The sequence below is a fragment of the Nonomuraea sp. NPDC050783 genome (assembly GCF_040802095.1).
GTDB lineage: Bacteria > Actinomycetota > Actinomycetes > Streptosporangiales > Streptosporangiaceae > Nonomuraea.
In genome coordinates this window covers 1-112706 of record NZ_JBFAHK010000009.1, presented here as the reverse complement: position 1 = coordinate 112706, position 112706 = coordinate 1, and the positions used below count along the sequence as shown (strand labels likewise).

106 protein-coding genes (1 of these 106 running past the window's edge) are annotated in these 112706 nt (G+C 73.3%); 65 read left to right on the top strand and 41 right to left on the bottom strand.

Going from position 1 to position 112706, the window contains the following annotated elements; translation table 11 throughout:
• Both AB0H75_RS24980 and AB0H75_RS24975 read right to left on the bottom strand, forming a co-directional pair.
• Positions 1-836, bottom strand: the 5' portion of a protein-coding gene (locus AB0H75_RS24980; protein WP_367799930.1) for a PAC2 family protein. The gene continues 19 nt to the left of window position 1, outside the view; the window shows 836 of its 855 coding nt (coding positions 1-836); its start codon is at positions 834-836; its stop codon lies beyond the left edge, outside the window.
• 255 nt (positions 837-1091) lie between these two features.
• Positions 1092-1550, bottom strand: a complete 459-nt coding sequence (locus tag AB0H75_RS24975; RefSeq protein ID WP_367799928.1) for a universal stress protein — start codon at positions 1548-1550, stop codon at positions 1092-1094.
• 140 nt (positions 1551-1690) lie between these two features.
• Between AB0H75_RS24975 and metH the strand changes: the two genes are divergently transcribed.
• From metH to AB0H75_RS24935, 8 genes are all read left to right on the top strand, one after another.
• A complete protein-coding gene (metH, locus tag AB0H75_RS24970) occupies positions 1691-5155 on the top strand; it encodes a methionine synthase (RefSeq protein WP_367799926.1) in 3465 nt (1154 codons plus the stop codon).
• Between the two features lie 24 nt (positions 5156-5179).
• Complete coding sequence (locus tag AB0H75_RS24965) at positions 5180-5824, top strand: HAD family hydrolase (RefSeq protein ID WP_367799924.1); 645 nt, start codon at positions 5180-5182, stop codon at positions 5822-5824.
• A 147-nt stretch (positions 5825-5971) separates the two neighbouring features.
• Complete coding sequence (locus AB0H75_RS24960) at positions 5972-6466, top strand: cellulose synthase (RefSeq protein WP_367799922.1); 495 nt, start codon at positions 5972-5974, stop codon at positions 6464-6466.
• Between the two features lie 223 nt (positions 6467-6689).
• Entirely contained in the window at positions 6690-7682 is a 993-nt protein-coding gene (locus AB0H75_RS24955) for an ABC transporter permease (protein ID WP_367799920.1), read from the top strand.
• Positions 7683-7729: 47 nt separating this feature from the next.
• A complete protein-coding gene (locus AB0H75_RS24950) occupies positions 7730-9499 on the top strand; it encodes an ABC transporter substrate-binding protein (protein ID WP_367799918.1) in 1770 nt (589 codons plus the stop codon).
• An 85-nt stretch (positions 9500-9584) separates the two neighbouring features.
• Positions 9585-10598, top strand: a complete 1014-nt coding sequence (locus AB0H75_RS24945; protein ID WP_367799916.1) for an ABC transporter permease — start codon at positions 9585-9587, stop codon at positions 10596-10598.
• Positions 10595-11620 carry an ABC transporter ATP-binding protein gene (locus AB0H75_RS24940; protein WP_367799914.1) on the top strand — a complete coding sequence of 342 codons (1026 nt, stop codon included), beginning with the start codon at positions 10595-10597 and terminating at the stop codon, positions 11618-11620. The genes AB0H75_RS24945 and AB0H75_RS24940 overlap by 4 nt, the downstream gene beginning before the upstream one ends.
• Positions 11621-11664: 44 nt before the next feature.
• Entirely contained in the window at positions 11665-12654 is a 990-nt protein-coding gene (locus tag AB0H75_RS24935; protein ID WP_367800280.1) for an ABC transporter ATP-binding protein, read from the top strand.
• A 101-nt stretch (positions 12655-12755) separates the two neighbouring features.
• Here the strand turns inward: AB0H75_RS24935 and AB0H75_RS24930 are convergent, their stop codons facing one another.
• The 3 genes from AB0H75_RS24930 to AB0H75_RS24920 all read right to left on the bottom strand — a co-directional run bounded on the left by AB0H75_RS24930 (position 12756) and on the right by AB0H75_RS24920 (position 15721).
• Positions 12756-13439 carry a response regulator gene (locus AB0H75_RS24930; RefSeq protein ID WP_367799912.1) on the bottom strand — a complete coding sequence of 228 codons (684 nt, stop codon included), beginning with the start codon at positions 13437-13439 and terminating at the stop codon, positions 12756-12758.
• A complete protein-coding gene (locus AB0H75_RS24925) occupies positions 13436-14596 on the bottom strand; it encodes a histidine kinase (RefSeq protein WP_367799910.1) in 1161 nt (386 codons plus the stop codon). Before AB0H75_RS24925 ends, AB0H75_RS24930 begins: the two co-directional genes overlap by 4 nt.
• Before the next feature lie 264 nt (positions 14597-14860).
• A complete protein-coding gene (locus AB0H75_RS24920) occupies positions 14861-15721 on the bottom strand; it encodes a RecB family exonuclease (RefSeq protein WP_367799908.1) in 861 nt (286 codons plus the stop codon).
• Positions 15722-15869: 148 nt separating this feature from the next.
• Here AB0H75_RS24920 and AB0H75_RS24915 point away from each other — a divergent pair, with 148 nt between their 5' ends.
• On the top strand, positions 15870-17006 hold the full coding sequence (locus tag AB0H75_RS24915; RefSeq protein WP_367799906.1) for a site-2 protease family protein: 1137 nt from the start codon (positions 15870-15872) through the stop codon (positions 17004-17006).
• 320 nt (positions 17007-17326) lie between these two features.
• Positions 17327-18817 carry an FHA domain-containing protein gene (locus AB0H75_RS24910; protein ID WP_367799904.1) on the top strand — a complete coding sequence of 497 codons (1491 nt, stop codon included), beginning with the start codon at positions 17327-17329 and terminating at the stop codon, positions 18815-18817.
• 95 nt (positions 18818-18912) lie between these two features.
• Here the strand turns inward: AB0H75_RS24910 and AB0H75_RS24905 are convergent, their stop codons facing one another.
• Both AB0H75_RS24905 and AB0H75_RS24900 read right to left on the bottom strand, forming a co-directional pair.
• The gene (locus tag AB0H75_RS24905) at positions 18913-19383 is read right to left on the bottom strand and encodes a hypothetical protein (RefSeq protein WP_367799902.1); all 471 of its coding nucleotides are present in this window, start codon (positions 19381-19383) and stop codon (positions 18913-18915) included.
• Between the two features lie 199 nt (positions 19384-19582).
• On the bottom strand, positions 19583-20674 hold the full coding sequence (locus AB0H75_RS24900) for a GNAT family N-acetyltransferase (RefSeq protein ID WP_367799900.1): 1092 nt from the start codon (positions 20672-20674) through the stop codon (positions 19583-19585).
• A gap of 55 nt (positions 20675-20729) precedes the next feature.
• Here AB0H75_RS24900 and AB0H75_RS24895 point away from each other — a divergent pair, with 55 nt between their 5' ends.
• The 5 genes from AB0H75_RS24895 (at position 20730) to dop (ending at position 28798) form a co-directional block, all read left to right on the top strand.
• A complete protein-coding gene (locus tag AB0H75_RS24895; protein ID WP_367799898.1) occupies positions 20730-21581 on the top strand; it encodes a tRNA (adenine-N1)-methyltransferase in 852 nt (283 codons plus the stop codon).
• Between the two features lie 204 nt (positions 21582-21785).
• Entirely contained in the window at positions 21786-23549 is a 1764-nt protein-coding gene (gene arc, locus AB0H75_RS24890) for a proteasome ATPase (RefSeq protein ID WP_367799896.1), read from the top strand.
• Positions 23550-23684: 135 nt separating this feature from the next.
• Positions 23685-25985 (top strand): carbamoyltransferase HypF, encoded by a 2301-nt coding sequence (gene hypF / locus AB0H75_RS24885; RefSeq protein WP_367799894.1) that lies wholly within the window; start codon positions 23685-23687, stop codon positions 25983-25985.
• Positions 25986-26054: 69 nt separating this feature from the next.
• The gene (locus tag AB0H75_RS24880) at positions 26055-27197 is read left to right on the top strand and encodes an acyltransferase family protein (RefSeq protein ID WP_367799892.1); all 1143 of its coding nucleotides are present in this window, start codon (positions 26055-26057) and stop codon (positions 27195-27197) included.
• Positions 27198-27283: 86 nt separating this feature from the next.
• Positions 27284-28798 (top strand): depupylase/deamidase Dop, encoded by a 1515-nt coding sequence (gene dop, locus AB0H75_RS24875; RefSeq protein WP_367799891.1) that lies wholly within the window; start codon positions 27284-27286, stop codon positions 28796-28798.
• Positions 28799-28858: 60 nt separating this feature from the next.
• Here the strand turns inward: dop and AB0H75_RS24870 are convergent, their stop codons facing one another.
• Positions 28859-29251 carry a hypothetical protein gene (locus tag AB0H75_RS24870; protein WP_367799889.1) on the bottom strand — a complete coding sequence of 131 codons (393 nt, stop codon included), beginning with the start codon at positions 29249-29251 and terminating at the stop codon, positions 28859-28861.
• 164 nt (positions 29252-29415) lie between these two features.
• Between AB0H75_RS24870 and AB0H75_RS24865 the strand changes: the two genes are divergently transcribed.
• Both AB0H75_RS24865 and AB0H75_RS24860 read left to right on the top strand, forming a co-directional pair.
• Entirely contained in the window at positions 29416-29625 is a 210-nt protein-coding gene (locus tag AB0H75_RS24865) for a ubiquitin-like protein Pup (protein ID WP_090765327.1), read from the top strand.
• 36 nt (positions 29626-29661) lie between these two features.
• The gene (locus AB0H75_RS24860; protein WP_367799886.1) at positions 29662-30669 is read left to right on the top strand and encodes an endonuclease domain-containing protein; all 1008 of its coding nucleotides are present in this window, start codon (positions 29662-29664) and stop codon (positions 30667-30669) included.
• A gap of 20 nt (positions 30670-30689) precedes the next feature.
• Here the strand turns inward: AB0H75_RS24860 and AB0H75_RS24855 are convergent, their stop codons facing one another.
• Genes AB0H75_RS24855 through AB0H75_RS24840 form a run of 4 tightly spaced genes read right to left on the bottom strand, consistent with a single transcriptional unit; the run spans position 30690 to position 34843 of the window.
• The gene (locus AB0H75_RS24855; protein ID WP_367799885.1) at positions 30690-31751 is read right to left on the bottom strand and encodes an ABC transporter ATP-binding protein; all 1062 of its coding nucleotides are present in this window, start codon (positions 31749-31751) and stop codon (positions 30690-30692) included.
• Positions 31748-32572, bottom strand: coding sequence for a carbohydrate ABC transporter permease (locus tag AB0H75_RS24850; RefSeq protein WP_367799883.1), 825 nt, complete (start codon positions 32570-32572; stop codon positions 31748-31750). Before AB0H75_RS24850 ends, AB0H75_RS24855 begins: the two co-directional genes overlap by 4 nt.
• The gene (locus AB0H75_RS24845; RefSeq protein ID WP_367799881.1) at positions 32569-33501 is read right to left on the bottom strand and encodes a carbohydrate ABC transporter permease; all 933 of its coding nucleotides are present in this window, start codon (positions 33499-33501) and stop codon (positions 32569-32571) included. Before AB0H75_RS24845 ends, AB0H75_RS24850 begins: the two co-directional genes overlap by 4 nt.
• Positions 33476-34843, bottom strand: coding sequence for an extracellular solute-binding protein (locus AB0H75_RS24840; RefSeq protein ID WP_367799879.1), 1368 nt, complete (start codon positions 34841-34843; stop codon positions 33476-33478). The genes AB0H75_RS24845 and AB0H75_RS24840 overlap by 26 nt, the downstream gene beginning before the upstream one ends.
• A 211-nt stretch (positions 34844-35054) precedes the next feature.
• Between AB0H75_RS24840 and prcB the strand changes: the two genes are divergently transcribed.
• The 8 genes from prcB (at position 35055) to AB0H75_RS24800 (ending at position 42138) form a co-directional block, all read left to right on the top strand.
• Positions 35055-35903 (top strand): proteasome subunit beta, encoded by an 849-nt coding sequence (gene prcB / locus AB0H75_RS24835; protein WP_367799877.1) that lies wholly within the window; start codon positions 35055-35057, stop codon positions 35901-35903.
• A 22-nt stretch (positions 35904-35925) separates the two neighbouring features.
• Positions 35926-36747, top strand: coding sequence for a proteasome subunit alpha (prcA, locus tag AB0H75_RS24830; protein WP_367800279.1), 822 nt, complete (start codon positions 35926-35928; stop codon positions 36745-36747).
• Between the two features lie 130 nt (positions 36748-36877).
• Positions 36878-37405 (top strand): hypothetical protein, encoded by a 528-nt coding sequence (locus AB0H75_RS24825; RefSeq protein ID WP_367799875.1) that lies wholly within the window; start codon positions 36878-36880, stop codon positions 37403-37405.
• 143 nt (positions 37406-37548) lie between these two features.
• Positions 37549-38907, top strand: a complete 1359-nt coding sequence (gene pafA / locus AB0H75_RS24820; RefSeq protein WP_367799873.1) for a Pup--protein ligase — start codon at positions 37549-37551, stop codon at positions 38905-38907.
• Positions 38908-38982: 75 nt separating this feature from the next.
• A complete protein-coding gene (locus AB0H75_RS24815) occupies positions 38983-39918 on the top strand; it encodes an FKBP-type peptidyl-prolyl cis-trans isomerase (protein ID WP_367799871.1) in 936 nt (311 codons plus the stop codon).
• Positions 39919-40032: 114 nt separating this feature from the next.
• Positions 40033-40932, top strand: a complete 900-nt coding sequence (locus AB0H75_RS24810) for an FKBP-type peptidyl-prolyl cis-trans isomerase (RefSeq protein ID WP_367799869.1) — start codon at positions 40033-40035, stop codon at positions 40930-40932.
• Between the two features lie 30 nt (positions 40933-40962).
• The gene (locus AB0H75_RS24805; RefSeq protein WP_367799867.1) at positions 40963-41625 is read left to right on the top strand and encodes a helix-turn-helix transcriptional regulator; all 663 of its coding nucleotides are present in this window, start codon (positions 40963-40965) and stop codon (positions 41623-41625) included.
• A 33-nt stretch (positions 41626-41658) separates the two neighbouring features.
• The gene (locus AB0H75_RS24800; protein ID WP_367799865.1) at positions 41659-42138 is read left to right on the top strand and encodes a DUF3291 domain-containing protein; all 480 of its coding nucleotides are present in this window, start codon (positions 41659-41661) and stop codon (positions 42136-42138) included.
• Here the strand turns inward: AB0H75_RS24800 and AB0H75_RS24795 are convergent.
• Positions 42084-43151 (bottom strand): DUF3866 family protein, encoded by a 1068-nt coding sequence (locus tag AB0H75_RS24795; protein ID WP_367799864.1) that lies wholly within the window; start codon positions 43149-43151, stop codon positions 42084-42086. The two genes, AB0H75_RS24800 and AB0H75_RS24795, sit on opposite strands and share 55 nt — an antisense overlap.
• 40 nt (positions 43152-43191) lie before the next feature.
• Here AB0H75_RS24795 and AB0H75_RS24790 point away from each other — a divergent pair, with 40 nt between their 5' ends.
• The 7 genes from AB0H75_RS24790 (at position 43192) to AB0H75_RS24760 (ending at position 50502) form a co-directional block, all read left to right on the top strand.
• Entirely contained in the window at positions 43192-44154 is a 963-nt protein-coding gene (locus AB0H75_RS24790; protein ID WP_367799862.1) for a helix-turn-helix transcriptional regulator, read from the top strand.
• Complete coding sequence (locus AB0H75_RS24785) at positions 44151-45128, top strand: helix-turn-helix transcriptional regulator (protein ID WP_367799860.1); 978 nt, start codon at positions 44151-44153, stop codon at positions 45126-45128. Before AB0H75_RS24790 ends, AB0H75_RS24785 begins: the two co-directional genes overlap by 4 nt.
• Positions 45125-45280 (top strand): hypothetical protein, encoded by a 156-nt coding sequence (locus AB0H75_RS24780; protein ID WP_367799858.1) that lies wholly within the window; start codon positions 45125-45127, stop codon positions 45278-45280. The genes AB0H75_RS24785 and AB0H75_RS24780 overlap by 4 nt, the downstream gene beginning before the upstream one ends.
• A gap of 65 nt (positions 45281-45345) precedes the next feature.
• A complete protein-coding gene (gene tatA / locus AB0H75_RS24775) occupies positions 45346-45654 on the top strand; it encodes a Sec-independent protein translocase subunit TatA (RefSeq protein ID WP_367799856.1) in 309 nt (102 codons plus the stop codon).
• A 42-nt stretch (positions 45655-45696) separates the two neighbouring features.
• On the top strand, positions 45697-46581 hold the full coding sequence (gene tatC, locus AB0H75_RS24770; RefSeq protein ID WP_367799854.1) for a twin-arginine translocase subunit TatC: 885 nt from the start codon (positions 45697-45699) through the stop codon (positions 46579-46581).
• A gap of 124 nt (positions 46582-46705) precedes the next feature.
• The gene (locus AB0H75_RS24765; RefSeq protein WP_367799853.1) at positions 46706-47692 is read left to right on the top strand and encodes a diacylglycerol kinase family protein; all 987 of its coding nucleotides are present in this window, start codon (positions 46706-46708) and stop codon (positions 47690-47692) included.
• A gap of 83 nt (positions 47693-47775) precedes the next feature.
• A complete protein-coding gene (locus tag AB0H75_RS24760; protein ID WP_367799851.1) occupies positions 47776-50502 on the top strand; it encodes a DEAD/DEAH box helicase in 2727 nt (908 codons plus the stop codon).
• 94 nt (positions 50503-50596) lie between these two features.
• On the opposite strand, the gene AB0H75_RS24755 is transcribed toward AB0H75_RS24760, so the two are convergent.
• Entirely contained in the window at positions 50597-50782 is a 186-nt protein-coding gene (locus AB0H75_RS24755; protein WP_367799849.1) for a hypothetical protein, read from the bottom strand.
• A 453-nt stretch (positions 50783-51235) separates the two neighbouring features.
• Here AB0H75_RS24755 and AB0H75_RS24750 point away from each other — a divergent pair, with 453 nt between their 5' ends.
• Positions 51236-53098, top strand: coding sequence for an ABC transporter ATP-binding protein (locus AB0H75_RS24750; RefSeq protein WP_367799847.1), 1863 nt, complete (start codon positions 51236-51238; stop codon positions 53096-53098).
• Positions 53099-53231: 133 nt separating this feature from the next.
• The gene (locus AB0H75_RS24745; protein ID WP_367799845.1) at positions 53232-53813 is read left to right on the top strand and encodes a TetR/AcrR family transcriptional regulator; all 582 of its coding nucleotides are present in this window, start codon (positions 53232-53234) and stop codon (positions 53811-53813) included.
• 22 nt (positions 53814-53835) lie between these two features.
• On the opposite strand, the gene AB0H75_RS24740 is transcribed toward AB0H75_RS24745, so the two are convergent.
• The 3 genes from AB0H75_RS24740 to AB0H75_RS24730 all read right to left on the bottom strand — a co-directional run bounded on the left by AB0H75_RS24740 (position 53836) and on the right by AB0H75_RS24730 (position 56511).
• Positions 53836-55254 (bottom strand): RNB domain-containing ribonuclease, encoded by a 1419-nt coding sequence (locus AB0H75_RS24740; protein WP_367799843.1) that lies wholly within the window; start codon positions 55252-55254, stop codon positions 53836-53838.
• A gap of 34 nt (positions 55255-55288) precedes the next feature.
• On the bottom strand, positions 55289-55609 hold the full coding sequence (locus AB0H75_RS24735) for an STAS domain-containing protein (protein ID WP_367799841.1): 321 nt from the start codon (positions 55607-55609) through the stop codon (positions 55289-55291).
• A gap of 317 nt (positions 55610-55926) precedes the next feature.
• On the bottom strand, positions 55927-56511 hold the full coding sequence (locus tag AB0H75_RS24730) for a TetR family transcriptional regulator (RefSeq protein WP_367799839.1): 585 nt from the start codon (positions 56509-56511) through the stop codon (positions 55927-55929).
• 317 nt (positions 56512-56828) lie between these two features.
• On the opposite strand from AB0H75_RS24730, the gene AB0H75_RS24725 reads away from it, so the two are divergent.
• The gene (locus tag AB0H75_RS24725) at positions 56829-57845 is read left to right on the top strand and encodes a hypothetical protein (protein ID WP_367799837.1); all 1017 of its coding nucleotides are present in this window, start codon (positions 56829-56831) and stop codon (positions 57843-57845) included.
• A 176-nt stretch (positions 57846-58021) separates the two neighbouring features.
• Here AB0H75_RS24725 and AB0H75_RS24720 read toward each other — a convergent pair whose 3' ends face one another.
• The gene (locus AB0H75_RS24720) at positions 58022-58915 is read right to left on the bottom strand and encodes a siderophore-interacting protein (RefSeq protein WP_367799836.1); all 894 of its coding nucleotides are present in this window, start codon (positions 58913-58915) and stop codon (positions 58022-58024) included.
• Positions 58916-59154: 239 nt separating this feature from the next.
• On the opposite strand from AB0H75_RS24720, the gene AB0H75_RS24715 reads away from it, so the two are divergent.
• Positions 59155-61227, top strand: coding sequence for an alpha-galactosidase (locus tag AB0H75_RS24715; protein WP_367799835.1), 2073 nt, complete (start codon positions 59155-59157; stop codon positions 61225-61227).
• Here AB0H75_RS24715 and AB0H75_RS24710 read toward each other — a convergent pair.
• The gene (locus AB0H75_RS24710) at positions 61224-61613 is read right to left on the bottom strand and encodes a hypothetical protein (RefSeq protein WP_367799834.1); all 390 of its coding nucleotides are present in this window, start codon (positions 61611-61613) and stop codon (positions 61224-61226) included. The two genes, AB0H75_RS24715 and AB0H75_RS24710, sit on opposite strands and share 4 nt — an antisense overlap.
• 196 nt (positions 61614-61809) lie before the next feature.
• Between AB0H75_RS24710 and AB0H75_RS24705 the strand changes: the two genes are divergently transcribed.
• The 7 genes from AB0H75_RS24705 (at position 61810) to AB0H75_RS24675 (ending at position 68804) form a co-directional block, all read left to right on the top strand.
• Positions 61810-62673, top strand: a complete 864-nt coding sequence (locus tag AB0H75_RS24705; RefSeq protein ID WP_367799833.1) for an STAS domain-containing protein — start codon at positions 61810-61812, stop codon at positions 62671-62673.
• On the top strand, positions 62673-63056 hold the full coding sequence (locus AB0H75_RS24700; RefSeq protein WP_367799832.1) for an STAS domain-containing protein: 384 nt from the start codon (positions 62673-62675) through the stop codon (positions 63054-63056). The genes AB0H75_RS24705 and AB0H75_RS24700 overlap by 1 nt, the downstream gene beginning before the upstream one ends.
• Positions 63053-63454, top strand: coding sequence for an anti-sigma regulatory factor (locus tag AB0H75_RS24695; RefSeq protein ID WP_367799830.1), 402 nt, complete (start codon positions 63053-63055; stop codon positions 63452-63454). The genes AB0H75_RS24700 and AB0H75_RS24695 overlap by 4 nt, the downstream gene beginning before the upstream one ends.
• The gene (locus AB0H75_RS24690) at positions 63451-64452 is read left to right on the top strand and encodes a SpoIIE family protein phosphatase (protein WP_367800277.1); all 1002 of its coding nucleotides are present in this window, start codon (positions 63451-63453) and stop codon (positions 64450-64452) included. The genes AB0H75_RS24695 and AB0H75_RS24690 overlap by 4 nt, the downstream gene beginning before the upstream one ends.
• 10 nt (positions 64453-64462) lie before the next feature.
• Positions 64463-66142, top strand: a complete 1680-nt coding sequence (locus AB0H75_RS24685) for an ATP-binding protein (protein ID WP_367799828.1) — start codon at positions 64463-64465, stop codon at positions 66140-66142.
• A complete protein-coding gene (locus tag AB0H75_RS24680) occupies positions 66135-67727 on the top strand; it encodes a SpoIIE family protein phosphatase (protein WP_367799826.1) in 1593 nt (530 codons plus the stop codon). The genes AB0H75_RS24685 and AB0H75_RS24680 overlap by 8 nt, the downstream gene beginning before the upstream one ends.
• A gap of 87 nt (positions 67728-67814) precedes the next feature.
• The gene (locus AB0H75_RS24675) at positions 67815-68804 is read left to right on the top strand and encodes an aldo/keto reductase (RefSeq protein WP_367799824.1); all 990 of its coding nucleotides are present in this window, start codon (positions 67815-67817) and stop codon (positions 68802-68804) included.
• Between the two features lie 3 nt (positions 68805-68807).
• On the opposite strand, the gene AB0H75_RS24670 is transcribed toward AB0H75_RS24675, so the two are convergent.
• The gene (locus AB0H75_RS24670) at positions 68808-69548 is read right to left on the bottom strand and encodes a GntR family transcriptional regulator (protein ID WP_367799822.1); all 741 of its coding nucleotides are present in this window, start codon (positions 69546-69548) and stop codon (positions 68808-68810) included.
• An 89-nt stretch (positions 69549-69637) separates the two neighbouring features.
• Between AB0H75_RS24670 and AB0H75_RS24665 the strand changes: the two genes are divergently transcribed.
• Positions 69638-70447 (top strand): inositol monophosphatase, encoded by an 810-nt coding sequence (locus tag AB0H75_RS24665; protein ID WP_367799820.1) that lies wholly within the window; start codon positions 69638-69640, stop codon positions 70445-70447.
• A gap of 152 nt (positions 70448-70599) precedes the next feature.
• Here AB0H75_RS24665 and AB0H75_RS24660 read toward each other — a convergent pair whose 3' ends face one another.
• Both AB0H75_RS24660 and AB0H75_RS24655 read right to left on the bottom strand, forming a co-directional pair.
• Complete coding sequence (locus AB0H75_RS24660) at positions 70600-71346, bottom strand: HAD family hydrolase (protein WP_367799818.1); 747 nt, start codon at positions 71344-71346, stop codon at positions 70600-70602.
• Positions 71343-72095: a hypothetical protein gene (locus AB0H75_RS24655; protein WP_367799816.1), complete on the bottom strand. Its 753-nt coding sequence runs from the start codon at positions 72093-72095 to the stop codon at positions 71343-71345. Before AB0H75_RS24655 ends, AB0H75_RS24660 begins: the two co-directional genes overlap by 4 nt.
• 104 nt (positions 72096-72199) lie before the next feature.
• Here AB0H75_RS24655 and AB0H75_RS24650 point away from each other — a divergent pair, with 104 nt between their 5' ends.
• Entirely contained in the window at positions 72200-73081 is an 882-nt protein-coding gene (locus tag AB0H75_RS24650; protein WP_367799814.1) for a Scr1 family TA system antitoxin-like transcriptional regulator, read from the top strand.
• 6 nt (positions 73082-73087) lie between these two features.
• On the opposite strand, the gene AB0H75_RS24645 is transcribed toward AB0H75_RS24650, so the two are convergent.
• Positions 73088-73714 (bottom strand): GntR family transcriptional regulator, encoded by a 627-nt coding sequence (locus tag AB0H75_RS24645; RefSeq protein WP_367799812.1) that lies wholly within the window; start codon positions 73712-73714, stop codon positions 73088-73090.
• Positions 73715-73820: 106 nt separating this feature from the next.
• Between AB0H75_RS24645 and AB0H75_RS24640 the strand changes: the two genes are divergently transcribed.
• Together AB0H75_RS24640 and AB0H75_RS24635 are read left to right on the top strand one after the other, a co-directional pair.
• Entirely contained in the window at positions 73821-75008 is a 1188-nt protein-coding gene (locus AB0H75_RS24640; protein WP_367799810.1) for a CaiB/BaiF CoA transferase family protein, read from the top strand.
• Positions 75005-75823, top strand: a complete 819-nt coding sequence (locus AB0H75_RS24635; protein ID WP_367799808.1) for a CoA ester lyase — start codon at positions 75005-75007, stop codon at positions 75821-75823. The genes AB0H75_RS24640 and AB0H75_RS24635 overlap by 4 nt, the downstream gene beginning before the upstream one ends.
• A 72-nt stretch (positions 75824-75895) precedes the next feature.
• Here the strand turns inward: AB0H75_RS24635 and AB0H75_RS24630 are convergent, their stop codons facing one another.
• On the bottom strand, positions 75896-76534 hold the full coding sequence (locus AB0H75_RS24630; RefSeq protein ID WP_367799806.1) for a TetR/AcrR family transcriptional regulator: 639 nt from the start codon (positions 76532-76534) through the stop codon (positions 75896-75898).
• A gap of 130 nt (positions 76535-76664) precedes the next feature.
• Here AB0H75_RS24630 and AB0H75_RS24625 point away from each other — a divergent pair, with 130 nt between their 5' ends.
• The 4 genes from AB0H75_RS24625 (at position 76665) to AB0H75_RS24610 (ending at position 80803) form a co-directional block, all read left to right on the top strand.
• Positions 76665-77651: a sugar ABC transporter substrate-binding protein gene (locus AB0H75_RS24625; RefSeq protein WP_367799804.1), complete on the top strand. Its 987-nt coding sequence runs from the start codon at positions 76665-76667 to the stop codon at positions 77649-77651.
• Positions 77648-78682 carry an ABC transporter permease gene (locus AB0H75_RS24620; protein ID WP_367799803.1) on the top strand — a complete coding sequence of 345 codons (1035 nt, stop codon included), beginning with the start codon at positions 77648-77650 and terminating at the stop codon, positions 78680-78682. The genes AB0H75_RS24625 and AB0H75_RS24620 overlap by 4 nt, the downstream gene beginning before the upstream one ends.
• Positions 78679-79434, top strand: coding sequence for an ATP-binding cassette domain-containing protein (locus tag AB0H75_RS24615; protein WP_367799801.1), 756 nt, complete (start codon positions 78679-78681; stop codon positions 79432-79434). The genes AB0H75_RS24620 and AB0H75_RS24615 overlap by 4 nt, the downstream gene beginning before the upstream one ends.
• Positions 79435-79960: 526 nt before the next feature.
• Entirely contained in the window at positions 79961-80803 is an 843-nt protein-coding gene (locus AB0H75_RS24610) for a metallophosphoesterase (RefSeq protein WP_367799799.1), read from the top strand.
• Positions 80804-80868: 65 nt separating this feature from the next.
• Here AB0H75_RS24610 and crcB (AB0H75_RS24605) read toward each other — a convergent pair whose 3' ends face one another.
• Both crcB (AB0H75_RS24605) and crcB (AB0H75_RS24600) read right to left on the bottom strand, forming a co-directional pair.
• Positions 80869-81228, bottom strand: coding sequence for a fluoride efflux transporter CrcB (crcB, locus tag AB0H75_RS24605; protein ID WP_367799797.1), 360 nt, complete (start codon positions 81226-81228; stop codon positions 80869-80871).
• Entirely contained in the window at positions 81225-81698 is a 474-nt protein-coding gene (gene crcB / locus AB0H75_RS24600; protein WP_367799795.1) for a fluoride efflux transporter CrcB, read from the bottom strand. The genes crcB (AB0H75_RS24605) and crcB (AB0H75_RS24600) overlap by 4 nt, the downstream gene beginning before the upstream one ends.
• 72 nt (positions 81699-81770) lie before the next feature.
• Between crcB (AB0H75_RS24600) and AB0H75_RS24595 the strand changes: the two genes are divergently transcribed.
• A complete protein-coding gene (locus tag AB0H75_RS24595; protein WP_367799793.1) occupies positions 81771-82484 on the top strand; it encodes an HNH endonuclease family protein in 714 nt (237 codons plus the stop codon).
• Positions 82485-82521: 37 nt separating this feature from the next.
• Here AB0H75_RS24595 and AB0H75_RS24590 read toward each other — a convergent pair whose 3' ends face one another.
• Entirely contained in the window at positions 82522-83355 is an 834-nt protein-coding gene (locus AB0H75_RS24590) for a GDSL-type esterase/lipase family protein (protein ID WP_367799791.1), read from the bottom strand.
• A gap of 219 nt (positions 83356-83574) precedes the next feature.
• Here AB0H75_RS24590 and AB0H75_RS24585 point away from each other — a divergent pair, with 219 nt between their 5' ends.
• Positions 83575-84807: an isochorismate synthase MenF gene (locus tag AB0H75_RS24585; protein WP_367799789.1), complete on the top strand. Its 1233-nt coding sequence runs from the start codon at positions 83575-83577 to the stop codon at positions 84805-84807.
• 40 nt (positions 84808-84847) lie between these two features.
• Here AB0H75_RS24585 and AB0H75_RS24580 read toward each other — a convergent pair whose 3' ends face one another.
• A complete protein-coding gene (locus AB0H75_RS24580; protein ID WP_367799787.1) occupies positions 84848-85468 on the bottom strand; it encodes a YigZ family protein in 621 nt (206 codons plus the stop codon).
• Between the two features lie 72 nt (positions 85469-85540).
• Here AB0H75_RS24580 and AB0H75_RS24575 point away from each other — a divergent pair, with 72 nt between their 5' ends.
• Complete coding sequence (locus tag AB0H75_RS24575) at positions 85541-85876, top strand: hypothetical protein (RefSeq protein WP_367799785.1); 336 nt, start codon at positions 85541-85543, stop codon at positions 85874-85876.
• A 293-nt stretch (positions 85877-86169) separates the two neighbouring features.
• Positions 86170-87090, top strand: a complete 921-nt coding sequence (locus AB0H75_RS24570) for a S1C family serine protease (protein ID WP_367799783.1) — start codon at positions 86170-86172, stop codon at positions 87088-87090.
• Here AB0H75_RS24570 and AB0H75_RS24565 read toward each other — a convergent pair.
• The 3 genes from AB0H75_RS24565 to AB0H75_RS24555 form a co-directional block, all read right to left on the bottom strand.
• Positions 87071-88507: a glycosyltransferase family 4 protein gene (locus AB0H75_RS24565; protein ID WP_367799781.1), complete on the bottom strand. Its 1437-nt coding sequence runs from the start codon at positions 88505-88507 to the stop codon at positions 87071-87073. The genes AB0H75_RS24570 and AB0H75_RS24565 overlap by 20 nt on opposite strands.
• A 203-nt stretch (positions 88508-88710) precedes the next feature.
• The gene (locus AB0H75_RS24560) at positions 88711-91842 is read right to left on the bottom strand and encodes a S41 family peptidase (RefSeq protein ID WP_367799779.1); all 3132 of its coding nucleotides are present in this window, start codon (positions 91840-91842) and stop codon (positions 88711-88713) included.
• A gap of 301 nt (positions 91843-92143) precedes the next feature.
• Entirely contained in the window at positions 92144-93187 is a 1044-nt protein-coding gene (locus AB0H75_RS24555; RefSeq protein WP_367799777.1) for an Rv2578c family radical SAM protein, read from the bottom strand.
• A 134-nt stretch (positions 93188-93321) separates the two neighbouring features.
• Here AB0H75_RS24555 and AB0H75_RS24550 point away from each other — a divergent pair, with 134 nt between their 5' ends.
• The gene (locus AB0H75_RS24550) at positions 93322-93642 is read left to right on the top strand and encodes a DUF3040 domain-containing protein (protein ID WP_367799775.1); all 321 of its coding nucleotides are present in this window, start codon (positions 93322-93324) and stop codon (positions 93640-93642) included.
• Between the two features lie 73 nt (positions 93643-93715).
• Here AB0H75_RS24550 and AB0H75_RS24545 read toward each other — a convergent pair whose 3' ends face one another.
• From AB0H75_RS24545 to AB0H75_RS24535, 3 genes are all read right to left on the bottom strand, one after another.
• Positions 93716-94192, bottom strand: coding sequence for an OsmC family protein (locus AB0H75_RS24545; protein WP_367799773.1), 477 nt, complete (start codon positions 94190-94192; stop codon positions 93716-93718).
• On the bottom strand, positions 94189-94848 hold the full coding sequence (locus AB0H75_RS24540) for a GntR family transcriptional regulator (RefSeq protein ID WP_367799771.1): 660 nt from the start codon (positions 94846-94848) through the stop codon (positions 94189-94191). The genes AB0H75_RS24545 and AB0H75_RS24540 overlap by 4 nt, the downstream gene beginning before the upstream one ends.
• Before the next feature lie 108 nt (positions 94849-94956).
• The gene (locus AB0H75_RS24535; protein WP_367799769.1) at positions 94957-95565 is read right to left on the bottom strand and encodes a TetR family transcriptional regulator; all 609 of its coding nucleotides are present in this window, start codon (positions 95563-95565) and stop codon (positions 94957-94959) included.
• A gap of 120 nt (positions 95566-95685) precedes the next feature.
• Here AB0H75_RS24535 and AB0H75_RS24530 point away from each other — a divergent pair, with 120 nt between their 5' ends.
• From AB0H75_RS24530 to AB0H75_RS24520, 3 genes are all read left to right on the top strand, one after another.
• Positions 95686-96597 carry an SDR family oxidoreductase gene (locus AB0H75_RS24530; RefSeq protein WP_367799767.1) on the top strand — a complete coding sequence of 304 codons (912 nt, stop codon included), beginning with the start codon at positions 95686-95688 and terminating at the stop codon, positions 96595-96597.
• A 242-nt stretch (positions 96598-96839) separates the two neighbouring features.
• Positions 96840-97487 (top strand): PadR family transcriptional regulator, encoded by a 648-nt coding sequence (locus AB0H75_RS24525; protein WP_367799765.1) that lies wholly within the window; start codon positions 96840-96842, stop codon positions 97485-97487.
• A 171-nt stretch (positions 97488-97658) separates the two neighbouring features.
• Entirely contained in the window at positions 97659-98519 is an 861-nt protein-coding gene (locus AB0H75_RS24520; protein ID WP_367799763.1) for an alpha/beta fold hydrolase, read from the top strand.
• Between the two features lie 40 nt (positions 98520-98559).
• Here the strand turns inward: AB0H75_RS24520 and AB0H75_RS24515 are convergent, their stop codons facing one another.
• The 5 genes from AB0H75_RS24515 to AB0H75_RS24495 form a co-directional block, all read right to left on the bottom strand.
• On the bottom strand, positions 98560-100134 hold the full coding sequence (locus AB0H75_RS24515) for a penicillin-binding transpeptidase domain-containing protein (RefSeq protein ID WP_367799761.1): 1575 nt from the start codon (positions 100132-100134) through the stop codon (positions 98560-98562).
• A gap of 72 nt (positions 100135-100206) precedes the next feature.
• A complete protein-coding gene (locus tag AB0H75_RS24510; protein WP_367799759.1) occupies positions 100207-100866 on the bottom strand; it encodes a lysophospholipid acyltransferase family protein in 660 nt (219 codons plus the stop codon).
• A 254-nt stretch (positions 100867-101120) separates the two neighbouring features.
• On the bottom strand, positions 101121-101717 hold the full coding sequence (locus tag AB0H75_RS24505) for a CoA pyrophosphatase (protein WP_367799757.1): 597 nt from the start codon (positions 101715-101717) through the stop codon (positions 101121-101123).
• Positions 101718-101774: 57 nt separating this feature from the next.
• The gene (locus AB0H75_RS24500) at positions 101775-102953 is read right to left on the bottom strand and encodes a sensor histidine kinase (protein WP_367799755.1); all 1179 of its coding nucleotides are present in this window, start codon (positions 102951-102953) and stop codon (positions 101775-101777) included.
• Positions 102950-103603 carry a response regulator transcription factor gene (locus AB0H75_RS24495; RefSeq protein WP_367800275.1) on the bottom strand — a complete coding sequence of 218 codons (654 nt, stop codon included), beginning with the start codon at positions 103601-103603 and terminating at the stop codon, positions 102950-102952. Before AB0H75_RS24495 ends, AB0H75_RS24500 begins: the two co-directional genes overlap by 4 nt.
• A 142-nt stretch (positions 103604-103745) precedes the next feature.
• Between AB0H75_RS24495 and AB0H75_RS24490 the strand changes: the two genes are divergently transcribed.
• The 4 genes from AB0H75_RS24490 (at position 103746) to AB0H75_RS24475 (ending at position 107396) form a co-directional block, all read left to right on the top strand.
• Positions 103746-104276 carry a hypothetical protein gene (locus AB0H75_RS24490; RefSeq protein ID WP_367799753.1) on the top strand — a complete coding sequence of 177 codons (531 nt, stop codon included), beginning with the start codon at positions 103746-103748 and terminating at the stop codon, positions 104274-104276.
• Positions 104273-105337: an efflux RND transporter periplasmic adaptor subunit gene (locus tag AB0H75_RS24485; protein ID WP_367799751.1), complete on the top strand. Its 1065-nt coding sequence runs from the start codon at positions 104273-104275 to the stop codon at positions 105335-105337. The genes AB0H75_RS24490 and AB0H75_RS24485 overlap by 4 nt, the downstream gene beginning before the upstream one ends.
• Positions 105338-105459: 122 nt before the next feature.
• Positions 105460-106143 carry an ABC transporter ATP-binding protein gene (locus tag AB0H75_RS24480; protein ID WP_367800273.1) on the top strand — a complete coding sequence of 228 codons (684 nt, stop codon included), beginning with the start codon at positions 105460-105462 and terminating at the stop codon, positions 106141-106143.
• Positions 106140-107396: an ABC transporter permease gene (locus tag AB0H75_RS24475; protein ID WP_367799749.1), complete on the top strand. Its 1257-nt coding sequence runs from the start codon at positions 106140-106142 to the stop codon at positions 107394-107396. The genes AB0H75_RS24480 and AB0H75_RS24475 overlap by 4 nt, the downstream gene beginning before the upstream one ends.
• Positions 107397-107405: 9 nt before the next feature.
• Here AB0H75_RS24475 and AB0H75_RS24470 read toward each other — a convergent pair whose 3' ends face one another.
• Complete coding sequence (locus AB0H75_RS24470) at positions 107406-107639, bottom strand: hypothetical protein (RefSeq protein WP_367799747.1); 234 nt, start codon at positions 107637-107639, stop codon at positions 107406-107408.
• 181 nt (positions 107640-107820) lie between these two features.
• On the bottom strand, positions 107821-109929 hold the full coding sequence (locus tag AB0H75_RS24465; protein WP_367799745.1) for an ATP-binding domain-containing protein: 2109 nt from the start codon (positions 109927-109929) through the stop codon (positions 107821-107823).
• Positions 109930-109995: 66 nt separating this feature from the next.
• Here AB0H75_RS24465 and AB0H75_RS24460 point away from each other — a divergent pair, with 66 nt between their 5' ends.
• The gene (locus AB0H75_RS24460; RefSeq protein ID WP_367799743.1) at positions 109996-110676 is read left to right on the top strand and encodes a TetR/AcrR family transcriptional regulator; all 681 of its coding nucleotides are present in this window, start codon (positions 109996-109998) and stop codon (positions 110674-110676) included.
• Between the two features lie 212 nt (positions 110677-110888).
• Complete coding sequence (locus AB0H75_RS24455) at positions 110889-112583, top strand: SulP family inorganic anion transporter (RefSeq protein WP_367800271.1); 1695 nt, start codon at positions 110889-110891, stop codon at positions 112581-112583.
• The last annotated feature ends 123 nt before the right edge of the window (positions 112584-112706 follow it).

The following is a 112706-nucleotide window of genomic DNA, read 5'->3' as shown; positions in this document are numbered from 1 at the left end:
TCGCGGCGGCGCAGGTAGCGCTCGAACTCGGCGGCGATCGCGTCGCCGCTGGCCTCGGGCAGCTCGGCGGCGTCCTTGCGCTCCTCCAGCTCCTTGACGTACTCGGCCACCTCGGCGTCCTGCGACGCCAGCTCGTCCACGCCGCGCTCCCAGGCCCGCGCCTCCTCGTCGAGGTCGCCGAGCGGCATCGGGATCTCCAGGACGTCCTCCAGCCGGCGCAGCAGCGCCAGCGTGGCCTTCGGGTTGGGCGGCTGGGCGACGTAGTGGGGGACCGACGCCCATAGCGAGATCGCGTCCAGCCCGGCGTGGCCGAAGGCGTGCTGCAGCACCCCGACGATGCCCGTGGGGCCTTCGTAGCGGCTCAGCTCCAGGTTGGTGGAGCGGGCCAGCGCCTCGTTGGTCGCGCCGCCCAGGATCGGCACGGGCCGGGTGTGCGGCGAGTCGTTGAGCAGCGCGCCCAGCATGACGGCCAGCTCCACGCCCAGCTCGCGGCAGACCTCGATGATGTCGGCGCAGAACGAGCGCCACCGCATGTTGGGCTCGATGCCGCGCAGCAGCACCACGTCGCGCTCGACGCCCGGCGGGCGGGCGCGCAGCAGCCGCGTGGTCGGCCACACGATCGACTGGGTGAGCCCCTCGCTCATCTCCACCACGGGGCGCGTCACCTGGAAGTCGTAGTAGTCGTCGGGGTCGAGCGCGATGAGCGGCTCGGCCTTCCACGCCGACTCCAGGTGCGCGATCACGCCGCTGGAGGCCTCTCCCGCGTCGTTCCACCCCTCGAACGCGGCTATGAGCACCGGATCGACGAGCTCGGGGAGCCCTTCGAGCTCTATCACGGGTCGCCTCCTTTCTCCACCGTCCCGCTTAGCCTATGCGCTGAGGAGCCGTCGCCGTCACCGGTCTCCCCGCGAACCCCTTACCCCGCGCGGGGCCGCCGTCCCTCCCGCCGCGCCGCGCGACCGCGCCGATGCCAGGCCGACGCCGGATCACCGCCGGATCACCGCCGGATCGCCACTGGGGCCGTTCCCGCCCGCCGGCCCCGGAGCGTCGCACCGGCCCCCGGAATGTTCGCGCTCAGCGCACCGCCCCCGTCACCGCCCGCCGTCCGTCGTGCGCGCGATCAGGACGTCGCACCCGGCCCGGTGCAGCACCCCGGACGGCACGGACCCGAGCAGCCGCCCGGCCAGGCTGTTGAGCCCCCGGTTGCCCACCACCAGCAGGTCGGCGCGGTGCCGCGCGGCCAGGCCGACCAGCACGTCCACGGCCTCGCCCTCCTCGGCGGCCAGCACCACGTCCGCGGCCCCCGCCGCCACCGCGTGCTCGCGCGCCGCCCGCAGCGCGTCGTCCGCGGGGGTGGAGCCGCCCACCTTGTACGCCAGCTCGCCCAGCCGGTCGGCGGCGGCCGCCCGCTCGCCCTCCCGCATCGGCAGGTACGCGCAGGCCAGGACGAGGGTCGCGCCGGTCGCCGCGGCCAGGGACGCCGCCGCGGCCACGGCGCGGAAGGAGGAGGGGGAGCCGTCGGTGCCGACGAGCACGGTGCGGTAGGTCATGGGGACCCCTATTGGACGCCGCGTTCAATTGACAACCGGCACACTAGCCCGCAATCGTCACGATCATCCTGAAACACCACAAATGATCTTCTCCGGATGCCCCGAACAGCGGCCGGAGCGCACCCGATAAGCTCTACACCATGAGCATCTCCCCGTCCTTCCGCGAAGTGCTGGGCCAGCGCGTGATCGTCGCCGACGGCGCGATGGGCACGATGCTCCAGGCCCAGGACCCCACGCTCGACGACTTCCAGGGCCACGAGGGCTGCAACGAGGTGCTCAACGTCACGCGCCCCGACATCGTGCGCGGCGTCCACGACGCCTACTTCGCCGTCGGCGTCGACTGCGTCGAGACCAACACCTTCGGCGCCAACCTCGCCGCCCTCGGCGAGTACGACATCGGCGAGCGCGTCTACGAATACTCCGAGGCCGGCGCCCGCATCGCCCGCGAGGCCGCCGACCACTGGTCCACCCCCGACCAGCCGCGCTTCGTGCTCGGCTCGATGGGCCCGGGCACCAAGCTGCCCACGCTCGGCCACCTGCCCTTCGCCAGCCTCCGCGACGCCTACCGCGACAACGCCGCCGGCCTCGTGGCGGGCGGCGCCGACGCCCTCATCATCGAGACCTGCCAGGACCTCCTCCAGGTCAAGGCCGCCGTCATCGGCGCCAAGCGGGCCGTCGAGGACTCCGGCCGCGACATCCCGATCATCGCCCAGGTCACCATCGAGACCAACGGCGCCATGCTGCTCGGCTCCGAGATCGGCGCGGCGCTGACCGCGATCGAGCCGCTCGGCGTCGACATCATCGGCCTCAACTGCGCGACCGGCCCCGCCGAGATGAGCGAGCACCTGCGCTACCTCGCCCGCCACTCCCGGCTCAAGCTGAGCTGCATGCCCAACGCGGGCCTGCCGGTGCTCACCTCCGACGGCGCCTACTACCCCCTCAGCGCCGGCGAGCTGGCCGACGCCCACGCCGCCTTCACCCGCGACTACGGCCTGTCCCTGGTCGGCGGCTGCTGCGGCACCACCCCCGAGCACCTGCGCCAGGTCGTCGAGCGGGTGCGCGGCCGGCAGGTCGAGCCGCGCCGCCCGCGGCCCGAGCCGGGCGCGTCCTCGCTCTACCAGACCGTCCCGTTCCGCCAGGACACCTCCTTCCTGGCCATTGGCGAGCGCTGCAACACCAACGGCTCCAAGGCCTTCCGCGAGGCCATGCTGGAGGGCCGCTGGGACGACTGCGTCGAGATGGCCCGCGAGCAGGCCAGGGGCGGCGCCCACATGCTCGACCTGTGCGTCGACTACGTCGGCCGCGACGGCGTGGCCGACATGAAGGAGCTGGCCTTCCGCTTCGCCACCGCCTCCACCCTGCCGATCATGCTCGACTCGACCGAGCCCGAGGTGCTGCGCGCGGGCCTGGAGATGCTGGGCGGCCGCGCCGCGGTCAACTCCGTCAACTACGAGGACGGCGACGGCCCCGACTCCCGCTTCCAGCGGATCATGCGCCTGGTGCGCGAGCACGGCGCCGCCGTGGTCGCCCTCACCATCGACGAGGAGGGCCAGGCCCGCACCGCCGAGTGGAAGGTCCGCATCGCCACCCGCCTCATCGAGGACCTCACCACCCACTGGGGCATGCGGGTCGAGGACATCATCGTCGACACCCTCACCTTCCCCATCGCCACCGGCCAGGAGGAGACCCGCCGCGACGGCCTGGAGACCATCGAGGCCATCCGCGAGCTCAAGCGCCGCTACCCGGGCGTGCAGACCACGCTGGGTGTCTCCAACATCAGCTTCGGCCTCAACCCGGCCGCCCGCATGGTGCTCAACTCGGTCTTCCTCAACGAGTGCGTCAACGCCGGCCTCGACTCGGCCATCGTCCACGCCTCCAAGATCCTGCCGATGGCGCGCATCCCCGACGAGCAGCGCCAGGTCGCGCTCGACATGGTCTACGACCGCCGCCGCGAGGGCTACGACCCGCTGCAGCGCTTCATGGAGCTGTTCGAGGGCGTCGACGCCGCCGTGCTGCGCGCCGGCAAGGCCGAGGAGCTGGCCTCGCTGCCGCTGTGGGAGCGGCTCAAGCGCCGCATCATCGACGGCGAGCGCAAGGGCCTGGAGGCCGACCTCGACACCGCGCTGGAGCAGCGCCCCGCCCTGGAGATCATCAACAACGTGCTGCTCGACGGCATGAAGACCGTCGGCGAGCTGTTCGGCTCCGGGCAGATGCAGCTCCCGTTCGTGCTGCAGTCGGCCGAGGTCATGAAGGCCGCGGTCGCCTACCTGGAGCCCCACATGGAGCGCGTCGAGGGCGAGACGAAGGGCCGCATCGTGCTGGCCACCGTCAAGGGCGACGTCCACGACATCGGCAAGAACCTCGTGGACATCATTCTGTCCAACAACGGCTACCAGGTCGTCAACCTCGGCATCAAGCAGCCGGTCTCGGCCATCCTGGAGGCCGCCGACGAGCAGAAGGCCGACGTCATCGGCATGTCCGGCCTGCTGGTGAAGTCGACGGTGGTCATGAAGGAGAACCTGGAGGAGATGAACGCCAGGGGCCTGTCCGCCCGCTACCCCGTGCTGCTCGGCGGCGCCGCGCTCACCCGCGCCTACGTCGAGCAGGACCTCGCCGAGCTGTTCGAGGGCGAGGTGCGTTACGCCCGCGACGCGTTCGAGGGGCTGCGGCTGATGGACGCGTTCATGGCCGTCAAGCGCGGCGAGAAGGGCGCGACGCTGCCGCCGCTGCGCGAGCGGCGGGTCAAGACCGGCGCGGTGCTCACCCGCACCCCGGTCGAGGAGCTGCCCGCCCGCTCCGACGTGGCCCTCGACAACCCGATCCCGCGGGTCCCCTTCCACGGCGATCGCGTCGTCAAGGGCGTCTCGCTGGCCGACTACGCCGCCTTCCTCGACGAGCGGGCGCTGTTCCTCGGCCAGTGGGGGCTCAAGCCCACCAGGGGCGGCGACGGCCCCGGCTACGAGGAGCTGGTCGAGACCGAGGGCCGGCCGCGGCTGCGCATGTGGCTCGACCGCATCCAGACCGAGGGCCTGCTGGAGGCGGCCGTCGTCTACGGGCACTTCCCGTGCGTCAGCGACGGCGACTCGCTGATCATCCTCGACGACGCGGGCGCCGAGCGCACCCGCTTCACCTTCCCGCGCCAGCGCCGCGACCGGCACCTGTGCCTGTCCGACTTCTTCCGACCCAAGGACTCCGGCGAGGTCGACGTCGTCGGCTTCCAGGTCGTCACCATGGGCGCGAAGATCGCCCAGGCCACGGCCGAGCTGTTCGCCAAGGACGCCTACCGCGACTACCTCGAGCTGCACGGCCTGTCGGTGCAGCTCACCGAGGCGCTGGCCGAGTACTGGCACGCCCGGGTGCGCGCCGAGTGGGGGATCGGCGGCGACGAGTCGCTGGACGACATGCTCAAGGTCAACATCCAGGGCTGCCGCTACTCCTTCGGCTACCCGGCCTGCCCCAACCTGGAGGACCAGGTGCAGCTGTTCGAGCTGCTCGACCCCGCGCGCATCGGCGTGACCCTGTCGGAGGAGTTCCAGCTTCACCCCGAGCAGGCCACCTCCGCGCTGGTCGCGCACCACCCCGAGGCCAAATACTTCAACGTCTGACAGGTTCCTCCGGGGGGCACGATCATGGAAGCCGTCTTCTTCGACATGGACGGGCTGCTGGTCGACAGCGAGCGGGTCTGGCTGGAGATCGAGACCGCGGTGATGGCCCGGCTGGGCGCCGAGTGGACACCCACCCACCAGGCCCACCTGGTGGGCGGGTCGATGGAGCGCACGGTCGGTTACATGCTGGCCGTCTCGGGCTCCGCCGTGCCGCCCGCCACCGTGCGGGAGTGGATGGTGGCGGGCATGGTCGAGCGGCTGGCGGCGGGGGTGGAGGTCATGCCCGGCGCCGGCGAGCTGCTCGACGCCGTACGCGCCGAGGGGGTGCCGGTGGGGCTGGTCACCTCCTCGCTGCGGGAGATCGCCGACGCCGTGCTCAAGGGCGTCGGGCGCGACCGCTTCGACGTGGTGGTCACCGCCGACGACGTGGCGCGCACCAAGCCGGACCCGGAGCCCTACCTCAAGGCCGCCGGCCTGCTCGGGGTGGAGCCGGTGCGGTGCGTGGTGCTGGAGGACTCCCCCAACGGCGTGGCCGCGGCGACGGCCGCCGGCTGCGCGGTGGTGGCCGTCCCCAGCCTGCTGCCCGTCGAGCCGGCCCCCGGCCGCCTGGTGGTCTCCTCCCTCACCTCCGTCACGGTCGCCGACCTCCGCGCCCTCCTGCCCATCTGATCCCCTTCCGCGTCCCTCCCGGGCACCCCTGGGGCGGGGGAGGTCCCAGGGTCTCCCTTAGGGGACGGCTGGTTCTCCCGGAGGAGGAGCAAGCGGCCGTTCGCGTGCCAGGATGGAGGGAGGAGCCCAGACGAAGGGGGTGGCTTGATGGACTACAGCCAGATCGCGTGGCTGCCGCTGTGCATCGGCGTGACCGGAGCGGGCCTGGTGCTGAGCTTCCTGGCGTTCCGGCGCAGGGGAGCGGCGGCGGGCCTGCGGATGGCGGCCTGGGCGTTGCTGCCGATGGCGGCCTACCTGACGGGCGCGCTGCAGGCGTTGTGGAGCATCGGCACCACCGCCGTGGGCTTCGTCACCGGGCTGGTGCTCAATCCGGCGGTGTGGGCGGGCATCGCCGTGGCGGGGCTGGCGGCGGTGTTGTTCGTCGTGTCCGGGTTCATGCGCGGCCGCAGGCTGGCGGCGGGCAGGAAGAAGAAGCCCGCGGGCGACGCGCCGGCGCAGCAGCGGCCCGCCCAGCAGGCCCCCGGCAGGCCCGCGGCCCCGGCCGCCGCGCCCAAGCCGGCCGTCTCGGCGCAGCGCAAGCCGCCGGCCGATGACGACTTTTCGGACATCGAGGAGCTTCTCAAGAAGCGGGGCATCAGCTGATTCCGCCCTGTGTCACGATTCCGCGACGCAACCGGCATCCGTCCACGACATTCCGTTCAAGATCAATACGAATGAGTTTCGCATCAATCACAGATTAGCCACATAGCGGCCTGAGGGACTGGTCACAGCAGCTCAGGCCATAGATTCTGCCTCCTGAGGTCGCGACTCGCGGTCCGAGTTCTTTCCATAGACAGCGTCGTCTGGATCCAGGGGGCAATTTCGCATGACCGCGCCGCTTGACGTTCCCGGCTCCGCGGCAGAAGCGCAACCGGAGTCGGTGCTCGCGGGAGTGGGCAAGGACATCCAGGGCCGGTCCCTCACCAGGATCGCCTGGATGCGGCTGAGGCGAGACAAGATCGCCCTCGGCGGCGGCATCGTGGTCGTCGTGCTGATCCTGGTGGCGATCTTCTCGGGGCCCATCATCTCCGCCTTCGGCCACGACCCGCTCGAGTTCCACCAGGACGCCATCGACCAGAGCACGCTGCTGCCCAAGGGCACCTTCGGCGGCGTCAGCGGCGAGTACCTCCTCGGCGTCGAGCCGGTCAACGGCCGCGACATCTTCAGCCGCATCGTCGCCGGCGCCGGCATCTCGCTGCTCATCGGCTTCCTCGCCACCATGCTGTCGGTCGTCATCGGCACCGTGCTCGGCGTCGTCGCCGGCTACTTCGGCGGCTGGGTCGACCAGGTGATCGGCCGCATCATGGACGTCTTCCTCGCCTTCCCGCTGCTGGTCTTCGCGATCGCGCTGGCGGGCGTCGTCCCCGACAAGGGGTTCGGCCTGGAGGGCAACGGCCTGCGCATCGCCATGCTGATCTTCATCATCGGCTTCTTCAGCTGGCCCAGCATCGGCCGCATCGTACGGGGCCAGACCCTGTCGCTGCGCGAGCGGGAGTTCGTCGACGCCGCCCGCAGCCTCGGGGCGCGCCACGGCTACATCCTCTTCCGCGAGGTCCTGCCCAACCTGATGGCGCCGATCCTGGTCTACGCGACCCTGCTCATCCCGACCAACATCCTCTTCGAGGCCGCGCTCTCCTTCCTGGGCGTCGGCATCAACCCGCCCACCCCCACGTGGGGCGGCATGTTGTCGGAGGCCGTGCGCTTCTACACGCTTCCGCACTTCGTGCTCTTCCCGGGCCTGGCGATCTTCATCACGGTCCTGGCGTTCAACCTGTTCGGCGACGGGCTGAGGGACGCCTTCGACCCCCGCGCGCACTGATCCTCGCCAACGCTTCATCCCCCATCTCACTATCAAGGGGTTAGTCAATGAGAAGGAAATCCGCACTGGCGGCGGCCGCGACAGCGGCGCTCGCCATGGCGCTCTCCGCCTGCGGCGGAGGTGGCGGCACGTCGCAGCAGCAGCAGCCCGCTCAGTCGGCGTCCGGCAATGGCGCGCAACCCGCGTTCAACGCCTCGCTGACCGGTGTGTTCAACCCTTCGACGAAGAAGGGAGGCACGATCAAGGCGGCGCATTCCGCGGACTGGGACAGCCTCGACCCGGCTGACACCTACTACGGGTACTCGTTCAACTTCGGCCGGCTGTACTGGCGCACGTTGACGACGTACAAGACCGGCCCCGGCCCCGACGGCAACCAGGTCGTCCCCGACCTCGCCGAGAGCCTGGGCACGCCGAGCGACGACGGCAAGACCTGGACGTACAAGATCCGCAGTGGCCTCAAGTACGAGGACGGCACGCCGATCACGGCCAAGGACGTCGCCTACGCGGTGGCCCGCTCCTACGACAAGGAGACCTTCCCGCACGGCCCCTCGTACCTCAACGAGCTGCTGGCCTGGCCGAAGGGCTTCAAGGGCGTCTACAAGACCCCCGACATGGACTACAAGTCGGCCGTCGAGGCCACCGACGACACCACGGTCGTCTTCCACCTGGTCAAGCCGTTCGCGTCGATGGACTACATCGTCCAGATGCCGATGACGGCTCCGGTGCCGAAGGCCAAGGACACCGGCGCCAAGTACCGCGAGCACGTGATCTCCTCGGGCCCCTACAAGTTCGAGACCAACGAGGCCGGCAAGCGCTTCGCGCTGGTCCGCAACGACCAGTGGGACGCCTCCACCGACCCCAACCGGCCCGCCCTGCCGGACCGGTGGGAGGTCCAGCTCAACGTCAACGCCGATGACCTGGACAACCAGCTCATGTCGGGCAGCATCCAGCTCGACATCCCCGGCACCGGCATGCAGCCCGCCGCGCTCGGCAAGGTCCTGCCCGACCCGGCGCTGAAGGCCCGCACCGACAACCCGACGATCCAGCGCCTGTGGTTCGTCTCGGTCATCCCGGACACCAAGCCGTTCGACAACATCGAGTGCCGCAAGGCCGTCATGTGGGCCGCCGACCGCGTCGCCAACCAGACCGCCTTCGGCGGCCCGGTGGCCGGCGGCGAGATCGCCACGAACGTCATGCCGCCCGGCATCGTCGGCCAGGAGAAGTTCGACCTGTACCAGACGCCGGAGAACAAGGGCGACGTCAACAAGGCCAAGCAGGCCCTGTCGGCGTGCGGCCAGCCCAACGGCTTCGCCACGACCATGTCGTTCCGCTCCGACCGTCCGCGCGAGAAGGCCCTCGCCGAGGCGATGCAGCAGGCGCTGTCCAAGGTCGGCATCAAGCTCACGCTGAAGGGCTTCCCGGCCTCCAGCTACTTCTCCGACTACGCCGGCAACGTCGAGTACGTCAAGAAGAACGGCATCGGCCTGGCCACCCACGGCTGGGGCTCCGACTGGCCCGACGGCTACGGCTTCATGCAGGCCATCGTCGACAGCCGCACCATCCGCGCGGCCGGCAACTACAACCTCAGCGTCAAGAACGCCGAGGTGGACAAGCTGGTCGACCAGGCCGCGGCCGAGCTGGACGCCGACGCCCGCGCGAAGCTGTGGGTCGAGGTGGACAAGAAGGTCATGGAGGACGCCTCGCTCCTGCCCGTCGTCTGGGCCAAGTCCCTGCTCATGCGCGGCCAGGGCGTGACCAACCTCGCCTACAACGAGGGCCAGCAGATGTACGACTACGTGCTGCTCGGCGCACAGTGACCAGGCGAGGCTCGGGGATCTAGCGAAGGCAGGTGAAGGCAGGGGTGGCCGGCCCGGCGGCGGGCCGGCCACCCGGCCGGCAGCGGTGCTCACATACATCATCAGGCGCCTGATCGGCGCGCTCGCGATGCTCATCGTGATCAGCATGGTCACCTTCGGCATCTTCTTCGTCGTGCCGCAGTGGGCCGGGGCGACCCCCGAGGCCCTCGCCTCGCGCTACGTCGGGCGCGCGGCGACCCCCGAGACGGTCCACCTGATCGCCGAGCGGCTCGGCTTCTACGACCCGGTGGCCGTGCAGTACGGCAGGTTCCTCAAGGGCATCTTCGCCGGCGCCCAGTACGACTACGGCGCCGGGGTCGAGCAGTGCCCCGCGCCCTGCTTCGGCTACTCCTTCATCAGCGGGCAGCCCGTCTGGCCGGACCTGGTCGACCGCATGCCGGTCACCTTCTCCCTGGCCGTCGGCGCCGCCATCCTGTGGGTGCTGGCCGGGGTCAGCGTGGGCGTGCTGTCGGCGCTGCGCCGGGGCAGCTTCTTCGACCGGCTGTCGATGGGCACCGCGCTGGCCGGGGTGTCGCTGCCCATCTTCTTCACCGGCATGATCAGCCTGGTCGTCTTCAGCTACGGCCTGGGCTGGACCCCGCCTGGCGGCGCGTACACGCCGCTGCTGCAGAACCCGGCGCAGTGGGCCTACGACCTGATGCTGCCGTGGATCACGCTCGCGTTCCTCTTCGCCGCCACCTACGCGCGGCTCACCCGGGCGGGCATGCTGGAGACCATGGGCGAGGACTACATCCGCACCGCCCGCGCGAAGGGCCTGCGGGAGCGGGAGGTCGTCGTCAAGCACGGCCTGCGCGCCGCGCTGACGCCGATCCTCACGCTCTTCGGCATCGACTTCGGCCTGCTCATCGGCGGCGCCATCCTCACCGAGACCACCTATACTCTGCCCGGGCTCGGCCAGTACGCCATCCTGGCCATCAGGAACCAGGACCTGCCGCAGGTCATGGGCGTCGTCCTGGTCGCCGCGGTGTTCGTGGTGGTCGCCAGCTTGATCGTCGACCTGCTCTACGCGGTGGTCGACCCGAGGGTGAGGTTGTCGTGAGCTTCCTTGACGTCAAGGATCTGAAGATCCACTTCCCGACCGACGACGGCCTGGTCAAGTCCGTCGACGGGCTGACCTTCGGCCTGGAGCGGGGTAGGACCCTCGGCATCGTGGGCGAGTCCGGCTCCGGCAAGAGCGTGACCAGCCTCGGCATCCTCGGCCTGCACAAGGGCGGCCGCGCCCGCATCTCCGGCGAGATCTGGCTGGACGGCGAGGAGCTCATCGGCGCCTCCGCCGAGCACGTACGCGGCCTGCGCGGCAAGAAGATGGCGATGATCTTCCAGGACCCGCTGTCGTCGATGCACCCCTACTACACGGTCGGCCACCAGATCATCGAGGCCTACCGCATCCACAACGACGTCAGCAAGCAGGTCGCCCGCAAGCACGCCATCGACATGCTCGGCCGCGTCGGCATCCCCGAGCCGGCCCGGCGCGTCGACAGCTACCCGCACGAGTTCTCCGGCGGCATGCGCCAGCGCGCCATGATCGCGATGGCGCTGTCGTGCGACCCCGAGCTGCTCATCGCCGACGAGCCCACCACCGCGCTCGACGTGACGGTCCAGGCCCAGATCCTCGACCTCATGATGGACCTCCAGCGCGAGTTCGACTCCGCGCTCATCATCATCACCCACGACCTGGGCGTGGTGGCCGAGCTGTCCGACGACATCCTGGTCATGTACGGCGGCAAGTGCGTCGAGTACGGCCCCGCCGACAGCATCTTCTACCGGCCCGAGCACCCCTACACCTGGGGCCTGCTCGGCTCCATGCCCCGCCTCGACCGCGAGCCCACCGAGCGGCTCCTGCCCATCAAGGGCTCGCCGCCGTCGCTCATCAACGTGCCCCCCGGCTGCGCCTTCCACCCGCGCTGCCCGTACGCCGAGCGCACCGGCGGCAAGGCGGGCACCGAGGTGCCGGCTCTGGCCGAGACCGAGGGCGGCCACCTGGTGCGCTGCCACATGAGCCGGGAAGAGCGGCGCAGCCTGTGGGACACCGAGATCAAGCCAGTGCTGGAGATCCAGTGAGCGAGCCGAACTACGGCAACGAGCCGCTTCTTTCCGTGCAGGACATGGAGAAGCACTTCCCCGTGACCAAGGGCCTGATGAAGAGGCAGGTCGGCGCGGTCAAGGCGGTGGACGGCATCAGCTTCGACGTCTTCAAGGGCGAGACCCTCGGCCTGGTGGGCGAGTCGGGCTGCGGCAAGTCCACCACCGGCCGCCTGGTCACCCGGCTGCTGGAGCCCACTGCCGGCAAGATCGTCTTCGAGGGGCAGGACATCTCGCACATGAGCCAGGGCCGGCTACGGCCGCTCCGGCGCGACATGCAGATGATCTTCCAGGACCCGTACTCGTCGCTGAACCCCCGCCACACGGTCGGCGCCATCGTCGGCGCGCCGTTCCGCATCCAGGGCGTGCACACCGAGCACGGGGTCAAGAAGGCCGTCCAGGACATCCTGTCGCGGGTCGGCCTCAACCCCGAGCACTACAACCGCTACCCGCACGAGTTCTCCGGCGGCCAGCGCCAGCGCATCGGCATCGCCCGCACGCTCGCGCTGCGGCCCAAGCTCATCATCGCCGACGAGCCGGTCTCCGCGCTCGACGTCTCCATCCAGGCCCAGGTCGTCAACCTGCTGGAGGACCTGCAGAACGAGCTGGACCTGACCTACGTCGTCATCGCCCACGACCTGTCGGTGGTGCGCCACATCAGCGACCGGGTCGCCGTGATGTACCTCGGCAAGATCGTCGAGATCGCCGACCGCAAGCGGCTCTACAGCTCGCCCATGCACCCCTACACCAACGCCCTGCTGTCGGCCGTCCCCGTGCCCGACCCCAAGGCGCGCAAGGGGCGCGAGCGCATCCGGCTGAGCGGCGACGTGCCCAGCCCGCTCAACCCGCCGCCCGCCTGCCGCTTCCACACCCGCTGCTGGAAGGCGCAGGAGGTCTGCAAGACGGTCGAGCCGCCGCTGGCGGAGCTGGCCGGCGGCCACCGCGTCGCCTGCCACTTCCCCGAGAACGCCCCCCAGACCCCGGTCGCCACGCCGGCGGCCGAGCAGGGCTGAACGGCCGAGCAGGGCTGAACGGCCGAGCAGGGCTGAACGGCCGAGCAGGGCTGAACCCCCGCCGGGGCCACCTCCGCCGAGGTCACCCCCCCGCCGGGCGCTCAGGACAGGGCGCCCGGCGTGATCAGCCCCGTCTCGTAGGCCAGCACCACCGCCTGCACGCGGTCGCGCAACCCCAGCTTGGTCAGCACGTTGCCGACGTGCGTCTTGACCGTCGTCTCGCTCACCACCAGCTTGGCGGCGATCTCGGCGTTGGACATGCCCTTGGCGATCAGCCGCAGCACCTCCAGCTCGCGCTCGGTCAGCCGGTCCAGCCGGGCCGGGGTCGCCTGCTCGTACGCCGACGGCAGCCGCGTGGCGAAGCGGTCCAGCAACCGCCGGGTCACGCTCGGCGCCACGATCGCCTCGCCCGCCGCCACCACCCGGATCGCCTGCACCAGCTCGTCCGGCGGCACGTCCTTCAGCAGGAACCCCGACGCGCCCGAGCGCAGCGCCTCCACGATGTACTCGTCCAGGTCGAACGTCGTCAGCACCAGCACCTTCGGCACGTGCGCCGCCGGCGCCGCCTCCCGCACGATGCGGCGCGTCGCCTCGATGCCGTCCACGCCCGGCATGCGGATGTCCATCAGCACCACGTCGGGCAGCAACGCCCGCGTCTGCTCCATCGCGCCCTTGCCGTCGCCGGCCTGCCCCACCACCGTGATGTCGGGCTCGGCCTCAAGGATCAGGCGGAATCCCGTGCGCAGCAGCGGCTGATCGTCCACCAGCAGCACTCTGATCGTCATTGGTCGTCCTTCAACGGGAACCTCGCCCGCACTTCGAAACCGCCCCCCGGTCGCGGACCGATGCTGAGGATTCCACCATAAAGGGCGACTCGCTCGCGAATGCCCACCAAACCGTGCCCCGGCCCCGCGGGCGGCTCCGCCGTGCCGGCCCCGTCGTCCTGCACCCGCACGTCCAGCTCGTCCGGCCGGTGCCGCACGGTCACCACCGCGCCGGCCCCGGCCCCCGCGTGCCGCAGGCTGTTGGTCAGCCCCTCCTGCACCAGCCGGTACGCCGCCAGGTCCACCCCGGCCGGCAGCGGCCGCGGCTCGCCCTCCACCAGCAGCCGGGCCGGCAGCCCCGCCTCCCGCATCTGCTCGACCAGCGCGGGCAGGTCCTGCACGCCCGGCTGCGGCCCCCGCTCGGCCCGCGCGTCGGTACGCAGCACGCCCACGATCGTGCGCATCTCCGCCATCGCCGTGCGCCCGGTGTGCTCGATCGCCGACAGCGCCTCGCCGGCCAGCTCGGGGTCGGAGGCCAGCACCCGGCGCGCCGCCGCGGCCTGCACGATCATCACGCTGACGTGGTGGGCCACCACGTCGTGCAGCTCGCGCGCGATCCGCGAGCGCTCCTCGGCCCGCGCCGCCCGCGTGTCGGCCGCGTGCGCCCGCTCCAGCCGCGCCGCCCGCTCCCGCAGCTCCGCCAGGTAGGCCCGCCGCAGCCGCAGGCTGCGCCCCGCCCCCCACACCGCCGTCACCACGACGGCCGCCACCACGTGGTCGGTCCAGGCCACGGCCCGCGCCGGGCCCGCGACCGCGCCGGCGGTGTAGGCCGACAGCGTCGCCAGCAGCCCGCCCAGCGCCGTCGCCAGCCCCCGGTGGGAGGCCACCGAGTACAGCAGCACCAACCCGGCCAGGCCCGGCACGCCCGCGCCGTAACCGGCCACCGCCAGCAGCGTCTCGGGCACCAGGGCCGCGCACAGCGCCGCCAGCGGCCGGCGCCGCCGCCAGGCCACCGGCACGCCCGACACCGCCACCAGCGCCAGCCCGATCCCGTCGGCCGGGCGCAGCCCTCCGGCCGGCAGGCGCAGCGGGTCGTACAGGGCGTACAGCGTCACCGAGACCGCGGCCACCACTCCGGCCAGAACCGTGTCGTGGAGCCTTGCCCGGTCGATGCGCACCGCTTCACTGTAGGACCGCGGACGAGGCCCCATCCTCCTCCCCGGGGAGGATTACCGCAGAACGGGCCGGTGAGAGGGACCGGTGCGAGGGGGCCGGTGAGAGGGGGCCGGTGCGAGGGCCGGTGAAAGGGGGTCAGTGAGAGGGACCGGTGCGAGGGCCGGTGAAAGGGGGTCAGTGAGAGGGACCGGTGAGGGGCCGATGAGAGGGACCGGTGAGGGACCGGTGAGAGGGGCCGGTGAGAGGGGCCGCGCTCCCGGTGGCGGTCACAGCTCGTCGGTGGCCGCACGGCGGCTGCGGCGCACGGTGTCGCCCGGCTGCCGGTCGGGCACCGGGGGAGGGGTGCCGCCGAACTCCGGGCACAGCGCCTGGTGGTCGCACCAGTCGCACAGCCGGCTGCGCCGCGCCCGCCACTCGCCGGTCTCCATCGACCGCTCGATCGCCGTCCACAGCGCCATCACCTTGCGCTCGGTGGCCCGCAGGTCGGCCTCGTCGGGCGCGTACCGCAGCACCTCGCCCCGGCCGCCCAGGTAGACCAGCTGCAGCAGCCGCGGCACCCGGCCGCGCAGCCGCCACAGCACCAGCGCGTAGAACTTCATCTGGAACAGCGCCTTGGCCTCGAAGTCGGGGCCCGGCGCGCTGCCGGTCTTGTAGTCGACCACGCGGACCTCGCCGGTCGGCGCCACGTCGAGCCGGTCGACGTAGCCGCGCAGCATCAGCCCGCCGTCGAGCACCGCCTCCACGTAGAGCTCCCGCTCGGCCGGCTCCAGCCGGGTCGGGTCCTCCAGGGTGAAGTAGCGCTCCAGCATGCCGCGCGCCTGCGCCAGCCACTCGGCCTGCTCCGCCTCGCCCTCGAACATCTCCGCGTACTGCGGGTCCTCCCGCAGCAGCCGCTCCCACTGCGGCTCCAGCAGCTCCAGCGCCGCCGCCACCGACCGGCGCGGGGCCGGCAGGTCGTAGAGGCGCTCCAGCACCGCGTGGACCACCGTGCCGCGCACCGCCGCCGGCGAGGGCCGCTCGGGCAGCTGGTCGATCACCCGGAAGCGGTAGAGCAGCGGGCACGTCATGAAATCGCCCGCCCGGGAGGGGGAGAGAGCTCCGATGATCACCGGCTCGGTCAACGTCATGCACGCACTCTAGGTCACGGTCCCGACAGATTGGCCCACCGCGCGAGGAGGATCACGGGCCACGGCGCGTAGCATCGAGGCAGCGAGACCACACACCGCCGGGGCCCGCCCGCACGCGGACCCGCCGGAAAGACGTACGAGGAGCGCGGTGAGCGAGCAGAGCCCCCGGCAGGAGTTCTCCGGTGTCCCGATGGGAAAGCCGTTCGGCATCCCGGTCTACGTCTCGTGGACGTGGTTCCTCGTGGCGGGCTTCATCACGGTGATGTTCGGCCCGTACTTCGGTCGGCAGCTCCCCCACCTCGGCGGCCCGGCCGCCTACGGGGTGGCGTTCGTCTTCGCGGTGCTGCTCTATCTGTCGGTGCTGCTGCACGAGCTGGCGCACAGCGTCCTGGCCAAGTCCTACGGCCTGCCGGTGCGCCGCATCACCCTCTACCTCCTGGGCGGCGTCTCCGAGATCGAGAAGGAGCCGCCGACGCCCGGCAAGGAGTTCCTGGTGGCCGCGGCCGGGCCGGCGCTGTCGCTCGGGGTGGCCGCCGTCGGCGGGCTGCTCGACCTGTTCGTGGTCAACGGCGGCGGCATCCTGGAGGTGCTGGTCCTGCAGCTGTGGTGGGCCAACCTCATCGTCGGCGTCTTCAACCTGCTGCCCGGCCTGCCGCTGGACGGCGGCCGCATGCTGCGCGCCGGCGTGTGGAAGCTGGCCGGCGACCCCGCCCGCGGCACGGTGGTCGCCGCCTGGGGCGGCCGGGTGCTGGCCGTGCTGGTGGCGGCCGTGCCGGTCGCGATGGTCCTGCGCGGCTCCGGCGACGCCGAGCTCACCGACGTGGTGTGGCCGCTGGTGCTGGCCTCCTTCATCTGGATGGGCGCCTCCCAGTCGCTGCGGGTGGCCAGGATCCGCGCCCGCATCCCGCAGGTCAACGCGCGCGCCCTGGCCCGGCGGGCGGTCCCGGTGGCGGGGGAGACGCCGCTGTCGGAGGCGCTGCGGCAGGCCGGCGAGCGGCGGGCGGGCGCCATCGTGGTGGTCGACCACGACGGCCGGCCGGTCGCGATCGTCAGCGAGGCCGCTGTGCAGGCCACCCCCGAGCACCGCAGGCCCTGGGTCAGCGCCGCCTCCCTGGCCAAGTCCCTCGACCCGGCGATGGTGCTGGCCGCCGACCTGGCGGGCGAGCCGCTCATCGACGCCATGCGCCAGGCGCCGGGCAGCGAATACCTCCTCGTCGAGCCGGGCGGCGAGGTCTACGGCGTCCTGTCCACGGCCGACGTGAACCGGGTGTTCACCGGCGTCTGATCGTCGGCGTCTGATTTGTCCCACTCGTTTAAGCGACGGCCCGCGGATAGGGTCGTGTGCAGCGGTTTCCGGGATCCGGAGCGGATCCCGGCGATTTCTGCGATGCGACGACTGGCCGATAGTGTGCTGTTTGGCCAAACTTGCACAGTTGAGGGGTTTGTTGCGGTGGCACGGCTCCGTCGTCTGGGTATGCGTATGGCCGGCGGCCGGCACCGCGGTGCGGATGCCGTGACATCGCCGGCTTCCGGGGAGGAGAGTTGAGTGACCGAGCGCAGCGAGGGCACCTATGAGCGCAGCACGGTCGTCGTGAGGGAGGACGCATGACCGGCCAGGGCTTCGGAGTGGTGCGCCCGCTTCCTGGAAATGGACTCGTCGCCTACCTGGGCGGGCTGCTGCTGGTGTGCGACCCCGGCGAGGCCACCGCCGACGGCCTGCTGGAGGCGCTGCGCGAGACCGCCGCCTCCGGCGGTGACGGCCGCGCCCTGGCCCGCCGCGCCGCGCAGGTCCTCGCCGCCAACATGGCCGGCGACCCGGCCGCGTGCGCGGTCGCCGGGCCCGTCAGCGGCGGCGTCGCCGTGCTGGTGAGCGGCGCGGCCTCGGCCAGCGTCGTCACCTCCTCCGGCGAGACGCGGCTGGCCGGCAGCGACTCGCTGACCTGGGCCGACCGGCTGGTCACCGGCACCGTCGAGCGGGTCGAGCTGAGCCTGCCCGGCGCCGGGTCGCCGCATCCCGCCGTGCGCTTCGACGGCGGCGTGGTCCACGGCGGCGGCCTCGTCGGCGACCTCACCGACCGGCCCGCCGCGCCCGCCCCGTCGCGGCCGCTGACCAGCGAGATGCCGGCCACGGCCTTCCATCTTGAGGCCGACCTCGTCCCCCAGCCCCAGCCCCAGCCCGCGCCCCAGCCGGCGCCGCAGCCCCAGCCGCAGTCGCAGCCGGTGGAGCGGCCGCCCTACCCGCTGGCCGACCAGCCGCCCGCGATGCCGAGCCCGCCCTCGGGCCCCCAGCCCGTCCCGTCGGCCGCGGACCAGCCCTACCACACCCCGCAGGACCAGCCCTCCTACGACCAGCCGCCCCCGTACGACCAGCCCCCGTACCACACGCCGCAGGACCAGCACCCCCCGTACGGGCCGCCGCAGGACCAGGCGCCCTACCACCACCAGGAGCCGCCGCCGCTGCCCGAGCCGCAGCAGTACCCGTCCTACGACGAGCAGCCGCCCTCCGGCAACGGCCTGCCCGACCAGCAGGCCCCGCAGCACCTCGGCGCGCCCGACGCCTTCGGCGAGCAGCCCCCGCCGCCCCCGCCCGGCCAGCAGGAGCAGCAGCCCGAGCACGGCGACCGGCCGCTGGTCTACGGGGTCGACTGCAAGAACGACCACTTCAACGACCCGCGCGTGCCCTACTGCGCGGTCTGCGGCATCGCCCTGGTCCAGCGCACCCTCGTCCCCTACAAGGGGCCGCGGCCCTCGCTCGGCGTCCTCATCCTCGACGACGGCACCGCGCTGCCGCTGGAGAGCGACTACCTGCTCGGCCGCGACCCCGAGCGGGCGCCCGAGGTCGCCGGCGGCACGGCCCGCCCCGCCAAGGTGACCAGCCCCGACGGCTCGGTCTCGCGCCGCCACCTGCGGGTGGCGCTGGACGGCTGGGACGTCAACCTGGTCGATCTCGGCTCGGTCAACGGCACCCAGATCCAGCCTCCCGGCGACCCCAACTTCTACGACATCCCGCCCAACGAGCCGGTCACCATCGCGCCCGGCACCACCGTCCGCGTGGGCGTCTCCCGCACCCTGCGCTACGAGGCGCACCGGGGGTAGGGGCGCCCCCTCCCGGCCCGGGTCCCCGGCGTGGCCGTCCTGTCACGCCGGTCCCGTCCCGTGCCGTGGTCACGTTCCACCCCGGCGGTGCCCCGTTAGACCGGACGGAAGGCCCGGACGCCCCGCAGCAGCCGCACGGCCGCGTCCAGCCCGCTGGCCGCCTCCAGCGCCCGCCCGGCGGCCATCGAGAAGCGGCTCAGCAGGTGCTCGTCGCCGTCGCAGAAGCCGCGCCCCGCGACCCACACGAACGTGTGGTCGCACGAGTCCAGCGGCACCGGGGTCGCCAGGAAGCCCGGCTCGCCCATGCTCGCGTCGCGTGCCAGCCGCACTGGGTCCGCGGCGGCCGCCAGCTCCTTCAGCACCCCGGACCCGGCCAGCCAGGGCCGCACGCCCAGCGGGTCGCCGGGCGGGGCGTACACGTGCGTCGGCCGGGCCGCCCGGCGCAGCGGGTCCACCCGCACGAATCCCGCGTACCGGGTGTTCGCGACCGCCGCGGCGGCCCGGGCCAGCCGGTCGACCAGGTCCGCCGCCTCCAGGGCGGAGAACGCGGAGATGAGTTCGCGCATGGCGACATCGACCCGGTTGCATGGCATCGTGATGGTCCCTCGCCGGAAGGAGCCGAGACCGCGCGTGCCGGTCGCGCGACGCTCGGTGCGGGTGCCCTGACTATCGTCCCCGACGCCGCCCTTGACTAGCCCTCAACAGGAAATCGGAATTTTTGCCCATTTCGGGGTGCCATCAGGCAACCTTCCTGTACCCCCGGAGTCAGGACGGGCGCAGCCGGGCCCAGCCGAGATCGTCCGCGCGTCCCCCGCCGGCCTTCGGGAACAGCTCCCGGTGCACGCCCTCCCGGGTGAACCCGGACCGCTCCAGCACCCGGTGCGAGGCGACGTTGCCGGGATCGGTGCCGGCCACGATCCGGTGCAGCGCGGTGTTGGCGAACGCCCAGTCCACCAGCAGCCGCACCGCCCGCGTCATGAACCCCCTGCCCCGGAACTCCGCGACCAGCGAGTAGCCCACCATCGCCTGCCCGAGCGCCGGCAGCACCTGGGCGAGCTGGAGGTGCCCGGCGAACGCCCCGGAGGCCGCGTCCCTGACCGCCAGCTCGATCCGCTGGCCCGACACCCACCAGTAGCCGGTGTAGCGGCAGCGCCGCTCGTCGTCGGCGAGCGAGGCCGCCGGGCCCACCGCGTACGCGGCCACCACCGGGTCGGCCATCATCCGGTGGAAGTCGCCGGCGTCCCCGGGGGCGATCGGGGTCAGCCGCACCACGCCGTCGGAGAGCTGCCCGCCCTCGAAGAACGGCAGGTAGGGCTCCGGCGGCGGCACCGCCTCCCCCGGCAGCCGCCCGAAGGTCACCACGTCGGCGGACCGGCCGTCGCGCAGCCGCCTGGCCTCGCGCCGCCGCCCCTCCTCGCGGAAGCCGGCCTTGTAGGCCACCCGCAGGCTCGCCACGTTCTCCACCTCGGCCTGCAGCTCGACCCGCCGCACCCCCTGGTCGAACAGCCAGTCGGTGACCGCCCGCACGGCCGCCGTGGCCACGCCCTTCCCGCGCTCCCACGGCGCCACCAGGTAGCCGATCTCGGTGACGCCCCACCGGTCGGGCGGCCGCACGCCGACGGAGCCGGCGTACTGGCCGTCCTGGGTGATCGCGAACACGGCGCCGCCGCCCTCCCACTTCGCGCGCGCCCGCTCCACGTAGGCCCGCGCGTCCGCCGGCCGGTACGGCGAGGGCAGCAGCGGCAGGAAACGGGCCGTCACCGGGTCCTCGCAGGCCCGCGTGATCGCCTCGACGTCGGAATCGGCGGGGGGACGCAGGACGAGAGGGCCGGTGGAGATCACTTCGCGCGCGAGCATCCCCCATGTTTACCGCGCGTCCGGAGCCGTCCGAAAGCCCTATAACCTTGCCGCCATGGGTTTCCGCAGGCATGGGCCTTTCCAGGCGGGGGATCAGGTGCAGCTCACCGACCCCAAGAACAAGCGCCACACGATCACGCTCAAGGCGGACGGCGTCTTCCACACCCACAAGGGCGCCATCCCCCACAGCGACCTGATCGGGCAGCCCGAGGGCTCCGTCGTGCGCTCCTCCGGCGGCACCCAGTACCTCGCCTTCCGCCACCTCCTGCAGGACTACACGCTCGCCATGCCGCGCGGCGCGGCCGTCGTCTACCCGAAGGACGCCTCCATGATCGTCGGCATGGCCGACGTCTTCCCGGGCGCGCGGGTGATCGAGGCCGGGGTCGGCTCCGGCGCCCTGACCTGCTTCCTGCTGCGCGCGGTCGGCCCCGAGGGCCACGTGACGAGCTACGAGCGCCGCCAGGACTTCGCCGACGTGGCCCGCAAGAACGTCGAGACCTTCTACGGCGGCCCCGTGGACGACACCTGGCGCCTGGTGGTCGGCGACCTCAACGACTCCATCGACGAGAGCGACGTCGACCGGGTGATCCTCGACATGCTCGCCCCGTGGGAGTGCGTCGACGCCGCCGCCAAGGCCCTGACCCCCGGGGGCGTGATCTGCTGTTACGTGGCCACGACCACCCAGATGTCCAAGACCGTCGAGGCCATTCGCGATCACGGGTGTTTCACCGAGCCCCATGCGTGGGAGACCCTGGTTCGCGACTGGCATGTCGAAGGGCTCGCGGTGAGACCCGATCACCGGATGATCGGCCACACGGGGTTCCTCGTCTCCGCCCGCCGCATGGCGGATGGGGTGGCGCCCCCGCCGAGACGCCGCCGACCGAAGGGGACCACTGAAGAACTATGACAATTTGGCCACGAGGGTGCGTTGGTGCGTGACAAGGGAACAGATCGCCGTGTTCCTATGCTGGGAGTATTAAACGCACTGTCGAGGATTATTCACCGAACACTGAATGTCACTCTACGAACACTGCCCGGCCAGGTTACGGAGGGGCCCGAGATAGGTAAGGTCCTTAGTAGTCGCCCTCGACTGGGAAGGAGGTGACGGGGCGTGGCAGCTCGCGATGATGCAGAGGCTCGAGCCGCGCAGCGCGAACGGGAGGTCGCTGATCTTTCAACACAGGTCTCCTTCCTGCAGGAGGAGATCACCGCGCTGCGGCGGAAGCTGGCCGAGTCACCCCGTCAGGCCAGGGTCCTCGAAGAGCGTCTCCATGAGGCACAGGCGAATCTCGCGGCCGTGACCGGCCAGAACGAGCGCCTGGTGGCCACACTCAAGGAGGCCCGGGACCAGATCGTCGCCCTCAAGGAGGAGGTCGACCGGCTGGCGCAGCCGCCATCCGGCTTCGGCACCTTCCTGGAGGCCAGAGAAGACGGCACGATCGAGGTGTTCACCGGCGGCCGCAAGCTGCGGGTGAACGTCAGCCCCGCCGTCGACGTCGATGCGCTGCGGCGTGGCCAGGAGGTCATGCTCAACGAAGCGCTCAACGTGGTCGAAGCCCTCGGCTACGAAGAGGTCGGCGAGATCGTGATGCTCAAAGAACTGCTCGACGAGGGCAAGCGGGCCCTGGTCATCTCGCACGCCGACGAAGAGCGCGTCGTGCGGCTGGCCGACTCGCTGCTCGGACAGCCCGTCCGGGCCGGCGACTCGCTGTTGCTGGAGCCTCGCTCGGGCTACGTCTACGAGCGCATACCCAAGTCCGAAGTCGAAGAGCTCGTGCTCGAAGAGGTCCCCGACATCTCCTACGAGGAGATCGGCGGCCTCGGCCGGCAGATCGAGCAGATCAGGGACGCCATCGAGCTGCCCTACCTGCACGCCGACCTGTTCCGCGAGCACAAGCTGCGGCCCCCCAAGGGCGTGCTGCTCTACGGCCCGCCCGGTTGCGGCAAGACGCTCATCGCCAAGGCCGTCGCCAACTCCCTGGCCAAGCAGGTCGCGGAGAAGACCGGCCAGTCCGGCAAGAGCTTCTTCCTCAACATCAAGGGCCCCGAGCTGCTCAACAAGTACGTCGGCGAGACCGAGCGGCACATCCGCCTGGTCTTCCAGCGGGCCCGCGAGAAGGCCTCAGAGGGCACCCCGGTGATCGTGTTCTTCGACGAGATGGACTCGATCTTCCGCACCCGCGGCTCCGGCGTGTCGTCCGACGTCGAGAACACCATCGTCCCCCAGCTGCTGTCGGAGATCGACGGCGTCGAGGGGCTGGAGAACGTCATCGTCATCGGCGCCTCCAACCGCGAGGACATGATCGACCCCGCGATCCTGCGGCCCGGCCGCCTGGACGTGAAGATCAAGATCGAGCGGCCGGACGCCGAGGCAGCCAAGGACATCTTCTCCAAGTACCTGCGGCCCGACCTCCCCCTGCACCCTGACGACCTGGCGGAGCACGGAGACTCCCGCGAGGGCACCATCCAGGGCATGATCCAGAGCGTTGTCGAGCGCATGTACACCGAGAGCGAGGAAAACCGCTTCCTCGAGGTGACCTACGCCAACGGTGACAAGGAAGTCCTGTACTTCAAGGACTTCAACTCCGGCGCGATGATCCAGAACATCGTCGACCGGGGCAAGAAGATGGCCATCAAGCAGTTCCTCGAGACCGGCCAGAAGGGCCTGCGGGTGCAGCACCTGCTCACCGCCTGCGTGGACGAGTTCTCCGAGAACGAGGACCTGCCCAACACCACCAACCCCGACGACTGGGCCCGCATCTCCGGCAAGAAGGGCGAGCGGATCGTCTACATCCGCACGCTCGTCTCCGGCAAGCAGGGCAGCGAGGCCGGACGGTCCATCGACACCGTCGCCAACACCGGCCAATACCTGTAACGACGCACCACCGGCGAACGGGAGGGCCACCCCGGCCCTCCCGTTCCCCTTTGCCCGAGGCCCCGCCGGGTCCCTCTGCCGGCGACACGCCCGATAGGCATGCGCGGCCCGCCCCGCGAGCGCACACTGAGCCTTGTGACGACGTACGACCAGGCCGGGCTCAAGCGCGTCGACGTGCACGTCGAAGGCATCGTGCGGGGCATGGGCTTCCGCCCCTACGTGCGCGCGCTCGCCCGCCGCCTCGGCCTGGCCGGCCGGGTACGCCACGACCTCGGCGGCGTGCGCATCGAGATCGAGGGCCCCCGCCCCCGCGTCGAGGAGTTCCTCACCGCCCTCGAACGCGACGCGCCCGCCCTGGCCCGGATCGAGCGCGTCACCGTCCGCGCCGCCGAGCCCGCCGGCCACCACGGCTTCACCATCGCCGCCGACGACCTCTCAGGGCCGCGCCGCGCCCCCGTCCCCGCCGACATCGCCACCTGCGACGACTGCCTGCGCGACCTCGCCGACCCGGCCGGCCGCCGCCACCGCCACCCGTTCGTCAGCTGCGCCAACTGCGGCCCGCGCTTCACCGTCGTCCGCGCCGCCCCCTACGACCGGCCGCGGACCACCATGGCCGGCTTCGCCCTGTGCCCCGGCTGCGCCGCCGAGTACCACGACCCCGGCGACCGCCGCTTCCACGCCCACACCGTCTGCTGCCCCGCCTGCGGCCCCCGGCTCAGGCTGCTCGACGCGCGCGGCGGCGAGCTGTGCGGCGACCCCGTCGCCACCGCCGCCGCCCTCCTGCGCGCCGGCCGCGTCCTCGCCGTCAAAGGGCTCGGCGGCTACCACCTCGCCGTGCCCGCCTCCAGCGAGGCGGCCGTCGCCACGCTGCGCGGCGGCAAGCACCGCGAGGACAAACCGTTCGCCGTCATGGCCGCCGACCTCGACCAGGCCCGCCGCCTGTGCCTGATCGACGGGACCGCCGCCGCGCTGCTCACCAGCCGCGCCCGCCCCATCGTGCTGCTGCCCCGCCGCACCGGCCCCCTCGCCGCGCCCGTCGCCCCCTCCGTCGCCCCCGGCGACCGCTGCCTCGGCCTCATGCTGCCCGACACGCCGCTGCACCACCTGCTGCTCGCCGAGACCGCCGAACCCCTCGTCCTCACCAGCGGCAACGTCAGCGACGAGCCCATCGCGCACGAGGACGCCGACGCCCTCGCCCGGCTCGGCGGCATCGCCGACGCCTTCCTCACCCACGACCGGCCCATCCACGTCCGCGCCGACGACAGCGTCGTACGCCCCACCGCCGGCGGGATCACCATGCTGCGCCGGGCCCGCGGCTACGCCCCCGAGCCGCTGCCGCTGCGCCACGCCACCCCCCGCACCGTGCTCGCCTGCGGCGCCGACCTCGACAACACCTTCTGCCTGGCCACGGAGCGGCGCGCGTTCGTCTCCCAGCACCTCGGCGACCTCGACGACCACCAGACCCTGCGCGCCTTCACCGACGGCATCGGCCACTACTGCGCCCTGTTCGGCCTGCGCCCCGAGGTCGTCGCCCACGACCTGCACCCCGGCTACCTCTCCACCGCCCACGCCCTCGGCGTCACCGGCGTCGAGCACGTCGGCGTCCAGCACCACCACGCCCACATCGCCTCCTGCCTCGCCGACAACGGCGAGCCGGGCCCCGTGATCGGCGTCGCCTTCGACGGCCTCGGCCACGGCACCGACGGCACCCTGTGGGGCGGCGAATTCCTGCGCGCCGACCTGACCGGCTTCCAGCGCCTCGGCCGGCTCGCCCCCGTCCCCATGCCCGGCGGCGCCGGCGCCGCCGTCCGCCAGCCCTGGCGCATGGCCGCCGCCTACCTCGGCCCCGCCGACGGCCACCCCAAGCTCGACGTCGCCCGCCGCCACGCCGACCGGTGGGCCGCCGTGCTCGCCCTCGCCCCCGGCGCCCCCCTCACCTCCAGCGCCGGCCGCCTCTTCGACGCCGTCGCCGCGCTCCTCGGCGTCCGCGACCACGTCACCTACCAGGGCCAGGCCGCCATCGAGCTCGAACGGCACGCCGACCCCGCCGAGACCGCCGCCTACCGCGCCCGCCTCACCCCCGGCGAGCTGCTCACCGTCCACGCCGCCGACCTCGTCCACGCCGCCGCCGGCGACCTGGAGGCGGGCAGGCCCACCCCCGCCATCGCCGGCCGCTTCCACAACGGCGTCGCCGACGCCGTCCTGCGCGCCTGCGCCGCCCTCAGGGACACCACCGGCCTGACCGCCGTCGCCCTGTCCGGCGGCCTCTTCCAGAACGCGCTGCTCACCGAACGCGCCGTCCGGCGGCTGCGCGAGGCCGGCTTCCGCGTCCTGACCCACCGGCGCGTGCCGCCCGGCGACGGCGGCATCAGCCTCGGCCAGGCCGCCGTCGCCGCCGCCCGCGACCGGGCCGCCCTATCACCCGCCCCCCGCTGAGGCCCCCGGTACCCGTGGGAGCGAAGGGACCCGTGGAACCAAAGTGATCTCCGTGACGTCCAAAAGGGCGTGCGAACCCCCAACCGGCCCAAGCATGCCCGGGAGAACGGCCGGTTGGCCGAGCTCGACCTGCTCCGCTTCCTCGCCGCCCTGGCCGTCGTCGCCTTCCACTACCTCGTCGCCTACGCCAGCGTCTGGGGCGACCGGCCCGCCGAGCTCTTCCCCGCCCTGGCCCCCCTGGCCGGCCTCGGCATCCTCGGCGTCGAGCTGTTCTTCATCATCAGCGGGTTCGTCATCCTCATGTCCGTCTGGGGGCGCGGGCTCGGCGCGTTCGCCCGCTCCCGCCTGGTCCGCCTCTACCCGGCCTACTGGCTCAGCCTCGCCGCCGTCGCCGCCCTCTACGGCCTCACCGGCGCCAAAGCCCTCGACCCCAAGCTCTCCACCGGCGAGTACCTGCTCAACGCCACCATGTTCCAGCGGCTGTTCAAGGTCACCGACGCCAGCGGCGTCTACTGGTCGCTCTGGGCCGAGCTGCGCTTCTACCTCCTCATGGCCGTCCTCGTGCTCATCGGCGTCACCCGCGGGCGCGTCCTCGCCTTCGCCGGCCTCTGGCTCGCCGCCGCCCTGACGCTCAAGCTGCTCCAGCACGCCGAGATCGCCGTCCCCCCGGTCGTCACCGAGACCGTCATGCCCGACTACGCCCCCTACTTCGTCGCCGGCATGGGCCTCTACCTCATCCACAAACAGGGCCACGCCTGGCTGCCCTGGATCCACGTCGCCGCCGGCTACGCCCTGGCCCTCGACTCCGCGCTCGGCCGTGTCCACCGCCGCATCGACGCCGCCGGGTTCACGAACATGCCCGTCACCGACACCGCCGTCGTCATCACCATCACGATCATCTTCGTCCTGATGGCCCTCGCCGCCACCGGGCTCCTGCGCCTCAGGCCCCGGCCCACGCTCACCGCGCTCGGCGGCATCACCTACCCGCTCTACCTGTTCCACAGCGCCGTCGCCGTCGCCGTCATCCCCGCGCTCACCGGCCACCTGCCGCCCTGGGCCGTCGCCACATCCGCCACGCTGGTAGCCGTACTCCTGTCCTATCTGGTCTATGCCTTTGCCGAACGTCCCATCCAGCGGCTCCTCAAGCCCCGCAGGCATCCGCAAACCCCAACAGCTCCCGCCGTACAGGTGGAAAAAGCGTCGGTGCCATAACCTTGTGGCCTCGGGGCACTGTGAAGGGCATAGGCTCGGGCATATAAACGGCGGATAGACAGACCCGGACGAACAGAGGGTGTTGCATGACGGTGCGTCGGGTGATGGGCATCGAGACCGAGTACGGCATCTCCGTACCCGGCCAGCCAGGCGCCAACGCGATGGTGACCTCCTCGCAGGTCGTCAACGCGTACCTCGCCGCCTCGGCGGCCCGCGCGCGCAGAGCGCGCTGGGACTTCGAGGAGGAGAACCCGCTGCGCGACGCGCGCGGCTTCGACCTGGCCAGAGAGGTCGCCGACCCCACCCAGCTCACCGACGAGGACCTCGGGCTGGCCAACGTCATCCTCACCAACGGCGCCAGGCTCTACGTCGACCACGCCCACCCCGAGTACTCCGCGCCCGAGTGCACCAACCCCCGGGCCGCCGTCATCTGGGACAAGGCCGGCGAGCGCGTCATGTACGACGCCGCCACCCGCGCCTCCGCCATCCCCTCCAACGCCCCCATCCAGCTCTACAAGAACAACACCGACGCCAAGGGCGCCAGCTACGGCTGCCACGAGAACTACCTCATGCGCCGGGCCACCCCCTTCGCCGACATCGTCCGCCACCTGACCCCCTTCTTCGTCAGCCGGCAGGTCGTCGTCGGCGCCGGCAAGGTCGGCATCGGCCAGGACTCCCGCGGCGAGGGCTTCCAGATCAGCCAGCGCGCCGACTTCTTCGAGGTCGAGGTCGGCCTGGAGACCACGCTCAAGCGGCCCATCATCAACACCCGCGACGAGCCCCACGCCGACCCCGAGAAGTACCGGCGGCTGCACGTCATCATCGGCGACGCCAACATGTCCGAGATCTCCACCTACCTCAAGCTCGGCACCACCGCGCTCGTCCTCGCCATGATCGAGGAAGGCTTCCTCAGCCGCGACCTCGCCGTCGACAACCCCGTCCAGTCCCTGCGCGCCGTCTCCCACGACCCCACCTGCCGCTACGAGATCCCCATGCGCGACGGCCGCAAGCTCACCGCCGTCCAGCTCCAGATGGAATACCTCGAACAGGCACGCAAGTTCGTCGAGGAACGCGGCACCGCCCAGGACGAGATGAACAAGGACGTCCTCGACCGCTGGGAGTCCGTCCTCACCCGCCTCGCCGAGGACCCCATGCAGCTCTCCCGCGAGCTCGACTGGGTCGCCAAGCTCGAACTCCTCGAGGGCTACCGCAGCCGCGACAACCTCGCCTGGTCCCACCCCAGGCTCCAACTCGTCGACCTCCAGTACAGCGACATCCGGCCCGACCGCGGCCTCTACAACCGCCTCGTCGCCCGCGGCCGCATGCAGCGCCTCGTCACCGAGGAAGAGGTCCAGCGCGCCGTCGAGCACCCGCCCACCGACACCCGCGCCTACTTCCGCGGCCGCTGCCTGCGCCAGTACAGCGAGTCCGTGGCCGCCGCCTCCTGGGACTCCGTGATCTTCGACATCCCCGGCCGCGAGTCCCTGCAACGCGTCCCCACGCTCGAACCCCTGCGCGGCACCAAGGCCCACGTCGGCGAGCTGTTCGACCGCTGCCGCACCGCCGCCGACCTCGTCGCCGCCCTCACCGGCGGCGAATGACCCCCACCTGACGCCGGGGCCCCTCACCTCGGGGCCCCCGGCGTCGCGTACGGGCCGCCCTCACACCACCAGGCCGATCCCCAGCGTCAGCGTGCCCACCGCCAGGCACGCGCCACCGGCCACCGCCAGCCAGATCAGCCCGCTCGGCCTCGTGTCCCGCGGCCGCGCCACCGACAGGAAGAAACCCAGCGGCATCAGGATCGGCGCCGCCACCATCAGCGTCCGCACCAGCGCCTTCACCCCCTCCGGCAACGCCGCCTGGTCCACGTACAACATCGCCACCAGGGCGAACAGCACCAGCACGCCCGCATGCGCGTGCCCGGCCCGCCACAGGCCGCGCCGGACCGGGTTGTCCAGGTAGCCGGGGACGTTCCGCATCAGGAACCTCAGCAGCGACACGCCGCCGAAGGCCACCGTCGGAACTGTGATGAGGAGCACACCTGCCGTGCTCAAGGACGAAGGGGACATAACAGCACCTCCCTGTGCTCAGGGCATCCAGTATTGGATAGCTTAGCTATCTAGTCAACCTCTTCAAGGTCGCCAGAGGATCCGCGCGAAATGTCGGGCGGTTCGGGGAAGATATGCCGTAGAAGCAGTCCCCCAAGCGGAGGTAGGACATGGCAACCAAGGACACCGGCGGTCAGAAGCAGACCGGGCGCCGCGAGAACGAGGTCGAGGAGACCGAGGCCTCGGCGGCGCCGGACGTTCAGGAGCGCCAGGAGAAGCTCACGGACGACGTGGACGCGATTCTGGACGAAATCGACGAAGTTCTCGAAGAGAACGCAGAGGAGTTCGTCAGGTCGTACGTACAGAAGGGCGGGCAATAGGGGGCAAATCGGACAACGGGGGAGAGGGGTGGGTCGGTGGGGAAGTGGTGTTCGGACTGCGGGGAGGTCAAGGACGTCTCCGAGTTCGGGCTCAACAAGCGCATGGCCGACGGGCTGGCGCGCTACTGCAAGGAGTGCTTCCGGCGGAGGCGCCACGAGAGCTATCGCAAGCGCAGGACCGAGCAGGGCGAGGTCGTGCGGGAGCGGATCGAGGTGGCCGAAGGCCAGAAGTACTGTCCTCGGTGCGCGGAGATCAAGCCGATCGCCGAGTTCGGCAGGAACCGGTCGCACGAGGACGGGCTCACCGACTACTGCAAGCCGTGTCACAACCAAGTGATGCGGGACAACCGGATCAAGAACCACGGCAGCACGCGGAACTACCACCTGAAGCGCCGTTACGGCATCACCGAGGACGATTTCGAGCGCATGCTCGCCCGCCAGGGCGGGCTCTGCGCCGTCTGCCGCCGGGTGCCGGGCACGTTCGTCGATCACAGTCACGTCACCGGGCGGGTCCGGGGCGTGCTCTGTTTCAACTGCAACAACGGGCTCGGGCACTTCGGCGACAACACGGTGCTGCTGGAGCTGGCGGCGCTGTACCTGGACGGGGAGGTGCTCTGGCCGGAGTTCGTGGTGCTGCCCGAGGCGGGCCGGGAGGCGGGCCGGGAGACGGGGAGGGTGACGCCGTCGCGGTCGTACCACCTGGCGCGGCGGTACGGGTTGCGGCACGAGGACGTCGAGCGGATGGTGGCGGGGCAGCACGGGGTGTGCGTGGTGTGCTGGGGGCGGCCGCCGGAGCACGTCGATCACTGTCATCGCACGGGTGAGGTGCGGTTCGCGTTGTGCCTGCCGTGCAACACGGGGATCGGGCAGTTCCGGGACGAGCCGGCGGTGGTGTGGCGGGCGCTCGCGTACGTCGAGGCGGCGGCGGAGCCCGGCGGCGGGCACGAGGAGGTCGTGGTGGGGGAGGCGGAGCTGCGGGAGCTGGAGGTGGCCGAGGACCGGCTGTGGGGGGAGTTCTACGCGCGGGCCTCCCGGCTCGATTGAGCGTTTCCGGCGGGGTGGTTTCAGCTCGACGGGGCGGGGGTGTCGTGGAGGAGGCCGTCGCGGTAGAGGAGTGAGCGGCGGGGGACGGCCCAGACGTGGGTGCCGAGCGGGGGTTCGTCGCCTTCGGGGACGACGAGCTGGATGAGGGCGCCGGGGTTGTCCAGGGTGACCAGGGTGTGGGTGCCGAGGTTCTCCAGGACGGAGACGACGCCGGGGAAGGCGCCGGGGCGTTCGGCGCGCGACAGGTCCATGTACTCGGGGCGGACGCCGTAGGTGAGGGGTTCGCCGGGGGCGAGGCCGGGCGGGGCGGGGAGGGTGGCGCCGGCGACGTGCAGGGCGCCGGCGGTGAGCTCGGCCGGCAGGAGGTTCATCGGGGTGGAGCCGATGAAGGCGGCGACGAACGTGGTGGCGGGCCGGTGGAAGATCTCGGCGGGGGAGCCGGTCTGGATCATGCGGCCCTGTGACATGACGGCGACGCGGTCGGCGAGGGCGAGGGCTTCGGCCTGGTCGTGGGTGACGAAGACGGTGGTGACGGCGAGCTCGCGCTGGAGGCGTTTGAGGAAGGTGCGGGCTTCGAGGCGGAGGCGGGCGTCGAGGTTGGACAGGGGCTCGTCGAAGAGGAACGCGGCGGGGTGGCAGGCGATGGCGCGGGCGAGGGCGACGCGTTGCTGCTGGCCGCCGGACAGCTCGCCGGGGCGGCGGTGGAGCAGGTCGGTGAGGGCGAGGCGGGCGGCGACCTCGGCGGCCTTGGCGGTGCGCCGGGCGCGGGGGACCTTCTTGATGCGGAGGGGGTAGGCGATGTTGGCGGTGACGTCCATGTGGGGGAAGATCGCGTAGTCCTGGAAGACCATGGCGAGGTCGCGGGCGCCGGGCGGCAGGCGGGTGACGTCGTGGCCGTCGATGCGGACGCCGCCGCCGGTGGGGGTCTCCAGGCCGGCGATGGTGCGCAGGAGGGTGGTCTTGCCGCAGCCGGAGGGGCCGAGCAGGGCGAGGAACTCGCCGTCGGCGATGGTGAGGTCGATGCCGTCGAGGGCGCGGACGCCGCCGGGGAAGACCTTGGTGAGGCCGTTCAGGGAGATCACCGTTTGATCCCTCCGTGGAAGCGGAAGCCGTAGCGCTGGGAGACGAACAGGTACATGGCGACGACGGGCAGCGAGTAGAGCAGCGAGAAGGTGGAGATGAGGTCGAGCTTGGGGGAGCCGCCCTCGGTGTAGAGGGTGTAGAGGATGACCGAGCCGGGTGCCTTGTCGGGGTCGCGCAGCAGGATGAACTGGAACAGGAAGCCGCCCCAGACGCTGGCGAGGGCCCAGACGGCGATGGTGGCCAGGCCGGGGCGGACGAGGGGGACGACGATGTGGCGCAGGATCTGCAGGGGGGTGGCGCCGAAGACGCGGGCGGACTCCTCGTAGGAGGTGGGGGTGTCGTCCATGAAGTCCTTGAGGATGAAGATGGCGGCGGGCAGCAGGCCGCTGGAGACGACGAGGATGACGCCGAGGTGGGTGTCGATGAGGTCGAGCCGGGTGGCCAGCTCGAAGACGGGGACCATGGCGGCGGTGCCGGTGACCACGGACGACAGCAGCAGGAGCAGGTAGAGCAGCGCGTCGCGGCCGGGCACGCGGACGCGGGACAGGGCGTAGGCGGCCAGGGCGGCGAGCACGACGACGAGCGCGGCCGAGCCGCCCGCCTGGATGAGGGAGTTGCGGATGGAGCCGAGCGCGTAGGGGTTGTCGAGGATGGCGGCGAAGTTGCGCAGGGTGAAGTCGGGGACGGAGGTGGTGATGCCGGGCGTGGCGTCGAAGGGGGCGGTGGCCAGCCACAGCATGGGGAGGGTGAAGAAGGCGAGGACGGCGGCGAGGACGGCGGTGGTGGCGAGCCTGCCGAGGACGTGCCGGACGAGGTTCATGCGGGGTGACCTCCTGCGGCGGTGGTGCTGGTGGTGGCCTGCCCGCGGCGGCCGCGCAGGAGCCGCAGGTAGGCGAGGGCGAGGAGCAGGTTGACGAGCAGGATGAGGAAGGAGATGGCGGCGCCGGCGCCGAGCTGCCCGTCGCGCAGGGCGACGCGGTAGACGTAGATGGGCAGGATCTCGGAGCGGCCCTCGGGGCCGCCGCCGGTGAGGACGAACGGCGTGAAGTCGTTGAACGTCCACAGGCTGATGAGCAGCAGGTTCGTCAGGACGTGCCGGCGGATGCGGGGCAGGACGACGTCGCGGAGCTGCTGGAGGGTGCCGGCGCCGGCCAGGCGGGCGGTCTCCAGGTGGGAGGGCGGGACGCTCTCCAGGGCGGCGGAGTAGAGCATCATCGAGAAGGCGGTGCCGCGCCAGACGTTGAAGACGATGATCGACAGCAGCGGGTGGTCGAGGAGCCAGGCGAGGCCGGGGGTGTGGAGCAGGGCGTTGAGGGTGCCGTCGTCGCGGTCGAGCAGCGCGAACCACAGGAAGCCGACGACGGTGGCGGGCAGGATCCATGACAGCAGGACGGCGCCTTCGACGAGGCGGCGCACGGGGCCGGCGCGGGCGCGCAGGATCCAGGCGAGGGTGAAGCCGAGGCCGGCCTGGCCGAGGACGGCCGAGCCGCCGACGTACAGGACGGTGAGCCACAGCGAGGTGAGGAAGCGGGGGTCGGTGAGGGCGCTGGTGTAGTTGGCGGGGCCGACGAGCCGGGGGTGGGCGGCGGCGAGGCCGGTGAGCCGGTAGTCGGTGAGGCCGAGGTAGACGGTCCACAGGGCGGGGAAGACGAGGAAGACGGCGACGAGGGCGAGCGCGGGCAGGACGAACGCGACGGCCCTGCCCGTGCCGATGCCGGCGGCGTCACCCGGCGACGTGGGCGGCGCCACCGACGATTCCCTCGAGCTTGGCCTGGTAGGCGGCGGCGGCCTCGTCGGCGCCGCGGCCGCCGACGACGGCGGCGGTGGCCTCCTGCAGGGCGGCCGACACCTGGGGGTAGACGGCGAGGCCGGGGCGGTAGGCGGTGACGGGCAGCACCTGGTCGGCGACGTACTTGAGCATGGGGTCGCCGGTGAGGACCTGGTCGTTGACGTCGGTGCGGGCGCTGATGCGGGCCTGGCCGGCGAGCTGGGTCCTGGTGGCGGCGGCGGAGTGCATGAAGGCCAGCAGCTCCCAGGCGAGCCGGGGGTTCTTGCTGAAGGGGTTGAGGACGCGGACGGCGCCGCCGGACATGCTGACGTGGTCCTGGCCGCGGATGCCGGCGCCGGGCCGCTGGGCGGGGATCATGGTGTAGCCGACGGCCCGGTCGCGGTCCTTCATGGGGGCGACGCCGGCGGTGGGCTCGATGACGGAGCGCCAGAAGTAGTCGCTCTCGGCCAGGATGCCGATCCGGCCGGCGGCGAACTGGGCGAAGGACTTGTCGCGGCCCTTGGCCTCCTGCTGGAGCCTGGGGTCGCCGAGGCCGCTGCCGCCGTAGATCTGCTGGTAGAAGCCGAGGACGTCCTTCATGGCGCGGGAGGCGCCGGTCCACTTGCCGCCGGCGTAGATCTCGGCGCCGGCGCCGGCGAGGAGGGGGAGCACGCCCTGCATGGTGGTGGCCTCGCCCATGGCGGTGCCGGCGTCGATCTGGATGGGGACGGGCACGCCGGCGGCCTTGAGCCGGTGGCCGGCGTCGATGATGTCCTGCCAGCTCGCGGGCCGCCAGGGGTCGGGAAGGCCGGCCTTGCCGAACAGGGTCCTGTTGTAGAACAGGACGCGGCCGTCGGTGCCCTGGGGCAGGCCGTACTTCTTGCCGTCGAAGACGCCGAGGCCCTGCACGGCCTGGGGGATGCGGGCCCAGCCCTCCCATTGGTCGACGGCGGGGCCGCCGACCTCGGTGAGGGGTTTGATGTAGCCGGCCTGGGCGAACTCGCCGACCCAGATGCCGTCGAGGTCGATGACGTCGGCGCCGGCCCTGGACTTGAGGTCGAGGGCGAGCTTGGTCTTGTACTGCTCGTCGTCGACGCCGCTGGGCTGGAAGAGCACCTTGACGTTCTGGTGGGTCTTCTCGAACTCGGGGATCACCCACTGCTTGATCCAGGTGGCTGACTCGGAGTTCTTGCCGCCCTCGATGGAGTTGGCGGCGATGGTGAGGGTGACGCTGCCGGTGCCGGTGCCGCCCCCGGTGCCGCAGGAGGCGAGGGTGAGCAGCGAGAGGATGGCGATCGCCGCAGGTCGGCTGGGGTATCGCATGTCGGCCTCCTGTTCAGGACGTGCAGACATACCGACGGTCGCATGGCGGGTGGCGGCGGTAAAGAAACGATCTGGACAACGATCCGCCCGCAGGGGGGTAGGTTGGCGCGCGCGGGGGAGGGTTCGCCGTGAGCTGATCGTGAGAAGTGCAGACGGCGGCGCAACAACAGTAGGGTCGCCCTAGGAACAGTGACGTTTGGGAGGGAGTCGCGTGGCATCGCACAGGGATCTGCCCGCCGGCTTGGTGAACCAGCTTTTCCGTAACACGGGGAGTTCCTCGTTCACCGAGTTCGTCAGCTCGTATGCGCCGGAGTTGCTGCCGCGGCGGGATGAGATTCTGGCCACCCCGATCGGCGACCAGGTTCCGCACGCGACCACGATCGTCGCCGCCACCTTCGCCGGTGGCGTGATCATGGCGGGTGACCGGAGGGCGACGTCGGGCAATCTGATCTCGCAGCGCGACGTGCAGAAGGTGTTCAGGGCCGACGACTACTCGTGCATGGGCATCGCGGGCACGGCGAGCACCGGCATCGAGTTCGCCCGGTTGTTCCGCGTGGAGCTGGAGCACTACGAGAAGCTGGAGGGGCGGACGATGTCGGTGGCCGGCAAGGCCAACCGGCTGGCGACCATGATCAGGGGCAACCTGGGCATGGCGATGCAGGGACTGGTCGTGGTGCCGTTGTTCGCGGCGTACGACCCGGACAAGGACGAGGGCCGCATCTTCAGCTACGACGTGGCGGGCGGCCCGTACGAGCGGGAACGGTTCGACGCGATCGGGTCGGGCTCGATCTTCGCGCGCGGGTCGCTGAAGAAGCTCTACCGCGACGGCGCCTCGGCCGACGACATGGTGATGACGCTCATCCAGGCCCTGTACGACGCGGCCGACGACGACTCGGCGACCGGCGGGCCCGACGTGACCAGGAAGATCTGGCCGATGGTGGGCGTGATCGACGCCGACGGCTTCCGCCGCCTGACCGACGAGGAGGTCGCCGGCTACGTCGATCAGATGCTCGAAGCCCGGCTGATCTCGCCCGACGGCCCCATCGCCCCGCTGCGCTAGAAAGGACCATCTGTCCGTGTCCATGCCTTTTGGATATGCGTCCCCTGAGCAGATCATGCGGGACAAGGCCGACTACGCGCGCAAGGGCATCGCGCGGGGCCGGTCGGTCGTCGTGCTGCAGTACGTGGACGGCATCCTGTTCGTCGCGCCCAACCCGTCGCGGGCCCTGCACAAGATCAGCGAGATCTACGACCGCATCGGGTTCGCGGCCGTGGGGCGTTACAACGAGTTCGAGGAGCTGCGGCTCGGCGGCATCCGCTACGCCGACATCAACGGCTACACCTACGACCGCTCCGACGTGACCGGCCGCGGCCTGGCCAACCTCTACGCCTCCAACCTGGGGCGTATCTTCACCGAGTCGATCAAGTCGCTGGAGGTGGAGGTCGTGGTCGCCGAGGTCGGCGAGACCAAGGACGGCGACGCGATCTACCGCCTGACCTTCGACGGGTCGGTCTTCGACGAGCACGGCTTCGCCGCGATGGGCGGGCAGGCCGAGGCGGTCGCGGGGCGGCTGAAGGAGCGCTACCGCGAGTCGATGTCGCTGGCCGACGCGCTGGAGGTGGCGCTGACGGCGCTGACCGAGCCGGGCGGGGAGCGGCCGCCGGTGGCGCAGCTGGAGGTGGCGGTGCTCGACCGCAACCGGGAGCACCGCAAGTTCCTGCGGCTGACGGGCGCCCGGCTGGAGCGCCTGCTGGCGCAGACGACGCAGCAGGCCGCGCCGGCGTCCCCGGCCGAGCCCGAGTCTGGGTCCGCGTCGGGGCCGGCGTCCGGCTCGGCGTCCGGTGACACGCCGCCGCCGACGGGGCCGGAGGGCCCGGTGGACGACGGCTCGTCGCCCCTGTAGCCCGGGAGGTGTCCGCGCGACGGGGGTCGCCGCACGGCGGCGGCCCCCGTCGCGGCGTGCGCGGGCGGGTGTGAGCTGTATCACTCGGCCCGGGGCGAACCGGGCCGCCGGGAAGTGGATCTCAGCTTCCGTGAACACTTCCCTGCGTGTCCTCCTGGCCGGCGGGGCCGCCGCCGCGACGCTGCTGACGTCCGGCGTGGCGGCCCAGGCCGCGAGCGCCGCCTCCCCGAGGTTCAAGGCGCCGAAGACCTTCGGCACCTCGTTCCAGGCCGACCCGGAGCACGACTTCACCAGGCGCGTCCACTCCCGCCACGACGGGATCCTGCGCGGCTGGATCACCGACGTGCGCGGCGGCGTGGCCGAGTACGAGCCGATCAGGTGGAAGCGCGACTCCCACACCGAGGGCTACTTCGTGGGCCCGCCCGAGGGCGACGTGACGGCCTACGCCTCGCCGATCGCCAGGGACGTGGTGTTCCTGTCGGCGTACGGCTGCGAGCAGTCCGGCGGGCGGCTCACCGTGGGCAGGAAGGACGGCCTGGGCGCCAAGCGCTGCTCGGCGTCGGTGCTGGTCAAGCGGCACGACCGGCAGCGCCAGCCGTCGCTGATCACGGTCTACCGGGGCAGGATCGTCAAGGTCCAGGAGATCTACGTCCCCTGAGCGCGGCGCCGCGCTCCGCGGGGGCGGGCGCGGACCCGTGACGCCGGCCCACGAAGGGGGCGAAAGGCCCCATAACGGGCGGCTGCCGAAAACACCCGGCAAGATCTCTCCCGCTCGCCGATCCGTGGGCATAGTGTGAGGTGATGGATCGTCGCATCTTCGGGCTGGAGAACGAGTACGGTGTGACCTGCACGTTCAGGGGGCAGCGCAGGCTGTCCCCCGACGAGGTCGCGCGCTACCTGTTCCGGCGGGTCGTGTCCTGGGGCCGATCGAGCAACGTCTTCCTCCGCAACGGCGCCCGCCTCTACCTCGACGTGGGCAGCCATCCTGAATACGCAACACCCGAGTGTGACAACGTCGTCGAGCTCGTCACGCACGACAAGGCCGGCGAGCGCATCCTCGAAGGGCTCCTCGTGGACGCCGAGAAGCGGCTGCGCGAGGAGGGCATCGCGGGTGACATCTACCTGTTCAAGAACAACACCGACTCCGCCGGCAACTCCTACGGCTGCCACGAGAACTACCTGGTCGGCAGGCACGGGGAGTTCGGCCGGCTGGCGGACGTGCTGATCCCGTTCCTGGTGACGCGGCAGATCGTCTGCGGCGCCGGCAAGGTGCTGCAGACCCCCCGCGGCGCCGTCTACTGCGTCTCCCAGCGGGCCGAGCACATCTGGGAGGGCGTCTCCAGCGCCACCACCCGGTCGCGGCCCATCATCAACACCCGTGACGAGCCGCACGCCGACGCCGAGCGCTTCCGCCGCCTGCACGTCATCGTCGGCGACTCCAACATGAGCGAGACCACCATGCTGCTCAAGGTGGGCGCCACCGACCTGGTGCTGCGCATGATCGAGTCCGGCACGGTGATGCGCGACCTGTCGCTGGAGAACCCCATCAGGGCGATCCGCGAGGTCTCGCACGACATGACGGGCCGGCGGCGGGTGCGGCTGGCCAACGGGCGCGAGGCGTCGAGCCTGGAGATCCAGCAGGAATACCTGTCGAAGGCCAAGGACTTCGTGGACCGGCGTGGCGGCGACGACATCGCGCACCGGGTGCTGGAGCTGTGGGAGCGTACACTGCGCGCGGTCGAGACCGGCGATCTCGACCTGGTCTCGCGCGAGATCGACTGGGTGACGAAATACCAGCTCATCGAGCGTTACCGCAAGAAGTACGACCTGCCGCTGTCCTCGCCGCGGGTGGCCCAGCTCGACCTGGCCTATCACGACGTGCACCGCAGGCGCGGCCTGTACTACCTGCTGCAGAAGCGCGGCTCGGTGGAGCGGGTGGCCTCCGACCTGAAGATCTTCGAGGCCAAGTCGGTGCCGCCGCAGACCACCCGGGCGCGGCTGCGCGGCGAGTTCATCCGCAAGGCGCAGGAGAAGCGGCGCGACTTCACCGTCGACTGGGTGCACCTCAAGCTCAACGACCAGGCGCAGCGCACGGTGTTGTGCAAGGACCCGTTCCGCAGCGTGGACGAGCGGGTCGACAAGCTCATCGCCGGGATGTAGGGCGGCGTTTACCTCGGGCCTACCCGGCGGTCGGGTAGGGTGACGCGAATCTGACGTCTTTTCCGAGGGAAGCGCATGCGCCGCGTTCTGGCCGTTCTGGCCGCGATGCCGTTGATACTGTTCGCCGCCGGGTGCGGCTCCGAGGGCGGCGCGGCGGGCGCCGGTTCCGGCGGGTCGTCCGGGGTCAAGGTCACCGGGAACGTGGGCGCCAAGCCCACGGTGGCCTTCCCCTCCGGCTCGCCGGCCACCAAGTCGTCGTACGAGGTGATCCAGCCCGGCACGGGCACCCAGGTCAAGAGCGGTGACAAGATCATCGTCAACCTGACCGTCTACGACTGGGACGGCAAGACCAACGCCGTCCAGGGCTCGTCGTACGACACCAAGGCCCCCGAGACGATCGCCGTCAACGGGCAGCTCCCGCAGGTGCTGCAGGAGGGCTTCACCAAGGTCAAGCACGGCGGCCGGCTGCTGGCCGTGCTGGCCAACGACTCGCTGGCCCAGCAACAGCAGCAGCAGACCGCCCCGGCCGAGCCGACCAAGGTGTTCGTCATCGACGTGGTCGGCACGCAGCCGCCCGCGCTGAAGGCCGCCACCGGCAAGGAGACCGGGGAGTCGATCAAGGGCGTCAAGGTCGAGAACCCGGGCGGCGAGAAGGCGCCGACGCTCACCACCAAGACCGGCGAGAAGCCGTCGGACAAGCTCGTCGTCAAGACGGTGATCCAGGGCACCGGCGCCAAGGTGCAGCCCGGCCAGACGCTCACCGTGCACTACACGGGCAAGATCTGGGGCAGCGACAAGCAGTTCGACTCCAGCTGGGAGCGCGGGGAGCCGGCCGAGTTCCCGCTCGGGCAGGTCATCCAGGGCTGGCAGCAGGGACTGGCCGGGGTGCCGGTCGGCAGCCGGGTCGTCATGAGCATCCCGCCGGGCCTGGGCTACGGCGACCAGGAGCAGCAGAAGATCCCGGCCAACAGCACGCTGGTGTTCGTGGTGGACGTCCTGGGCGCCTACTGATCCCTGCCCGGCCCACCCTTTCGGGGGATTTGCCGGGTTTGTAGGTGGCCAGCGCGGTAGCATCGCGAGCGCCCGGCGGCAGCGCGCCGCCGGGCGCTCAGCGTGGGAGGGCCGATGCCGCACCGTGCCGTCGCGCCGCTGCTCGCGGCGTCGCTGCTGATCGCCGGCTGCACCGGCGAGCCCGCCGCGGGGCCGGAGCTGACGGTGCGCGGGGCGTTCGGCGCGCGGCCCACCGTCGTCTTCCCGGCCGGCCGGCCCGCCCCCGGCCTCCAGGTGGACGAGCCGGCCACCGGCAAGGGCGCCCGCCTGCGGCCGGACGACGTGGCGGTCGTCCAGTACACCGCGCACGTGTGGGACGGCGGCGGCAACCGCCTGGTCGACTCCAGCTTCACCCGCGGCGCCCCGGCCGCCTTCCCCGTGGGCGGCCTGCTGCCGGGCCTGGACCGCGCCCTGGAGGGCCGCACGGTGGGCAGCAGGGTCGTCGCGGCCGTCCCGCCCGGCGACGGCTTCGGCCCCAACCCGCCACGCGGCGTCGGCCCGTCCGACGAGCTGCTCTACGTCGTGGACATCCTCGGCGCCCACCACAAGGGCGCCTCGGCGGGCGGGCGCGGCGGCTCGCTGGCCGGGGTCGTCGTCGGCGGCGGCGCCCGCCCGGAGCTCCGGGTGCCCCGCACGGCCCCGCCGGCCCGGTTCGCGGCCAAGGTGATCCAGCGGGGCGGCGGGCCGCGGACGCAGGCGGGGCGGCTGGTGGTGGTCCAGTACGCGGGCGCGGTCTGGCGCGGCCGCCGGATCTTCGACACGACCTGGACGACCGGCCGGCCGAAGGCGTTCAAGCTGGGCGACGGCGGCCTGATCAAGGCGTGGGACAAGGCGCTGGTGGGCGTGCCGGTGGGCAGCCGCGTGCTGATGGTCGTCCCGCCGTCCTACGGCTACGGCGCGCCCGGCAGCCCGGAGCACGGCATCAGGGGCTCCGACACCCTGGTCTTCGTCGTGGACGTCCTGGCGGCGTACTGAGGGAGGGCGCGCGGAAAATAGACTCCGCGTGTGAGCACCGACGACCTCGACGCGCTGGCCCTGCTGAACGACCCGGTACGCCGCAGCCTGTACGAGGCCGTCGTCGCCGGCGGCGGCGACGTGGGCAGGGGGCAGGCCGCCGAGGCGGCCGGGGTGTCCAGGACCCTGGCCGGCCACCACCTCGACAAGCTGGTCGAGGCCGGGCTGCTGGAGAGCGGCTTCCGCGCGCCGGAGAAGAAGGGGCCGGGCAGCGGCCGGCCGGCCAAGGTCTACCGCCGGGCCAGGGGCGAGCGCACGGTGAGCCTGCCGCCGCGCGACTACGTCACCCTCGCCTCGGTGCTGGCCGGCGTGGTCGACCTGCTGGGCGCCGAGGAGCAGGCCGAGCAGGTCGCGCGGGAGGCGGGCGTGCGGGCCGGCGGGCGGCACGCGGGCGAGCCGGTGGAGCGGGTGCTGCGGGAGCGGGGCTACGAGCCATACGAGGAGGGCGGGCTGCTGCGGCTGCGCAACTGCCCCTTCCACGTGCTGGCCGAGGAGCAGCCGCTGCTGGTGTGCTCGATGAACCTGGCGCTGTGCCAGGGGCTGCTGCGCGGGCTCGGCGACGACCCCGGGCGGGCGCGGCTGGACCCGCGGCCGGGGGAGTGCTGCGTCGCGCTGTCCGTGCCGCCCGGCGCTTCTAAAACAAATACGGATTGACATAGAAGGCGGAGAGGTGGTGTGCTGGGCGTCATGCATCTCGCTGAGCTCAACATCGCCCACCTGCGCGCGCCCCTCGACTCGGCCGAGCTCGCCGAGTTCGTCGCCCTGCTCGAACCGATCAACACCCTCGCCGACGCCGCCCCCGGGTTCGTCTGGCGGCTGAAGGAGAGCGAGACCGACCCCACCGCGACCGTCGTCCACGACTACGGCGACCACCTGCTGATCAACTTCTCGGTGTGGGAGTCCCTGGAGTCGCTGTGGAACTACGTCTACCGCAGCGCCCACCTGGACGTGCTGCGCCGGCGCAGGGAGTGGTTCCTGCGCATGGCCGAGCCGTACATGGTGATGTGGTGGGTCCCCGAGGGGCACATCCCCTCGCTGGCCGAGGGCATGGCCCGGCTGGAACGCCTCAGGACCGAGGGCCCGAGCCCCGAGGCGTTCACCTACAAGGACTCCTACGCCAGCAGCGAGGCCGCCAGCCTCCCGGCCGCCGCCGAGGCCAGGAAGTAGGCCAGGTCCTCCTCCAGGCCCCGGCCCATCGTCGACAGCCGCACCGGGACGGCCCGCAGCGCCTCGTGCAGGCCGTCCACCGGCACCGGCACCAGCCGGTGCCGCACCGCCAGCAGCTCCGCCTGGTCGCGCACCCGCGTGCCGAACTCGCCCGGCAGGTCCGGCACCGGCACGTCGGCCGGGGCCAGCGCCACCCGGCCGTAGGCGGTCAGCGAGTGGTGCGAGACGCCGTAGTGGCGCTCGCGCCGGTCGCCCTCGCTGACCCGCAGCGCCGCCACCGGCCGGCCCCGCAGCACCCCCGCCGCGTTGACCGCCTCGCCCGCCTGCACCCCCGAGAAACCCCACCGGGTGCCCGAGCCCAGGTTGCCCGGCCCCTGCGCCACGATCGCCACGTCGGCCCCCAGCACGTGCCTGGCCGCCAGCAGCCCCGTGTGCACGGTCACCGCCTCCAGGTCGCCGCCGAGCGCCTGCCCGGTCGTCACCACGCCCGCCAGCCAGCCGAGCTCCCGCAGCCGGGCCGCCGTCATCGAGAACCACGCGGGCAGCGCCCCGCCGTCCTGCATCACGTACGCCACCCGGGTGCCCGGCGCGGCCTCGTACAGGCCGGCCAGGATCGGCGCCAGCGCCGAGTGCAGGTCGGCCACCACGACCGGCATGTCCTCCAGGGAGTCGGCCTCGGCCAGCGCGTCGTGGTGCGGGGAGCCCTGCTCGTCCGCGCCCAGCACCGTGGCCTGCAGCGGCGTGTACCGGGCCTTCACCAGGTGCCCCGGCCCTTGAGGATCTTCCGGCAAACGGTTCGGGACGGCCACCACCATGGCGTAACCTCCCGTACCGAGACCCATCGCGAGCGCGGTCGTGTTGAGCAGCACCTCGTCACCGGGTTCCGGGCGCCCCACCAGCGGGGGGTACGCCAGCGCCCGGCACTCCCCCTCGGGGACGGCGACGTCCAGCTCCACCGCTCCCGGCCACTCGCGCCGGATCCGTACGACCTCGCCCTTGCGCCATCTGATCACGGGGGCAGGGTAGCGTCGATGAAGGAGGAGAGTGAGGCAGATGTCGCGCCGGAAGACGGAACGGTTGCTCAATCTGGTGATCTGCCTGCTCGCCACCCGGCGCCCGCTGTCGGCCGAGCAGATCCGCCAGGCGGTGCCCGGCTACGACCGGGACGGCGACGAGGCGTTCCAGCGCATGTTCGAGCGCGACAAGAACGAGCTGCGCGAGATCGGCATCCCCATCGACGTGGTGCGCGACCCGTGGGAGGACGAGCCGGGCTACCGCATCCAGCGGGAGTCGTACGAGCTGCCGGAGATCACCCTGGAGCCCGACGAGGCCGCCGTGCTCGGCCTGGCCGCGCAGGTGTGGCAGCGGGCCAGCCTGGCCGAGGCCGCCTCGGGGGCGCTGCTGAAGCTGCGCGCCGGCGGCGTGGCCACCGACCAGCCGGTCGGCCCCTCCATCGGCGGGGGCGCCCTGGAGCTGCGGGTGGACACCCGCGACCCGGCCTTCCCCGCGCTGTGGGAGGCCGTGCGCGACCGGCGCGTGGTGCGCTTCGACTACCGCGGGGCCGGCAGCGAGAGCGTGCGCGCCCGCACCGTGGAGCCGTGGGGCGTGGTGAGCCGGCGCGGCCGCTGGTACCTCGCCGGCTACGACCGCGACCGGCAGGCGCCGCGCGCCTTCCGGCTCAGCCGCATCGCCGGGCAGGTCACCTACGTGGGCCGGCCGGGGGCGGTGCGCGTGCCGGAGGGCGTCGACCTGCGGGCCATGGTCGGCTTCCCCGACGAGACGCCCGACGAGCGGGTCGCGGTCGTGCGGGTGCGCCAGGGGGCGTGCGAGGGGGTGCGGCAGCTCGCCAGGGCCGTCCACCCCGGCACCGACGGCTGGGACGAGGCCGAGCTGACCTTCTCCGACCCGGAGCGGCTGGCCGGCTGGATGGCCAGCCTCGGCGCCGACGTCGAGGTCGTCGAGCCGCCGGACGCGCGGGAGGCGGTCATCCGCAGACTGAAGGGGGCCATGACGTGAGTGGATCGGCCGACCGGCTGCCGAGGTTGCTGGCGCTGGTGCCGTACCTGATGTCCCATCCCGGGGCGCGGGTCGGCGAGGTGGCGCAGGTGTTCGGGCTCAGCGAGAAGCAGCTCATCGACGACCTGCAGCTCGTGTGGATGTGCGGCCTGCCCGGCCACACCCCCGGCGACCTCATCGACGTCTCCTGGGACGGCGGCGAGATCATCATCGACAACGCCGACACCATCGCCAGGCCGCTGCGGCTCGGCATCGACGAGGCCAGCGCCCTGCTGGTCGCGCTGCGCATGTTGTCGGCCACCCCCGAGCTCGCGCTGCCGACCGGCGGGGTGTCCGGCGACGCCCTGGCGCGGGTGACGGCCAAGCTGGAGCGGGCCGCCGGCGAGGGCGCGGCCACCGTCAGCAGCCAGGTCGCCGTGGACGTGGACGCCGCCCCCGACGCCCTGCCCCGGGTCCGCGAGGCGCTGACCGGCGGGCGCCGGCTGTCGCTGCGCTACTACGTGCCCGGCCGCGACGAGGTCACCCCGCGCGAGGTCGACCCGACCCGGGTCGTGGTCGTGGACGGCCGCGCCTACCTGGAGGGCTGGTGCTACCGGGCCGAGGCGATGCGGCTGTTCCGGCTCGACCGCATGCTCGGCGTGGACGTGCTCGACGTGCCCGCCGACCCGCCGGCCGAGGCCGAGCCCATCGACGTCACCCGGGGCGTCTTCCGGCCCTCGCCCACCGACGAGCTGGTCGAGCTGGAGCTGAGCGCCGCCGGGCGGTGGGTCGCCGAGTACTACCCGTGCGAGGAGGTCACCGAGCTGGGCGAGGGCCGGCTGCGGGTGGCGCTGCGGGCCCGCGACGAGGACTGGATCCTGCGGCTCGCGCTGCGGCTCGGCGACACCGGCCGGGTCGTCTCGCCGCCCGCGATGGCCGAGACGGTGCGCGAGGAGGCCGAGCGGGCACTGGCCCTGTACGCTCACCGGTCATGACGTGGATCGTGGTGTCGGCCGGGCTCGTCCTGGCCGGGCTGCTCGTGCTGGGGGCGACGGCCGCGCGGGCGGTCGCCGCCGCCCGCGGCCTGAACAGGGAGGTCGCTCAAATTAACCAGCAATTCAGGACGAAACCGGACGGCAAGGGATGAGGCAGCGGCGCCAGGAGCGTACGATCGGGTTTGGACAGCACTCCGCTCACCTGTAAGGACGTCACATGAACTTGGGAGCTCCGGAGATCATCCTGATCCTGGTGGCCTTGGTCCTGCTCTTCGGGGCCAAGAAGCTGCCGGACCTCGCCCGTGGCGTCGGCCGGTCCCTGCGCATCTTCAAGGCCGAGACCAGCAGGATGCACGATGACGACGACGAGCGTCCGACCGTCGTTCAGGCGCAGTCGCAGACCCAGCCCGCGCCCCCGCAGCCGATCCCGGCCGCGCCGGAGGTGTCCGCCGAGGAGCAGGCCCGCCTGCTGGAGGAGCAGGCCGCCCGCCTGCGCGCCGGCGCCCAGGCCGACAAGCGTCCCTGATCCGCCCCCCATCCGCCCCTCGTCCCGAGGACTGACGACCAGATGGCGCTGCTGAAGAAGTCGGGCCCGAAGCCGCCGCGGGACCCCGAAGGCCGGATGCCGCTGATGGAGCACCTGCGGGAACTCCGCAACCGGCTGCTCATCGCGATCGCCGCGGTGGCCGTCGGCCTGATCATCGGCTGGCTCGTGTCCAGCCCGGTCTGGGAGCTGGTCAGGGAGCCCTACTGCCAGACGCCCCAGGCCCGGCAGCTCACCGGCCACTGCAGCCTGACCTACAACGGCATCTTCTCGTCGTTCTTCATCACGCTGAAGATCTCGCTGATGGTCGGCCTCGTGGTGTCCTCGCCGGTCTGGCTCTACCAGATCTGGGCGTTCGTCACCCCGGCCCTCTACCGCAGCGAGAAGCGCTACACGCTGGCGTTCCTCGGGCTGGCGATCCCGCTGTTCGTCCTGGGCGCCTGGCTGTGCTACTTCATCATGGACACCTCGCTGGCGTTCCTGCTGGGCTTCTCGCTCGACGGCACGGTGGCGACCATCTCCATCGACGACTACCTCGACTACGTCCTGATCATGATGGCGATCTTCGGGGTGTCGTTCGAGCTGCCGCTGCTGCTGGTCTTCCTCAACGTCATCGGCGTGGTCTCGCACGCGGCGATCGCCAAGCACCGGCGGCTGGTGGTGTTCCTGATGTTCGTCTTCGGTGCGGTGATCACGCCCGGCGGCGACCCGATCACCATGATGGCGCTGGCGTCGCCGATGATCGTGCTGTTCCTCGCCGCGGAGCTGTTCATGTTCCTGCGCGAGCGCAGGCGGCCGGCCGACGAGTTCGCCGGGCTGTCCGACGACGAGGCCTCCCCGCTGGCCGAGGACGACACCCCACTCGACGACGAGCCGGCCGGCGGGCCGGGCGGCGACGGCAGGTCCTGACGCCGGTCCTGGTACCGGTCCCGGGCGTCCTGGCGCCGGTCCCGGGCAGTCGTGGGGGAGAGGTCCTGGCGAAGGGCGCCGGGAGGGATTCCCGTCGCCCGGTGACAGGCGATAGGTTCCGGACGTGTCCCCCCAAATCGTCCTGCTCGTCAACCCGGCCGCCCGCGGCGGCCGGACCCTGCGCCTGCTCGAACCCGTCGCGCGCCGCCTGCGCGCCGGCGGCGCCGAGCTGTCGGTGATCGTCGGCTCCGACGCCGCCGACGCCCTCGAACGCGCCTGCACCGCCGTCGCCGAGCGGCCCGACGCGCTCGTGGCCTTCGGCGGTGACGGCCTGGTCCACCTGGCCGTGCAGGCCGTGGCCGGCACCGACGTGCCGCTCGGCATCATCCCGGCCGGCACCGGCAACGACATCGCCGCCGCGCTCGGCCTGCCGTGCAAGGACCCCGTGGCCGCCGCCCGCGTCGTGCTGCGCATGAAGACCCGGCTGGTCGACGCCGCCCGCGTCCGCGCCGGGCGGGCCGAGGAGCTGTTCGCCGGGGTCGTGTGCTGCGGGTTCGACTCGCGGGTCAACGAGCGGGCCAACCGGCTCACCTGGCCCGGCGGGCCCGGCCGCTACGTGCGGGCCGTGGCGGGCGAGCTGCGCTCGTTCCGTCCCGTGCCCTTCCGCCTCACGCTGGACGGCGAGGAGGTGATCGAGCGGGAGGCCATGCTGGTGGCGGTGGCCAACACCCGCTCCTACGGAGGCGGCATGCGGGTGTGCCCCGACGCGCGGCCCGACGACGGGCTGCTGGACGTGCTCGTGGTGGAGGCGATCTCCAAGGGCGAGTTCCTGCGGGTGTTCCCGAGCGTCTACCGGGGGACGCACGTGGGGCATCCGGCGGTGTCGATCCGGCGGGCCCGCGGCGTGCGGCTGGAGACGATCGGCGACGCGGCGGGAGACCCGGCGGGCGGCCCGGTGGGTGGCCCAGCGGACGGTTCGGTGGGTGGCCCGATGGGTGGCCCGGTGGGCGGCCCGGTGGACGGCATGGTCGCCTACGCGGACGGGGAGCGGATCGGGCCGGTGCCGCTGGAGTGCGAGGTCCGGCCGGGCGCGCTCCGCGTCATCGCTTGAAATCTACATCGTAAAGGCGTCGGATCGGTCGTTCGCGACTCGGCGGGACGGACCGGAATGGCGGTTTCGGTAGGCTGGCGAGTATGACAACGCCAGCGGAACGCTATGCGGCCTTCCGTCAGAAGCACGCCGACGACGGGGCCGCGCTCGCATCGTTCCGAGGTCTCTACGACTTCGCGCTGGACGACTTCCAGCTCGACGCCTGCCGCGCACTGGAGGCCGGTGACGGCGTCCTGGTGGCGGCGCCGACGGGGTCGGGCAAGACGGTCGTCGGCGAGTTCGCCGTCCACCTGGCCCTGCAGCAGGGCATGAAGTGCTTCTACACCACCCCCATCAAGGCGCTGTCCAACCAGAAGTACAACGACCTGGTCAAGCGGTACGGCACCGCCAAGGTGGGCCTGCTGACCGGCGACAACAGCGTCAACGGCGAGGCCCCCATCGTGGTCATGACCACGGAGGTGCTGCGCAACATGCTCTACGCCGGGTCGGCCACGCTGGCCGGGCTCGGGTTCGCGGTGATGGACGAGGTCCACTACCTGGCCGACCGGTTCAGGGGCGCGGTGTGGGAGGAGGTCATCATCCACCTGCCGGAGTCGGTCCGGCTGGTGGCGCTGTCGGCGACGGTCAGCAACGCCGAGGAGTTCGGCGAGTGGCTGGGCGAGGTGCGCGGCGACACCACGGTGATCGTCGACGAGCACCGGCCGGTGCCGCTGTGGCAGCACATGATGGTCGGCCACCGCATCTACGACCTGTTCGTCAACGACGACCTGACGCCCCGGGTCAACCCCACGCTGATGCGGGTCACCCGCGACGCCGAGCGGCTGACCGCGGGCCGGGGCAGGGGCCGCGGCTACGGCCGGCCGCAGCGGGCCCGCCCGCCCGACCGGGTGCAGGTGATCGAGAAGCTGGACTCCGAGGGGCTGCTGCCGGCCATCACGTTCATCTTCTCCCGGGCCGGCTGCGACGCGGCGGTGCAGCAGTGCCTGCACGCCGGGATCCGGCTCACCACCGACCGCGAGCGGCACGAGATCCGCCAGCTCGTGGACGAGCGCACCGCCCACCTGCCCGACGAGGACCTCGCGGTGCTGGGTTACCTCGAATGGCGCGACTGCCTGGAGCGCGGCCTGGCGGCCCACCACGCGGGCATGCTGCCGGCGTTCAAGGAGGTCGTGGAGGAGCTGTTCACGCGGGGGCTGGTCAAGGCGGTCTTCGCGACCGAGACGCTGGCGCTGGGCATCAACATGCCGGCCCGCAGCGTGGTGATCGAGAAGCTCGACAAGTGGAACGGCGAGACCCACGCCGACCTGACGCCCGGCGAGTACACCCAGCTCACCGGGCGGGCGGGGCGGCGCGGCATCGACGTCGAGGGCCACGCCGTGGTGCTGTGGCAGCCGGGCATGGACCCGCTGTCGGTGGCCGGGCTGGCCGGCACCCGTACCTATCCGCTGCGCTCCAGCTTCCAGCCGTCGTACAACATGGCGGTCAACCTGGTGGGGCAGTTCGGCCGGGAACGCGCCAGGACGCTGCTGGAGGAGTCGTTCGCGCAGTTCCAGGCCGACCGGGCGGTCGTGGGGCTGGCCAAGCAGTTGCGCAAGCACGAGGAGGCCCTGGAGGGCTACCAGGAGGCCATGACGTGCCACCTGGGCGACTTCCCCGAGTACGCGGCGCTGCGGCGGCGGCTGTCGGACCGGGAGGCCGAGCTGTCCAGGCAGCGCGGCGCCGCCCGGCGGGCCGCGGCGGTGCGCTCGCTGGAGGCGTTGCAGCCCGGCGACGTCATCCGGGTGCCGGGCGGGCGGCGCGCGGGGCTGGCGATCGTGCTCGACCCGGGCCGCAACCCGCGCGGGCACGGCCCGAGCCCGCTGGTGCTGACGATCGGCAAGCAGGTCAAGAAGCTCGACCCGGCCGACTTCCCGGTGCCGGTGGAGCCGCTGGAGAAGCTGCGCATCCCGAAGAACTTCAACGGCCGCTCGCCGAAGGAACGCGCCAACCTGGTCTCCACCCTGCTGGCCAAGATCGGCGACCGCGACCTCGGCAAGCCGCCGCGGGTACGCGACCACACCGTGGAGGACGACGAGGTCAACGAGCTGCGCCGGCGCATCAGGCAGCACCCGTGCCACGGCTGCGACCAGCGCGAGGACCACGCCCGCTGGGCCGAGCGCTACTACAAGCTGCTGCGCGAGACCGAGGGGCTGCGCCGCCGCGTGGAGGGCCGCTCGCACGTCATCTCCCGCACCTTCGACCGGATCTGCTCGGTGCTGGAGCAGCTCGGCTACCTCGACGGCGAGACGGTCACCGACGAGGGCCGCCGCCTGGGCCGCCTCTACACCGAGCTGGACCTGCTCACGGCCGAGAGCCTGCGCAACGGGCTGTGGGAGGACCTCGACCCGGCCGAGCTGGCGGCGTGCGTGTCGGCGCTGGTGTTCGAGTCGCGGGCGGCCGACGACGCCCGCCGGCCGAAGATCCCGGCCGGGCGGGCGCAGGACGCGCTGACGGCGATGCTGCGGCTGTGGGGTGAGCTGGAGGGCATCGAGTCCGACCACGGGCTGTCCACGCTGCGGGAGCCGGATCTGGGGTTCGCCTGGGCGGCGTTCCGGTGGACGAAGGGGCACACGCTGGACGCGGTGCTCATGGACGGCGTCAACGGCAACGAGCTGGCGGCCGGCGACTTCGTCCGGTGGATCAAGCAGCTGATGGACCTGCTCGGCCAGCTCCAGAACGCGGCCGCGCCGGGCAGCAGGATCAGGCAGACGGCGGGCAAGGCGGTGGACGCGATGCGGCGCGGCGTGGTGGCGTACTCGTCGCTGACCTGACCCCGCGCCGCCGGTGGAGGCGAAGGCGGCGGTGACGGCGACGAAGGCCCGGTGCCCGTGACGGCGGGCGCCGGGCCTTTTCCGCGCGTGCCGCTCAGTCGTCGTGGACGAGGCCCGCGATGGCGAGCGCCAGGCCGGCCAGGCCGGTGACCAGGGCGGCGACGGTCAGGGCGGCCCCGTCGAAGACCAGGTGGAGCAGGCCGAAGTCGCGGTCGAAGAAGTGGCGGGCGACGAACGCGCCGAAGCCCTGGATCATGAGGAGCGCACCGAGGATCGTCATGCGCCCATCGTGGTGACGGGCGGCGGCGCGCCGCATCGGGCGAAAGTAGCGGGCGGGGTGACTTACGGCCAGGTCAGCGGGTGCGGCCCGCGCCGGACGGGGCGCGGGGCGGGGCGCGGGGTGGTGCGGGGCCGGCGGGGAGAAACGGCATTGGCGGCCGCATTGCTGTTCCTTGGTTAATTTACTTGTTTGCGGCGTGTTTAACGATGATTCAACAGCGCCTTTCCTGGCGGGCTTTACCGGTCAAACTTCGCGACCTTCTTCTGAAATGTCGTGATTTATGCGAATTGAGCGGGTAGCGTCCGAATTGTCAAGTGTTCAGCCGTTCAACGGGGGAGGAACCATGGCGAACATGCAGCTCACACACGTAGGCCACCAGCAGGGCTGGGGCTGCCGACGACGTCGCTGGCGCCGCCGCTGGTACTGCGGTCGGCGCAGGTGGGGAGGCTGGGGGTGCTAGAAGCGCCCCGTGAGAGCCGGCGGCTCAGCCGCCGGCTCTCCTTTGCCGCCTCCGGCCGCGAGCTCGCACCGGCGATCGCCCTTCGCCGGACCTTCCGGGAGTTCTGGCCGGACACCCGCGGGCTGCGGCCGCTGTTCGTGGCCGGAGTGCTGGCCGCCGTCCTGGCCGCGCTGTGCGAGGTCGCGGCGATCCGCCTGTTCGGCCACATCACCGACCAGGTGCTCGCCACCCGGCGGCTCGGGGCCTTCTGGGCTCCCGCGCTCGGCTGGCTGGGGCTCGCCGCGGTCGCCGGGGCGGCGTCCTTCGCCGGGACGTACGCCACCGCGCTCGGCGCCGAACGCCTCCTGCTGAGGCTGCGCGACCGGATCTTCGGCCACCTGCAGACCCTCACGCCCGACTACGCCGAGAACCGGCGGCTCGGCGACCTCATCGCCCGCCTCACCGACGACGTCGAGGCCATCGAGGAGCTCGTCGGCTCGGGGCTGGTCAAGGCGGTCACCACGGCCGCGAGCGTGGTGTTCTTCGCCGGGGCCGCGTTCCTGGTCCGCTGGGACCTGGCGCTCGTCACGCTCGCCCTGATCCCGGCGTTCCTGCTGGTCTCGAAGGTGTTCGCGGCCAGGTTCAGGAGCGCGGCGGCGCGCGAGCGGCACAGCAACGGCGCCATGAACAGCGTCCTGGAGGAGGGGCTGGCCAACCAGCCGCTGGTGCAGGCGTACAACCGGCAGCGCGACGAGGCGCGCCGGCTGCACCGCGAGGGACGGACGTGGCTGCGCGCCAACCTGTCGCAGGCGTGGCTGTCCGGCCTGTACGGCCCCGTCGTGCAGGTGATCGAGACCGTGTGCCTGATCGTCGTCCTCGGCGTCGGCGCCTGGGAGATCACCACCGGCCGGCTGACCATCGGCGGCCTGCTGGCCTTCGCCGCGTACCTGGCCCTGCTCTACCCGGCCGTCCAGGGCCTCGGCGAGCTGGCCCTGACCGTGTCGGAGGCGGCCGCCGGATCCGACCGGATCATCGAGGTGCTGGAGGCCCGGCCCGCCGTCACCGACGCGCCCGCCGCCGTCGCCGCCGGACGCGGGCGCGGGCACGTGGAGTTCGACGGGGTCGGCTTCGCCTACCCGGGACGGCAGGCGCGGCCCGCGCTGCGCGGGGTGTCCTTCACCGCCGCGCCGGGCGACGTGCTCGTGATCACCGGGCCCAGCGGGGCGGGCAAGTCCACGCTGGCCAAGCTGCTGCTGCGCTTCTACGACCCGGACGAGGGCCGCGTCCTGCTGGACGGCGCCGACATCCGGGGCCTGACGCGCGAGTCGCTGCGCGAGAACGTCACCGTGCTCCACCAGGAGACGATGTTGTTCTCGGGATCGGTGCGCGACAACATCGCCTACGGGCGGCCCGGCGCCTCCCTGGAGGAGGTCATCAGGGCCGCCGAGACGGCCGGCGTGCACGACTTCGTCAAACGGCTGCCCCAGGGCTACGACACGCCGGTGGGACAGCGGGGACGGCTGCTGTCCGGCGGGCAGCGGCAGCGGATCGCGATCGCCAGGGCCGTCCTGCGCGACGCGCCGGTGCTGGTGCTCGACGAGCCCATGACCGGGCTGGACGAGGAGACGGCCGCGCAGGTCATGGGGCCGCTGGGCCGGCTCATGGCCGGGCGGACGACGATCCTCATCACGCACGACCTGCGGCACGTGCCCGCCGGGGCACGCGTGATCGGGCTGCGGCCCGTGCCCAGGCGGGAGCGCATCCGCCTCAAGCGCCCTGGCCTCGCGCGGCCCGCCCGCGCCAGGACGGCGTCCGCGGGCCGCGCCGCCCGCCGGCCGGGCCGGCACACGGTGGTGGAGCCCGGCCCGGGGCCCTAGGCGGGGCGCGGCGCCCGCGCGGGCACCCGTCCTCGTCCGGGGGCGGGTGCTCCGTTTGAGGGCTGTATGTCCGGCGGGCGCGCCGGTAGAATCGGAGAGATCCCTCCGGTTGCTTCCAGGGCGGGTGGAGCGCATGGGCGATGACCACAGCACGGCCAGGCCGTTGCGGGTGGACGCCCGCCGCAACCGCGAGCGGGTGCTGCAGATCGCCCAGGAGGCCCTCGCCAGCGACGGGCTGACCATCTCCTTCGACGAGATCGCCCGCCGCGCCGGGTTCGGCGTCGGCACCGTCTACCGGCACTTCCCGACCAGGGAGGCGCTGTTCGAGGCGGTGCTGCTGGGCCGCATGGAACGGTTCGTGGCCGACGCCAGGGCCCTGGCCACCGCGGAGGACCCGGGGCGCGCGTTCTTCGGCTGGTTCCGCGCCGTGGTCGAGCAGGCGTCGGCCAACCAGGCGCTGTGCGACATGCTGGAGGGCGGCCAGGGGCCGGCGTTCCGCAGCGGGACGGCGCTGGAGGCGGACTTCGCGGCGGCGCTCGGCCGGCTGCTGCAACGGGCGCAGCGCGGCGGCGCGGTACGGGCCGACCTCGTGACCGAGGACGTGCTCGACCTGCTGCGCGGCTGCCTGACCGCCGAGCGGCGGGCCCGGGCCAGGGGCGGCGGCGTGCCGATGGCGGAGGTCGTCTGCGACGGCATGCGCGCCCACCGGGGCTGAACCCCCGGCCCGCCCCAGAGGCTCAGCCGAGGGCGAAGCGGACCTCGCGGGTGGCCGGGTCGGCCTGCGTCAGGCGTACGGTGACCCGCTCGCCCAGGGGGAGCGTCCCGTCGCAGCGGGCGATCACCGCGGGATCGGCGAGCTGCACCTGCCCGCCGCCGCGCCGCTCGTCCACGTCGATCACCACCGCCTCGAACGCCTCCCCGATCCGCTCCCGCAGCAGGAACGCCTCCACCAGGTCCACGCACGCCCGCTCCACCGCCGAGGCCCGCCGCCCGGAGGCCGCCATCAGCCCCGGCAGCTCGGCCAGCCCCGCCCGCACGTCGGCGGGCACCGGCTCGCCCGCCGCGACCGCCAGGCACACCTCGGTCGCGTACCGGTCGGCCAGCCGCCGCAGCGGCGCGGTGACGTGCGCGTACGGTGCCGCGACCGCCGAGTGCCCCGCCTCCTTCGGCGGCGCCCCGTCGAACGCCTCGTACCCGGAGCCGCGCAGCAGCACCCGCGACTCGTGCAGGAACGCCGCCTGCTGCGGGTTCTTCGGGTCGAGGTCGTGCACCACTTGGCCGTAGCCGGCGCCGTCGGGCCAGGGCACGCCCAGCGCCCCCGCCACCCGCCGGACCTTGGCCAGGTCGTCCGGCCGCGGCGCGGGCAGCACGCGCAGCACGCCGACCTCGGCGTCCAGCATCATCGCGGCGGCGGCCATGCCGGTCAGCAGCGAGATCTGCGCGTTCCACGCCTCGGCCGGCAGCGGCAGCCGGAACTCCAGCCGGTAACCGCCGTCGGCGGGCACCACCTCCTGGTCGGGCGTGGGAAGGGTGACGCCGCCGCGCTCGCGCTCCAGCTCCAGCCGCAGCCGCCCGATCTCGGCCAGCAGCCCGAGCACGCCGTCGGCGGTGCCGGTGTCGACGGCGGCCTGCACGTAGGCGTAGTCGAGGCGCTCGCGGCTGCGGACCAGGGCGCGCTGCACGTCGGCGCCGACCGTGCGGCCGTCGGAGTCCAGGTCGATCCGCCACACCGCGGCCGGGCGCGGCACGCCGGGCAGCAGGCTGGCCGCGTCCTCGGACAGGACCTTGGGGTGCAGCGGGACCTTGCCCTGCGGCATGTAGACGGTCTCGCCCCTGGCCCGAGCCTCGGCGTCGATGACGCCGCCGGGGCGCACGAACGCGCCCACGTCGGCGACGGCGTACCAGACCCGGTAGCCGGCGCGCAGCCGCTCCAGGTGGAGGGCCTGGTCGAGATCCATCGAGCCGGGCGGGTCGATGGTGACGAACGGCAGCTCGGTGAGGTCCTTGCCGTCGAGCCGCGGCACCTGCGCCACCCACGCGGCCTCGTCGAGCACCGCGGCAGGGAAGTCGGCGGGCAGCGCCAGCTCTCGCCTGATCCGGTCGAACCCGTCTTCCAGCTTCAGGGGTATCTCATGGGGAACCTGAATCGTCGACACGGGCACAACCTACCGGGAGCACCGGCCGCCCCGATCAGGTCAGGTGGCCGTCGAGGCCGGTGATCCGCAGCAGCCGCTCCATCCGGGGCGGGACGTTCGCCAGGCGCACCGGGGTCCGCTGGCGGGCGGCCTGCCGGTGGACGGAGACGAGGAGGCCGAGCCCCGCCGCGTCGATGAAGGACAGGCGGCCGACCTCGATGACCAGCGCGTCGCCGCGCCGCCCGCGCCCGGCCTCGCGCAGCAGCTCCAGCAGGTGGCTGCGCAGCAGCTCGGTGGTGGCGATGTCCAGCTCTCCGGAGACCGCGACCGTGACGGTCCCGTCGTCGCGGCTGGTGCTGAGGTGCAGAGGATCCATGTCCGGCTCCGCGCTCTGTGCGGGCCGGGACATCACTGGTGCCGCGGACCCGCCTTTTGCCGTCGTGCCCCCGATGCCGCCGCGGTCACCGACCGCGACTGCCTGTTTCCGGAAAGGAGTGTAGTAGCGGGCCGGGATCGTCGAGGGGGGCGTGAGGGATCCCGGTGGACAAGAGAAGTCCTCAGGAATACAAATCCGGTGTCCCGGTGGAGAATCATCACACCGGGCACGCGCGGGCGGCGGTCACGGGCGGTGGTCTTGGACGGCGCTCGTGGACGGTGGCCGTGGGCGGTGGTCGCGGCCGGTGGTCGCGGGCGTCAGCGGGGCCGGAGGCCGAGCATCAGCAGGTCGCACAGGGCGTCGAAGTCGCGCTCGACGCCGGGGTCGTCCCACGCGGCGGCGTGGGCCGGGTCGTGGAAGCGGGCTGTGGCGTGGAAGACCGCGCGGGCCGTGGCGGCGGGGTCGGGCGCGGCCAGCTCGCCGCGGGCGGCCCCGGTGGCGATGATCTCCTGGAGCTGCCCGGTCAGGTCGGCGAGATGCCGCTCGACCACCGCGCTGGACTCGTTCACCAGCACCGTGTACGTGGCGAACAGCTCGGGGTCGTCCAGCGCCTTCGCGCGCTTGGCGGCGAACAGCGCGCGCAGCCAGTCGCGCAGGCGGGTCTCGGCGGGCCCGTCCGCCGCCATGACGACGGCCAGGCCGGCGTGCGACTGCTCCAGCCAGCGCTGGGTGACGGCCTCGCGCAGGGCCGTCTTGCTGGGGAAGTGCCGGTAGACGCTGCCGTGGCTGACGCCCAGGGCCCGGGCGACGTCCACGACGGTGGCCTTGGCGGGGCCGTAGCGGCGCAGGACGTCTTGGGCCGCCGCGAGGATCTGCTCAGGCGTCAGAATGCCATCTGTCATATTCCCAATTCTGTCAGCAGGCGGCCGATGGGCGGGCCGTCGCCGGTTGTGTGCCGTTTTACCTTTTCCGCCGGCGGCGGCGGGGCGTCTACTGGGACCGGACGGCGGCACGAGGAGGTGCGACGGCCGGTCCGGGGGAGGCCGGTCGCGCGTCGCGCCCCGACGCCGCCGTCCTGAAGGGGGCACCCGGGGGAACCGTCCCTCCGGTGGCGGACGCCGCTGGAGGGACGGGCGGGGGATTTTGCGGAAATATGCGCCTTTGCGAGGAAAGATCACACTACGCTGCTGCCCCGGCAGGTACGAGGGGGTGGCGCGTCGTGTGGATCGCAGTCGCAGTGCCGGTCGCCGTCGTCATGGGGATCGTGCTCTGGTGGCTTCGCCGTGACCGGGCCGGCACGGGGGGCGGCGGGGGCGGGTTCGCGGCCGGGCGGCCGAGCGGATGGCGGCTGGGGCTGGCGCCGGAGGCCGAGGCCGCGTTCATGGAAGGGCTGGGGGCCCACCACGACGCCGGCGAGGAGCTGCGGCCGGACTGGGAGCGGGGCGTGCTGTGGGCCGGCTCGCCGCCGCGGCTGATCTCCCTGCGGCTGCTCGCCGACGGCTTCGCCGCGCTGGGGGAGGCCGCGCTGCACGACCCGCAGGGCGCGGTCGCGGGCCTGATGGCCGAGCACGCCGCCACCGAGCGGCCGGGCGTCCTGCACCTGCGCGCCGCCCCTGCCACCGCCGCCGGGTGGCCGGCGGACGGCGTGGACGGCGTGAACGGCCTGGACGGCCCGGACGGCCCGGACGGCCCGGACGGCCTGGACGGCGTGGACGGCCTGGACCGGGCCGCTTTCGCCCAGGCCGCCCTGGAGGCCGCCTGCCCGGCGGGCACCCGGGGCGTCGAGGGCCACGCGGCCGACGGATGGCTGCAACTCACCGTCACGCCCCTGCCGACCGAAGAGTCCCCCGTCGACGCTGGCTCGTCCGGGGAGGGGACGGGTGGGGATCCCGGCCCGGGCGGGGAGCGGTCCGGCGGGGCCGGTCGTCCCGGGGAGCGGCTCGCCGCCGGTGCTGGCTCGTCCGGGGAGAAGGGGCGTGGGGACGCCGGTCGGGGTGGTGAGGGGGCGGTCGCCGTCGCGGCGCGGGGGAACACACTGCTGCTGGATCTCGGGCGGGTGCTGGAGCTGTACCTGGAGGCGCGCGAGAAGCGGCCCGAGGCGGCGGTGGGGGAGCTGCTGCGCGAGGTGGTCCACGGCGTGGTCGCCGCGGATGGCCCGGGCCTGACCTGGGTGTGGCCTCCCACCGAGGAGGAGCGCCGGGCCGTCCTGGCGGCCCGCGCCGCCGAGCCGCGCTGACCGCTGGGACGGGCTGACCGCCGGGACGGGCTGACCGCCGGGACCGGCTGGTCACCGAGCCGCGCTGATCACCGGCCGCCTGGCCGCGCTGAGCGCCGGGACCGGCTGGCCACCGGCCGCACTGATCACCGGCCGTGCTGGTCACCGGCCGTGCTGGGTGGCGGGGTCGTGGGGGGTCAGCCGGTGTTCTCGGCGCGGCCCTCGCGCCAGTACCCCATGAACGCCACCGCGCGCCGGTCCATCCCGCGTTCGGCCACGAGGTGGCGGCGCAGCGTCTTGATCACGCCGGCCTCGCCCGCGAGCCACGCGTACAGGGAGTCGGCGGCCTCCTCCTGCGGGACCTCCCACAGCTCCTCGGCGTCCACGTCGACGTCCTGGAAGGCGCCGGGCTCGGCCGCCGGGGCCGGCAGCAGCCGCCCGGCCGCGGCGCGGACCGCGGGGACGAGCTGCCCGCCGCGCCGGCCGCCGTTCCTGGCCAGCCAGCCGACCCGCACCGAGCAGGAGGTCTCCACGGGCAGGAAGTCGTCCTCGCAGGGCACCTCCATCAGCGCCTCGCCGGACACCCCGGCGGGCAGCCGCTCCAGGACGGAGCAGATGGCGGGCACGGCGGTCTCGTCCCCGGCGATCAACACGGTGGTGTTGCCCGCCGGCGGCCGGAACTCCAGCCCGCCGTGGACCCCGTCGTGCCGGGCGTCGGGCCCGAAGAGCACGGCGACGTCGCCGGGCTTCGCCTGCTCGGCCCAGCGGGCGGCCGGGCCGCCGTCGGGGTGCATGACGAGGTCCACGTCCACCTCGCTGGCGTGCGAGCGCACCCGGCGCGCGGTGTAGGTGCGCATCGGGTTGCGCCTGGCGTCGTCGAGCTGCCGCCATTGCGCGTACCAGTCCGGCCCGGACGGCAGGTGATCGACGCCGCAGCCCGGCAGCGGCAGGAACAGCTTGACGCGCTGGTCGAAGCCGTTGTCGGCGAAATGCTGGAGGTCGTCCCCGGTGAACGTCACCCGCAGGAACGACGGGCTCAGCCGCTGCAGCCGCTCGACCCGGACGTGGAACATGTGAAAGGGCTGGATCATCCCCGACTCTCCCAAGGCGTTAGGTGAGCCTAACCTAAACGATCGGCGGGGCATCTGAACACCTCACGGAAAGTGCCGGGCCGGATGCGCGGCGGAATGGCGGCAGGTCGGCGCCGCTCCGCCGCCCTCGGCGCGGCTCGGGCCGCCCGTCCCGCACGGAGCCCCGCCGGCGATCGTCCCGCCTTCGGTAGCGTCGGGTCCGATCACACCCCTGAACCCTGTCGCGCGAGGAGCCCCACGTGTCCCCCTTGATCCTCTCCGCCGCGGGCGCCGCCCTGCTGCTCGACGCCTCCGGCCCCGGCCTGCCCCGGGTGTGCCACTTCGGCGCCGGCCTCGGCACGCCCGACGGCGCCGAGCTGGCCCCCGCGCTGGCGTCCCTGGCGGCCGCGCCGCCGCTGCTGCCCGCCCAGGGCGACGGCTGGTACGGCCGGCCCGGCCTGGCGGGATCGAGGGACGGCGAGCACTGGCCGGTGCGCTGGGCCCTGGAGCGCGTGGACACCTCGGCGGCGCCGGGCGCGGGCGGCACGGTGAGGGTCGCCGCCGCCGACGAGCGGGCCGGCCTGGCGCTGGTGAGCGAGCTCGCCATGGACGCGGGCGGGCTGGTGACGCTGCGGCACACGGTGACCAACACCGGCGCCACGCCGTACCGGCTGGCGGGCCTGGCGTGCGCGCTGCCGGTGCCGGCGCGCGCCGCCGAGCTGCTGGACTTCACCGGCCGCTGGGCGCTGGAGAAGGTGCCGCAGCGCAGGGCGTTCGGGCACGGGGTGTGGGCTAGGGAGAGCCGGCGCGGCCGCACCGGGCACGACGCCACCGGCCTGCTGGTCGCCGGCACGCCGGGGTTCGGGTTCGGCGCGGGCGAGGTGTGGGCGGTGCACGCCGGGTGGAGCGGCGACCACGTCCACTACGCCGAGCGGCTGCAGGAGGGGGCGGCGCTGCTGGCCGCGGGCGAGCTGCCCGAGCCCGGCGAGATCGTCCTCGCGCCAGGGGAGGGCTACAGCACGCCGCTGGTGTACTTCGCCTGGTCGGGGGAGGGTCTGGACGGGGCGAGCGCCCGGCTGCACGACCACCTGCGGGCCGCCCGGCCGCTGCCGGTCCGGCCGGTCACGCTCAACAACTGGGAGGCGACCTACTTCGACCACGGCCTGGACCGGCTGCTGGAGCTGGCCGGCCGGGCCGCCGCGGCCGGGGTCGAGCGGTTCGTGCTCGACGACGGCTGGTTCCGCCACCGCCGCCACGACCGGGCCGGCCTCGGCGACTGGTACGTGGACGAGGACGTCTGGCCCGGCGGCCTGCACCCGCTGGCCGAGCGGGTGCGCGCGCTCGGCATGCAGTTCGGCCTGTGGTTCGAGCCGGAGATGGTCAACCCCGACTCCGACCTGGCGCGGGCGCACCCCGACTGGATCCTCGGCCGCGCCGAGCGCACCCCGCCGCCGCAGCGCAACCAGCAGACGCTCGACCTGGCCCGCCCCGAGGCGTACGCGTACCTGCTGGAGCGCCTGGACGCGCTGGTCACCGAGTACGCCCTCGACTACATCAAGTGGGACCACAACCGCGACATCGCCGAGCCCGTCCACGACGGCGTGCCGGGCGTGCACGCCCAGACCCTGGCCACCTACCGGCTGCTGGACGAGCTGCGCCGCCGCCACCCCGGGCTGGAGATCGAGTCGTGCTCGTCGGGCGGCGCCCGCGTCGACTACGGCATCCTCGCCCGCACCGACCGGGTGTGGACCTCCGACAGCAACGACGCCCTGGACCGGCAGGCCATCCAGCGCTGGACCGGGCTGCTGGTGCCGCCGGAGCGGATGGGGGCCCACGTCGGCGCGCCGCTCGACCACGTCACCGGCCGGGCGCTGCCGCTGGCCTTCCGCGCCGGCACCGCGCTGTTCGGCCACATGGGCGTGGAGTGGGACCTGACCTCGGCGAGCGAGGCGGAGCTGGAGGAGCTGGCCGCCTGGATCGCGCTGCACAAGCGGCTGCGGCCGGTGCTGCACGCCGGGCGGGTGGTGCGCGCCGACCACCCGGACCCCTCGGCGCTGCTGCACGGCGTGGTGCTGCCCGAGCGGGCGGTGTTCGGGTACGTGCAGCTCACCTCGCGGGCCGAGTCGGCTCCCGCGCCGCTGCGGCTGCCGGGGCTCGACCCGGCCGCGCGGTACGAGGTGCGGGTGGCCGGGCCGGTGCCCGCCGGGGCGGCGATGCCGGCGTGGGCGGCCGGGCCCGTACGGCTGCCGGGGGCCGCGCTGGCCGGGCCGGGGCTGCCCGCCCCGGCGCTGCGGCCCACGTCGGTGCTGGTCATCGAGGTGGAGCGGGTCTAGGCGTGGTACGGGTAGGGGGCGGGGACGGGGCGCCAGGCGGCCCAGTCGATGCGGACGCGCTCGCTCCGCTCCCGGTCCACCTTGACGGGCAGCACCACGCCGGGCACCACGAGGCCCATCGGCAGGCGCGGCAGCGTCTGCCGGTGCGTGACCCGGTAGGCGCGCCCGTCGGCGGCGCGGACGCTGAGCACGAAGCTCACCACCGGCTGCTCGTTGACCGACATGCCGGTGTCGGCCATGGCCTCCACGACCGCCTGCGCCGCGACGCCCGTGGCCAGCAGCCGCTGCCCGCGCCGCGCGACGACGAGGAACGGCACCCAGACGGCCGCCATGACGAGGATCGTCGCGCCCGTGATCGCCATCGGCATCCAGATTCCCGTGCTCACTGTTTCCCCAGTTCTCCCGCTTTCCGATGTTCTTGGAGATTTCTACTCATACGCATTTGCACGCCGCTTGAACACCGGTTGCGAGCGGCTGGCCCCACCAGGGACGGCCTCCGGCGAGAACGAATATCGCTTGAGCGAAAAGCCCGGTAGCCTTCCTCTCGAATCACGACAAACCACCCACTCTCGGGAGCACATCTTGACCGCTCACGGCGACGTCGGCCGGCACCGCATGGAGGCGATCCTGCGGGCGCAGGAGGAGACGATCCTCAAGCGCTGGCTCGACACCGCGGGGGCCACCGTCGGCGGCCGGGCCGACCGCGGCGCGCTGGCCGGCCGGCTGCGCGACATCTACCAGGCCCTGCTCCAGTCCGTGGGCGAGGGCGGCGACGCCAGCGATCTGCGCGGCCTGCTGGCCGACCTGTCCCGGGCCCAGGCCAGGGAGGGCTTCACGCCGTCGGAGACCGCCGTCGTGGTGTTCAGCCTCAAGGAGGCGGTCTACGGGCTGGTCGAGAGCCAGGACGACACCGACGCGCTGCGCGGCTACATCTGGCTGTCCCGCTACATCGACGACCTCGGCCTGTTCACGTTCGAGACCTTCGTCAGCGCCCGGGAGAAGATCATCTCCGACCAGGCGGAGCAGCTCCTGGAGCTGTCCACGCCGGTGGTCAAGCTCTGGGACGGCATCCTGGCGGTGCCCCTGGTCGGCACGCTCGACTCCGCGCGTACGCAGGTGGTCATGGAGAAGCTGCTCCAGGGGCTGGTGGACACCGGCTCCGAACACGCCGTGATCGACATCACCGGCGTGCCGGCCGTGGACACCCAGGTCGCGCAGCACCTGCTCAAGACCGTGGTGGCCGCCCGGCTGATGGGCGCCGAGTGCGTGATCTCCGGCATCCGCCCGCAGATCGCCCACACCATCGTCACCCTCGGCATCGAGTTCGGCGACATCGTCACCAAGTCCTCGCTGGCCGACGCCCTGGCCTACGCGCTGCGGCAGAGCGGCGTGCAGATCTCGCAGGGGCCGGACAAGCACGTCGTCGTGGGGCTGGAGCGCGGCTGATGGAACGTGTTCCCGTTCTCAAGCTCGGTGACCTCCTCATCGTCTCCATCCAGATCGACCTGCAGGACCAGAGCGTGCTGATGCTGCAGGAGGACCTGGCGGACGCGATCGTCGAGAGCGGGGCCCGAGGTGTGATCATCGACATCACCGCCGTGGAGATCGTCGACTCCTTCATCGGGCGCATGCTCGCCACCATCGCCTCCATCTCGCGCATGCTGGACGCCGAGACCATCGTCGTCGGCATGCGCCCGGCGGTGGCCATCACGCTGGTCGAGCTCGGCCTGTCGCTCGGCGGCGTGCGTACCGCGCTCAACCTGGAGAAGGGCGTGGCCATGCTCAAGGACCGCGGCGGACCCGGCACGGCAGTGGTGCCCGGGCGATGACGCCGGTCATCGAGCTAGCGATCGCGGGCAACAGCGATGTGGTCATCGTCCGCCAGCAGGTGCGCAACAGCGCCCAGCAGGTCGGCCTGTCGCTGGTGGACCAGACCAAGCTGGTCACCGCGGCCAGCGAGCTGGCCCGTAACGCCCTGATCTACGCCGGGGGCGGCCGGGTGCGCATCGAGGTCGTCAACAACGGCCTGCGCGACGGCCTGCGCCTGGACTTCACCGACGAGGGGCCCGGCATCCCGGACCTGGAGCAGGCGCTCACCGACGGCTGGAGCACCGGGGGCGGGCTGGGGCTGGGGCTGAGCGGCTCGCGGCGGCTGGTGGACGAGTTCGATCTGGAGTCGAAGCCCGGAGAGGGGACGCGGGTGACGGTGACCAAGTGGGCCAGATGATCCGCTCCAGGGACGAGCCCTGGATCCGCGTCGAGGACGCGAGCGCCATCGGAGCCACCCGCAGGGCGGCGACGGCGCTCGCCGAGGCGTGCGGCTTCGACGAGCACGACCGCGGCCGGGTGGCCGTCGCCGTCAGCGAGGCGGCCTCCAACCTGGTCAAGCACGCCGTCGAAGGCACGATGCTGATCCGGCCGCACCCGGAGGCGGACGCCGCCGTCGAGGTGATCGCCCTGGACAAGGGCCCGGGCATCCGCGACCTGACCCGCGCGGTGCGCGACGGCTACTCCACCACGGGCACGCTCGGCCTGGGGCTGGGCGGCATCACCCGGATGGCCTCGGTCCACGAGGTCTACTCGCTGCCCGGCCGCGGCACCGTGGTCAGCATGTGCTTCACCGCGACCGACGAGCCGCCGCCCCCGCTGCGCATGAGCGGGCTGACCCGGCCCATCGGGGAGGAGGTCGTCTGCGGCGACGCCTTCGCCTACGTCGAGGACGGCGGGACGGCGGTCGGCCTGCTCTGCGACGGCCTGGGCCACGGCGTGGCCGCGGCCGCCGCCTCCCGGGAGGCGGTGCGGGTCTTCCAGGACCACCACGATCTGCCCGTGACGCAACTGCTGGAGCGCATCCACCGCGCCCTCGCCGGCACCCGGGGCGGCGCCGTGGCCATCGCCCGGCTCGACCGGGAGCGCGGCCTGGTCCGCTACGGGGGCCTGGGCAACATCTCGGGCTGGATCGTCCACGGCGAGGGCCGGCAGGGCATGGTCTCGATGCCGGGCATCGCCGGGCACCAGCGCAGCCGGCTGCGCGAGTACGAGTACGCCCTTCCGCCGCGCGCCCTGCTCGTCCTGCACTCCGACGGGCTGTCCGACCGGTGGGACGTCGCCTCCTTCCCCGGCCTGCCCGCGCGTTCCCCGGTGGTCGTGGCCGCCACCCTGCTCAGGGACGCGGGCACGCGCAGGGACGACGCGACCGTGCTCGCCATGAGAACGGCCCCATGAGGAGAGCCCGATGACGCCCGCGCGGCTGGCCACGGTCACGGTCGGCGACGACCACGGCGTCTTCGCCATGCGCCGGGTGGGCCGCGAGGTCGCCGCCGCGCTCGGCATGTCGGAGCAGGACCAGATCCGGGTGGCGACCGCGCTCAGCGAGCTGGGCCGGGAGATCGTGATCGAACGCGAGGCCGGCATGCTCGTCACCTTCGCCCTCGACGTCGGCGACCTCGTGGTGGAGATCGGCTTCCCCGAGGACCTCGGCGGGCACAACTCCGGCGGCGTGGTCATGGCCAGGAGGCTCATGGACGTGGTGGACAGCGCCCGGCCCGGCCGGGTGGTCATGCGCAAGCGGCTGCCGGGCGGCGCCTCCACGCTGTCGATCGCGCAGGTCCGGGCCGTGGTCGACGCCCTGGCGCCGGCCAGCACCATCGACGAGCTGCGCCAGCAGAACCACGAGCTGGCCAGCACCCTGGAGGCGGTCCGCCAGCTCAACGCCGAGCTGGAGGAGACCAACCGGGGCGTCATGGCGCTGTACAACCAGCTCTCCGCGGAGCTGGAGGAGACCAACCGCGGGGTCGTCGCCCTCTACGCCGAGCTGGACGAGAAGTCGATGCAGCTGCGCGAGGCCAGCGACGCCAAGAACCGCTTCTGGGCCACGGTCAGCCACGAGCTGCGCACGCCGCTCAACTCCATCATCGGCCTGGTCCGGCTGCTGACCGGGCCGGGCGGGGAGCCGCTGGGCGAGGAGCAGGCGCGGCAGGTCGAGCTGATCGGCTCCTCGGCCGAGACCCTGCTGGCCCTGGTCGGCGAGCTGCTGGACATCGGCAAGGCCGAGTCGGGACGGCTCGACCCGCAGCTGACCACCGTCGATCTCGTCACCCTGTGCGAGCGGCTGCGCATGACCATCTGGCCCGCCCGGGGCACCGAGCGGGTCACGCTGAGCGTGCGGGTCCCGCCGCCGCCGTTCACCACGCTGGCCGACGAGGCGATGCTCACCAGGATCCTGCGTAACCTGCTGGCCAACAGCCTGAAGTTCACCCAGGAGGGCGAGGTGGTGCTGGAGGTGGCCCGTGACACGGCGGCCGGCGAGACGGTCTTCACCGTCACCGACACCGGGATCGGCATCCCCGCCGAGCACCTGGAGCGGGTCTTCGAGGAGTTCTACCAGGTGCCGGGGCCGGCGCAGACCCGGGCCAAGGGCACCGGGCTGGGCCTGCCGTACGCGCGGCGGCTGGCCCAGGCGATGGGCGGCACGCTCAGGCTGGACAGCACCGTCGGCGAGGGCACCAGGGCGGTGCTCCGGCTGCCGCACGAGCCGGACGACGTCCCCGTCGTGCGCCGTATCCTCCTCGCCGACGACGACGAGGACTTCCGCGCCGGGGTGCGCCGCATGCTCGTCGGGTTCGCCGAGCACATCGACGAGGCGCCCGACGGGGCGGCCGCGCTGGCCGTGATGGCCGCGACGCCGCCCGACCTGGTCCTGCTGGACCTGATGATGCCCGGCCTGGACGGCACGGCGGTCATGCAGCGCATGGCCGAGGACGAGTGGCTGCGCGGGGTGCCCGTGATCGTCGTCACGCTCGCCGACGCGCACCGCCACCCCGAGCGGGCCGAGGCCGTGCTCGGCAAGCAGGGGCTGCGCCGCGACGTGCTGCTCGGCGCCATCCGGCGAGCCCTGGGAGCCCGCGATGAGTGACACCACCCCGCCCCGGGCGACGGTCCTCGTCGTCGACGACACCCCCACCAAGCGCTACATCCTGTCGAGCTGGCTGCACCGGGCCGGGTACGCCGTCGTGGAGGCCACCGGCGGCCTGGAGGCGCTGCAGCGCATCGGGGAGCTCCACCCCGACCTGGTGGTGCTCGACGTCCGCCTGCCCGACATCTCCGGGTACGAGGTGTGCGAGCGCATCAAGAGCGACCCGGCGACCTCCTCGATCCCCGTCATCCAGATCTCCGGGGCGGCCGTCACCGCCGCCGACCGGGCGCTCGGCCTGCACCGGGGCGCCGACGGCTACCTGGCCGAGCCCATCGAGCCGGACGAGTTCGTCGCCACCGTGGAGGCGGCGCTGCGCTACCACCGGGCGCGGCAGCGGGCCGAGCGCCTGGCGGCCAGGCTGGGCGCGCTCACCGACCTGACGCTGGCGATGAACGCCGCCCAGACCTTCGACGAGCTGCTGTCCATCGCGGTCTCCGGCACCAGCCGCATCCTGGACCGGCGTACCGGGGTGGTGGCCCTCGCGCCGGACGGCCGTACCCGCAGGATGACGGCCATGCCGCCGGAGGGCGTTCCCACGGGCCGCAGCGCCCCGTCCACCGCCCTGGAGACGCTGGGGGAGCGGGCCCTGGGCCAGAAGGCGGGCACGGAGATCATCACCGTTCCGCACGCGTACTGGAAGCGGGTGGCGCCCGACACCCCGTCGCTCGGCGACATCGTGGCCGTGCTGTCGCGCACCAAGCGCGACCGTCCGCCGATCCTGCTCGGCGTGGAGCCGGACCCGGAGCTGGACCAGGACGAGCTGAGCATGCTGCGCCAGCTCGGCCAGGCCGTGGCGCTGGCGGTGGAGGCGCTGCGCGCCTACGCCGAGGAGCACGCGATCGCCCTGACCCTCCAGCGCAGCCTGCTGCCCTCCCGCGTCCCCCAGGTGCCGGGGCTGGACATCGCCTGGCGTTACCAGCCGGCCGTGGACAACGTCGAGGTGGGCGGCGACTTCTACGAGGTGCTGCGGCTGGACGGGCGGGTGCTGGTCGCGGTCGGCGACGTCCAGGGGCACTCGCTGCTGGCCGCCACCGTGATGGCCGAGCTGCGTCACGCCCTGCGTGCCTCGCTCATCGGCAAGGTCGAGCTGGACCAGTCGCTGGCGCTGCTCAACGACGTGTTGCGCCGCTACCATCCGCGGATGACCGCGACCGTGTGCCTGATGCTGCTCGACCCGGCGACCGGGGACGCGCAGATCGCCAACGCCGGCCACATCCCGCCGCTGCTGCTCGACGGCGACGGCGCGGCCCGCTACCACGAGCGGTTCGGCAACCTGCTGCTGGGCGTGGCCGAGGAGGTCTACAGGATCGACCGGGTCAGCGTGCCGCCGGGCGGGTCGGTGCTGATGTTCACCGACGGGCTCGTGGAGGACCGCGACAAGTATCTCGACGAGAGCCTGGAGATCGCCCGCCGCACCGCCGAGGAGCTGAGCGGCGACGTGGACGAGCGCGCGGGCCGCCTCATCGACGCCTTCGGCGCGCGCGAGGACGACGTCGCCCTGGTGCTCGTCCGCCGCCACCGCTGACCGGCCGGGACCGGCGTCCGGCGGGCCCGTCATGGCCATGTGGTGACAAAAATTGAAATCTGTCATTCCAACAGGCATACTGGTGGCATGAGAACTCTGGGAGCCGACGGGCCCGCCGTGTCCGACCTCGGGCTCGGTTGCATGGGCATGTCCGACCTCTACGGCCCCGCCGACGAGGCGGAGTCGATCGCCACCATCCACGCCGCCCTCGACGCCGGCGTCACGCTGCTCGACACCGGCGACTTCTACGGCATGGGCCACAACGAGCTGCTCATCCGCCGGGCGCTGGAGGGCCGCTCCCGCGACGAGGTGACGATCAGCGTCAAGTTCGGCGCGCAGCGCGACCCCGACGGCGGCTGGCTCGGCTACGACGGGCGCCCCGCGGCGGTGAAGACCTCGCTGGCCTACACCCTGCGCCGCCTCGGCACCGACCACGTGGACGTCTACCGCATGGCCAGGGTCGATCCGCAGGTCCCCGTCGAGGAGACCGTCGGCGCCATCGCCGAGGAGGTGGCCAAGGGCCACGTCCGGCACATCGGGCTGTCCGAGGCGGGCGCCGCGACCATCCGGCGCGCCCACGCCGTGCACCCGATCTCTGACGTGCAGATCGAGTACTCCCTGCTGTCGCGCGGCGTGGAGCGGGAGATCCTGCCGGTCTGCCGCGAGCTCGGCATCGCCGTGACCGCCTACGGCGTGCTGTCGCGCGGCCTGCTCAGCGGCCACTGGTCCAAGGACCGCCCGCTGGACCCCGGCGACTTCCGCGCCCACAGCCCGCGCTTCGCCGGCGACAACCTCGCCCGCAACCTGGAGCTGGCCGAGGCCCTGCGGGCGCTGGCCGAGGACAAGGGCGCCACGGCCGCGCAGCTCGCCATCGCCTGGGTGCTCGCCCAGGGCGACGACATCGTCCCGCTGGTGGGCGCGCGGCGGCGCGAGCGGCTGGCCGAGGCGCTGGGCGCGCTGAAGGTGCGGCTGACCGGCGAGGACCTGGCGCGCATCGAGGCCGCGGTGCCGCACGACGCGGCCGCGGGCGAGCGGTACGGCGCCGCCCAGATGGCCATGCTCGACAGCGAGCGGTGAGGCTCACCGCTCGATGAGGGTGACCTCCAGCGAGTAGTGGGAGGCGCGGTAGACGTGCGAGCCGTGCTCGACCGCGCGGCCCTGGTCGTCGTAGGTGGTGCGGACCATGGTGAGCAGCGGGGCGCCGCGGCGCTCGTCCAGGAGCCTCGCCTCGGCCTGGGTGGCCGCCCGCGCCCCGATGCGCTGGTTGGCCACCCGCATCCGCACGCCGGCGCCGCGCAGCAGCTCGTACAGGCCGCGGCCCTGGAGGTCGGCGGCGGTGAGCGGGGCCAGGCCCGGCGGCAGCCAGTTGTGCAGCACGGCCAGCGGCTCGCCCGCCGCGAAACGCAGCCGCTCCAGGTAGAGGACCTCCGTGCCCGCCTCGACGCCGAGGACGCCGGCGACGTCCTCCTCGGCCGGGCGCGGCTCCAGGGCCAGCACCTGGGTGGCCGGCTCCTGGCCGGCGCGGCGCAGGTCGTCGTACAGGCTCGTCAGCTCCACCGAGCGCTTGACCTGGCCGTGCACCACCTGCGTGCCGACGCCGCGCTTGCGTACCAGCAGGCCCTTGTCCACGAGGTACTGGATCGCCTGCCGGATCGTCGGCCTGGACAGGCCCAGCCGGTCGGCCAGCAGGATCTCGTTGTCCAGCCGCGAGCCGGGGGCCAGGTCACCTCGCCTGATGGCCTCGGCGATCTGCTCGGCCACCTGGAAGTAGAGCGGCACGGGGCTGGATCGATCCAGGTCGATGGCCAGGTTGGAGGTCATGCTGATCAGCTTAACCGGGGTCATAATGTCCTGACAAACGGCGCGGCCCTCGCGTGGCCGCCGGGGGCCGGCCGCTAGGCTGGGGCGAGATGGATGCGACAGAGCTGCTCGACACCGCCACAGAGGCGGCCAGGTCCGCCGGCCCCCGGCTGCGCAAGGCGTTCCGGTCCCGGCCCGAGGTGGACACCAAACGCGACTTCCACGACCCCGTCACCGAGCACGACCGCGCCGCCGAGGAGACCATCCGCGCGGTCATCGAGGCCAGGGCGCCCGGCAGCGCCGTGGTCGGCGAGGAGGGCGGCACCACCGGCTCCGGCGACCTGGTCTGGTACGTCGATCCCATCGACGGCACCGCCAACTTCGCCGCCGGGCTGCCGTTCTTCTGCGTCTCCATCGCCGCCGCCGTCAACGGCGAGCTGGTGGCCGGCGTGGTCTACGACCCGGTGCGCGAGGACGAGTTCACCGCCGGCCCCGACGGCGCCTGGTGCAACGGCGCCCCCATCCGCAGCCGCGGCGCGGCCCGCGACCACGAGGCCGTGCTGCTGTGCTCCTACCCGCAGCCCGTCGATCTCGACGTCGAGGGCGAGCAGGCGCTGCACCGCTACGGGCGCCTCCTGCGCTCCTTCTCCACCGTCCGGCGGCCCGGCAGCGCCGCGCTCAACCTGGCGCACGTCGCGGCCGGCTGGTCGGACGCCACCTACGGCACCTGGTCCCACCCGTGGGACGTGGCCGCCGGAGCGCTGCTGGTGCGCCGGGCGGGCGGCGTCTACCTGGGCGACCCGCTGGCCAAGGGCGACTACCTGGCGCACGTCGGGGGCTTCGACCTGGCCGGCTCGGCCCTGTCGGAGGTGAGCGGGCACCTGCGCCGCGACCCGCCCTGCCTGGCCCGCCCGGCCTGACCCGCCCTGCCTGGCCCGCCCGGCCTGACCCGCCCTGCCTGACCCGCCCGGCCTGACCCGCCCTGCCTGACCCGCCCGGCCTGACCCGCCCTGCCTGACCCGCCCTGCCTGGCCCCGTGGTCGCCGGCGGGTTCGTTCGGCGCGGGTTTCGTTCAGCGCAGGGCCGCGACGAGGGCGGGGAGGTCGGCCAGGGTGGTGATGCGCGGGAAGCCGGGCGGGGCGGGCTCCACGCCGAGGCGGTCGAGCCACACCGAGCGCATGCCGGCGGCGGCCGGGCCCGTCACGTCCCTGGCGATGTCGTCGCCCACCAGCAGCACCTCCTCGGGGGCCAGGCCCAGGGCGGCGGCCGCGCCGGTGTAGGCGCCGGGCGCCGGCTTGAAGTGCCCGTCCAGCACCTCGCCGGTCAGCACCGTGCGCAGCGGCCCGGCCAGCCCGATGGCGCGGACCTTGGCCTCCTGCATCGCCTGCGCGCCGTTGGTCAGCACCCCGAGCGCCGGCCCCGGCGTCATCCCGGCCGCCGCTCCGGACGCTGCCCCGGTCGCTGCCCCGGGCGCGCTCAGGGCCGACACCGCCCCGGCCGCGTCCGGGTAGGCGACCCAGCCGCGGCGGTAGTGCGCGGCGAAGTCGGCGTAGGCGGCGTCCAGGTCGGCCGGCTCGGCCACCGCCAGCTCCCGGCACAGCGCGCGCAGCCGCAACCGGCGCTGCTCCTGCACCGAGCACTCGCCCGCCTGCCAGCGCGCGAGGTAGGGGCCCTCCAGCCCCGCCCACAGCGCCGGGGCCTCGCCCCGCCGCGGATGGCCGGGGCAGTGGGCCGCCAGCCAGGCCGTGATCGCGGAGTCGGCGGCGGCCCTGTGGTCGAGCAGGGTGCCGTCGAGGTCGAACAGGACGCCTTTGATCATGACCCCGACGATACCGGCTGCGCTCCGGCCGCCGCCGAGGTCGCGATGCGCTCGGCCGTCTCGTGCGGCGGGTAGCCCAGGGTCAGCCCGCGCACCGACAGCGCGGCCTCGGCGAAGCGGGCCTCGGCGTCGTCGGCGAGGACGTAGCGGACGGCCGGGGAGTCGCGGCGGTGCGCGTCGAGCGCCGCCGCCTCCGGCTCGGCCAGCTCGGGCGGCAGTGCCTCCAGGTAGTCGGCGATCAGCGAGTCGAGGTCGAACAGGTGGGCGTAACGCTCGGCGGTGCCCGCCACCACCCGGACCAGCTCGCCGTCCGCCTGCGCCCGGTAGACCAGGCCGGTGCCGCCGCTCATCGTGAGCCAGCGCAGCGCCTCCTCCACCGGCAGCGCGAACGCCCCGTACGGCTTGCGCCCGTACAGCAGTGCCTCGGCGATCCACCGGTCGCACCACAGCTCGTCGCGGTAGGGCACCGGCGCGGCCGGGTCGAGCGTCAGGCCCTGCGCCAGGACCGGGTTCCAGGCCGACACCAGGGGGCTGCTGAAGCGCGGCATGCGCGGGCCGCGCCAGCGGCTGAGCGGGTAGCCGTACCAGATGGTGACGACCTCGACCCGACGCTCGGGGAGGGGGCGCTGGTAGGTGCCGTTCATGATGTGGCCGCCCTCGGGGTGCCGCCAGGGGCCGGGGGCGAGACCTGAGCCTGTGGGGACCGGGGGAGTCCGGTAGTCGGGATGCAGGATCCACGTGTCCGCCACGGTGGGGCCCCTCGCGATCGGCGTATGCATTGCGGGTGGGAGCGTTAGAGTGGCCATCGTGCATCACCCGTCACCCCGTTGCAACAGAGCAGGTGCAAACGCTGATGTTTGTCACCGGTGCCGGTGACGTACGTATGCAGTCGAGTGTGGTGGCGATCCGGCTCGCCGCGCTGCGCGCCGGGCGCGGGCTGTCGATGAAGGCCGCGGCCGAGGCGGCGGGGCTCAACACCTCCACGATCTTCCGCATCGAGCACGGGCTCGTCGCGCCGCGCGAGTCCACCGTGCGGCTGCTGCTGGAGCTGTACGGCGAGGGCGAGCACGCACCCCGGCTGATCTCCCTGCTGCGCGGCGAGCGGGCGCCGGGCTGGTACGACGCGCCCGCGGTGCCGCTCGGCCTGTCGGAGCTGCTGGAGCTGGAGGACGCGGCGCGGGTGATCTCCACGTACTGCCCGGGGCACGTGCCGCCGCTGCTGCAGACCCGCGCCTACGCCGAGTCGGCCGCCCGGTGCGCGCTGCCGCCCGGCCCGCCCGGCATCGCGGCAGGGCAGGCCGCGCGGGCCGTGGAGCTGACCGCCCGCCGGCAGCAGGTGCTCGACCGGCGGCACGGGCCGCACCTGTGGGCGGTGCTCGGCCGGGCCGCGCTGCTGGACCAGCCGCTGCCGCGCGCCGAGGACCGGCTCGCGCAGCTCGACGCGCTCGCGCTGGCCGCCGGGCAGCCGCGCGTCGCGGTCCAGGTGGCCCGGCCGGCCGCCGTGACCGGGCACCTCTACCAGGGGCCGCCGTTCACGCTGCTGCGCTTCCCCGACGACCCGCCCGGCGCGGGCCGGTGCGACGTGCTGGTGCTGCACCTGCTGCACGGCCCGGTGGTGGTGACCGACCGGCGGCACGTGGAGGAGCACCGGCACGCCTTCGCCCGGCTCGCGCTGGCCGCCCATCCGGCCGACGCCACCCCGCGGGCCCTGGACGAGCTGCGCCTCACGGCCTGAGGAGGGTCAGCCGCGGGCGCGGGAGGCGCCCGCGCGGCGGATGTGCTCGATCATGACGTGCTCGGCCGTGCCGGCGTCGCCGGCCTCCAGGGCCGCCAGGATGCGCTCGTGCGCCTGGAGCTGCTGCTGGACCAGGGCGCCGTCCAGCCACAACGACGCCCGCGCCGGCACGGGGAAGCTGTCGCGGACGGCCCTGGCGTGCGCGCCGAGGAAGGCGGGCCCGCCGATGTCCACGATGCGCTGGTGGAAGTGGCGGCTCTGCTCGCCGAGGCGGTCGTGCCGGCCGCGCGCGGCGTCGGCGGCCATGGCGGCGTGCAGGTCGCGCAGCTCGGCCAGCTCCGGCGGCGTGATGCGGGCCGCGGCCAGGCGCGCGCCGAGGCCCTCCACGACCGCCCGCAGGCCGTAGTACTCCGCCAGCGCCTCCTCGCCGAGGTCCACGACGGTGGCCCCGTGGTGCGCCTCGTAGCTGATCAGCCGGTCCTTCTCCAGCCGGCGCAGCGCCTCGCGCACCGGGGTGACGGACACGCCGAGCCGCTTGGCCACCTCGCCGGCCCGCAGTGCGGTGCCGCCCGGGATGCGGGCGTTGCGGATGTCGTCGAGCAGCACGCTGTAGACGTACTCGGCCTTGCTCATGGGAGGCCGCATGGGAGGCTGCGGCCCGGTGGCTGACATGCGCCCAGTCTCTCCTACGCGGACCCGGGAATTGACCTATGACTTATTTCTTATAAGTTACATAACCATGACGAGCCTCGCCGACCTGCGGGTCATCGACGCGGCGACCCTGTTCGCCGGCCCCTCCGCCGCGATGATGCTGGGCGACTTCGGCGCCGACGTGATCAAGATCGAGCACCCGAGGCGCGGCGACCCCTCGCGCGGCCACGGCGCCTCGGCCGGCGGCGTCGGCCTGTGGTGGAAGACCCTGTCGCGCAACAAACGCACCGCCGCCGTGGACCTGTCCCACGCCGACGGCCAGGAGATCCTGCGCCGCCTGTGCGAGCGCTCCGACGTGCTGGTCGAGAACTTCCGCCCCGGCACCCTCGAACGCTGGAACCTGGCCCCCGAGGACCTGCTGAAGCTCAACCCGCGCCTCATCGTGGCCAGGATGACCGGTTTCGGGCAGAAGGGGCCGATGGCCCGGCAGCCCGGGTTCGGCACGCTGGCCGAGGCCATGAGCGGTTTCGCGGCCATGACCGGCCAGCCCGACGGGCCGCCCACGCTGCCGCCGCTGGCCCTGGCCGACGGCATCGCGGGCCTGGCGATGGCGTACGGGATCATGGTGGCCCTGCACGCCCGCGAGCGCACCGGCCGCGGCCAGGTGATCGACCTGGCCATCATTGAGCCGATCATGGGCCTGCTCGGGCCGCAGATGACCGCCTACAAGGCCCTCGGCGTGGTGCCGCGCCGCACCGGCAACCGCTCCAGCAGCAACGCCCCCCGCAACACCTACCGCACTCGCGACGGCCGCTGGCTGGCCATCTCCACCAGCGCCCAGCCCATCGCCGAGCGCGTGGTCACCCTCGTCGGCCGGCCCGACCTGGTCGAGCAGCCGTGGTTCGCCAGCGGGCACGGCCGCGTCCAGCACGTGGACGAGCTGGACGAGGCCGTCGCCTCCTGGATCGCCGAGCGCGACGCCGCCGAGGTCATCGCCCGCTTCGAGGAGGCCCAGGCCGCCGTCGCGCCCATCTACGACGTCACCGACATCGCCGAGGACCCCCAGTACGCCGCGCTCGGCACGTTCGTCGAGCTGCCCGACGAGGAACTGGGCACGGTCACCCTGCAGAACGTGTTGTTCCGCCTCTCGGACACCCCCGGCGAGATCCGCTGGCCCGGCCGCCCACTCGGCCGGGACACCGACGAGGTGCTGGGCGAGCTGGACTACCCCCGCGAGCGCGTCGCCGCGCTGCGCGAGGCCGGGGTGATCGCGTGAGCATCCCCGTGACCTGGCTGTACGTCCCCGGCGACCGGCCCGAGCGGTTCGCGAAGGCGGCCGGCTCCGGGGCCGACGTCGTCATCGTCGACCTGGAGGACGCGGTCGCGCCCGCCCGCAAGGACGAGGCCCGGGCCAACGCCGTCGCCTACCTGCGCGGGCCGCGCCCGGCCGGCGTCGCCGTGCACGTCCGGGTCAACGACCTGGCCACCGCCCGGGGCCGGGCCGACCTGGAGGCGGTGGCCGGGATCGCCGACGCGGTGCGGCTGCCCAAGGTGGAGGACCCGGCCGTGCTCGACGGGATCGCGGACGGGCGGGCGTACGCGTTGCTGGAGTCGGCGGCCGGGATCGTCAACGCCGCGGCCGTCGCCGCCCACCCCGCCGTGGCCGGGATCGCGCTCGGCGAGCAGGACCTGGCCGCCGAGCTGTCGATCACCGGCGAGGCCGCGCTGAACCACCTCAGGCTCCAGGCCGTCCTGGCCGCCGCGGCGGCGGGCCTGCCGCCGGTGCCGATGTCGGTCCACCCGGACGTCCGCGACGAGGCCGGGCTGGAGGCGTCCTGCCGGGCCGGGCGGGCGATCGGGCTGTTCGGCAGGACCGCGATCCACCCCCGGCAGATCCCGGTGATCCGGCGGGCCTTCCGGCCCACCGAGGAGGAGGCCGCCAGGGCCGCCGAGATCGTCGAGGCCGCCGAGCGGGCCGAACGGGAGGGGATCGGCGCGGTGGCGCTCCCGGACGGCCGCTTCGTGGACCCGCCGGTCGTCGCCCGCGCCCGCCGCACCCTCGACCTGGCCCGCCGCCTGGCCGACTCCTGACCGCCCGCCCGTCCGGCCGGGGCCCTGGGCCCCGCGGCCTGGCCGGGTCCTGGGCGCGCCCGTCGCGGGCGGTCAGGAGCCGGGCCACCAGCGGGACGACAGCTCCTCCTCCGTGGGGGCCGGTCCTGGCAGGTCGCGGTGGGCCGGCGGCACGCGCAGGGCGTCCATCATGAACGTCAGGTAGCGGTGCCGCAGCTCGGCGACCCGCCGCTCGTCGCCCACCCTGATGGCGGCGATCTGCTCCAGCAGCAGCGCGATGTCGGCGGTCGTGACGTCCGGGCGCAGCACGCCCGCCTCCACCGTGCGCCGGTGGATCTCGGTGGCCAGCTCGCCGGCCCGGCGCGCCTGGCGGCCCAGCTCCTCGGTGGGCTGGAACGTCCCGGCCAGCTTGATGGTCAGCGAGTTCGTGTCGGCGTCCACGATGCCGCGCAGGTAGCCGGCGAACGCCTCCCACGGGTCGCCCTTCTCGGCCAGCGCCCGCTCGGTCACCTCGCAGTAGAGCCGCAGCCCGTCGCCGCACAGCTTCTGCAGCAGCGCCTCCTTGCTGGGGTAGCGGCGGTAGAGCGCGCTGATGCCGACGCCCGCCTTCTCGGCCACGGCCGCGATGGGGGCGCCGGGATCGGCGGTGAAGACCGCCCGCGCCGCCTGGAGGATCAGCTCGTCGTTGCGGGCGGCCTGGGCCTTGCGGCCGCTCATGGGTGCACTGCTCATGCCTCATTATAGGGAACGTAGGGTTCCGTTCTGCAAGGCGGCCCGCCGTTCCTGCACTGTCATTATGTCTATACAAAGAGTTGACATTGGGGTACAACCGGGCCAAGCCCGTTGGTCTTGGAGGTGTCCTGTGAGACGTACCCCGATCGTGCTGGCCCTGCTGGGAGCCCTGACCCTGACCGCCTGCTCGTCCTCCGGAGGGCAGGGCGCGCAGAGCGCCCCGGCCGCCGCCCCCGCCCCGAGCGGCGGGGGCGGGAGCGGCGGCAGGTTCGCCGTCATCACCCACGGAGCGGCCGGTGACGCCTTCTGGGACGTGGTCAAGAACGGCGCCGAGGCCGCCGGCAAGGAGTACGGCGTGAGCGTGACCTACCAGGGGGACGGCGACCCGGCCAAACAGTCGCAACTCATCGACCAGGCCGTCTCCGCCAAGGTGGACGGCATCGTGGTCTCCCTGGCCAACCCCGACGCGCTGAAGGAGGCCGTCGGCAAGGCCGTCGCGGCGCGCATCCCGGTGGTGACGATCAACTCGGGGGCCGGCTCCTCCAAGGCGTTCGGCGCCCTCACCCACGTCGGCCAGTCCGAGGACGTGGCCGGGCGCGGCGCGGGCGAGCAACTCAAGGCCGCCGGCGTCACCAAGCTGCTGTGCGTCGTCCACGAGGCCGGCAACGTCGGGCTCGACCAGCGCTGCAAGGGCGCCGAGCAGGCCCTCGGCGGCACCGTCGAGCGGCTCCAGGTGGACATCGGCAACCTGGCCGACGTGACGTCCAAGGTCACCGCCAAGCTCCAGTCGGACAAGCAGGTCAACGGCGTGCTGGCGCTCAACCCGGCGGTCGCCGTGGCCGCCAGGGACGCCATCAAGGACTCGGGCGCGCAGGCCAAGCTGGCCACCTTCGACCTGTCGGCCGACGTGGTGGACGCGGTCAAGGCCGGCGAGATCCTGTTCGCCGTGGACCAGCAGCAGTACCTGCAGGGCTACCTGCCGATCACGTTCCTGCACCTCTACAAGGACAACCTCAACACCGTCGGCGGCGGCCTGCCCGTCAACACCGGACCCGGCTTCGTGACCAAGGACAACGCCGACCAGGTCGCCAAGCTGGCGGCGGCGGGCACCCGATGACGGTGAAGGCGGCCGACGAGCGGGTCGCCCGCCTCGGGCCGGCCCGCCGCCTGATCGTCCGGCCCGAGCTGGGGGCGGTGGTCGGCGCGGTGCTGGTGTTCGCGTTCTTCGCCGCGCAGTCGCCGGTGTTCCGCTCGCCGGAGGGCATCGCCAACTGGCTGGACCCGGCCGCCACGCTCGGCATCATGGCGGTCGCGGTCGCGCTGCTGATGATCGGCGGCGAGTTCGACCTGTCGGCGGGCGTGCTGACCGGCACCAGCGGGCTGATCCTGGTCACGCTGGCCACCCGGTTCGGGCTCGACGTGTGGACGGCCATGCTGGCCGGGCTGGTGGTGGCGCTGGCCGTCGGGCTGGCCAACGGCCTGGTCGTGACCAGGACCCGGCTGCCCAGCTTCATCGTCACGCTCGGCACGTTCCTCATGTTGCAGGGCGTCAACCTCGGCGTCACCAAGGCCATCACCGGCACCGTGCAGGTCGGCGGGCTGCGCCGGGCCGGCGGGTTCGAGGGCGCGAGCGCGCTGCTGGCCGGGACCATCAGGATCGGCGGCACCTCCTTCCGGGTGGCGATCCTGTGGTGGCTGCTGGTGACGGCGGTGGCCACGTGGGTGCTCATGCGCTCGCGGGCGGGCAACTGGATCTTCGCGGTGGGCGGCGACGAGCGGGCGGCGCGGGCGGTCGGCGTCCCGGCCGCGCGTACGAAGATCGCGCTGTTCATGACGACGGCGTTCGCCGCCTGGCTGGTCGGCTCGATCCTGGCGCTGCGCTACACCTCCGTCCAGGCCAACATCGGCATCGGCCAGGAGTTCATCTACATCATCGCGGCCGTGATCGGCGGCTGCCTGCTGACCGGCGGCTACGGCTCGGCCGTCGGCGCCGCGATCGGCGCGGTCATCTTCGGCATGGCCGACAAGGGCATCGTCTTCCTCGGCTGGGACGCCGACTGGTTCAAGTTCTTCCTGGGCGCGATGCTGCTGCTGGCCACGCTGGCCAACCGCCTGGTGCGCCGCTACGCCGAGGAGGTGCGGCATTGATCCTGGAGACCCGGAGGATCGGCAAGACGTTCGGCTCGGTGCTGGCGCTGCGCGAGGTGTCGATGGGCGTGGCGGCCGGGCAGGTGTTGTGCGTGCTCGGCGACAACGGCGCCGGCAAGTCGACGCTCATCAAGATCCTGGCCGGCGTGCACCGGCACGACGCCGGCACGCTGCTGGTGGACGGCGAGGAGGTGCGCCTGTCGAGCCCGCGCGACGCGCTCGACCGCGGCATCGCCACCGTCTACCAGGACCTGGCGATGATCCCGCTCATGTCGGTGTGGCGCAACTTCTTCCTCGGCTCCGAGCCGCGCAGGGGCCTGGCCTTCGACGTGTCCAGGGCCCGCCGGGTGGCCCGCGAGGAGCTGCGGGCGATGGGCATCGACATCCGGGACGTGGACCAGCCGGTCGGCACGCTGTCCGGCGGGGAGCGGCAGTCGGTGGCGATCGCGCGGGCGGTGTACTTCGGCGCCCGCGTGCTCATCCTGGACGAGCCGACCTCGGCGCTGGGCGTCAAGCAGGCCGGGGTGGTGCTGCGTTACATCGCCCGGGCCCGCGACCGGGGGCTGGCTGTGATCTTCATCACCCACAATCCGCACCACGCCTACCCGGTGGGCGACCGGTTCCTGCTGCTCAACCGGGGGACCAGCGTGGGGGAGTACGCCAGGGCCGACATCACGCCGCAGGAGCTGACCGCGCTCATGGCGGGCGGGGCCGAGCTGGAGGAGCTGGCGCACGAGCTGCGGCGCGAGTGAGGGAGTTGGCGGGAAATTGACGGTTCCGGGCGGTCCTCTGGACGCGTGAGCAGGCACAACCCTTGTCGAGGTGCCGAACGCGAGAAGCCGGGGGCTGCTCGTGATCTACAAAGTAAAGAAGGCGGGCCGGGAATCGCTGCGGAGAGGCCCGTTATTACGCCGCGTCCGGCCGGGGCCCGCGCTCCGGCCGGACTTTTCATCACTTGTCACGAAGACCAGGGCGAGCTGCCCGCGTAATGTCCCGCCCATGAGGAGAACCATCGCGACGGTGGCCATCGCGGCGGCCGGCCTGCTCTGCCTCGCCGTCGTCAACGCCCCGCAGGCGTCGGCTCACAACGGGATCATCCACACCCAGAACTGATCCGCGCGGAGCGATCCCTCCGGCTCCCGTGCGCGCAGGCTGCGGTTCGGGCGCGCACGGGACCTCATCCACCCCAGGGGGTGGGGGAGCGGCACCCGGTCATGGCATGCTCGTGGCAGCCGGTGGCCGGGCCGCGGGAAGGCCGGGCCGGAAGGAGGCCCGGCCTTGCCCGCTGCCCGTACGGACGGCCGCCTGCTGGCGGTCAGCGACCTGCACGTCTCCTATGCCGAGAACCGCGCGATCGTCCAGGAGCTGAAGCCGTACGCGCCCGGCGACTGGCTGCTGGTCGCCGGGGACGTCGCCGACCGGCTGGAGGACATCGGCTGGGCGCTGCGGCTGCTGGCCGGCCGGTTCGAGCGGGTGGTGTGGGCGCCGGGCAACCACGAGCTGTGGACCCCGCGCGGCGACCCGCCGGAGCTGCGGGGCGTGGCGCGTTACGAGCACCTGGTGGGTCTGTGCCGGGAGCTGGGCGTCGTGACGCCGGAGGACCCGTACCCGCTGTGGGAGGGCCCGGGCGGGCCGGTGCGGGTCGCGCCGCTGTTCCTGCTGTACGACTACACCTTCCTGCCGCCGGGCCTCGCCTCGAAGGAGGAGGCGCTGGAGTACGCGCGCGGCACCGGCGTGGTGTGCACCGACGAGTACCTGCTGCACCCGGACCCGTACCCGAGCAGGGAGGCTTGGTGCCGGGCCCGGGTGGCGGCGACCGAGCGGCGGCTGGCGGATCAGGCCGCCGACGGCGTGCCGCTGGTGCTGGTCAACCACTACCCGCTGGTGCGCGAGCCGACGGACGTGTTGTGGTTCCCGGAGTTCGCGCAGTGGTGCGGCACGAGCGCCACCCGCGACTGGCACCGCCGCTTCCCGACCGCCGCGATGATCTACGGCCATCTGCACATCCCGCGCGTCACCTGGTACGACGGGGTGCGTTTCGAGGAGGTCTCGCTGGGCTACCCGCGCGAGTGGAAGCGCCGCCCGCCCCGCGACCGGCTGCTGCGCGAGGTGCTGCCGTGAGCGGCGACCGGGCACCGGGCCGGCGCCCGGCTCGGCCCGGGGCCGGGCCAGGCGCACGGATCGGGTCAGAGCACGGCCTGGGCCAGGGCGGCGCCGCAGTAGGCCGCGCCGAGCCCGGCGACGATGCTGGCGGCGGCGTTGGCCACGGCGTGGAAGCGGGCGCCCTCCTCCAGCAGCCGCACGGTCTCGTAGCCGAGCGTCGAGTACGTCGTCAGCGCCCCGCAGAAGCCGGTGCCGGCCAGCGCCATCACGCCGTCCCCGGCGGGCAGCGCGGCCAGGAACCCCAGCAGCGCCGATCCGGCGACGTTGACGGTGAGCGTCCCCCAGGGGAAGACCGTGTCGTGGCGGGCCTGCACCGCCCGGTCGGCGAGGTAGCGCAGCGGCGCCCCCACGGCCGCGCCGAGCACCACGAGCAGCAGCGTCATCGGGCCCCGGCCCTTCCATCCGCCCGCGCGCCGGCGACCCGCCGGGTCAGCCACATGCCGGCCGCGACGGCGGCCAGCGCCGCGGCCAGGGTGCCGGCGAGGTAGGCCAGCCCGGTGACCGGGGCGCCGGCGCCGACCAGGCGCTGCACGTCCACCGCGTACGTGGAGAAGGTCGTGTACCCGCCCAGCACCCCCACGCCGAGGAAGGGCCGCGCGAGCGGGTGCGGCCGCCGCACTTCGGTGATCACCACCATGAGCACCCCGATGAGCAGGCAGCCCGACACGTTGACCCAGAACGTCGCCCACGGGAACCCGCCAGGCGCGGCCGGCAGCGCGGACTGCGCGCCGTGGCGGGCCAGCGCCCCGAGCGCGCCCCCGGCCGCGATCACGGCCAGGACCGCCGGGCGCGCCTCGCCGCGCTGCGCCGGGACGTGGAGATCGACGTCCGGATCGATCGGGCGTTCGGTCACGCAACCCTCCCCGTGTCAAAGGAACTCAAGCCGGGAATTTCTCTAGACATCTGGAAGCGCTCGGAGGCCCGATTGAGCACGAAGGACGCCATCGCCCTTCTCGCAGGAGCCGTCGTCGTCGTTTCCCTCGTCGGCACGGCCAGGACGCCCGCGGCGACGGCGGCCAGCCCGCTGGGCAACGCCACCGGCACGTTACCCGGCCTGGCCCCCATCATCTCCGACGCCGACAGGGCCAGCGCACGCGCCCTCATCAAGCGGCTGCGTACCCGGGGCCTCGGCTCCAACGCCGGTTACGAGCGCACCCGCTACGGCGAGAACTGGGCCGACACGGCGACCGGCGTGCCGTACGCGCGCAACGGCTGCCGTACCCGCGACGACCTGCTGGCCCGCGACGGCCGGAACGTGGAGTACCGCTCCGGCTCGCGCTGCGAGGTGGTCGCGATGACGCTGGAGGACCCCTACACCGGCAAGATCATCCGCTGGCGCAAGAACCACGCCGACGAGGTGCAGGTCGACCACGTGGTGCCGCTCAACTACGGCTGGCGCATGGGCGCGCGCGGCTGGCCGATGTCCAAGCGGGTCGACTTCGCCAACGACCCGCTCAACCTGCTGCCGGTGTACGGGGCCGCCAACGAGGAGAAGGACGCCTCGGGCCCGTCGGGCTGGCTGCCGCCGCAGCGGCGCGTGCGCTGCGCCTACGTCACCCGCTTCGCGCAGGTCGCGGTCAAGTACGGGGTGCCGGTCACCCCGGCCGACAAGAGGGCGATGCTGGCGCAGTGCCGCTGAGGGAGGGAGGAGCGGGTCAGCGCGGGCCGATCCGGGGTCAGCGCGGGTCGATCCAGTCGAAGCCGTGGCCGAAGGTCTGCGCGGCCAGCACCCGCTGCCCGGCCGCGCTGGGATGGAAGTAGTCCCACTTGCTGACGTGCTCCAGCGTGAAGGGGTAGTCGAAGACCGCGCCGCCGTCGGTGGCGCAGCGCGGGCCGTAGGCGGCGCAGACCTCGGCGGCGGCCTGGTTGTAGGCGATCACCCGGTCGCGGACGCGGGCGCGGCGCTCGGTGTCGGCGCGCCTGGCCGAGGACGGCCTGGCCAGCATCGTCGGGCAGATGCGGCCCAGCGTCCAGAACGTCTTGGCCACCGGGTTGTTCTTGCCGGCCTGCCACAGCCGCCGCAGGTCGGGGACGCTGGCGAACAGCACCCGGGCCTGTGGTGCCCCGGCGTCCAGCTCGGCCAGGGCGCTCTCCAGCCGCCGCCGGTAGGTGGCCGCCGGCGTCATGGCCTGCTCGGTGCGGGCGCAGGCGTCCACGGCGCCGATGAGGATCGTCACGTAGTCGGCCCGCGCCGCGACGGCCTTGCGTACCTGGCCGAGCAGGTCGGCGCTGGTGGAGCCGGGGACGGCGAAGTTGTGCCGCTGGAGCGTTCCCGACAGCTCCGACAGGCGCAGGTAGTGGCTGGAGACGGTCCGGTTGTCGCCGGCCGACCAGGAGCGCGAGGCGCAGGAGACGTACCAGCCGCAGGCGTTGAAGCCGGTGGTGATGGAGTCGCCGAGCGCGGCCATGACCGCGGGAGCCGGCTGGGCGGCGGCGGCGTCGGCCCGGGCCGGGCCCGGGTTCGTGAGGACGGTTGCGGCGACGAGGGCAGGGGCCAGGCGACCGATCATGAACCCCAAGGTAGGGAACCGGTCCGGCCCGGGCCATGACGTCAGGGGGAGGTCTGCCGTTTCGGGACCGACTTCATATGGCGCCTTGACAGGCCGGCGCCGGCCGGACCGGGCGACAAAATGCCGCGACGGCCGGTTTTTTCCTGGTTTGTTGGTCGTAACGTGGCATTCACGGGGGTCAGAGTCGAACATGTTCAGGTCCCGCATAGCATGTCTTGAGTGAGTGTCGCGCTCGGAACAACCCGCCCGCTGCCGGTTCGCACCACATCTGTCGGCGACCCCGGCGACCTGCTGGCCTCCCTGCCCAGGTCGACGCCGTACGCCTGGATCAGGAACGGCGAGGGACTCGTCGGATGGGGGGAGGCCGCCCGGGTCGAGGTGCCACCGGGCCCCGGCCGTTTCGCCTGGGCCCGCGCCTGGCTGGCCGAGGTGCTGGGAGCGGCCGACGGCGACGGGGCCGGCGACGGCGCCCCCGGCTCCGGCCCCGTCGCCTTCGGCAGCTTCACCTTCGACGAGGACGCGCCCGGCTCGGTCCTGGTCGTGCCGCAGGCCGTGCTGGCCCGCCGCGGCGGCCGCGCCTGGCTGACCACCGTCGGCGAGGCGCCGCTGGAGACCGTCACGCCGATCCTCGACCCCGGCCGCATCAGCTACGGCGACGGCAGCCTCACCGCCCCCGAGTGGGAGCACGTGGTGGCCAGGGCGGCCGCCCGCATCCGCGACGGCGAGCTGGAGAAGGTCGTGCTCGCCCGCGACCTGGTCGCCACCGCCGAGCGCGCCATCGACGTGCGGCTGCTGCTGTCGCGCCTGGTCCGCCGCTACCCCGAGTGCTACACCTTCTCGGTCGCCGGGCTGGTCGGCGCCACGCCCGAGCTGCTCATCCGGCGCACCGGGCAGGAGATCGAGTCGCTGGTGCTGGCCGGCACCACCGCGCGCGGCACCGGCCCGGCCGACGACATCGCGCGCGGGGCGGCGCTGTTCGCCTCGGCCAAGGACCGGCATGAGCACGAGTGCGCGATCGCCTCCGTCCGCTCCGCGCTGGGGCCGCTGTGCTCGTCGCTGAAGACGCCCGACGAGCCCGAGCTGCTGGTGCTGCCCAACGTCCAGCACCTGGCCAGCCACGTCACCGGCCGGCTGGCCGACGGGGCGTCGGTGCTCGACGTGGTCGCCGCCATGCACCCCACGGCGGCCGTCGGCGGCACCCCGACCGGCCTGGCCATCAAGGTCATCCGCGAGCTGGAGGGCATGGACCGCGCCGGCTACGCCGGGCCGGTCGGCTGGATCGACGCCCACGGCGACGGCGAGTGGGGCATCGCGCTGCGCTCGGGGCTCGTCGAGGGGCGGCGGGCCCGGCTGTTCGCCGGCGGCGGCATCATGGGCGACTCCGACCCGGCCGCCGAGCTGGCCGAGGCGCAGGCGAAGTTCCGCGTCATGCAGTACGCCCTGGAGGGATAGCACGCCCTGGAGGGGTGAGGGAGGGCCGGGCGGGCGCTCATCAGGCCGGGACGTGCACGCCCTCGCCGACGTCCACCCGGGCGCGGCCGGCCGTCAGCGTGGCCACCCAGTCGGCGAACGCCGCCACCTCGTCCTCGCCGACCGCGACGCTGAAGGTGACCTCGGCGGCGTAGGCGACGTCCTCGACCGCGTACCGCGAGGCCCGCAGGTCGTTCTCCACCCGCCCGGCCTGGTCGTGCGCCACGGCCACGCGTACCCGCCTGGCCGGCACCATCCGCACCGGCTCCGCGCGGTCCAGGGTCTCGGTGACCGCCGAGCCGTAGGCGCGTACCAGCCCGCCCGCGCCCAGCAGCACGCCGCCGAAGTAGCGGGTCACCACCGCCACTACGTCGTTGTAGCCGCGGCCGACCAGCGCCTGCACCATGGGCGTGCCCGCGGTGCCGCCCGGCTCGCCGTCGTCGTCGCCCTTCTGCGTCCGCTGCCCGATGACGTAGGCCGTGCAGTTGTGGGTGGCGCCGGCGTGCTCGCGCCGCCGCCCGGCGATGAACGCCGCCGCCTCCGCCACGTTGCGCGCGGGCGCGACGGCGCAGATGAAGCGCGAGCGCCGCACCTCGGTCTCGTGCTCGACGGGACGGGCGAGGGTGAGGTACGGGACAGGCACATTCGACAGGGTATGCCCTCGCCGCCGGCGTCCCGCGAGCTACCATCACGTAAGACCTCAGGGGAGGGTCTCATGGAGACGATCATCGACGTCGCCGGAGACGTCATGCCCTTCGCCCTCGCGGCCATCGGCGCCTACGGGACGAGCGTCCTGGCCAAGACCAGCGAGTCGGCCGCCGACACCCCCGTGGCGCTGGGCACCCGCGTCCTGCAGCGGGTGTTCGGCCGGGGCGACGCCTACGCGCGCGGCCTCATCGAGCGGGTGGCGGACGCCAAGCCGGACGACGGGCCCAGCCAGGACGCGTTGCGGTCGGCCATCGTGGCGGCCTTCACCGACGAGCCCGGCCTGGCCCGCGAGGTGGCCGCCATGCTGCCCCGCGCCCGGGTCGGCGCCGTGGGCGGGGCGTAACCACCCGCCGCGACCGGCGCCGAGGGGCGTGGCACCCGCCTCACCCGCCGCTGCCGGCGTGCGGGCGCGGGCGGGCGGGCCGTGGCCGCGCGGCCGGTCCATGTCGCGGGCGGCCGGATGGAGGCCCGCCGGGTGACGCCCCCGGACCGAGTGGGGAAGCCGCCGCAGAACCCGCCCGTCCTCCTGCGTCGCGCGGCGGCGTCCGGGACGGAGGAAGTGGCGGTGATCTCGGGAGGAACAGAAGTGGGGTCCGCGGAGTTACCGTGTAATCGTGTAAGCAAAGGAGTGCACGTATGGCGGATCCCCTCGACGCCTACTCGCGCGTCGTCTCCTCCGTGGCGGCCGAGTTGCTGCCGAAAGTGGCCGGGGTGCGGGCCGGCCGGGGCAGCGGGTCCGCGGTGGTGTTCACCGCCGACGGGTTCCTGCTCACCAACGCGCACGTGGTCGGCTCCTCCCGCGCCGGGACGGTCGCCTTCTCCGACGGCAGCTCGGGTGACTTCGTGGTCGTCGGCCGCGACCCGCTGTCGGACCTGGCGGTGCTCCGGGCGCAGACGCCCACGCCCGAGCCCGCCGTGCTCGGCGACAGTGACGAGCTGGTCGTCGGGCAGCTCGTGGTGGCCGTCGGCACGCCGCTCGGGCTGGCCGGATCGGTGACCGCCGGGGTGGTGTCCGGGCTGGGCCGGTCGCTGCCCGCCCGCAGCGGCTCGAACATGCGCCTGATCGAGGACGTCATCCAGACCGACGCGGCGCTCAACCCCGGCAACTCGGGCGGGGCGCTGGCCGACTCGCGGGCGCGGGTGGTCGGCATCAACACGGCCGTGGCCGGGGTCGGCGTGGGGCTCGCGGTGCCGGTGAACAGCACCACCCGCGCGATCGTCGCCGCGCTCATCAGGGACGGGCGGGTCCGGCGGGCCTTCCTCGGGCTGGTGACCTCGCCCGCGCCGCTGCCCGAGCAGCTCAGGCGGCGTACCGGGCAGGACGGGGCGCTGCGCGTGGTCGAGGTGGTGCCCGGCTCGCCCGCGCACCGGGCCGGGCTGCGCCCGGGCGATCTCGTCCTGAGTGCCGGGCGCACCCCGGTGGGCGACGCGCAGAGCCTGCAGCGGCTGATGTTCGCCGAGGCGATCGGGCGGCCGCTGCCGATCACCGTCTACCGCAACGGCGCGCTCGTGGACGTCATCGCCGAGCCGGTGGAGCTCACAGGGTCCGGGGTGTGACCCTCGGACCGGTCACCTCGGTCACCCGGGTCATCCCGGTTACCTCGGTCACCGGTCGGGCGGCGGCGGGAGGCTCGGGCAGCCCGGCGGGTCCGGCGTGTCCGGCGGATTCGGTGGGCACAGCCGGTTCGGCGGGCGCGGCCGGTTCTGCGGGCTGCGGGCGGACGTAGGTGCCGTTGCGGCGGGCCAGCAGCTCGGCCAGCAGGTCGTCCCACTTCTGCCCGACGGCCTCGACGTCGTAGGTGGCGGCGGTCTCCAGCGCGCCCGCGGCGAGGCTCCGGCGGAGCTGCTCGTCCTCGATGACCTGGATGATGCCGGCCGCCAGGTTGGCGTTGGTGCGCGGCTTGATCAGCAGCCCGTCCACCTCGTGCGTGATCATCTCCTTGGGGCCGTGCGGGCTGTTGAAGCTGACGATCGCCAGCCCCTTGGCCATGGCCTCCAGGACCGTCATGGGGAAGCCCTCGTGGCGCGAGCTCATCACGTAGATCGACGCCTTCTCCAGCTCGGCGCCCACGTCGGTGGTCGGCCCCGGCAGCTCGACCTTGCCCTCCAGCCCCGCCTCGGCGATCTGCTGGCGCAGGTTGGCCTCCTGCGGGCCGGCGCCGAAGATGCGCAGCGTCCAGTCAGGATGGGCGGCGGCGACGGTCTCCCAGGCGGTGATGAGCCGGTGGAAGCCCTTGATCCGGGTCATGCGGCCGACCGCGATGGCCACCTTGGCGTCCAGCTTGGCGGGGCCGCCCGTCATCGGCGGGACCGCGTTGGGGATGCGGGCCAGCTTGCGCGGCTTCTTCGGCAGCGTCTCGCGGTAGTCGCGCAGGTCGGCCTTGGTGAGCGTGACCAGGGCGTCGAGGCGGCGGTAGCGCCACTTGATGAGCTTCTGCATCGGCTCGGCCTGCGTGCGCAGCGCCACGTGCTCCTGCCCGACCGTGATGACGCCCGGCAGGGCTAACTGCGCCATCGCCAGGTTGAGCCCCGGCCGGGTGGCCATGAGCACGCCGGTGTCCAGGGAGCGGATGTAGCGGGTGAGCTGCAGGTCGGTCCACAGGTTGAAGCGGTGGTAGGCCGTCTCCTCCTTGGGGATCAAGCGGCTCGGCATCTTCGACAACATCGCGCGCAACGGGTCGCGGCTCGGCCGGATCCGGTCGTCCAGGAAGCGGAACTTCACCCGCGGGTCGATGGGGAAGAACGGCTCCTCGGCCTCCTTCAGGATGCTCACGATCTCCACATCGTGCTTCTCGGCCAGGTAGCTGGCCAGGTTGAAGACGGTCCTGATCGTGCCGCCCATGCCGTAGGCGTGCAGCAGCAGGATGCGGACCCGATGGGTGGAGGGTGGCGGCGCGTTCCGCGCCTTGTGCCGGTTGTACCCCCGGTAGAGCCGCACCGCGGCCGATTTGCCCTTGCGTGTCAGTGCGCGCACCTGACAGGTCCCCCTTCAAGGACGAAGCAGTCAACAACACATGGCCGGCCGCAAGGTCGTCCCCTGCCGCCGGCCGGCGTTCCGCTCACAACGTTCACAACGTTCACAAGCGTTCACACAACAGCGATCTCGCGTCGGCGAGGCGCACCCTTCATCCCCTGTGTGCTTTCCTCACCTATGATCTTTAGACGCTGTAAAGGTGTCTAAGGTTGCATGCCCGGCCGATGCCGCGGATCGGGCGTATGGGGTGGATGCTCGGCCAGCAGCTCCAGCGCCACGTCGATGGCCCGTTCGAGCTGCGTGTCCACGCCTCGGGCGTAGTCCTGCGGCGTGATGTCCACCTCGATGTCGGGATCGGTGCCGTAGTTCTCCACCTGCCAGCCGACGTCGTCGAAGGCGAAGGAGAACTCCGGCTGCGTCGTCACCGTGCCGTCGGCGAGCTGGTGGCGCGGCCAGATCCCGATGACGCCGCCCCAGGTGCGCCGGCCCACCAGCGGGCCCAGCTTCAGCACCTTGAAGGTGTGGCTGAAGATGTCGCCGTCCGAGCCCGCCCACTCGTTGGTGATGCCCACCAGCGGCCCGCGCGGCGACTCCGGCGGGTACGGCTCGGGCGCCCCCCACCGCGGGTAGTCGTAGCCGAGCCGGCGCCGGGCCAGCTTCTCCAGCAGCAGCGCCGAGACGTGGCCGCCGCCGTTGAAACGCACGTCCACGACGAGCGCCTCGCGGCCGTACTCGGCCAGGAAGCCCCGGTGGAACTCGCCGTACCCCTCCGGCCCCATGTCGGGGATGTGCAGGTAGCCGACGCGGCCGCCGGAGCGGTGGTGACAGCGGGCGCGGTTGACGCCGACCCAGTCGCGGTAGCGGGCGGGCTGCTCGTCGGCCAGGGCGCGCACGGTGACCGCGAACACCTCCCGCCCGCGGCGCAGCGTCAGCTCGACCTCCTCGCCGGCCTGGTTGACCAGGCGCTCGTTCGGGGTCGCCACGCCCCCGCCGATGGGCGCGCCGTCGATCGCCAGCACCGCGTCGCCGGGGCGCACGTCCAGGCCGAGGCGGTTGAGCGGCGAGGTCGCCTTCGGGTCCCACAGATCGCCGGCGACGATGGCCCCGATGTGGTAGACGCCGTCGCGGTAGTCCCAGTCCACGCCCAGCTTGCCCTGCGTGTAGTCGGGGCCGGGACGGTACTCGCCGCCGCTCTCGTAGGCGTGGCTGGTGGCCAGCTCGCCGTGCAGCTCCCACAGCAGGTCGGAGAACTCGCCCCGGGTCGTCACCCGGTCCACCAGCGGCTGGTAGCGCTCGTACACGGCCGGCCAGTCCACGCCCGCCATGTCCTCGGTCCAGAAGTTCTCCCGCTGCAACCGCCACGCCTCGCGGAACATCTGCCGCCACTCGGCCGCCGGGCAGACCGACACCTTGATCCGCGACAGGTCGATCCAGCCGCTCTCGCGCCCCGGCCCGTCGTCGTCGTGGCCCGGCACCTCGCCCGCCTTGACCACGCGCAGCCGCGAGCCGGACCGGTAGAGCAGCGTCCTGTGGTCGCGGCCCAGCTCGAAGTCGGTGACGCCCTCGGCGAAGGTCTCGTCGTCGCCCTTGGCGAAGTCGTACAGGCGCAGCGTGCTCTCGCCCTCCAGGGGGCTGGTGAGGATGAGCGCCTTGTCCTTCAGGCCGGCCACCCGCTCGTAGCGGCCCTCGGGGAGGGGGAAGGCGGTGACGCGGCGCGTCAGGCCGTCCAGGTCCACCTCCACGCGCGGCGGGCCGTTCTCGCCGTCGCCGTCGTCGTCCTCGTCGTCGTCCTTGTGCTCCAGGGGACGCTGCCGGGGCACGAACGGGTCCGGCAGCCCGGCGCGCAGCGCGATCACGTACGGGCGGGTGCCCAGCGGGAAACCCAGGTCGAACTGGAGCTGGTCGTAGACGGGGGAGAAGGTGCGCTGGCCGATGAAGTACAGGTAGCGGCCCTCCGGGTCGAAGGCCGGCATCGAGTCGATCAGCACCGGCTCGGTGGCCCGCACGGTGCGGCCGCTCTCCGGGTGGTGCAGCAGGATCGCGGTGGTCTGGGGGTCGAGGGGGGCGGCGTAGGCCAGCCAGCGCCCGTCGGGCGACCACGCCGGGTCCTCCGGCGAGCCGTGCGGGTTGGCCTCCACCAGGTCGCAGCGGCCCGAGTCCAGGTCGAGCAGGTGCAGCTCGTGGCGGTGGTTGACCACGGCCACCCGGTCGTGCGCCGGGTCGGGGACCAGGTCGGTGATCCGGCCGAGCCGGGCGACCTCCCTGCCGGGGCCGTCCCCGCCGCCGCCCAGGACCACCAGGCGTTCCTCGTCGGTGTCGTCGCTGGCCGCCGCGATCAGCCGCACGCCGTCGTTGAGCCAGGTCAGGAAGCGGTAGCGGACGCCGTCCGGAGCGCCGTGCCGGCGCACCGGGCCCTCCCAGTCGGCCATCGCGTACGCCTTGCCGCGCGCGGTGACCGCCAGCGCGCTGCCGTCCGGGCTGAGCGTGGCGCTCTCCAGGTAGTCGTCGGCCTCGACGAAGCGGCGGTTGCGCTGCGTGCGCGAGCTGGCCAGCGTCACCTCCAGGCGGCGCGGCCCCTCGCCGGGCTCCAGCAGGTACAGCTCCGCGCCGGCGTGGTAGACCAGGCGCTGCCCGTCGCCGGACAGGTTGCGGGCGTAGTAGTCGTCGTGGTGGGTGAGCTTGCGCAGGTCGTGCCCGTCCGGCAGGCACGAGTAGACGTTGCCGACGCCCTCGTGGTCGCTGATGAAGCACACCCGCTCGCCGCTCCAGCAGGGCGAGGCCAGGTTGCCCGGCAGCCGGATCAGCCGCCGGAACTCGCCCTCGCCCGTGGGGTCGATCCACAGGTCGCCGACCGTGCCGCCGCGGTAGCGCTTCCAGCGGGCCGGGTCGGCGGTGTTGCGGCCGAGCACGATCATGCCGCCGGGGCCGTACGCGATCGAGTTCGCCGGCCCGTACGGCAGCCGCTCCGGCACCCCGCCCGGCGCCACCCGGTGCAGCCACTTGCGGCCCTCGAAGGGCTGGGACTGGTCGCTGGCGTACAGGATGCGGCCCTCGGGGTCCCAGCCGGTCACCGTGCAGCGCGCGCCGTGGAAGGTCACCCGGCGGGCCGCGCCGCCGGAGGCCGGCATGACGTAGACCTCCTCCGGCCCCTCCTCGCAGCCGACGAAGGCGAGCCGGTCACCGCGAGGGGAGATGCGCGGGTAGCCCGCCTCGGCCAGCCCGGCGGTCAGGCGGAAGGCCCGGCCGCCCTGGACGGGGGCCATCCACAGGTCGTCCTCGGCGGCGAAGACCACGACGTCCTGGAACACGGAAGGGAAGCGCAGGTATGCCGGCATGACAGCAGCTCCACGGTCGATGCGACAGCCGGGAGCGCGGCTCCCGGCTGTCCGATCATGTCACCCGGGATCAGCTCTCGTCGGGTTGCTTCCTGGATTCCCGCTTTGTCTCTTTGGCCTGGCGGCTGCTCTTGATGGCCTGTTTCTTTGATTTGCCGGACTTGGCGGCGGGTTTCTTCTTCGTATCTGCCATTGGGTCCCCCCTGTACGGACGTGGTGTACGGATGATTCGTACACCAAGCTCGTTAGTACCCATTCAGTCACGAAACACGACATGCCGCCTATTAGGGCGATCGTCCGTTCACAACAGGCGCAACTGCTCGCCGGCGGGCGGGCCGGGCGGACCGGGCGGGAGGCGGCGGGGCGGGAGGCGGCGGGGCCTGGCCGGGGTCGAGCGGCCGACGCCGAACCGCTCGGCCAGCTCCCTGACCCGGGCCGCGACGCGCCGCTGGTAGGGCTCGGGGGTGTAGGCGCCGCGGCCGTACAGCTCCAGGTAGCGCGGCACCAGGCGCGGGTGCTCGCGGGCGAGCCAGCGCAGCCACCACTCGCGGGCCCCCGGCCGCAGGTGCAGCACGATGGGCGTGACGTGGGTCGCGCCCGCCTCGGCGATCTCCTTGACGGTCCGTTCGAGCTGGGCGGGGGAGTCGGTGAGGTAGGGCAGGACGGGCGCCATCAGCACGCCGCACGCCACGCCGTTGTCGTTGAGCGTGCGGCAGACCTCCAGGCGGCGGCGCGGGTCGGGGGCGCCCGCCTCCACCGCCCGCCACAGCCCCGGATCCACGAACCCGACCGACACGGCGGTGCTCACCTCGCTCACCTCGGCCGCCTCGGCGAGCAGGTCGAGGTCGCGCAGGATCAGCGTGCCCTTGGTGAGGATCGAGAACGGGTTGGCGGCGTCGCGCAGCGCGGCCAGGATGCCCGGCATGAGCCGGTAGCGGCCCTCGGCGCGCTGGTAGCAGTCGACGTTGCTGCCCATGGTGACGGGGTGGCCGCCCCAGCGGGGCGAGGCCAGCTCCTCGCGGGCCAGCTCGGCGGCGTTGACCTTGACCACGATCTGGGTGTCGAAGTCCGCACCGGAATCAAAATCTAGATATTCATGCGTTTTTCGGGCAAAACAGTAAACGCACCGATGGCCACACCCCCGATAGGGGTTGATCGTGTACTCGAACGGCACCCGGCTGGCGGCGGGCACGCGGTTGACGATGGACCGGGCGCGGATCTCGTAGAAGGTCATGCCCTGGAACTCGGGCGTGTCGAACGTCCGCGCGACCGCTCCGCGAGCGAACAGCGGAGGGGCCGGATCGGCCGCGCCGGCGGCGGTCAGACGCAGATTGTCCCAGCGCATCGCATGATTGGAACACGAGTTCGGACTTGCTGGCAAGTCGAAAAGAGGGTGCAATTACCTGGTCAGGCCGTGGCTAATGATCTTCATGGTTGGGCAGGAAGAGGCCACAGAGCTTGCGTTCCGGAGGTGCACCTATGGCCTGGTCGCAGGACGAGGAACGGATGCTGGCCCAGATCGAGCAGCACCTCGTCGAGGACGATCCACGGCTCGTCGCCCGGCTCGAATCGTTCAACGAGCGAGCCCGCCGCAGCGAGGCGAGGTCGGCGGGGCAGCCCGGCACCTGGCGCCGGCCACGCCGCTCGACGGTCATCATCCTGATCAGCTGGCTGCTCATCGCCACGCTGGTCGCCACACTCCTGATCATGGTCTTGCACAACGAGTCCGCCGCCGGGCTGGCGCTGGGCGCGGTCTCCGGCGAGCCCGCCGCCGAGCTGGCCTCCACGGGCACCTCCTGAGCGCCGCCCCGCCGCCCGGCCCGCACGGCGGGCTCGTAGGGACGCTCAGGATGCGCTGCTCAGGACGTACTGCTCAAGACGTGGCGGCGACGCGGATCTCCGGCTCGTGGCGCACGGGGAAGTTCACCGACGAGGCGATGAAGCAGGCCCTGTGGGCGTCGGCGTGCAGGGCGGCGGCCTTCTCGGCCATCTCCGGTGCCGTCACCGTGACCTCCGGCCGCAGCACCACCTCCGTGAAGTGCCCGCCGCCGGCCGTCTCCGCCATCGTGCCGACGGCGCGGTCGACGTACGCGGTGACGACGACGCCGTTGACCGCGCACAGATGCAGGTACGACAACATGTGGCACTGCGACAGCGCGCCGACCAGGAGCTGCTCCGGGTTCCAGCGGGACGGGTCGCCGCGGAAGGCCGGGTCGGAGCTGCCGGGGATGACGGGCGGGCCGCCGGCGGACAGCTCGTGGTCGCGGGCGTAGTCGCGGTAGCCGGAGGTGCCGGAGCCCTTGTCGCCGGTCCAGGTCACGACGGTCGGGTAGGTGTGCAGGCGGGTCATGGGCGGTCTTCCTCCGTCGGTAGGGGCGGGTGCCGGGCTGTCGCGCGGGTGTCGAGGACGTGGGCGCGGGCGATGGCGGCGGCCTCCTCGGGACGGCCGCCGGTGATCGCGTCGAGCAGGCGCTCGTGCTGGCCGGAGACGTGCGCGTGGCGGGCGGGCGGCGCCAGCGAGCGCAACGTGGACACCTGGATCTGGTCCCAGAGGCGCTCCAGCGTGCGCGAGGCCGTCGAGTTGGCCGCCAGCTCGGCGATCGTCCGGTGGAAACGCCGGTTGAGCCGCACGGCGTCGGCCAGCCGGCCCTCGGCCGTGGCGGTCGCGGTCTCCGCCGCCACCTCGTGCAGCGCCCGCAGGTCGGCGGGAGCGATGCGGCCCTCCCGTTGCCGGACGGCGGCCAGCTCGGCGGTCAGCGCCTCCAGCGCGGCCCGCACCTGGTAAGCCTCGTCCAGGTCGGCCTCCGCCAGCGCCACGACCACCACGCCCCGCCCGGCGGGACGGACGAGGCCGTCGGCGGCCAGCGCCCGCAGCGCCTCCCGCACCGGGGTGCGGCTCATGCTCAGGGTCGCGGCGAGCTCCAGCTCGGTGAGGCGCGCGCCCGGCGGGTAGGCGCCGTCGAGGATCAGCTCCCGCAAGCGGCTCCGCGCTACGTCGGTCTGCACAAGGGGAGTCTAACTCCTTGCATACATTGCATGCAAAGGATCTCCGGGGGTGGTCGGCCGGGTGGCGCGCGAGAGGCTTCGGCGGTGACGGCGTCGCCGGCGGCGTCGTCAGCGGACCGGCGCGCCGCCGTGCGGTGGCGGCGGGGCGACCGGCCGGGCCGCAAGGCAGAGGGCGCGCAGGTCGTCGAAGGCTCGGAGGAGGTGGGTGTCCAGGCTCTGTGAGGGGTCGTCGATCCAGGCCTGGGCCGCCTGGTGGAAGGCGGCCCACCCGACGTGGGCGGCCAGGCCGGCGGGCCGGTCGGGGACCCCGCGCAGCCGCAGCGCCCGCGCCACGGCTTCGGCGATCGAGGCGGCCTTGGCGAGGTCACGTTCGCGCAGGGCCGGCGTCGCCGCGATGACCTGGAGCCGCGGCTCGGCGAAGGGCCGGTTGTCCTCAAGGATGTGCTCGACCTTCCGGAAGGCGTGGAGCAGCAGGTCGAGCGGCTGGAGACCGTCGGGCGCCTCGGCCACCGCCCGCGTCAGGGCCGCGCGCAGGTCGGATTCGCCGTCGAAGAGCACCTCACGCTTGTCCGGGAAGTGCCGGAAGAACGTGCGCTCGTTGAGGCCAGCCCGGGCGGCGATCTCGGCCGTGGTGGTCCGGTCGAACCCGCGTTCCCGATACAGCTCCAGGGCCGCCTGCTGAAGGCGGCGGCGCGCTTCCGCTCCGCTCCGTGGCACGCCCCGAGGATACCGCAGATGTCAGTCGATGGCGCTACTTGACGCCAGTCACTGGCACTACCTACAGTCACGACTTGAGTTACGTAGTGCCAGTCACTGGCGTTAAGTGGGGGAGTTCTCATGCATGTCTTTGTCACTGGCGGAACCGGCCAGACCGGCCCCGCGGTGGTCGCCGAGCTGGTGGCGGCGGGCCACACCGTCACGGGCCTGGCGCGCTCGGATGCCGCCGCCGCCCGGCTGGAGTCCCTGGGGGCCGCGGCCCACCGGGGCTCCCTGGACGACCTCGACAGCCTGCGCGCCGGCGCCGAAGCCGCCGACGGCGTCCTGCACATGGCCTACGGCGGCGACTTCTCCGATCCCGACGACATGGCGCGGCGCGACCGGACCGCGATCGAGACGCTCGGCCGGCCGCTGGAACGCTCGGGCAAGCCGCTCATCGTCACCTCGGGCACGTTGGTCATGCCCGCCGGGCGGGAGAGCACGGAGAAGGACGAGCCCGACGCGACCGGGATCGCCGCCTTCCGCATCGCGGGCGAGCGGGCGTGCCTGGACTTCGGGGCCCGGGGAGTGCGCGCCGGCGTGGTCCGCCTGGCTCCCACCGTCCACGGCCCCGAGGACCACGGCTTCATCCCCATGCTCATCGCCACCGCGCGCGCGACGGGCGTCTCGGCCTACGTGGGCGACGGCGCCAACCGGTGGCCCGCGGTGCACCGGCTCGACGCGGCGGTCCTGTTCCGCCTGGCCCTGGAGAAGGCGCCTGCGGGCAGCGTGCTGCACGGGGTGGCCGAAAGCGGCGTCACCTTGAGAAGCGTCGCGGAGGTGATCGCCCGACGCCTGGGCCTGCCCACGGTCTCGCTCACCCCCGCCGAGGCCGCCACGCACTTCGTCAGCCCGTTCATGGCCGCCGCCTACGGCTTCGACGGGCCCGTCTCCAGCTCCCGCACCCGGGAGCTGCTCGGCTGGTCGCCCGTACGCCCGGCACTGCTCGAGGACCTGGAGCACGGCGACTACCTGGCCGTACCGGCCACCTGACGCCCGCCGGCGCCAAGGGGCAGCGCGCGGCCCTGCCCCAGCACGGCACCCGCGACTCCCCACGGCCCGGCCGCGATCCCGGTCCGGGCGTGTTTCGCCTCCTTCGCCCGGCACGGCCCGTACGGATCGCCGGCCCGTACGGAGCGCGCGGAGGAGTCGCGGGCACTCCTGACGCCGCCGATCCCGCCATTGTGCGCTTATACTCGCATGCGTATACTCGCATGCGAGTAAGGAGGTCGAGGATGGCGAAGCGGCGACCGGTCGGCAATCTGCTGGGGCTGGCCGTGCTCACCGTGCTCGTGCAGCGGCCCATGCATCCGTACGAGATGGCCTCGGTGCTGCGGGCGCGCGGCAAGGAGCAGGACATGCGCATCAAATGGGGCTCCCTCTACACGGTCGTCCGCAACCTGGAGAAGCACGGCCTGATCGCGGCCGTGGAGAGCAACCGCCAGGGCGCCCGCCCCGAGCGCACCGTCTACCGCGTCACCGACGCCGGGCTGGCGGAGGCCGCCGACTGGACGCGCGAGCTGCTGTCCGTCCCGGTCAGCGAGCCGTCGTCGTTCGAGGCGGGGCTGTCGGTGCTCGGCGGGCTCGGGCCCGACGAGGTCGTCACGCTGCTGCGGCACCGCCTCGCGGCGCTGGAGCGGCGCGTCGAGGCCGACCGGGACGCGCTGGAGCGGGAGCGGCGCGAGCTGCCCCGCCTGTTCCTCGTCGAGGACGAGTACGCGCTGGCGATGCGCGAGGCCGAGGCCGCCTGGGTGCGCGGGCTGCTGGCGGAGCTGGCCGGCGGCACGTTCCCCGACCTGGACGGCTGGCGCGCCTACCACGAGACCGGACGGATGCCCGGCCACGTGGCCGAGGCCGCGGAAAGGGGACGCGCCACCGGCTGACCCGACCGGCTGACCCGATCGGCTGAGCGGAAGGAACCCGGCGGCGGTGCTGGCACACCACCGCCGGGGTGACCTCGTACCGACCGACCGCGGAGCGGACCCCGGCCACGAGATGGCACTGGCAACAATAGCCGGGCTCCCCGCCGCGGACCTGACCACTGGGGAGCAACCATGATCACTCTCGACCGTGTGACCTCGAAGGACGGCACCACGATCGCCTACCGCCGCCTCGGCGGCGACGGCCCCGGCCTGGTGCTGCTGCACGGTGCCATGCAGACCGGGCACGGCAACATCGAGCTGGCCGAGGCCCTGGCCGGCGCGTTCACCTGCTACGTGCCCGACCGGCGCGGACGGGGCCGCAGCGGCCCGGTCGGCCCGGACTACCGGCTGGCCCGCGAGGTCGAGGACCTCCAGGCCCTGCTGGACGCGACGGGCGCCGAGCGCGTCGTCGGCGTCAGCTCGGGCGCGATCATCGCGCTGCGCACGGCTCTGGCCCGCCCGGCGCTGCGCAAGGTCGTCGCCTTCGAGCCGCCTCTCGACCTCGACGGCTCCAACGCGACCGGCTGGCTGGCGCGCTTCGACCGGGAGATCGCCGCGGGCCGCGTCCCGGCGGCGCTGGTCACCGGCATGCGGGCGACCCGCATGGGGCCGGCGATCTTCAACGTGGTGCCGCGGGTCCTGCTGGAGGCCATGACCGCCGCGATGCTGAAAAATCAGGACAAGGTGGCCGGCGGGGAGCCCACGTTCCGCGAGCTCGCCCCGACCCTGCGCCAGGACGCCCAGCTCGTCGCCGAGACCGCCGACGACCTGGACGCCTACCGCGCGGTCGGCGCCGAGGTCCTGCTGCTCGGCGGCACGCGGAGCCCGGCCTACCTGAGGAACGCCCTCACCGCCCTGCACGGGGTCCTGCCCCGCAGCCGCCAGGTGGCCCTGGCCGGCCTCGACCACAGCGCCACCTCCAACGCGGCGATGCGCGGCAGACCGGAACGGGTGGCCGCGGAGATCCGCCCCTTCCTCGCCTCACAAGGCTGAGCCGCCTCTGACGGCCGCCGGGCCGGTGGCCGGGCGGCCGTCAGAGGTTCTTCAGGAACGTGGCCGCCACCGGAGCCGCCACCGCGCCGCCCCCGCCGCCGCCCTCCACGATCACCGCGAACGCCACGTCCCCCTTGAACCCCATGAACCAGGCGTGGGTCTCGAGCTTGTCGCCGGTGCCGAACTCGGCGGTGCCGGTCTTGCCGCGGGTGCCCGCCGGCAGCCCGGCCGCCTTGGCGGTGCCCTTGGTGACCACGGCCGCCATCATCGAGTGGAGCGGCTCCTTCACCCCGTCGGGCAGCTCGCGCTCGGCCGCCTTCTGCTTCAGCGACGGCACCAGCGTCGGCGGCCGCCACGTCCCGTCGGCGATGGCGGCGGCCACCGACGCGATCGACAGCGGGCTCGCGGTGATGCGGGCCTGCCCGAACGACTCCGCGGCCAGCTCGGCGTCCGACTGCGGCTCGGGGAAGCTCGCCTTGGCGGCCGGGACGCCGATGTCGAGCGGCTGGTTGAAGCCGACGGCCTCGGCCGCCTCCCGCAGCTTGCCCCCGCCCAGCTTCGACTGCGCCAGCGGCGCGAACGTGGTGTTGCACGAGTGCGCGAAGGAGTCGAGGAACGACAGCGACCCGAACGCCTCGTTGTCGGAGTTGCGGATCTTCATCCCGCCCACCGTGGCGTACTCGGGGCAGGTGACCCTGTCCTGGGGCGACATGCCGGCCGCCAGCAGCCCGATCGCGGTGACCGCCTTGAACGTCGAGCCCGGCGGGTAGCGCCCGTCCAGGGCCCGGTTGAACCCGCCCTGGTTGTTGACCACGGCCAGGATCTCCCCGGACGAGGGCCGGATCGCCACCATCGACGTCGGCTTGTCCATGTCCTTGACCGCGGCGACCGCGGCCGCCTGCGCCTTCCGGTCGAGGGACGTGCGCACCGGCTTGCCCGGCGAGCCCTCGATGGTCTTGAGCGTCTCGCCGTCGAGCTGGATGTCGGTGGACGGGGTGCCGGCCAGCCGCTCCTGGAACGTCTCCTGCAGCCCGCCGCGTCCGATCGCCTGCCCGACCTTGTAGGCCGAGCCCAGCTTGGCCACGTCCTTCTTGGTCGCCTTGTCGAGGAAGCCGACGAGCTGCTGCACCGAGCCGCCGCCCGAGCCGTCGTCGATGCGCCCGCCGTCGGCGTCGGTGATCTCGGCCCGCTGCGGCCAGCGCGTCTTGATCGAGAACTTCGAGCCCGCCTTGAGCCGCGGGTGCAGGGTGGCCGGCGACCAGTTCACCTTCCAGGCGCGGTCGGCCACGACCAGGTCGATCTGCCCGTCGTAGGACCACTCGCCGACGTCCTTCAGCGCCAGCGTCACGGTGTAGGGGACGCGTGCCCGGTCGTCACCCTCGACGACCCGGCCCAGCCGGACCGCGGCGCGCTCCACGCCGAGCGCGGTGCGCTGCTGGTCGTAGGCCCCGAGCTGCTGCGGCGTGGCCAGCTCCTTCGCCATCGCGGCGGTGTCGCCGGCCTGCCAGGCGGCGGCGAAGCGCTGCGCGGTGCCGGCGGGCGTGCCTCGGGTGTGCAGCACGTAGTAGGCGCCGCCGGCCGCGGCACCCGCCACGAGCACGGCGGTGACGGACACGATCGCGATGGTACGGCCCCGCGCCACTGATACGGCCCCCTGATCCTGCTCGACGGACGGACAAGTTCGAGCTCAAGACGCGCCGTCGGCCGCCTTGACGCTGGAAGCATAGACGGGCACGTACTCCTGCCCGGAGAGCCGCTGGATGGCGGCCATGATCTCGTCGGTGACGCGGCGCCGGTCGCGGGCGTCGCGGTGGTCGCCCTCGAAGCGCATCGGCTCGCCGATCGCGATGCCGATCCGGGCCGGGCGCGGCACCTTCGCGCCGTACGGCAGCACCTTCTCGGTGCCCGTGAGCGCCACCGGCAGCACCGGCGCGCCCGTCTTGAGGGTGAGCCAGGCCACGCCGATCTTGCCGCGGTACAGGCGGCCGTCGGGGGAGCGGGTGCCCTCGGGGTGGATGCCGAACAGCTCGCCCCGCTCCAGCAGCGCGGCGGCCTCGTCCAGCATCGTCTGCGCGGCGTGGGCGCTCTCGCGGTCGATGGGCAGGCTGCGGCCGAGGCGCATGAAGAAGCCGGAGACCGGGTTGCCGTCGAAGTACTCGTTCTTCGCGGTGAACGTCACGTGCCGCGGCAGCAGCGCGGGCAGCAGGAACGAGTCCAGCACCGACAGGTGGTTGGCGGCCAGGATCGCGGGCCCGCTTCTCGGGACGTGCGCCGCACCCGTGATGTGCGGCCGGCACATCGCGTGCGTCAGCGGCGCGGCGGCGAACTTGACCACTTCGTAAAGCAACAGGCTCTCCTGGATCATCGGGCGTTCGGCCACCCCACCATAAGGCAGGCGCCCCGCCGGTGAGCGGGGCGCCTGGGAAAGAGCTTTGAGGCCGATGTGGCGGTCGCCTCCTCGGCGAGATGCACAACACGGCTCCAGCCGAACGGTATTCCGTGAAGGCGGTAATTTGCGGCCCGGGGGACACAGACCACATCGGCCTCTCGATGCTAACCGACGTTGGGAGGTCGATATTCCATCGGCCCGGCCCGAAGGGGTCAGGTGCGCGTCCAATGGGGCTGGGCGACGTCGAAGACCCGCTGCTCACGGCCACGCAGCGCCACCTCGGCGAACTGCCACAGAATCGCCCCCGTGGGCGCGTGGATCACGATCGACGGCCCCAGCGGCATCTGCAGCAGCTCGCCCTTCCAGCGCGGCACCCCCGGCGCGAGGAAACGCTCCAGCGGCACCGCGTGCACCGACGCCACCTCCCGCGGGTCGGCCACCGGCCGCTGCCGGCCGCCGAACGCCACCACCGGCGTGATCACGAACCCCGAGTCGGTGACGAAGTCGTCGAGCAGCCCCGCCACCTCGACCCCGGTCAGGCCGGTCTCCTCGGCCAGCTCGCGCAGCGCCGCCTGCACCGGCAGCTCGCCGTCGTCCAGCCGGCCGCCGGGCAGCGCCCACTGGCCGGGGTTGCGGCCACGCGGCGCCCGCTTGATCACCACCGTGTACGGGGCGCCCGCGGCGTCCTCCAGCACGCACACGGTGACGGCGGCCCGGCGGATCCCACCGGCCGGCGGCACCTCCCGACGGTCGAAGGCGGCCAGCCGGGCGGTGATCCGCTCGCGCAGCTCGTCCATGGGCGACAGCACGTTCCCAGGATCTCACGCCCGGTGCATCGCGCGCCCGGTGCACCTCACGCCCGGGGCTCACGGCAGCCGCACCGTGACCCGCAGGCCGCCCTCCGGGCGGGCCGTCGCGCCGACCTCGCCGCCGTGCGCGGTCACGATGGCCCGCACGATCGACAACCCCAGCCCCGCCCCCTTGGACGAGCGCACCCGCTCCCCCTGCGCCCGGCTGAACGGCCGGAACAGGTCCTCCACCTCGTACTCCGGCACCACCGGCCCGGTGTTCTCCACCACGACCACCGCCTCCCCGCCCTCCTCCCGCCGCAGCGCCAGCCACGCCTGCCCGCCGCGCACGTTGTGCGTGATCGCGTTCTCCAGCAGGTTGACCAGGCACCGCTCCAGGAACAGCGGATCCCCCTCGACCAGCACCGGCCGCAGGTCCCGGTGGATCGTGACCGGCCGCCCGCGCGGCCCGGGGCCGAGCTGCTCCAGCGCCGCCCGCGCGACCTGCTCCAGGTCCACCCGCTTGCGCACGGTCAGCTCCTGCTCGGACTGCGCGAGCAGCAGCAGCCCCTCGATCAGCCGCTCGTGCCGGGCGTTGGTGCCCAGCAGCGCCCGGGCCAGCGCCTTCAGGTCCGCCGACGCCTCCGGCTCCTCCAGCGACACCTCCAGCACCGTGCGGTTGACCGCCAGCGGCGTGCGCAGCTCGTGCGAGGCGTTGGCGATGAAGCGCCGCTGCGCGTCGAAGACCCGGTGCAGCCGGTCCAGCATCGCGTCGAAGGTGTCGGCCAGCCGCCTGACCTCGTCCGGCGGGCCCTCCAGCGCGATCCGCTCGTGCAGGGTGCTCTCCGACAGCCGCTGCGCGGTCTCGGTCACCCGGTCCAGGGGCCGCAGCGCCCGGTCGGCGACGAGGTACCCGAGCAGCAGCGCGACCGTGCCGACCAGGACCATCGCGGTGGCGGTGTACTGCACGACCTGGACGAGCACCTGGTCGGCCCGCGCCACCAGGTCGCCCTGGAACACCACGTCGCCGGTGCCGGGGCGCGGCGGCGCCACCTCGTCGAGGAGGGCTTTCGGCGGCAGCATGCCGTCCTTCACACCACTGACCACGAACTGCCGGCGCAACGCCTGCGCGATGATCAGGTAGGTGAGCACCAGCAGCAGCGACCCGGCCACGAAGAACAGCCCGCCGTACAGCAGGGTCAGCCGCAGCCGCAGCCGCCGCCGGTCCCACCAGGTCCGCGGGGAGCGGGCGGTCACAGCCGGTACCCCTTGCCGGGCACGTTCTGGACGGCCGAGGGCGGGCCGAGCTTCCTGCGCAGCGAGGCGATCGTCACGCGCAGCGTGCCCGTGCCGGGGCCGGCGTGCTCGTCCCACACGTCCCTGCGCAGCGCGGCGGAGGTGACCAGGCCGCCGCCCGCCAGCATCAGCGCGTGCAGCACGTCGAACTCCTTGCGGTTGAGCGGCACCGGGCGCCCGTCCCTGATGACCGTGCGGCGTGCCGGGTCGAGGCGGATGCCGGCCCGCTCCAGCGGCGGCGCGGAGGAGCGCGGCGCGCGCCGGGCCAGCGCCCGCACCCGGGCCACCAGCTCGGCGAACGCGAACGGCTTGACCAGGTAGTCGTCCGCGCCGAGCGCCAGCCCGTCCACCCTGTCGCGGATCTGCCCGGCCGCGGTCAGCATGAGCACCCGGCCCGGCCGGCCGTCCTCGCGCAGCCGCCGGCACACGTCGTCGCCGTGCACCTCCGGCAGGTCCCGGTCCAGCACGACCACGTCGTAGTCGACGTACGCTGCCAGCTCCAGGGCGTCCCGCCCGTCGTAGGCGACGTCCACGGCGATCGCGTGCAGCCGCAGGCCGTGGGCGACCGCGTCCGCCAGCCGTTCCTCGTCCTCGACGACGAGCACGCGCATCACGGCCCCCTCTCCTCGGCGACGAGCGTGACGGAACGCGTGTTAGCCGCGGGTAAGGGCTTATCCGGTTCTAGCACCCGATGAGCTGAAGTGGGGCCGCGCCGCGGGCGAGGGTCCCGGCGGCGCACGAGGAGCGAGAGCCATGAACCCCCTTCGATGGGCGCCGGCCGCCGCGCCGCTCGCGCTCGCGCTGGCCGCCTGCGCCGGCCCCGCCGCCCCGGACGACGGCGTGGTCAGCGCGGCGGGCGGCACGGGCGGCGGCACGGGCGGCACCAGCGCGTCCGCCTCCCCGTCCCCGACGATGGACCCGCAGCGGGCGGCGCTGGAGTTCGCGCGGTGCATGCGGCAACACGGAATCGACATGCCCGACCCGCGGGACGGCGACCTGCGGATCACCGTCCCGCGCGGCACGTCCAGGGAGAAGGTGGACAAGGCGCAGAAGGCGTGCGGGCCGATCATGGAGTCGGCGGTGCGGAAGGGCACGCCCAGCGCCGAGGACTACGACAGGATGGTGCGGTTCGCGCGGTGCCTGCGCGAGCACGGCGTCGACGTGGCCGACCCCAAACCCGGCGAGCCGATGCGGGTCACCGTCAAGGGCGGCACCAAGGACAAGCTGGAGTCCGTGCACCGGGCCTGCCGGCAGTACGCGCCGGGCGGCGGGGGCAAGCCGTGACGGGCGGCAGGGGCATGCTGCTGGGCGGCGGCGCCGCCCTGGCCGTCGCGGGGACGTGGACCGCCGTGGCCGTGCTGTACGACGGCGGCCCGCCCGCCGCGGCGCCCGCCCCGTCCCCGGTCCCCGCCACCGCCGAGATCACCCGCAGGGACCTGGCCGAGACCAAGACCGTGGACGGCTCGCTCACCTACGCGGGCGAGCGCCGGCTCAGCGCGGGCGGCTCCGGCGTCGTGACCTGGACGCCTGCCCAGGGAGCCGTGGTGCGCCGCGGCCGCCCGCTGCTCAAGGTGGACCGCCGGCCGACAGTGCTCATGTACGGCCGCCTGCCGCTGTACCGGACACTGCGGTCCGGCGTCTCCGACGGCCCCGACGTCGAGCAGCTCGAACGCAACCTCAGGGCGCTCGGCCACGGCGCCTACCTGACCGTGGACCGCCACTTCAGCTCCGCCACCGCCCAGGCCGTCCGGGACTGGCAGGAGGAGCGGGGGCTGGCCGTGACCGGCGAGGTGGACGCCGCCCAGGTGGTGTTCCAGCCCGCCGCCGTACGGGTGACCGAGGTCGAGGCCGCCGTCGGCGAGCGCGTGGCGCCGGGGCGGCGGGTGCTCACCGTCAGCGGCGTGCGCCGCCTCGTCCACGTGGACCTCGACACCGGCGACCAGGCGCTGGCCCGCCGCGGCGCCCCGGTCACCGTGACGATGCCCGGCGGCGAGCGGGCCAAGGGCACGATCACCTCGGTGGGGACGGTCGCCGAGGTCACCGGCCAGGAGCCCGACACCAGCACCACCGTCGATGTGGACATCACCCTGGCCCAGCCGCCCAGGACCCGGCTCGACCAGGCCCCGGTCGAGGTGGAGATGCGCAGCGCGCGGCACGACGACGTGCTGGCCGTGCCCGTGGAGGCGCTGCTGGCGCTGCGCGAGGGCGGCTTCGGGGTCGAGGTCGTCCAGGGGGCGGCCACGAGGGTCGTCGCCGTGCGGACCGGGGCGTTCGGCGGCGGGCTGGTGGAGATCGAGGGCGAGGGGCTGGCCGAGGGCATGAAGGTCGGGGTGCCGGCCCCATGACCGCCGCGAACGACACCGCCGCGAGTGACACCGCCGCGAGTGACACCGCCGCGCACGACACCGTTACGAGTGACGCCGCCGCGAGCGGCGGGGAGCCGGTCGCCGAGCTGGCCGCCGTCACCATGACCTACCCCGGGGGCGTGGCCGCGCTGCGCGGCGTGGACCTGACCGTCGCCCGCGGCGACCTGCTGGCCGTCGTCGGCCCCTCGGGCTCCGGCAAGTCCACGATGCTCCACCTGCTGGGCACGCTCGACCGGCCCACCACGGGCACGGTACGGGTCGCCGGGCACGACGTGGCCGCGCTGTCCGACCGGGAGCTGTCCGCACTGCGCGCGCGCCACCTGGGCTTCGTCTTCCAGCAGTTCCACCTCGCGCCTGCCGCCAGCGCGCTGGACAACGTGGCCGACGGCCTGCTCTACACCGGGACCGGCCGGCGGGCCCGCCGCGAGCGCGCCGCCGCCGCGCTCGAACGGGTCGGGCTCGGCCACCGGCTGCGGCACCGGCCGCCTGAGCTGTCCGGGGGCGAGCAGCAGCGGGTGGCGCTCGCCCGCGCGGTCGCCGGGGACCCGGAGCTGCTGCTGGCCGACGAGCCCACCGGCAACCTGGACTCCGCGTCCGGCGCCGGCGTGCTCGCCGTCCTGGCGGACCTGCACGCCGCCGGCACCACGATCGTCCTCATCACCCACGACGCCGGGATCGCCGGTTGGTGCCCGCGCCGGGTGCGCCTGCGCGACGGGCTCGTCGTGGACGGCCACGACCACGACGACCTGGGGCCGGTCGCGCTGCTGAAGGGAGCGGGACGATGAGCCCGGGGAGGACGAGGCCGGGGAGGACGAGCCCGGGGACGAGCCCGGGGAGGCGGCGGGACGGCGAGCGGCTGACGCCCGGCCGGCTGAGCCCGGGGGACGTCGCGCGGGCCGGGGCGGCCGGGCTGCGGGCCCGCCCGGCGCGGGTGGTCCTGTCGGCGCTCGGCGTCGCGATCGGCATCGCCACCATGATCGCGGTGATCGGGATCTCGTCGTCCTCGCGCGAGCAGCTCCTGCGCCGGCTGGACCGGCTGGGCACGAACCTGCTGACCGTCACGCCGGGCAGGACCATGTTCGGCGAGGACGCGAAGCTGCCCCTCACCGCGCTGCCGATGGTCCGGCGGATCCGGCCGGTCCGCGCCGCCGCCGCCACGGGCGCGGTCGAGGCCACCGTACGGCGGACGAACCACATTCCCGAGGCCGTCACGGGCGGCATCGCCGTCCAGGCGGCCGACACCGGCCTGCTCGCCACCCTGGAGGGCGCCGTGGCGCGGGGCACGTGGCTCAACGCGGCCACCGAGCGCGGACCTGCCGTCGTGCTCGGCGCCGAGGCGGCCAGGCGGCTGGGGCTGGCCAGGACCGGCGTCCAGGTGTGGATGGGCGGGCGGTGGTTCACCGTCGTCGGGATCCTCGGGGAGATGCCGCTCGCGCCGGAGATCGAGCGGTCGGCGCTGGTCGGGTTCCCGGCGGCCGCGAAGCTGCTCGGCTTCGACGGCCATCCGACGACGATCTACGAGCGCTCGTCCGACGCGACCGTGGAGCAGGTGCGGGCGGTGCTGCCGCGGACGGTCAACCCGGAGGGCCCGGAGGAGGTCGAGGTCAGCCGGCCCTCGGACGCGCTGGCCGCCAAGGCCGCGGCGGCGGGGGCGTTCACCGGCCTGCTGCTCGGGCTGGGCGCGGTGGCGCTGCTGGTCGGCGGGGTGGGCGTGGCCAACACGATGGTCATCTCCGTGCTGGAGCGCCGCAGGGAGATCGGCCTGCGGCGCTCGCTCGGGGCCACGCGCGGGCAGGTGCGGCTGCAGTTCCTGGCGGAGTCCCTGCTGCTGTCGGCGCTCGGCGGGGTGGCGGGCGCGGTGCTCGGCACGCTGGCCACGGCGGGGTATGCCCTCGCGCGGGGCTGGCCCCTCGTGGTGCCCCCGTGGGCCGTCGGCGGCGCGGTGGTCGCGACGCTGGTGGTGGGGACGCTGGCGGGGCTGTACCCGGCCGTCCGGGCGGCGCGGCTGCCGCCCACCGTCGCGCTGGCGGCCCCGTGAGCACGGCGTTCACGGCGGCAGCGCGCGCTCCAGGACGAGGGTGAGGACGGTGCCCGTCGCCATGCCCGCGCCCGCCGCCACCGCGGCCCACCTGCCCAGGGGCTCGCCGCGCAGGTGACCGGCGACGCCCAGCACGATCCCGGCCAGGCCGAACAACACGGGGGCGACCAGCACGGCCACGGCCGCACACGCGAACCCGAGGACCGACGCCACCTGATCGACCACCTGCCACCGGCGCGGCACCGGGGTTCCGGGTGGTGGGGTTTCGGGCGGGATGCCGCGGGTGGGGGGCGGAGGCCGGGGGGTGTCGCCTGAGGGTGGGTCCTGGGACTGGGGCACCGGGAGGGCTCCTTCCGGCGGGAACCACATCACACACCCCGGCCCCGGCCCTGTCGAGCCACCGCCCCCAGGGCGTCGGCCCGTCTCAGCCGGGCTGTCCGAAGCGGGCGAGCCGGGACGGGAGCGGCCGGGCGTGGACGACGTCGAGCCGGGAGACGGCCCGGGTGAGGGCCACGTAGAGCCGGTTGAGACCGCGCCGCTCGGCCTCGGCGATGGCCGCCGGCTCCACGACCACCACGTGGTCGTACTCCAGCCCTTTGGCCAGCGACACGGGCAGCACGCTGAGCCGCCCCCCGGGCCCGCCACCGGGCCCGTCACTGGGCCCGCCACCGGGCCCGTCACTGGGCCCGCCACTGGGCCCGTCACCGGGGTCGAGGCCCTCGGCCCGGAGCGCCGCCGACAGCGCCTCGACCCCGGCGTCCGCCGCGATCACCCCGATCGACCCCTCGAACCCGTACGCCTCCCGCACCGCCGCCACGACCCCCTTCTCAAGCTCGTCCACCCGGGTCACCCGCAGCCGCCCGTCCGACCGGTACGACCGCGTCGGCGGCACCTCCACCTCCAGCGCCTCCAGCAGCGCGTTGGCCAGCTCCACCACCGCGCCCGGCACCCGGAAGCCGGTCGTCAGCGCCACCACCTCCCCCTCCGGCTTGCCGAGCAGCGCCATCCGCTCGGGCCACGAGCCGGCCGCCCACGGCGTGGTGCCCTGGGCCAGGTCCCCCAGGACGGTGAGCGAGCCGTGCTCGCTGCGCCTGGCCACCGCCCGGCACTCCATCGGCGACAGGTCCTGGGCCTCGTCCACGATGACGTGCCCGTAGCCGCGCGGGCGCTCGATGAGCGCGGCGATCTCGTCGAGCAGCACCAGGTCGGCCGCCGTCCACTTGGCGCTCCGGTGGCTGCGCGGCGGCCGGGCCCAGGTGATCGCCGCCCGCTCGGCGTCGGTCAGCACCCCGCGCGCCGGGTCCGCCGCGCCATCAGATGGGCCGCCGGACGGGCCGCCGGACGGGCCGCCGGACGGGCCGCGCAGCACCTCGTACAGGACCTCCTCCGGCTTGACCGGCGGCCAGAGGGCGTCCAGGGCGGGGGCCAGGGCACGGGCGATGCCGCGGGTCCAGGCCGCGGTGGCGGTGCGGCCGCGGGCCTCGGCCTGGCGGCGGACCGCGGCGAGCACCTGGGCGTGCACGCGCTCGCGGCCCACGCCGTAGGGGAGGGACTCGCGGCGCGTGTCGTCCACGATGCGGCGCAGCTCGTCCTCCGGCACCCGCCAGCGGGTGGAGCCGTCGGCGACGGCGACCGGCTCGACGGGCTTGCGGATGCGGCCGTACAGGGCCCTGCGCAGCACCCGCGCCATGCGGGCGTCGTGCTTGACGACCGCCGCCTCCTCGGTGTCCGCCGCGGTGACCGGGACGGTGGCCAGCAGCCGCCCGAGGGTGGTCTGCTCGACGTCCACCTCGCCCAGCGCGGGCAGCACGGCCGAGATGTAGCCGAGGAAGGCGCGGTTCGGGCCGAGGACCAGCACGCCGCCGCGCTCCAGGCGGCGGCGGTGGGCGTACAGCAGGTAGGCGGCCCGGTGCAGGCCCACCGCGGTCTTGCCGGTGCCCGGCGCGCCCTGGACGCAGATGCTGGTGTCCAGGGCGGCGCGGACGAGGTCGTCCTGCTCGGGCTGGATGGTGGCGACGATGTCGCGCATCGGGCCGACGCGGGGCCGCTCGATCTCGGCGGCCAGGATCCGGCTCCCGCCCTCCGCGCCTTCCTCACCCTGTTCGAGCCGTTCGTCCTCGTACGAGGTCAGCGTCGTGCCGGACCAGCCGAAGCGGCGGCGTACCGTGACGCCCTGGGGGTCGCGGGCGCTGGCCCGGTAGAAGGCCCGCGCGACCGGCGCGCGCCAGTCGATCACCACGGGCGGGCCGCCGTGCTCGCCGGTGATGTGCCGCCGGCCGATGTGGTACGAGCGGCCCCGGTGCTCCTCCGAGCCCTGCCCGAAGTCCAGGCGGCCGAAGAACGGCGGGCCGTCCGGCTCCTCGCTCAGCTCCTTGGCCAGGCTCTTGAGGTGGCGTCCCAGCCGTTCGGCGCTGTAGCGGTCGCCGGCCACGGTCTCCCCGACGATCACGTTCTCGCGTGCGCCCGCCAGCATCCTGCGCAGCCCGGCCCGGCAGCGCTCGACGTAGCGGCGCTCCTCGTCGAGCGTCCCCATCGCACCTCCCTTGACGTTAACTCGGTTAATTCTTTAACCAGGTTAACACTTTGCTAGAGTGGCGTCATGACGGGACTGCGGCAGCTCCAGCGCCAACGCGTACGCGAGGCCATCTCCGCCGCGGCGGTCGCCCTCTTCCTGCGGCGCGGCTTCGACGAGGTGCCGGTCACGGAGATCGCGGCGGCGGCGGGGGTGTCCAAGCCGACGCTGTTCAAGTACTTCCCGGCCAAGGAGGACCTGGTCCTGCACCGCATCGCCGACCACGAGGGCGAGGCCGCCCGCGTGGTGCGGGGGCGGCCCGCCGGGCAGGCGCCGCTGGAGGCGCTGCGCCGCCACTTCCTCGACGGGCTCGCCCGCCGCGACCCCGTCACCGGGCTCAACGACCACCCCGAGGTCGTGGCCTTCCACCGCATGGTGTTCTCGACGCCCAGCCTCCAGGCGCGGCTGTTCCAGCAGCTCTCCCGCGACGAGCAGGCCCTCGCCGCGGCCCTGCGCGAGCCCGCCGGGGAGGGCGGCGCGGGGCAGGGCCGCGCGGGGCAGGGCGGCACGGGGCAGGGCGGCGCGGGGGAGGGGCTGGACGAGCTGGGTGCCGCGTTGCTGGCCGCCCAGGTGCTGGCGGCGCAGCGGGTGCTGGCGCGGCGCAACTGGCAGCTCCTGTCCGAGGGCCGCCCGCTGAGCCAGGTGGAGCCGGAGGCTATTAAGGCCGCGAATCGGGCATTCACCTCATTGGGGACTCTTACGCATTAGCCCCGGCTGTTGCATTGCGCTGTGCGCGAGAACGCCGGTGTTTAACCAGGTCGTCCCCGGTGTACTTGATAACCTGAACGGTAGCTTGACGAATTGCATAATTATGCAATTTGGGGCAATACGGGGCTAGCTTGACGAAAAGGAGAAGAAATGAAATCGCCATTTACGCATTTGTCCGATTACCGAGCGCTGGTGAAGGACCACGGTACGTGATGGGGGCCCGTCTGGCCTCGGCCTGGGCTCGGGCGCGTGGGGTGCTGCCCGATCCCGCCGACCTCGCCGCCATGGCCCGCACTCCGCGCCACGACCTGGTGGCCGGCCTCACCGTGGCGATCGTGGCACTGCCGCTCGCCCTCGGCTTCGGCATCTCCTCGGGCATGGGGGCCGAGTCCGGCCTGGCCACGGCCGTGGTGGCGGGGGCGCTGGCGGCCGTGTTCGGGGGCTCGCGCGTCCAGGTCTCCGGCACCAGCGGCGCCATGGCGGTCATCCTCATGCCGATCATGAGCGCCCACGGCCCCACCGGCGTCCTCACCGTCGGCCTGCTGGCGGGGACCCTGCTGGTCGGCCTCTCGCTGGCCCGCGCCGGCCGGTACATCTCGCTCGTGCCCGCCCCGGTGGTGGCCGGGTTCACCGTGGGCATGGCCTGCGTGATCGGGCTCCAGCAGGTGCCGTCGGCGCTCGGCGTCCAGTCCAGCGGCCACGACAAGGTCGCCGTCGTCGCCTGGCACGCACTCACCGACTTCCTGGCCCGTCCGCACTGGTGGGCCATGTCCGTCACGCTGATCGTCGCCGCGGCGCTGCTCGTGGGGGCGAGCCTGCGGCCGTCGGTGCCGTTCTCGCTGCTCGCCGTCGTCGTCGCCACCGCCGTCGCCGAGGCGGCCGAGCTGCCGCTGGCCAGGATCGGCGACCTGCCCGCCGGGCTGCCACCTCCGTCGCTCGGCTTCTTCGACCCGGCCGTGCTGCCGGCGCTCCTCGCCCCGGCCGTCGCCGTGGCCACGCTCGCCGCCCTGGAGTCCCTGCTGTCGGCCGCGGTCACCGACGGCATGACGGGCGGCCCGCGCCACGACCCCGACAGGGAGCTGTTCGGGCAGGGGCTGGCCAACCTGGTCACGCCGCTGTTCGGCGGCATGCCGGGCACGGGGGCGATGGTCCGCACCGCGGTCAACGTGCGCTCCGGGGCCCGTTCCCGGCTGGCGGCGTTCTCGCACGCGGCCATCCTGGCCGCCATCGTCTACACCGCGGCGGGGCTCGTCTCCAAGATCCCGCTCGCCGCGCTGGCGGGGGTGCTGCTGGCCACCTCGATCCGGATGATCGAGGTCGACTCCGTCCGCGCCATGTTCCGCTCCACCCGGGCCGACGCCGTGGTGCTGGTGCTCACCGCCGTCGCCACGCTCGCGCTCGACACGGTGCTGGGCATCGTCGTGGGGCTGGTGGTGGCGGGGGCGCTCGCGTTGCGCACCCTGGCGCGCAACGCCCGCCTCGACGCCGAGCCGCTGCGCAACGAGGCACACCTGCAGCACACCGACGACGAGCACGCCCTGCTCGCCGAGCACATCGTCACCTACCGGCTGGCGGGGCCGCTGTTCTTCGCGGCGGCCCACCGGTTCCTGCTGGAGCTGTCGGAGGTGACCGACGTGTCCGTGGTCGTGCTGCGCATGTCACGGGTCACCAGCATCGACGCCAGCGGGGCGCTGGTGCTGGGCGACGCCATCGAACGGCTGAAACGGCGCGGCATCCTCGTCTACATGTCCGGCATCCCCGACGGCCACCACCAGCCGCTGGAGGCGCTGGGGGTGATCGCCCGGCTGGACGAGGCCGGCCAGGTCTTCGCCACCACGACGGAGGCCATCGCGGCGGCCCGCGACCGCCTGCGCAGCACGGGCGTCCTGCCCCGCCTCGCAGGCTGAGCCCACCCGACCCGCGCCGGGGCACCCGTCCCCGGCGCGGGCGACCCATGCGCGGGCGGTCCGTGCGCGGGCGACCCATGCGCGGGCGACCCATGCGCGGGCGACCCATGCGCGGGCGACCCA

Bases quoted from the DNA above. Each gene is read 5' to 3' on its own strand.
- AB0H75_RS24490 (WP_367799753.1), top strand. From the start codon at position 103,746: ATGAACCCCCTTCGATGGGCGCCGGCCGCCGCGCCGCTCGCGCTCGCG.
- AB0H75_RS24495 (WP_367800275.1), bottom strand. From the start codon at position 103,603: ATGCGCGTGCTCGTCGTCGAGGACGAGGAACGGCTGGCGGACGCGGTC.
- AB0H75_RS24800 (WP_367799865.1), top strand. From the start codon at position 41,659: ATGCATCTCGCTGAGCTCAACATCGCCCACCTGCGCGCGCCCCTCGAC.
- AB0H75_RS24630 (WP_367799806.1), bottom strand. From the start codon at position 76,534: ATGAGCAGTGCACCCATGAGCGGCCGCAAGGCCCAGGCCGCCCGCAAC.
- AB0H75_RS24570 (WP_367799783.1), top strand. From the start codon at position 86,170: ATGGCGGATCCCCTCGACGCCTACTCGCGCGTCGTCTCCTCCGTGGCG.
- AB0H75_RS24695 (WP_367799830.1), top strand. From the start codon at position 63,053: ATGACGCCGGTCATCGAGCTAGCGATCGCGGGCAACAGCGATGTGGTC.
- AB0H75_RS24910 (WP_367799904.1), top strand. From the start codon at position 17,327: ATGACCGGCCAGGGCTTCGGAGTGGTGCGCCCGCTTCCTGGAAATGGA.
- AB0H75_RS24810 (WP_367799869.1), top strand. From the start codon at position 40,033: ATGCCGCACCGTGCCGTCGCGCCGCTGCTCGCGGCGTCGCTGCTGATC.
- AB0H75_RS24760 (WP_367799851.1), top strand. From the start codon at position 47,776: ATGACAACGCCAGCGGAACGCTATGCGGCCTTCCGTCAGAAGCACGCC.
- AB0H75_RS24865 (WP_090765327.1), top strand. From the start codon at position 29,416: ATGGCAACCAAGGACACCGGCGGTCAGAAGCAGACCGGGCGCCGCGAG.
- AB0H75_RS24665 (WP_367799820.1), top strand. From the start codon at position 69,638: ATGGATGCGACAGAGCTGCTCGACACCGCCACAGAGGCGGCCAGGTCC.
- AB0H75_RS24700 (WP_367799832.1), top strand. From the start codon at position 62,673: ATGGAACGTGTTCCCGTTCTCAAGCTCGGTGACCTCCTCATCGTCTCC.
- AB0H75_RS24755 (WP_367799849.1), bottom strand. From the start codon at position 50,782: ATGACGATCCTCGGTGCGCTCCTCATGATCCAGGGCTTCGGCGCGTTC.
- AB0H75_RS24950 (WP_367799918.1), top strand. From the start codon at position 7,730: ATGAGAAGGAAATCCGCACTGGCGGCGGCCGCGACAGCGGCGCTCGCC.
- AB0H75_RS24520 (WP_367799763.1), top strand. From the start codon at position 97,659: ATGATCACTCTCGACCGTGTGACCTCGAAGGACGGCACCACGATCGCC.
- AB0H75_RS24530 (WP_367799767.1), top strand. From the start codon at position 95,686: ATGCATGTCTTTGTCACTGGCGGAACCGGCCAGACCGGCCCCGCGGTG.
- AB0H75_RS24640 (WP_367799810.1), top strand. From the start codon at position 73,821: ATGACGAGCCTCGCCGACCTGCGGGTCATCGACGCGGCGACCCTGTTC.
- AB0H75_RS24460 (WP_367799743.1), top strand. From the start codon at position 109,996: ATGACGGGACTGCGGCAGCTCCAGCGCCAACGCGTACGCGAGGCCATC.
- AB0H75_RS24620 (WP_367799803.1), top strand. From the start codon at position 77,648: ATGACGGTGAAGGCGGCCGACGAGCGGGTCGCCCGCCTCGGGCCGGCC.
- AB0H75_RS24455 (WP_367800271.1), top strand. From the start codon at position 110,889: ATGGGGGCCCGTCTGGCCTCGGCCTGGGCTCGGGCGCGTGGGGTGCTG.
- dop (WP_367799891.1), top strand. From the start codon at position 27,284: ATGACGGTGCGTCGGGTGATGGGCATCGAGACCGAGTACGGCATCTCC.
- AB0H75_RS24920 (WP_367799908.1), bottom strand. From the start codon at position 15,721: ATGACGTTGACCGAGCCGGTGATCATCGGAGCTCTCTCCCCCTCCCGG.
- AB0H75_RS24575 (WP_367799785.1), top strand. From the start codon at position 85,541: ATGGAGACGATCATCGACGTCGCCGGAGACGTCATGCCCTTCGCCCTC.
- AB0H75_RS24660 (WP_367799818.1), bottom strand. From the start codon at position 71,346: ATGATCAAAGGCGTCCTGTTCGACCTCGACGGCACCCTGCTCGACCAC.
- AB0H75_RS24955 (WP_367799920.1), top strand. From the start codon at position 6,690: ATGACCGCGCCGCTTGACGTTCCCGGCTCCGCGGCAGAAGCGCAACCG.
- AB0H75_RS24815 (WP_367799871.1), top strand. From the start codon at position 38,983: ATGCGCCGCGTTCTGGCCGTTCTGGCCGCGATGCCGTTGATACTGTTC.
- crcB (WP_367799797.1), bottom strand. From the start codon at position 81,228: ATGACGCTGCTGCTCGTGGTGCTCGGCGCGGCCGTGGGGGCGCCGCTG.
- AB0H75_RS24745 (WP_367799845.1), top strand. From the start codon at position 53,232: ATGGGCGATGACCACAGCACGGCCAGGCCGTTGCGGGTGGACGCCCGC.
- AB0H75_RS24545 (WP_367799773.1), bottom strand. From the start codon at position 94,192: ATGACCCGCCTGCACACCTACCCGACCGTCGTGACCTGGACCGGCGAC.
- tatC (WP_367799854.1), top strand. From the start codon at position 45,697: ATGGCGCTGCTGAAGAAGTCGGGCCCGAAGCCGCCGCGGGACCCCGAA.
- AB0H75_RS24670 (WP_367799822.1), bottom strand. From the start codon at position 69,548: ATGACCTCCAACCTGGCCATCGACCTGGATCGATCCAGCCCCGTGCCG.
- metH (WP_367799926.1), top strand. From the start codon at position 1,691: ATGAGCATCTCCCCGTCCTTCCGCGAAGTGCTGGGCCAGCGCGTGATC.
- AB0H75_RS24525 (WP_367799765.1), top strand. From the start codon at position 96,840: ATGGCGAAGCGGCGACCGGTCGGCAATCTGCTGGGGCTGGCCGTGCTC.
- AB0H75_RS24930 (WP_367799912.1), bottom strand. From the start codon at position 13,439: ATGACGATCAGAGTGCTGCTGGTGGACGATCAGCCGCTGCTGCGCACG.
- AB0H75_RS24480 (WP_367800273.1), top strand. From the start codon at position 105,460: ATGACCTACCCCGGGGGCGTGGCCGCGCTGCGCGGCGTGGACCTGACC.
- AB0H75_RS24900 (WP_367799900.1), bottom strand. From the start codon at position 20,674: ATGCTCGCGCGCGAAGTGATCTCCACCGGCCCTCTCGTCCTGCGTCCC.
- pafA (WP_367799873.1), top strand. From the start codon at position 37,549: ATGGATCGTCGCATCTTCGGGCTGGAGAACGAGTACGGTGTGACCTGC.
- AB0H75_RS24735 (WP_367799841.1), bottom strand. From the start codon at position 55,609: ATGGATCCTCTGCACCTCAGCACCAGCCGCGACGACGGGACCGTCACG.
- AB0H75_RS24850 (WP_367799883.1), bottom strand. From the start codon at position 32,572: ATGAACCTCGTCCGGCACGTCCTCGGCAGGCTCGCCACCACCGCCGTC.
- tatA (WP_367799856.1), top strand. From the start codon at position 45,346: ATGAACTTGGGAGCTCCGGAGATCATCCTGATCCTGGTGGCCTTGGTC.
- AB0H75_RS24645 (WP_367799812.1), bottom strand. From the start codon at position 73,714: ATGAGCAAGGCCGAGTACGTCTACAGCGTGCTGCTCGACGACATCCGC.
- AB0H75_RS24840 (WP_367799879.1), bottom strand. From the start codon at position 34,843: ATGCGATACCCCAGCCGACCTGCGGCGATCGCCATCCTCTCGCTGCTC.
- AB0H75_RS24550 (WP_367799775.1), top strand. From the start codon at position 93,322: ATGGCCTGGTCGCAGGACGAGGAACGGATGCTGGCCCAGATCGAGCAG.
- AB0H75_RS24965 (WP_367799924.1), top strand. From the start codon at position 5,180: ATGGAAGCCGTCTTCTTCGACATGGACGGGCTGCTGGTCGACAGCGAG.
- AB0H75_RS24690 (WP_367800277.1), top strand. From the start codon at position 63,451: ATGATCCGCTCCAGGGACGAGCCCTGGATCCGCGTCGAGGACGCGAGC.
- AB0H75_RS24465 (WP_367799745.1), bottom strand. From the start codon at position 109,929: ATGGGGACGCTCGACGAGGAGCGCCGCTACGTCGAGCGCTGCCGGGCC.
- AB0H75_RS24730 (WP_367799839.1), bottom strand. From the start codon at position 56,511: ATGACAGATGGCATTCTGACGCCTGAGCAGATCCTCGCGGCGGCCCAA.
- AB0H75_RS24555 (WP_367799777.1), bottom strand. From the start codon at position 93,187: ATGCGCTGGGACAATCTGCGTCTGACCGCCGCCGGCGCGGCCGATCCG.
- AB0H75_RS24780 (WP_367799858.1), top strand. From the start codon at position 45,125: ATGACGTGGATCGTGGTGTCGGCCGGGCTCGTCCTGGCCGGGCTGCTC.
- AB0H75_RS24475 (WP_367799749.1), top strand. From the start codon at position 106,140: ATGAGCCCGGGGAGGACGAGGCCGGGGAGGACGAGCCCGGGGACGAGC.
- AB0H75_RS24895 (WP_367799898.1), top strand. From the start codon at position 20,730: ATGGGTTTCCGCAGGCATGGGCCTTTCCAGGCGGGGGATCAGGTGCAG.
- AB0H75_RS24680 (WP_367799826.1), top strand. From the start codon at position 66,135: ATGAGTGACACCACCCCGCCCCGGGCGACGGTCCTCGTCGTCGACGAC.
- AB0H75_RS24590 (WP_367799791.1), bottom strand. From the start codon at position 83,355: ATGATCGGTCGCCTGGCCCCTGCCCTCGTCGCCGCAACCGTCCTCACG.
- AB0H75_RS24975 (WP_367799928.1), bottom strand. From the start codon at position 1,550: ATGACCTACCGCACCGTGCTCGTCGGCACCGACGGCTCCCCCTCCTCC.
- AB0H75_RS24560 (WP_367799779.1), bottom strand. From the start codon at position 91,842: ATGCCGGCATACCTGCGCTTCCCTTCCGTGTTCCAGGACGTCGTGGTC.
- AB0H75_RS24935 (WP_367800280.1), top strand. From the start codon at position 11,665: ATGGAGAAGCACTTCCCCGTGACCAAGGGCCTGATGAAGAGGCAGGTC.
- AB0H75_RS24675 (WP_367799824.1), top strand. From the start codon at position 67,815: ATGAGAACTCTGGGAGCCGACGGGCCCGCCGTGTCCGACCTCGGGCTC.
- AB0H75_RS24650 (WP_367799814.1), top strand. From the start codon at position 72,200: ATGTTTGTCACCGGTGCCGGTGACGTACGTATGCAGTCGAGTGTGGTG.
- AB0H75_RS24790 (WP_367799862.1), top strand. From the start codon at position 43,192: ATGTCGCGCCGGAAGACGGAACGGTTGCTCAATCTGGTGATCTGCCTG.
- AB0H75_RS24905 (WP_367799902.1), bottom strand. From the start codon at position 19,383: ATGCGCGAACTCATCTCCGCGTTCTCCGCCCTGGAGGCGGCGGACCTG.
- prcA (WP_367800279.1), top strand. From the start codon at position 35,926: ATGCCTTTTGGATATGCGTCCCCTGAGCAGATCATGCGGGACAAGGCC.
- AB0H75_RS24685 (WP_367799828.1), top strand. From the start codon at position 64,463: ATGACGCCCGCGCGGCTGGCCACGGTCACGGTCGGCGACGACCACGGC.
- AB0H75_RS24720 (WP_367799836.1), bottom strand. From the start codon at position 58,915: ATGATCCAGCCCTTTCACATGTTCCACGTCCGGGTCGAGCGGCTGCAG.
- AB0H75_RS24960 (WP_367799922.1), top strand. From the start codon at position 5,972: ATGGACTACAGCCAGATCGCGTGGCTGCCGCTGTGCATCGGCGTGACC.